Origin of the sequence: Sphingomonas panacisoli, from assembly GCF_007859635.1 — a bacterium.
GTDB lineage: Bacteria > Pseudomonadota > Alphaproteobacteria > Sphingomonadales > Sphingomonadaceae > Sphingomonas > Sphingomonas panacisoli.
This window is the reverse complement of record NZ_CP042306.1, coordinates 2,523,762-2,638,385: the sequence shown is the minus strand read 5'-3', so window position 1 is coordinate 2,638,385 and position 114,624 is coordinate 2,523,762. Positions and strand designations below refer to the sequence as shown.

99 protein-coding genes, 3 tRNA genes and 2 pseudogenes (2 of these 104 running past the window's edge) are annotated in these 114,624 nt (G+C 65.7%); 44 read left to right on the top strand and 60 right to left on the bottom strand.

Going from position 1 to position 114,624, the window contains the following annotated elements:
- The 6 genes from FPZ24_RS13110 to FPZ24_RS13085 form a co-directional block, all read right to left on the bottom strand.
- On the bottom strand, window positions 1-590 hold the 5' portion of the coding sequence (locus FPZ24_RS13110; RefSeq protein ID WP_146572689.1) for an NAD-glutamate dehydrogenase. It extends 4,018 nt beyond the left edge of the window; 590 of the gene's 4,608 nt are visible here — the first part of the coding sequence; its start codon is at window positions 588-590; the stop codon falls past the left edge of the window.
- 225 nt (window positions 591-815) lie between these two features.
- Entirely contained in the window at window positions 816-2,072 is a 1,257-nt protein-coding gene (locus FPZ24_RS13105; RefSeq protein WP_146572687.1) for a PAS domain-containing protein, read from the bottom strand.
- Between the two features lie 219 nt (window positions 2,073-2,291).
- Window positions 2,292-4,094 carry a TonB-dependent receptor gene (locus tag FPZ24_RS13100; protein ID WP_186728855.1) on the bottom strand — a complete coding sequence of 601 codons (1,803 nt, stop codon included), beginning with the start codon at window positions 4,092-4,094 and terminating at the stop codon, window positions 2,292-2,294.
- A 73-nt stretch (window positions 4,095-4,167) separates the two neighbouring features.
- On the bottom strand, window positions 4,168-5,439 hold the full coding sequence (locus FPZ24_RS13095; RefSeq protein ID WP_186728853.1) for a TonB-dependent receptor plug domain-containing protein: 1,272 nt from the start codon (window positions 5,437-5,439) through the stop codon (window positions 4,168-4,170).
- A gap of 273 nt (window positions 5,440-5,712) precedes the next feature.
- Window positions 5,713-6,243 carry a PadR family transcriptional regulator gene (locus FPZ24_RS13090; protein WP_186728851.1) on the bottom strand — a complete coding sequence of 177 codons (531 nt, stop codon included), beginning with the start codon at window positions 6,241-6,243 and terminating at the stop codon, window positions 5,713-5,715.
- Window positions 6,244-6,293: 50 nt separating this feature from the next.
- Window positions 6,294-6,710 (bottom strand): hypothetical protein, encoded by a 417-nt coding sequence (locus FPZ24_RS13085; protein WP_146572679.1) that lies wholly within the window; start codon window positions 6,708-6,710, stop codon window positions 6,294-6,296.
- A 328-nt stretch (window positions 6,711-7,038) separates the two neighbouring features.
- Here FPZ24_RS13085 and FPZ24_RS13080 point away from each other — a divergent pair, with 328 nt between their 5' ends.
- Entirely contained in the window at window positions 7,039-7,599 is a 561-nt protein-coding gene (locus FPZ24_RS13080; protein ID WP_146572677.1) for a response regulator transcription factor, read from the top strand.
- Window positions 7,600-8,175: 576 nt separating this feature from the next.
- A complete protein-coding gene (locus tag FPZ24_RS13075; RefSeq protein WP_146572675.1) occupies window positions 8,176-11,214 on the top strand; it encodes a TonB-dependent receptor domain-containing protein in 3,039 nt (1,012 codons plus the stop codon).
- A 110-nt stretch (window positions 11,215-11,324) separates the two neighbouring features.
- On the opposite strand, the gene FPZ24_RS13070 is transcribed toward FPZ24_RS13075, so the two are convergent.
- The gene (locus FPZ24_RS13070; protein WP_146572673.1) at window positions 11,325-11,735 is read right to left on the bottom strand and encodes a low affinity iron permease family protein; all 411 of its coding nucleotides are present in this window, start codon (window positions 11,733-11,735) and stop codon (window positions 11,325-11,327) included.
- Window positions 11,736-12,150: 415 nt separating this feature from the next.
- On the opposite strand from FPZ24_RS13070, the gene FPZ24_RS13065 reads away from it, so the two are divergent.
- Window positions 12,151-12,930 (top strand): transglutaminase-like domain-containing protein, encoded by a 780-nt coding sequence (locus FPZ24_RS13065; protein WP_146572671.1) that lies wholly within the window; start codon window positions 12,151-12,153, stop codon window positions 12,928-12,930.
- Here FPZ24_RS13065 and FPZ24_RS13060 read toward each other — a convergent pair.
- Window positions 12,919-14,004 (bottom strand): heparan-alpha-glucosaminide N-acetyltransferase domain-containing protein, encoded by a 1,086-nt coding sequence (locus tag FPZ24_RS13060; RefSeq protein WP_146572669.1) that lies wholly within the window; start codon window positions 14,002-14,004, stop codon window positions 12,919-12,921. The two genes, FPZ24_RS13065 and FPZ24_RS13060, sit on opposite strands and share 12 nt — an antisense overlap.
- A complete protein-coding gene (locus tag FPZ24_RS13055; RefSeq protein WP_186728849.1) occupies window positions 14,001-15,272 on the bottom strand; it encodes a metal-dependent hydrolase family protein in 1,272 nt (423 codons plus the stop codon). The genes FPZ24_RS13060 and FPZ24_RS13055 overlap by 4 nt, the downstream gene beginning before the upstream one ends.
- Window positions 15,273-15,306: 34 nt before the next feature.
- Between FPZ24_RS13055 and FPZ24_RS13050 the strand changes: the two genes are divergently transcribed.
- Complete coding sequence (locus tag FPZ24_RS13050; RefSeq protein WP_146572664.1) at window positions 15,307-17,469, top strand: penicillin acylase family protein; 2,163 nt, start codon at window positions 15,307-15,309, stop codon at window positions 17,467-17,469.
- Between the two features lie 3 nt (window positions 17,470-17,472).
- Here FPZ24_RS13050 and FPZ24_RS13045 read toward each other — a convergent pair whose 3' ends face one another.
- The 5 genes from FPZ24_RS13045 to FPZ24_RS13025 are packed head-to-tail and all read right to left on the bottom strand — an operon-like array spanning window position 17,473 to window position 24,748.
- Entirely contained in the window at window positions 17,473-19,971 is a 2,499-nt protein-coding gene (locus FPZ24_RS13045) for an ABC transporter permease (RefSeq protein ID WP_146572662.1), read from the bottom strand.
- Between the two features lie 9 nt (window positions 19,972-19,980).
- Window positions 19,981-22,491 carry an ABC transporter permease gene (locus FPZ24_RS13040; RefSeq protein WP_146572660.1) on the bottom strand — a complete coding sequence of 837 codons (2,511 nt, stop codon included), beginning with the start codon at window positions 22,489-22,491 and terminating at the stop codon, window positions 19,981-19,983.
- A gap of 33 nt (window positions 22,492-22,524) precedes the next feature.
- Window positions 22,525-23,205 carry an ABC transporter ATP-binding protein gene (locus FPZ24_RS13035; RefSeq protein ID WP_146572658.1) on the bottom strand — a complete coding sequence of 227 codons (681 nt, stop codon included), beginning with the start codon at window positions 23,203-23,205 and terminating at the stop codon, window positions 22,525-22,527.
- A 5-nt stretch (window positions 23,206-23,210) separates the two neighbouring features.
- Entirely contained in the window at window positions 23,211-24,536 is a 1,326-nt protein-coding gene (locus FPZ24_RS13030; RefSeq protein ID WP_240047461.1) for an efflux RND transporter periplasmic adaptor subunit, read from the bottom strand.
- Window positions 24,533-24,748 (bottom strand): hypothetical protein, encoded by a 216-nt coding sequence (locus FPZ24_RS13025; RefSeq protein WP_146572656.1) that lies wholly within the window; start codon window positions 24,746-24,748, stop codon window positions 24,533-24,535. Before FPZ24_RS13025 ends, FPZ24_RS13030 begins: the two co-directional genes overlap by 4 nt.
- 136 nt (window positions 24,749-24,884) lie before the next feature.
- Here FPZ24_RS13025 and FPZ24_RS13020 point away from each other — a divergent pair, with 136 nt between their 5' ends.
- Window positions 24,885-26,249 (top strand): sigma-54-dependent transcriptional regulator, encoded by a 1,365-nt coding sequence (locus FPZ24_RS13020; protein WP_205012840.1) that lies wholly within the window; start codon window positions 24,885-24,887, stop codon window positions 26,247-26,249.
- Entirely contained in the window at window positions 26,239-27,558 is a 1,320-nt protein-coding gene (locus FPZ24_RS13015; protein WP_186728847.1) for a sensor histidine kinase, read from the top strand. Before FPZ24_RS13020 ends, FPZ24_RS13015 begins: the two co-directional genes overlap by 11 nt.
- A gap of 8 nt (window positions 27,559-27,566) precedes the next feature.
- Here the strand turns inward: FPZ24_RS13015 and speD are convergent, their stop codons facing one another.
- The 9 genes from speD to FPZ24_RS12975 all read right to left on the bottom strand — a co-directional run bounded on the left by speD (window position 27,567) and on the right by FPZ24_RS12975 (window position 36,404).
- Complete coding sequence (speD, locus tag FPZ24_RS13010) at window positions 27,567-27,932, bottom strand: adenosylmethionine decarboxylase (protein WP_146572650.1); 366 nt, start codon at window positions 27,930-27,932, stop codon at window positions 27,567-27,569.
- A gap of 8 nt (window positions 27,933-27,940) precedes the next feature.
- Window positions 27,941-29,560 carry an FAD-dependent oxidoreductase gene (locus FPZ24_RS13005; protein ID WP_146572648.1) on the bottom strand — a complete coding sequence of 540 codons (1,620 nt, stop codon included), beginning with the start codon at window positions 29,558-29,560 and terminating at the stop codon, window positions 27,941-27,943.
- A 1-nt stretch (window position 29,561) separates the two neighbouring features.
- Complete coding sequence (locus tag FPZ24_RS13000) at window positions 29,562-31,100, bottom strand: polyamine aminopropyltransferase (protein ID WP_146572645.1); 1,539 nt, start codon at window positions 31,098-31,100, stop codon at window positions 29,562-29,564.
- A 141-nt stretch (window positions 31,101-31,241) separates the two neighbouring features.
- Window positions 31,242-31,451, bottom strand: coding sequence for a DUF350 domain-containing protein (locus tag FPZ24_RS12995; RefSeq protein ID WP_146572643.1), 210 nt, complete (start codon window positions 31,449-31,451; stop codon window positions 31,242-31,244).
- Window positions 31,452-31,466: 15 nt separating this feature from the next.
- Entirely contained in the window at window positions 31,467-31,616 is a 150-nt protein-coding gene (locus tag FPZ24_RS17265) for a hypothetical protein (protein ID WP_186728845.1), read from the bottom strand.
- A gap of 12 nt (window positions 31,617-31,628) precedes the next feature.
- Window positions 31,629-33,041, bottom strand: a complete 1,413-nt coding sequence (locus FPZ24_RS12990; protein WP_146572641.1) for a DUF4178 domain-containing protein — start codon at window positions 33,039-33,041, stop codon at window positions 31,629-31,631.
- The gene (locus FPZ24_RS12985; protein ID WP_146572639.1) at window positions 33,038-33,709 is read right to left on the bottom strand and encodes a DUF4178 domain-containing protein; all 672 of its coding nucleotides are present in this window, start codon (window positions 33,707-33,709) and stop codon (window positions 33,038-33,040) included. The genes FPZ24_RS12990 and FPZ24_RS12985 overlap by 4 nt, the downstream gene beginning before the upstream one ends.
- A 6-nt stretch (window positions 33,710-33,715) precedes the next feature.
- Window positions 33,716-34,705, bottom strand: a complete 990-nt coding sequence (locus FPZ24_RS12980) for an SPFH domain-containing protein (RefSeq protein WP_146572637.1) — start codon at window positions 34,703-34,705, stop codon at window positions 33,716-33,718.
- A gap of 82 nt (window positions 34,706-34,787) precedes the next feature.
- The gene (locus FPZ24_RS12975; RefSeq protein ID WP_146572635.1) at window positions 34,788-36,404 is read right to left on the bottom strand and encodes an FAD-dependent oxidoreductase; all 1,617 of its coding nucleotides are present in this window, start codon (window positions 36,402-36,404) and stop codon (window positions 34,788-34,790) included.
- A gap of 136 nt (window positions 36,405-36,540) precedes the next feature.
- Between FPZ24_RS12975 and FPZ24_RS12970 the strand changes: the two genes are divergently transcribed.
- Genes FPZ24_RS12970 through FPZ24_RS12945 form a run of 6 tightly spaced genes read left to right on the top strand, consistent with a single transcriptional unit; the run spans window position 36,541 to window position 42,849 of the window.
- Complete coding sequence (locus FPZ24_RS12970) at window positions 36,541-38,814, top strand: bifunctional salicylyl-CoA 5-hydroxylase/oxidoreductase (protein WP_146572633.1); 2,274 nt, start codon at window positions 36,541-36,543, stop codon at window positions 38,812-38,814.
- Window positions 38,811-39,548, top strand: coding sequence for an SDR family NAD(P)-dependent oxidoreductase (locus FPZ24_RS12965; protein WP_146572631.1), 738 nt, complete (start codon window positions 38,811-38,813; stop codon window positions 39,546-39,548). The genes FPZ24_RS12970 and FPZ24_RS12965 overlap by 4 nt, the downstream gene beginning before the upstream one ends.
- On the top strand, window positions 39,545-40,009 hold the full coding sequence (locus tag FPZ24_RS12960; protein WP_205012839.1) for a MarR family winged helix-turn-helix transcriptional regulator: 465 nt from the start codon (window positions 39,545-39,547) through the stop codon (window positions 40,007-40,009). Before FPZ24_RS12965 ends, FPZ24_RS12960 begins: the two co-directional genes overlap by 4 nt.
- Window positions 40,006-40,818, top strand: coding sequence for an enoyl-CoA hydratase family protein (locus FPZ24_RS12955; protein WP_146572627.1), 813 nt, complete (start codon window positions 40,006-40,008; stop codon window positions 40,816-40,818). The genes FPZ24_RS12960 and FPZ24_RS12955 overlap by 4 nt, the downstream gene beginning before the upstream one ends.
- Window position 40,819: 1 nt before the next feature.
- Window positions 40,820-42,442 carry an AMP-binding protein gene (locus FPZ24_RS12950; RefSeq protein WP_146572625.1) on the top strand — a complete coding sequence of 541 codons (1,623 nt, stop codon included), beginning with the start codon at window positions 40,820-40,822 and terminating at the stop codon, window positions 42,440-42,442.
- The gene (locus FPZ24_RS12945; RefSeq protein WP_146572623.1) at window positions 42,442-42,849 is read left to right on the top strand and encodes a RidA family protein; all 408 of its coding nucleotides are present in this window, start codon (window positions 42,442-42,444) and stop codon (window positions 42,847-42,849) included. The genes FPZ24_RS12950 and FPZ24_RS12945 overlap by 1 nt, the downstream gene beginning before the upstream one ends.
- Here the strand turns inward: FPZ24_RS12945 and FPZ24_RS12940 are convergent.
- From FPZ24_RS12940 to FPZ24_RS12915, 6 genes are all read right to left on the bottom strand, one after another.
- Window positions 42,836-43,792: a Csu type fimbrial protein gene (locus FPZ24_RS12940; RefSeq protein ID WP_146572621.1), complete on the bottom strand. Its 957-nt coding sequence runs from the start codon at window positions 43,790-43,792 to the stop codon at window positions 42,836-42,838. The genes FPZ24_RS12945 and FPZ24_RS12940 overlap by 14 nt on opposite strands.
- Window positions 43,783-46,074, bottom strand: a complete 2,292-nt coding sequence (locus FPZ24_RS12935) for a fimbria/pilus outer membrane usher protein (RefSeq protein WP_146572619.1) — start codon at window positions 46,072-46,074, stop codon at window positions 43,783-43,785. Before FPZ24_RS12935 ends, FPZ24_RS12940 begins: the two co-directional genes overlap by 10 nt.
- A 20-nt stretch (window positions 46,075-46,094) precedes the next feature.
- Complete coding sequence (locus tag FPZ24_RS12930) at window positions 46,095-46,808, bottom strand: fimbrial biogenesis chaperone (RefSeq protein ID WP_186728843.1); 714 nt, start codon at window positions 46,806-46,808, stop codon at window positions 46,095-46,097.
- Window positions 46,809-46,834: 26 nt separating this feature from the next.
- A complete protein-coding gene (locus tag FPZ24_RS12925) occupies window positions 46,835-47,353 on the bottom strand; it encodes a Csu type fimbrial protein (RefSeq protein ID WP_146572615.1) in 519 nt (172 codons plus the stop codon).
- Window positions 47,354-47,378: 25 nt separating this feature from the next.
- Window positions 47,379-47,921 carry a Csu type fimbrial protein gene (locus FPZ24_RS17260; protein ID WP_186728841.1) on the bottom strand — a complete coding sequence of 181 codons (543 nt, stop codon included), beginning with the start codon at window positions 47,919-47,921 and terminating at the stop codon, window positions 47,379-47,381.
- A 103-nt stretch (window positions 47,922-48,024) separates the two neighbouring features.
- Window positions 48,025-48,675 carry a response regulator gene (locus FPZ24_RS12915; RefSeq protein WP_186728839.1) on the bottom strand — a complete coding sequence of 217 codons (651 nt, stop codon included), beginning with the start codon at window positions 48,673-48,675 and terminating at the stop codon, window positions 48,025-48,027.
- A gap of 208 nt (window positions 48,676-48,883) precedes the next feature.
- Here FPZ24_RS12915 and FPZ24_RS12910 point away from each other — a divergent pair, with 208 nt between their 5' ends.
- The 4 genes from FPZ24_RS12910 to FPZ24_RS12895 all read left to right on the top strand — a co-directional run bounded on the left by FPZ24_RS12910 (window position 48,884) and on the right by FPZ24_RS12895 (window position 52,894).
- Window positions 48,884-49,483, top strand: coding sequence for a response regulator transcription factor (locus tag FPZ24_RS12910; protein ID WP_240047460.1), 600 nt, complete (start codon window positions 48,884-48,886; stop codon window positions 49,481-49,483).
- On the top strand, window positions 49,480-51,981 hold the full coding sequence (locus FPZ24_RS12905) for a CHASE3 domain-containing protein (protein WP_146572609.1): 2,502 nt from the start codon (window positions 49,480-49,482) through the stop codon (window positions 51,979-51,981). The genes FPZ24_RS12910 and FPZ24_RS12905 overlap by 4 nt, the downstream gene beginning before the upstream one ends.
- The gene (locus tag FPZ24_RS12900; protein WP_146572607.1) at window positions 51,978-52,364 is read left to right on the top strand and encodes a response regulator; all 387 of its coding nucleotides are present in this window, start codon (window positions 51,978-51,980) and stop codon (window positions 52,362-52,364) included. Before FPZ24_RS12905 ends, FPZ24_RS12900 begins: the two co-directional genes overlap by 4 nt.
- A gap of 125 nt (window positions 52,365-52,489) precedes the next feature.
- Window positions 52,490-52,894, top strand: coding sequence for a hypothetical protein (locus FPZ24_RS12895; protein ID WP_146572605.1), 405 nt, complete (start codon window positions 52,490-52,492; stop codon window positions 52,892-52,894).
- A 14-nt stretch (window positions 52,895-52,908) separates the two neighbouring features.
- Here FPZ24_RS12895 and FPZ24_RS12890 read toward each other — a convergent pair whose 3' ends face one another.
- The 3 genes from FPZ24_RS12890 to FPZ24_RS12880 are packed head-to-tail and all read right to left on the bottom strand — an operon-like array spanning window position 52,909 to window position 58,301.
- Window positions 52,909-53,799 carry a PEP-CTERM sorting domain-containing protein gene (locus FPZ24_RS12890; RefSeq protein ID WP_146574519.1) on the bottom strand — a complete coding sequence of 297 codons (891 nt, stop codon included), beginning with the start codon at window positions 53,797-53,799 and terminating at the stop codon, window positions 52,909-52,911.
- A gap of 5 nt (window positions 53,800-53,804) precedes the next feature.
- Entirely contained in the window at window positions 53,805-56,939 is a 3,135-nt protein-coding gene (locus tag FPZ24_RS12885) for a TonB-dependent receptor domain-containing protein (RefSeq protein WP_146572603.1), read from the bottom strand.
- 21 nt (window positions 56,940-56,960) lie between these two features.
- Window positions 56,961-58,301: a dicarboxylate/amino acid:cation symporter gene (locus FPZ24_RS12880; protein ID WP_146572601.1), complete on the bottom strand. Its 1,341-nt coding sequence runs from the start codon at window positions 58,299-58,301 to the stop codon at window positions 56,961-56,963.
- A 195-nt stretch (window positions 58,302-58,496) separates the two neighbouring features.
- On the opposite strand from FPZ24_RS12880, the pseudogene FPZ24_RS12875 reads away from it, so the two are divergent.
- From FPZ24_RS12875 to FPZ24_RS12870, 3 genes and pseudogenes are all read left to right on the top strand, one after another.
- Window positions 58,497-59,762, top strand: a pseudogene (locus tag FPZ24_RS12875) (cache domain-containing protein); the annotation flags it as partial.
- Between the two features lie 134 nt (window positions 59,763-59,896).
- On the top strand, window positions 59,897-60,268 hold the full coding sequence (locus FPZ24_RS17965; RefSeq protein ID WP_420853400.1) for a sensor histidine kinase: 372 nt from the start codon (window positions 59,897-59,899) through the stop codon (window positions 60,266-60,268).
- A complete protein-coding gene (locus tag FPZ24_RS12870) occupies window positions 60,265-61,590 on the top strand; it encodes a sigma-54-dependent transcriptional regulator (protein ID WP_146572596.1) in 1,326 nt (441 codons plus the stop codon). Before FPZ24_RS17965 ends, FPZ24_RS12870 begins: the two co-directional genes overlap by 4 nt.
- An 8-nt stretch (window positions 61,591-61,598) precedes the next feature.
- Here the strand turns inward: FPZ24_RS12870 and FPZ24_RS12865 are convergent, their stop codons facing one another.
- Entirely contained in the window at window positions 61,599-62,612 is a 1,014-nt protein-coding gene (locus FPZ24_RS12865; RefSeq protein ID WP_146572594.1) for a substrate-binding domain-containing protein, read from the bottom strand.
- Window positions 62,613-62,698: 86 nt separating this feature from the next.
- On the opposite strand from FPZ24_RS12865, the gene FPZ24_RS12860 reads away from it, so the two are divergent.
- Entirely contained in the window at window positions 62,699-64,192 is a 1,494-nt protein-coding gene (locus tag FPZ24_RS12860; protein WP_240047459.1) for an MFS transporter, read from the top strand.
- 176 nt (window positions 64,193-64,368) lie between these two features.
- On the opposite strand, the gene FPZ24_RS17340 is transcribed toward FPZ24_RS12860, so the two are convergent.
- On the bottom strand, window positions 64,369-64,638 hold the full coding sequence (locus tag FPZ24_RS17340; RefSeq protein WP_205012837.1) for a hypothetical protein: 270 nt from the start codon (window positions 64,636-64,638) through the stop codon (window positions 64,369-64,371).
- Between the two features lie 68 nt (window positions 64,639-64,706).
- On the opposite strand from FPZ24_RS17340, the gene FPZ24_RS12855 reads away from it, so the two are divergent.
- From FPZ24_RS12855 to FPZ24_RS12835, 5 genes are all read left to right on the top strand, one after another.
- Entirely contained in the window at window positions 64,707-67,832 is a 3,126-nt protein-coding gene (locus tag FPZ24_RS12855; RefSeq protein WP_338061652.1) for a TonB-dependent receptor, read from the top strand.
- A gap of 63 nt (window positions 67,833-67,895) precedes the next feature.
- On the top strand, window positions 67,896-69,425 hold the full coding sequence (locus tag FPZ24_RS12850; RefSeq protein WP_146572592.1) for a tryptophan halogenase family protein: 1,530 nt from the start codon (window positions 67,896-67,898) through the stop codon (window positions 69,423-69,425).
- Window positions 69,422-70,885 carry a tryptophan 7-halogenase gene (locus tag FPZ24_RS12845; RefSeq protein ID WP_146572590.1) on the top strand — a complete coding sequence of 488 codons (1,464 nt, stop codon included), beginning with the start codon at window positions 69,422-69,424 and terminating at the stop codon, window positions 70,883-70,885. Before FPZ24_RS12850 ends, FPZ24_RS12845 begins: the two co-directional genes overlap by 4 nt.
- Window positions 70,878-71,888, top strand: coding sequence for a cupin-like domain-containing protein (locus tag FPZ24_RS12840; RefSeq protein ID WP_146572588.1), 1,011 nt, complete (start codon window positions 70,878-70,880; stop codon window positions 71,886-71,888). Before FPZ24_RS12845 ends, FPZ24_RS12840 begins: the two co-directional genes overlap by 8 nt.
- A gap of 11 nt (window positions 71,889-71,899) precedes the next feature.
- On the top strand, window positions 71,900-73,921 hold the full coding sequence (locus FPZ24_RS12835; protein ID WP_186728837.1) for a glycoside hydrolase family 97 protein: 2,022 nt from the start codon (window positions 71,900-71,902) through the stop codon (window positions 73,919-73,921).
- Here FPZ24_RS12835 and FPZ24_RS12830 read toward each other — a convergent pair.
- A complete protein-coding gene (locus FPZ24_RS12830; protein ID WP_146572586.1) occupies window positions 73,918-75,987 on the bottom strand; it encodes an NHL repeat-containing protein in 2,070 nt (689 codons plus the stop codon). The two genes, FPZ24_RS12835 and FPZ24_RS12830, sit on opposite strands and share 4 nt — an antisense overlap.
- 143 nt (window positions 75,988-76,130) lie before the next feature.
- On the opposite strand from FPZ24_RS12830, the gene FPZ24_RS12825 reads away from it, so the two are divergent.
- Genes FPZ24_RS12825 through FPZ24_RS12815 form a run of 3 tightly spaced genes read left to right on the top strand, consistent with a single transcriptional unit; the run spans window position 76,131 to window position 80,016 of the window.
- A complete protein-coding gene (locus FPZ24_RS12825; protein WP_146572584.1) occupies window positions 76,131-77,738 on the top strand; it encodes a DUF4153 domain-containing protein in 1,608 nt (535 codons plus the stop codon).
- Window positions 77,735-78,448, top strand: coding sequence for a response regulator transcription factor (locus tag FPZ24_RS12820; RefSeq protein WP_240047458.1), 714 nt, complete (start codon window positions 77,735-77,737; stop codon window positions 78,446-78,448). The genes FPZ24_RS12825 and FPZ24_RS12820 overlap by 4 nt, the downstream gene beginning before the upstream one ends.
- A complete protein-coding gene (locus FPZ24_RS12815) occupies window positions 78,445-80,016 on the top strand; it encodes a sensor histidine kinase (protein ID WP_146572582.1) in 1,572 nt (523 codons plus the stop codon). The genes FPZ24_RS12820 and FPZ24_RS12815 overlap by 4 nt, the downstream gene beginning before the upstream one ends.
- A gap of 12 nt (window positions 80,017-80,028) precedes the next feature.
- On the opposite strand, the gene FPZ24_RS12810 is transcribed toward FPZ24_RS12815, so the two are convergent.
- On the bottom strand, window positions 80,029-80,283 hold the full coding sequence (locus tag FPZ24_RS12810; protein WP_146572581.1) for a hypothetical protein: 255 nt from the start codon (window positions 80,281-80,283) through the stop codon (window positions 80,029-80,031).
- A gap of 85 nt (window positions 80,284-80,368) precedes the next feature.
- Between FPZ24_RS12810 and FPZ24_RS12805 the strand changes: the two genes are divergently transcribed.
- On the top strand, window positions 80,369-81,835 hold the full coding sequence (locus FPZ24_RS12805) for a carotenoid oxygenase family protein (RefSeq protein WP_146572579.1): 1,467 nt from the start codon (window positions 80,369-80,371) through the stop codon (window positions 81,833-81,835).
- 115 nt (window positions 81,836-81,950) lie between these two features.
- Here the strand turns inward: FPZ24_RS12805 and FPZ24_RS12800 are convergent, their stop codons facing one another.
- The 10 genes from FPZ24_RS12800 to FPZ24_RS12755 form a co-directional block, all read right to left on the bottom strand.
- Window positions 81,951-82,742, bottom strand: a complete 792-nt coding sequence (locus FPZ24_RS12800) for a DUF1295 domain-containing protein (RefSeq protein ID WP_146572577.1) — start codon at window positions 82,740-82,742, stop codon at window positions 81,951-81,953.
- Window positions 82,739-83,968 (bottom strand): acetyl-CoA acetyltransferase, encoded by a 1,230-nt coding sequence (locus FPZ24_RS12795; RefSeq protein ID WP_146572575.1) that lies wholly within the window; start codon window positions 83,966-83,968, stop codon window positions 82,739-82,741. Before FPZ24_RS12795 ends, FPZ24_RS12800 begins: the two co-directional genes overlap by 4 nt.
- Window positions 83,969-84,061: 93 nt before the next feature.
- Window positions 84,062-84,137 (bottom strand) — tRNA-Phe (locus tag FPZ24_RS12790).
- Between the two features lie 31 nt (window positions 84,138-84,168).
- Window positions 84,169-84,342 (bottom strand): DNA gyrase inhibitor YacG, encoded by a 174-nt coding sequence (gene yacG / locus FPZ24_RS12785; protein WP_146572572.1) that lies wholly within the window; start codon window positions 84,340-84,342, stop codon window positions 84,169-84,171.
- Window positions 84,339-85,274, bottom strand: coding sequence for a ribonuclease (locus tag FPZ24_RS12780; protein WP_146572570.1), 936 nt, complete (start codon window positions 85,272-85,274; stop codon window positions 84,339-84,341). The genes yacG and FPZ24_RS12780 overlap by 4 nt, the downstream gene beginning before the upstream one ends.
- Window positions 85,267-85,836 carry a Maf family protein gene (locus tag FPZ24_RS12775; protein WP_146574512.1) on the bottom strand — a complete coding sequence of 190 codons (570 nt, stop codon included), beginning with the start codon at window positions 85,834-85,836 and terminating at the stop codon, window positions 85,267-85,269. The genes FPZ24_RS12780 and FPZ24_RS12775 overlap by 8 nt, the downstream gene beginning before the upstream one ends.
- A gap of 85 nt (window positions 85,837-85,921) precedes the next feature.
- On the bottom strand, window positions 85,922-86,167 hold the full coding sequence (infA, locus tag FPZ24_RS12770; RefSeq protein WP_146574510.1) for a translation initiation factor IF-1: 246 nt from the start codon (window positions 86,165-86,167) through the stop codon (window positions 85,922-85,924).
- Between the two features lie 353 nt (window positions 86,168-86,520).
- Complete coding sequence (locus FPZ24_RS12765; protein ID WP_146572568.1) at window positions 86,521-87,585, bottom strand: type I restriction endonuclease; 1,065 nt, start codon at window positions 87,583-87,585, stop codon at window positions 86,521-86,523.
- Between the two features lie 90 nt (window positions 87,586-87,675).
- Window positions 87,676-87,951 carry a DUF3297 family protein gene (locus tag FPZ24_RS12760; protein WP_146572567.1) on the bottom strand — a complete coding sequence of 92 codons (276 nt, stop codon included), beginning with the start codon at window positions 87,949-87,951 and terminating at the stop codon, window positions 87,676-87,678.
- Between the two features lie 161 nt (window positions 87,952-88,112).
- Entirely contained in the window at window positions 88,113-88,469 is a 357-nt protein-coding gene (locus tag FPZ24_RS12755) for a hypothetical protein (RefSeq protein ID WP_146572565.1), read from the bottom strand.
- A gap of 143 nt (window positions 88,470-88,612) precedes the next feature.
- On the opposite strand from FPZ24_RS12755, the gene FPZ24_RS12750 reads away from it, so the two are divergent.
- Both FPZ24_RS12750 and FPZ24_RS12745 read left to right on the top strand, forming a co-directional pair.
- Entirely contained in the window at window positions 88,613-89,014 is a 402-nt protein-coding gene (locus FPZ24_RS12750; protein WP_146572563.1) for an EVE domain-containing protein, read from the top strand.
- A complete protein-coding gene (locus FPZ24_RS12745; protein WP_146572560.1) occupies window positions 89,011-89,490 on the top strand; it encodes a P-loop nucleotide/nucleoside kinase family protein in 480 nt (159 codons plus the stop codon). The genes FPZ24_RS12750 and FPZ24_RS12745 overlap by 4 nt, the downstream gene beginning before the upstream one ends.
- Here the strand turns inward: FPZ24_RS12745 and FPZ24_RS12740 are convergent.
- Window positions 89,481-89,672, bottom strand: a complete 192-nt coding sequence (locus FPZ24_RS12740) for a hypothetical protein (protein WP_146572558.1) — start codon at window positions 89,670-89,672, stop codon at window positions 89,481-89,483. The genes FPZ24_RS12745 and FPZ24_RS12740 overlap by 10 nt on opposite strands.
- Before the next feature lie 88 nt (window positions 89,673-89,760).
- Between FPZ24_RS12740 and FPZ24_RS12735 the strand changes: the two genes are divergently transcribed.
- The 3 genes from FPZ24_RS12735 to FPZ24_RS12720 all read left to right on the top strand — a co-directional run bounded on the left by FPZ24_RS12735 (window position 89,761) and on the right by FPZ24_RS12720 (window position 91,973).
- Entirely contained in the window at window positions 89,761-90,357 is a 597-nt protein-coding gene (locus FPZ24_RS12735) for a sigma-70 family RNA polymerase sigma factor (protein WP_186729217.1), read from the top strand.
- Window positions 90,354-91,211 carry a hypothetical protein gene (locus tag FPZ24_RS17255; protein WP_186728835.1) on the top strand — a complete coding sequence of 286 codons (858 nt, stop codon included), beginning with the start codon at window positions 90,354-90,356 and terminating at the stop codon, window positions 91,209-91,211. Before FPZ24_RS12735 ends, FPZ24_RS17255 begins: the two co-directional genes overlap by 4 nt.
- A gap of 120 nt (window positions 91,212-91,331) precedes the next feature.
- Window positions 91,332-91,973 (top strand): peptidylprolyl isomerase, encoded by a 642-nt coding sequence (locus tag FPZ24_RS12720; RefSeq protein WP_186728833.1) that lies wholly within the window; start codon window positions 91,332-91,334, stop codon window positions 91,971-91,973.
- 97 nt (window positions 91,974-92,070) lie between these two features.
- On the opposite strand, the gene typA is transcribed toward FPZ24_RS12720, so the two are convergent.
- From typA to FPZ24_RS12700, 4 genes are all read right to left on the bottom strand, one after another.
- Window positions 92,071-93,894, bottom strand: a complete 1,824-nt coding sequence (typA, locus tag FPZ24_RS12715) for a translational GTPase TypA (protein WP_146572554.1) — start codon at window positions 93,892-93,894, stop codon at window positions 92,071-92,073.
- 67 nt (window positions 93,895-93,961) lie between these two features.
- On the bottom strand, window positions 93,962-94,069 hold the full coding sequence (locus FPZ24_RS12710) for a DUF2474 domain-containing protein (protein WP_146572552.1): 108 nt from the start codon (window positions 94,067-94,069) through the stop codon (window positions 93,962-93,964).
- A complete protein-coding gene (gene cydB / locus FPZ24_RS12705) occupies window positions 94,053-95,072 on the bottom strand; it encodes a cytochrome d ubiquinol oxidase subunit II (protein WP_146572550.1) in 1,020 nt (339 codons plus the stop codon). The genes FPZ24_RS12710 and cydB overlap by 17 nt, the downstream gene beginning before the upstream one ends.
- Window positions 95,069-96,469, bottom strand: coding sequence for a cytochrome ubiquinol oxidase subunit I (locus tag FPZ24_RS12700; RefSeq protein WP_146572548.1), 1,401 nt, complete (start codon window positions 96,467-96,469; stop codon window positions 95,069-95,071). Before FPZ24_RS12700 ends, cydB begins: the two co-directional genes overlap by 4 nt.
- A gap of 94 nt (window positions 96,470-96,563) precedes the next feature.
- Between FPZ24_RS12700 and FPZ24_RS12695 the strand changes: the two genes are divergently transcribed.
- From FPZ24_RS12695 to FPZ24_RS12685, 3 genes are all read left to right on the top strand, one after another.
- The gene (locus tag FPZ24_RS12695) at window positions 96,564-97,133 is read left to right on the top strand and encodes an NADPH-dependent FMN reductase (RefSeq protein ID WP_146572546.1); all 570 of its coding nucleotides are present in this window, start codon (window positions 96,564-96,566) and stop codon (window positions 97,131-97,133) included.
- 102 nt (window positions 97,134-97,235) lie between these two features.
- On the top strand, window positions 97,236-98,453 hold the full coding sequence (locus FPZ24_RS12690) for a toxic anion resistance protein (RefSeq protein ID WP_146572544.1): 1,218 nt from the start codon (window positions 97,236-97,238) through the stop codon (window positions 98,451-98,453).
- 118 nt (window positions 98,454-98,571) lie between these two features.
- Window positions 98,572-99,276: a hypothetical protein gene (locus FPZ24_RS12685; RefSeq protein WP_146572542.1), complete on the top strand. Its 705-nt coding sequence runs from the start codon at window positions 98,572-98,574 to the stop codon at window positions 99,274-99,276.
- Window positions 99,277-99,607: 331 nt separating this feature from the next.
- Here the strand turns inward: FPZ24_RS12685 and FPZ24_RS12680 are convergent, their stop codons facing one another.
- From FPZ24_RS12680 to ubiA, 3 genes are all read right to left on the bottom strand, one after another.
- On the bottom strand, window positions 99,608-100,390 hold the full coding sequence (locus FPZ24_RS12680) for a 3'(2'),5'-bisphosphate nucleotidase CysQ (protein WP_146572540.1): 783 nt from the start codon (window positions 100,388-100,390) through the stop codon (window positions 99,608-99,610).
- 108 nt (window positions 100,391-100,498) lie between these two features.
- The gene (locus FPZ24_RS12675; protein WP_146572538.1) at window positions 100,499-101,848 is read right to left on the bottom strand and encodes a TldD/PmbA family protein; all 1,350 of its coding nucleotides are present in this window, start codon (window positions 101,846-101,848) and stop codon (window positions 100,499-100,501) included.
- A 31-nt stretch (window positions 101,849-101,879) separates the two neighbouring features.
- A complete protein-coding gene (ubiA, locus tag FPZ24_RS12670) occupies window positions 101,880-102,809 on the bottom strand; it encodes a 4-hydroxybenzoate octaprenyltransferase (RefSeq protein WP_146572535.1) in 930 nt (309 codons plus the stop codon).
- Between the two features lie 103 nt (window positions 102,810-102,912).
- Here ubiA and FPZ24_RS12665 point away from each other — a divergent pair, with 103 nt between their 5' ends.
- The 4 genes from FPZ24_RS12665 to FPZ24_RS12655 are packed head-to-tail and all read left to right on the top strand — an operon-like array spanning window position 102,913 to window position 105,686.
- A complete protein-coding gene (locus tag FPZ24_RS12665; protein ID WP_186728831.1) occupies window positions 102,913-103,344 on the top strand; it encodes a DUF2147 domain-containing protein in 432 nt (143 codons plus the stop codon).
- A 26-nt stretch (window positions 103,345-103,370) separates the two neighbouring features.
- A complete protein-coding gene (locus tag FPZ24_RS17250; RefSeq protein ID WP_186728829.1) occupies window positions 103,371-103,517 on the top strand; it encodes a hypothetical protein in 147 nt (48 codons plus the stop codon).
- A gap of 8 nt (window positions 103,518-103,525) precedes the next feature.
- Complete coding sequence (locus FPZ24_RS12660; protein ID WP_146572531.1) at window positions 103,526-104,269, top strand: 16S rRNA (uracil(1498)-N(3))-methyltransferase; 744 nt, start codon at window positions 103,526-103,528, stop codon at window positions 104,267-104,269.
- Window positions 104,270-104,312: 43 nt separating this feature from the next.
- A complete protein-coding gene (locus FPZ24_RS12655; protein ID WP_146572529.1) occupies window positions 104,313-105,686 on the top strand; it encodes a glutamate--cysteine ligase in 1,374 nt (457 codons plus the stop codon).
- Here FPZ24_RS12655 and FPZ24_RS12650 read toward each other — a convergent pair.
- Entirely contained in the window at window positions 105,683-106,981 is a 1,299-nt protein-coding gene (locus FPZ24_RS12650) for a methyltransferase family protein (RefSeq protein ID WP_146572527.1), read from the bottom strand. The two genes, FPZ24_RS12655 and FPZ24_RS12650, sit on opposite strands and share 4 nt — an antisense overlap.
- A 148-nt stretch (window positions 106,982-107,129) precedes the next feature.
- A tRNA-Gly gene (locus tag FPZ24_RS12645) sits at window positions 107,130-107,203 on the bottom strand.
- 186 nt (window positions 107,204-107,389) lie between these two features.
- Here FPZ24_RS12645 and FPZ24_RS12640 point away from each other — a divergent pair.
- Window positions 107,390-107,465 (top strand) — tRNA-Thr (locus tag FPZ24_RS12640).
- A 233-nt stretch (window positions 107,466-107,698) separates the two neighbouring features.
- On the opposite strand, the pseudogene FPZ24_RS12635 reads toward FPZ24_RS12640, so the two are convergent.
- Window positions 107,699-108,921 (bottom strand): annotated as a pseudogene (locus tag FPZ24_RS12635) (tyrosine-type recombinase/integrase).
- 6 nt (window positions 108,922-108,927) lie between these two features.
- A complete protein-coding gene (locus FPZ24_RS12630; protein ID WP_146574504.1) occupies window positions 108,928-109,170 on the bottom strand; it encodes a helix-turn-helix domain-containing protein in 243 nt (80 codons plus the stop codon).
- Window positions 109,171-109,193: 23 nt separating this feature from the next.
- On the opposite strand from FPZ24_RS12630, the gene FPZ24_RS12625 reads away from it, so the two are divergent.
- The gene (locus tag FPZ24_RS12625; RefSeq protein ID WP_146572525.1) at window positions 109,194-109,775 is read left to right on the top strand and encodes a helix-turn-helix domain-containing protein; all 582 of its coding nucleotides are present in this window, start codon (window positions 109,194-109,196) and stop codon (window positions 109,773-109,775) included.
- Window positions 109,776-111,047: 1,272 nt separating this feature from the next.
- Window positions 111,048-111,221, top strand: a complete 174-nt coding sequence (locus FPZ24_RS17245; protein WP_186728827.1) for a hypothetical protein — start codon at window positions 111,048-111,050, stop codon at window positions 111,219-111,221.
- Window positions 111,222-111,352: 131 nt separating this feature from the next.
- On the opposite strand, the gene FPZ24_RS12620 is transcribed toward FPZ24_RS17245, so the two are convergent.
- The gene (locus FPZ24_RS12620; RefSeq protein ID WP_146572523.1) at window positions 111,353-113,896 is read right to left on the bottom strand and encodes a polynucleotide kinase-phosphatase; all 2,544 of its coding nucleotides are present in this window, start codon (window positions 113,894-113,896) and stop codon (window positions 111,353-111,355) included.
- A protein-coding gene (locus FPZ24_RS17615; protein ID WP_240047457.1) for a methyltransferase domain-containing protein crosses the window boundary here: on the bottom strand, window positions 113,893-114,624 show its 3' portion. It continues 27 nt past the right edge of the window; 732 of the gene's 759 nt are visible here — the last part of the coding sequence; its start codon lies off the right edge, out of view; the stop codon is at window positions 113,893-113,895. Before FPZ24_RS17615 ends, FPZ24_RS12620 begins: the two co-directional genes overlap by 4 nt.

Here is a 114,624-nt window from a genome sequence, read left to right as displayed (position 1 = left end):
TACCGGGCATGGCCGAGCAAGGTGAAGTGACGGTCGAGGAACCAGTCGAGCAACGCCGCGCCTTCGCCCGTCAGCGTCTTCGCGTCCTTCGCCATCGCGTCCTGCAACGCGACCCAATCGGTCACCGCGGCGCGGACGTCCTTCAGATTGGCGTCGAGCGCGGTGATCAGGCTGCGGCGCTCGCGCGCGTCGGCGCGTTCCATCTCGATATAGATCATCGATTCGGGGTTGCCGTCGCCGACCCCCATCAGGCCGCCGTGCGGATCGCGCGACACGGGAATGACGGGGTGGATGATGCGATCGACCGCAATGTCCTGGCTGGCGATCGTCGCCGCGATCGAATCGACCAGGAACGGCATGTCGTCGTTGACGATCGCCACGCGCATGCGGCGGTTGGGATCGTTCGCCGCGATCGGCTCGATGACCATCACCGGCTCGCCCGGCGGGCGGTTGTAGGCGGCGGTCGCGACGAAGGCGGCCGCCTCCGCCCGCTCGGCCTTGCCGAACCCCTGCAACTCGCCCGGAAGCGCACCCTTGATCAGCCGTTCCGCAAGCGCGTCCGACAGCGATTTCAGATTGGTCTTGGCCATGCGCGCAGCCCTACGCCGGGTGTGCGCGAGGCTCAAGTTTAGTTTCGGACGATACCGGTTGGCGAGGCTAAGTTGACACCAGGTTGACACTAGCGACGTCGATCCGCCACCGGCCGGATCGGTCAACAAAATGCCTTGATGTCAAAGAGCTGTGGGAGCGTCCTGACAGTCGAAATCCAACATTGCAAGGGTCGCGATGTTGGCCCTGCGCCTGCAGCGAAAGGCTTACTTGGCTGCCTTGATCACGCGGGACGCGAGACCGCGGTCGTTGGCCACCGAGGCGACGATATCAACCGTGCCATCGCCGGTTGCGCGACCGAGCAGCACGACCAGTTCGCCGGCTTCCAACCCGGTCGCGAACTCGACGCTCGCCAGCACCAGGCGTTCGGCGATGTCGGCAAGCGGATCGCGCTCTTCGGCCTTGGCCGGGTTGCGCGCGGCGCGTTCGGCGGCGACGACGGCCTTGATGCCGCCCTCGACCGTTTCGAGCACCTCGGTCAGCTGGCCCACGCCGATTGCATGGCGACGCGCATGGCTGAGTACTGCGGCGAACTCGGTCAGCCGCGCCTTGTCGTAGTTGGCGCCGAACACGAGCTTGGCGACGGCGGTCATCGGCGCGCGGTCCTGGACCGTGACACCGGCGTCTTCGAGCAATTCTTCGTAGGTCGCGCGGTCGTCATCGGCGGCGAGACCGAAATCGTGGGCACGGCCGAGTGCGCGGTAGAGCGCGGCGCGGCTGCGCGTGTCGGCATTGGTCGCGGCGGTCGCGCTCTCGCGGGCTTGATGGAGCTTGCCGGGCAGGTCGTCAGCGACGTCCTCCTCGACCTCGGTCGCGACTTCCGCCGCGGGACCGTCGGCCCAGACCGGTGCGGTGGCGACCGGCTTCGGCGCGGCGCGGAGAGCGGCATCGACTTCGGCGTCCAGGCTGGCCTGGGTCTCGGCGTCGACCATCTCCTTCCAATTGATCACGCCGTAGATGAAATCGATCGTGTCTTCGTTCGACGAAAACGGCATCAGAATGCCACGATACATCGTGTTGTGACCGCGCAAGCCCATGAACTCGGCCTCGAAGCCGATCGGCGCGCGGTTGGCGATGATCTGGAGATAATGGTCGGTCAGCCGCGACAGTAGCGAGCGGCTCGGCACTTGCGAGATATGCGTGATCGACGCGTCGTGGCCGGTCTCTTCGCGCAGATCGGCGCCGAGGAACGCGATCTTCGGATCCTCGATCCCGTCCGAGAAATCGAGCAGGACCGAATGCGATCCGAAATCGGCGATGTTGGCGGGATCGAGGTCCTCGATCGACGGATAGGCGCGGCCGCGCAGCAGCGAGACCCAATGATTGTACGCGCGCACGTGCATGCGGCGTTCGTCGGTGCCGATGACCGCCGGCGTCGGCTCGTCGGCCGCGATGTCGGCGGTGTTGCCGCTCACCTGATCGGCATCGTCCCGGTCTTCGTCAAAGCCGCGCTGCGTATCCATGCACAATCCCCATGGGCATCACTCGCCCCTTCGTCAGCGGCCGTTTTGCACCCGGCGTGGTAAACGTTGCGTAAACTGACCTGGGTTGGGCCGGATCGGCGGGCGCGGGCGCGTCTGGGACGTGCAACGGCGCGCTCTCGTGGTGATATCCACGCGGCGATTATCCCAAAAAAGGCCGCCCCGTGAGGAGCGGCCCAAGTTTTCGGTCTTTAGGTTGGACTAGAAATCGACCTTCGCGCCGACACGGAAGAAACGACCGATGAATAGGCTGTCGCTCCAGGCGGGCTGGAACTGATACAGGCCGTAACCGCCGTTCGGGTCATAGCTTGGCTTCTTGTTGAGCAGATTCTTGACGTCGACGTACAGCGTGAAGCGGCTCTGGATCTTCACCTCGGCGTGACCGTCGAGGTAGAATACCGACTTCGTGTTGCACTGGACCGGCGACCCATCGGGGAATGCGGCGAGCTGACCGTTGTCGGCGCTCGCCTGACAATCCTTGTAAACGCCACCCGAGTCAGTCGCGGTCGAGGAGTAACCTGCGGTGTAATAGGCGGTCAGGCTGATGTTGCCATTGCCGTTGAAGTCCAGCGTGTTCTGCCACGTGCCACGCCATTTCGGCGCGCCCGAGCAAGCGGTGATCCCGCACTGACCAAGCGAATCGTCGAAGCGGTTGACTGTTCCGTTTTCGAGCGTCTGGTCGAGGCGCAGTAGCAACGAAGCGTTGGCGCTCGATGTCCACTTGATCCCGTTCGTGATCTGCAGGCGGCCGGAAACCGAGAAGTCCAGGCCACGCGCCTGGAACTGGTTGGCATTCTTGTACGATGCAGCGATGGATCCGATCGTCGGCAGAGCAGCAGGGTTTAGCGCGTCGGGTACGCCCGGTGTGACGACGATGCCCGGGAGGTTAACGACGCCGTTATTGCTATAATATTGCGCGAAGACTTCCGGCGAAGCCGACGCGCCGATGATCACGTTCTTGATCTTCGTCTGCCAGAAATCCGCCGTGATCGTGATAGCTGGAATAGGGGTGAGCACGACACCCGCAGTGAACGACTGCGACTTTTCCGGTTTCAGGTTCGGATTTCCCGACGAGGTCAAGCCATAGCCATAGCCGGCTAGGTAAGCCGGATTGGTGGCATGCGCCGCACAAAAGGCAGTGTAGAGTGCCGACCCACAGGGAGTTAACGCTACAGCGAAGCCGGTGGTCGGCAACGCAAACGATTCGCTGAAGCTCGGCGCGCGGAATCCGCGCGAATATGTGCCGCGCAGTTTGATTTGCTCGATTGGCTTGAACTCGGCTTCGAACTTCGGCGAGAACGCCTTCTGGCCGCTCGAATAGCTGTCGTACGAACCAAGGGCCTTGAGCTTCAGCTTGTCGAAAACCGGAACGGTGACTTCGTAACCCGCTGACCAGACGTGGCGCTTACCGACCACGCTGACGGCGTTGATTTGATAATAGCGTGCATTCGGATTGGCCGCATTCGGCGCGTTAGCGCTGGGCTGGTTGATCGATTCGTAGCGGAACTGGCCTGTCACCGCCACATTGACGGCGCCACCCGGCAACTTGAATAGATCCTTGTCGACCGAAGCCTGAATCTGCGTCAGCTTGGAGATCGATCGGTTGTTTTGGGGCCTGAACACGCTGTCATGCTGTGCCTGTGTGTTCAGCGATTGATCGACGAAGTTATACGTCCCCTTCGCGATCGCGTCCATCAGACCCTGCAGGTAGATGTAGCCGCGATTTTGTGTCTTGAGTATCACCGACGACACCGTGCCGTTCAGGGCGACATTCCAACCGTCACCAAACGTCCCATTGATACCGCCCGTGAACCGGTAAGTCTTGGTATCGGTATTGGTGGTCAACGATTCGCGCGGTATGGCGGTAAGGCGAGCAAGCTGGCCTGCGGCGGCGAACGGGTTGTTCGGGTTCAGCGTGCCGTTTGCTGCCGTACAACCAGAGGCCAACAACTGATTTGCAGCATTAAGCGCGCTAGTGCCCGCGGCGCAAACGTAGACCGGCAAATAAATTTGCGAGACGACGGAGATGACGCCGCCGTTCGCGGTCTGGCCGTTAAAGCCGTACGGGCCCGCATTGTTACCCGTGGTCGAAGTATTGAAAGTAGTTGGCCATTACATAGGCCTCGCCGAACGATCCAAGCTTGAAGGTCGCGCGAGCGTTCAAGCCCTTACGAGTAATGTTCGAGTTGTACGCGCGATACTCGGCAACCGTGTCCTCCTGGCAGACCGTCGCCGGCGCGATCAGGTTACCGGCGGCGTCGGAGCCACCTCCGGCGCGCTGCGCGGCGGTAAGCGTATACGGCGTCAGATTTTGGCAACCCAGTGCTGGGTTGAGCAATTGATTGCTGCCGAGTGATGCTAACGTCGTGGCGTCGTAGGGGCGAACGAATGGAACCGAGGTCCCGGCGAAGCCGCCATACGTGCCGTTGGCCTGAATACCGTTGCGGATACCGTTAAATAGGCATCCCTGAGCGGCAGTGCCGCAAATGCTGCTCTGGTTGGCGGTACCGAATGGAAACCCACGATCACGCAGAAACAGCGGATCGCTCTTCTGATACTCGCCGTTGACGTAGACGTTGAAGCCTTGCTCGTCGAGCTTGCCGTAGCCCGCAGTCGCGCTCAGCTTGCGTTCGCCATCGTCGCTACGTTGCGAGATGGCAGCCGAACCGTTCAGGTGCAGCCCGGTGATCTCGCGCTTGACGATGACGTTGATGACGCCCGCGATCGCATCCGAACCGTAAGTCGCCGACGCGCCGTCCTGCAACACATCGACTCTATCGACGATCGACGACGGAATGGTGTTGATATCGACGAAGGTACGATAGCCATCGTCCCCGAGCGGATAGAATGCGGTGCGCATGCCGTTGAAGAGCACGAGAGAATAGGCGTTGTTCAGGCCGCGCAGCGACGGCGAGCTGGCGCCGGTGGCGAAACCGAACGACGACCAGCTGGGAGACGCGGTGCCGGCGTTGTTGGCGCTCAGCAGCTGCAGTGCGTCGGCGACGGTGCTGATGCCGCGATTCTGCAGGTCGGCTGCAGTGACCGAGACGACCGGCGACGCGGTCGCGGCGGCCGGATTGCGCGAGATCGAGCCGGTGACGACGATGTCGGCGCTCGACGGCGCAGCTTGATCCTGCGCGTCGGGAGCCGCGGCGGGGGCGGGAGCGGCGGCGGCCGCATCCTGCGCCATCGCCGGGTTGGCGAATACCGTTGCGGCAAAGCCGGCGCCGACCAGCGTCAGCGCGCGGAGCGCGGTGCTGCCGCGCAGCGAGCGCGAGAAAGTCACATTCATGAGATGAGCCCCTTGTTGACCATCGATTTGACCGGCATGCCGGATAATACGCGTCATACTATTCGAGGCTCTAGAGGCAATGGTGTTAAAAATTCTGTCATAAGCTGTGTCGTAACGGCAACATCGCCAAAGGGGCGGCCATCCCCGATCGCGCGGCGAGCTGAGATTGATACGAACGGTATCTATGTCTGTTGCGCGGGGTCTTATGGGACATCCGGTTGCACGCCGCGTCGATGCGTCACGGCCATGATCGCGCTCCATCACGCGAGTGCGTCACCTTAACGAGCATGTCATCTGGGTCGGCACGTTCGGGCCGAGCCCGGGCAGCGGTTACTCGACGAGACTCGCCATGGCCGCGTTGATCCACGCCGCCCGGGCGGCGTTGGACAACCTGGCATGCTCGAGCTCCAGGCTCTGCAGCGTATCGGTGTCCTCGGGCTGAAGCTCGTCCAACTGGGCGGCCGTCTGCTTCACCACTTGCCGTAAATCCAGCAACCAGGTCTTGAGATCCGCCTTGGACATGAGATCGGCGAACCGAATCTTCGTGCGCCACGGATCTTCGGGCAGCGTTTCCGCCGGACTGACGAGCATCAGCCAATGCTGGACAGCCTCCTCGCCCGCCTTGGTGCAGGTAAGGTGTTCGGACGCGCGCTTACCCCGCGCCGTCGCTTCGGCGGTGAGCAGGCCCTGCGCCTTCAATCGCTCGATCGCCGGATAGACGCTGCCGGGACTGTCGGAGACGTTGGTCGCCATCGTATCGGCGAGCGATTTTCGGACGAAATAGGCGGTGGTCGGCTGCCATTTGCGAACGAGCGCCAGAACATGGCTTTCGAGACGACTGAGTTGGACGACCTTGGCCACGACCGCTCTATGCATCGTCGCCGAAGGTTACGCAACGTATTATGCCAAGTTCAGTGAGATCGCGACGAAATCGGCACAGTCGATGGTGCGGCATGCGCGAAGCGACTGCTCGTGCGTCCAAATATCGTGGCTGTTGAATGCTGTACGATCGCCTCCCGCGACAGCGCGCGTGCCCGGTCGCCGTCGTAAGTCGCGTACCAAAGATGGATTTGGGCGGCCAAGACGCGGCAGGACGGCGATTTTCGACCAGTCGTATGACGATCCAGCGAGACTAACCTCGCCTCGATCTCGCCTTCGTCTGCCCGGTGCGTTGCCAGCGAATGAACGTCGTCGATCGCTGAACCGACCAGTGCGCGCATCTCGAGATGCGCCAGTCGCGTACGCCCGAACGACGGAGCGTCGCTGCCACGCGCCGTGCTCACGCCAGAAGTTTTGAACCGACCTGCCATATGGGCTGACTTATCCATGGGCCCCCACTGCTCCTGGAAGAAAGTACGTAAGCGCTTATGCATAGTTGGGTGTGAAAGCAAATTCGCTGGCGAACGGTCGCGTCATGAAGGAGGGCGACAGCCGCTTCGCGGTGCAGCGTTCCGATGGTCGGCGAGTTGACCCATCGCTAGCCGTGCGAAGACCGTCGCCGACACCGCAAACACGAACAAGATACGTAGCGTACTAAGATAGTGCGGCTCTTTCGACGGCTCTGCACTGGAAACCCCGTCATGAGTGCCACCCCGGGACGAACGCCCGCAGATAAATAGGCATTGCAAATAACAATACGAAACGTATTATATGCTCATGAAGCAGGAGAGGGCCAGGGCTGAAGAGCGCTTCGCTGCGAATGACGGCGGCTTCCTCGATGCGCCGATCGAAGACATGCCGCAGGACACGGCCGAAAACTCGGCGTCCGATCCGTTCTACGCCATCGACGTAAGGGCGCTTGAAAGTTCGCCGCTTTGCTGCTCCTGCTGCGGCGTCACGCTCGACCAGGTTACTACGTCGGTGATCAAGCGCGGCGCCCTGACGATCCAGCGCGAGAATTTTGCGGTGTCGTGGCGCGCCAAGCCGATCGCGCTATCGCCGACCGAAACGGAGATGCTCGCGTCGATTGCCGCGCGGGGATATGCCTCGTTCTCGAGCATCAGTGCGGTGCTGACGAATTTGGGGCTGAGTCCGCGTACACGCGACGTGCTGCTTCACCGCATCCGAAGGAAGTTTCAGGCCGTCGGCGCCGCGGCGCCGTTCGCGCGATGCGGCAATGCCGGACTGCGCCTCGTCGTCGAACCCGATGAACAGGGATCGACCGCCACCGTCATCGGACTGCGGAGCGCCCCGACCACATTCGTCACCGCGCGCTGATCGTCATGCAATGTGGCGGTCGAACGGCGGTGCGTCGGTCGATTGCGTGTCGGCTTGAATTCGCTCGTCCTATGTGGCGTTCAAGAAGGTAGAACTGGGCAAGCATCGCGGCTGGCGCCAGCGACTGCCCCGTTTGAATTCAACGACTCAATCCGGCAGCCGAGATATTTTTACCGCGGAAAAGTCAGGCCGCTCGCGGGGGCTGCGACATGCTCTGCGCGGCGGATGTCGGATCGGTGCGACGCGTCTTTATCGGAGTTTCACGGTCAAATTCCTGTGATTAACGGCGCGGCAAGCGACCGCCCCGACGCATTTACGCTTTGCGATACGCCGCTGGCGACGCGTCGATCGTAATCGCGCCAGTAAAGTTTGTGTAAAGCTTTTTAGATCGAGCAATGTTGGATTGTGTCTGTCCGGGTACGTTTGCCTAATATCTCCAGGATAGGGCAGGATCGGGTTCTTTCACTGAAATAATTTCCCCGTTAGTTCTCGTACAAGGTGGCGATGAACCGCCGCAGGGATGGGCTGTGGACGCGAACAATTGTCGCCACAGGTCAAAATTTGGGGAATGTGATTATGAATGTTGTTCGTTCGACGTCGAAGCTGCGCCTGCTGACCACGGCCGCGCCGTTGGGGTTGCTGGCGATGATCGCTACGCCTGCCGCTGCGCAGACTGCGCCGGCCACCGCTCCGGTCGCCGCTGATGACCAGGCGGCGCCCGCCGCGTCGGACACGCCGGACATCGTCGTGACCGGTACGCTGTTCAGCACGAAGGGTCTGACCACGACGCCGTCGCCGGTGACCGTGCTGACCGCGGAGACCTTGGACAAGGCCGGCATCACCAACGTGTCCGACGCGGTGCGTTCGATCTCGGCCGACGGCGCGGGTTCGATCGGCAACGGCTTTTCGAGCGGCTTCTCGGCCGGTGGCTCGGCGGTCTCGCTGCGCAACCTCGGCGTGTCGTCGACGGTCACGCTGATCGACGGTCAGCGCTCGGCCAACTTCCCGCTGAACGACGACGGTCACAACAATTACGTCGACCTCAACTCGATCCCGATGGTCAATGTGGCCAGCGTGCAGGTGCTCAAGGACGGCGCCTCGTCGCTGTACGGCGCGGACGCGATCGGCGGCGTGGTCAACATCATCACGCGCAAGACCGTGAACGGTGTCGAAGGCGGCATCGACGGCGGCGTGTCGGAACGCGGCGACCTGCCGAAATATCGTGCGCGCCTGCTCGCCGGGTTCGGCGACTACAACACGCAAGGCTTCAATATCTATATCGGCGCCGACTACGACCGTAGCGGCCTGGTCACCAACGACTCGCTCGGCTTCCCGTTCAACACGACCGACCTGCGCGCGATCGGCGGCACAGACAATAATCGTGGTGACGACACGCTGACCTCGGCGTCGCCCAATGCGGTCGTCACGCGTACGACGCAGACCGATCTCAACAACCCGTTGGCGGGTTCGGTCGCCAACGCCACGACGCCGGCGATTTTCAACTCGCTGACCCCGCTCGCCAACTGCCCGTACGGCACCTTCTCGGAAAATAATGCGACGCGTGTCGGCTCGGCCTGTGCGCACGACCTGCAGAAAGAATATCAGATCTTCCTGCCGAAGCAGGAGCGCTACGACTTCGTCGGTCGCGCCAGCTTCCGTCTCGGTAGCAGCATCGAAGGCTATCTGTCGGGCAGCTATTCGCGAAATCGCGTCGATATCACAAACGCACCGTACCCTATCCGCCAGACCCAGGCATTCGGCGGTAGCCCGGCGACCGCGACCAGCGCCCCCGGCATCGTTCTGCCGGTGTGGATCTGCCCGTCGGGCGTGAACTGCGCGGATCCGGCGACCGCCGGCCGCACGCTCAACCCGAACAACCCCTACGCCGCTGCGTTCGCCGCTACCCCGGCAGCCGGCGCCGCGCGGCTTTATTATTCGTTCGGCGATATCCCCAACGGAACCAAGCGCATCAACACGGTCTACCGGATCACCGGCGGGCTGAAGGGCAGCATCGGCGATAACTGGAACTGGAACATCAATTCCGCTTATTCGCGCGATAACCTTGATCTCACCCGGTATGGAGCGTTCAACCTGGCCGGCCTGGTCAAGGCGATCAACACGGGCGCCTACAACTTCGTCGACCCGAGCCTGAACAGCCAGGCGGTGCGCGACATGGTGGCGCCAACGATCGCAGCCAAGTCGGATTCGACCGAGTTCACGGTCGACGCGACGGTCAGCGGCAAGCTGATGACGCTGTCGGGCGGCGATCTGCAGCTCGCGGTCGGCGGCCAGTTCCGCCGCGAGGAGTTGAACAACCGCAGCATCAACCCGAACCTCGACCTGCCGGGCGTCTCGACCGCGCAGGCGTTCGGCAAGCGCTCGGTCTGGGCCGGCTATTTCGAACTCGACGCGCCGGTCCTCAGCATCCTCGATATCCAGGTGTCGGGCCGCTACGACCATTATTCGACGGGCATCGGCCGGTTCTCGCCGAAGGTCGGCGTGAAGTTCGAGCCGGTGAAGGGCGTCGCGCTGCGCGGCACCTATTCGGAGGGCTTCCGTGCCCCGACCTTCGCCGAATCGGATCCGCGCAGCTCGTTCTCGGGCTTCGTCGGCTACACCCCGAACGCCGCGTTCATCGCCGCCCATGCGGGCAATGCGGGCTACAGCGCCAACTACGCATTGGGCCGCGGTTTCGTCGGTAACCCGAACATCCAGCCGGAAATCTCGCGCAGCTTCACGGCGGGTGCGATCATCGATCCGGTGCCGTGGCTGACGTTCACGGCCGATTACTTCCGCGTGAAGAAGTCGAACCTGATCATCACCGGTCCGCTGGTGGCCGATGCGATCAACGCCTACTATTCGGTCGCGAACCAGACCTTCGCATCGGCCGCCGCCGCATCGGCCGCGGGCTGTGCCAAGGTCGCCGCGATCGGGGCGGGCTATTCGTGCAACGTCGTCGACGGCGCCGATCCCTCGAACCTCAACTCGCTGCCGCGTCTGCTGGTGGTCAACGCGCCGTACGTGAACTCGGCGTACCTGGTCATTTCGGGCCTCGAGTTCAGCCTCGATGCGCGCATTCCGATCTCGGACGGCGTGCGGTTCGAAAGCCGCCTCGACGTCCAGGAAACGCTGCAATACGACCTGCATCCGACGGGCAGCGCGGTGCAGAAATATGCCGGCACGGTGGGTCCGGAAGATCTGTCGTCGGGTGGCGGTACGCCGCGCTGGCGCGGCAACTGGCAGAACTCGCTGGTCGCCGGTCCGTTCTCGCTGACCGCGACGACCTATTATATCAGCCGCATCAAGGCGGTCGCCGCCGACCAGGCATCGTCGGTCAACGGCGACATCTCGTGCAACGCGGCGATCTACAAGGTCGCGGGTCAACCGGTGGAGAAGTTCTGCTACGTCAAGAAGTTCATCTACACCGACCTGAACCTCGGCGCGAAGGTGAGCGATCAGTTCTCGTTCTCGCTGACCGTGGGCAACGTGTTCGGCGCCCGCGCACCGACATTCGCGAACGTCGCCTATATCGGCCAGACCAACTATCTGGCATCCTGGCACGCGGCCGGCCTCATCGGCCGGACGTTCAAGGCAGGCGCCACGTTCAAGTTCTAATGCGCTGAGAGGCGAAGCGGCGGGTTGCTGGATAGTTCACTATTCAGCGACCCGTACTCGCATCCGATCATCGACGCCTGGCCGTGGAACTGCCCTGACATCCACTGATTTTAGTACCGCGCCAGCAGCCGTTCGACGGTAGGCCGCGCGGTCGCGTCCTTACCGTCTGCATCCTTCATATCCCGCTCCAGCGCGTTGCGGATCTCGCAGATCTGCGCATCGGTCAGGTGTTCGATCCCGACGAACTCGACCCGCGCCTTGTCGACGGCGCGAATCAACTCGTCGAGCTTCGCCTGCATCGCGGCGCTGTCGCGATTCTGGCTGTTCTGGATCAGAAAGACCGCCAGGAACGTGAGCACCGTGGTGGCGGTGTTGATGACGAGCTGCCACGTATCGGAATAGTGGAGCGGCGGGCCGGTCATGGCCCATATGATCACCGAAAAGGTGGCCGCGACGAACGCAAAAGGATGCCCCATCCAGCCCGCCGACCGGGTGGCGACGCGGGTAAAAAATTGATCCATGACTCGACCAACCTCGTAGAAAACGACGCGGGTAGAATTGGTTGTTGGTCGATATCGTTCCGCGTCCGGACTAATAATGTTATGTCGATCGCTGTGCCGCGGCCCGCCCGGAGCCAATACCAAGGCGCCGCATCTGAGCGATGACATCGGCTACGGGCCGCCCGAGCGACGCCGCCATTTCCGCAGGCGACCAGCCTTTCCACAGCAACGCCCGCAAGCGCCTATTAGCGGCTTCGGGCCAGGACGTTTCGATCATCAACATACCCGCTCCGCGAATGATTGGAGGGGAATCGAACGCATCGGTGTCTCGGCGGTTTCGGCCAAATTACTGCGGGCTAACTTGGGTCAGGTAGATTCCGGCGATCCGTGCGAAACGCGCTGGCGCTGGAGGACCGTTTCCGCTTGGGTATTGGCTATGCGCCTCTCGATCACCGCCTTTCTCGACTACAGCCTCCCCCGACCGGCCGACCTGTTGATTGCGCTGGAGGTCGCGCAAACTCCCGATCAGGAACTCATCGAGGATTTGTTGACGGTCGGCGGTACCGGACCGTTGACGCCGATCGCTGCCGATGACGGGCTGGGACGGCGAACCTGGGCGCGGGGCGCAGGCAGGGTGACTGCGCGCTATACCGCGACGGTCGATGTCGAGCGGCCAGCGACACTTCTGGCGGGGCTCGCGGCGGACGATGTGAAAAGCTTGCCGGCCAGCGTCGTATCCTACCTATTTCCAAGCCGATATTGCGAGTCCGACCGATTGGAAGAAGCGGTCCTGCGTGACTACGGACATCTGTCCGGCGGCGACAAAATCGCGGCGATGGTCGCGTGGATCCGTGCGCATTTGACCTACGAACCGAGCGGCAAACTCGGCACCACCGCCATCGACACGATGATCGCGCGGCGCGGCGTATGCCGGGACTATTCGCACTTGCTGATCGCGATGGCGCGCGCGGCGGACATTCCGGCGCGGATGGTCGGCGCCTATGCCTGGGCGCTCGAGCCGGAGGATTTCCACGCGGTGGTCGAGGTGTGGCTCGACGGCGGCTGGCGGCTGGTCGATCCGACCGGCTTGGCGCCGGAAGAAGGCATCGCGCGGATCGGGGTGGGGCGCGACGCCACCGATATCAGTTTCCTGACGATCTTCGGCCGCGCCGACCTGATCGAGCAACGCGTGTCGGTGACGCGGCTAGACGCGTAACGTCCAGCCGCGGCGGATGAGCCGCAGGGTGATCGCGATCGACAGCATGCCGGCGAGTACCGCGTAGAGCATCGACGCCGAGCCGGGCGGCATGCCGGTTCGTTTGATCGACCCGTACATTTCCCCGCCCAGGGTCCAGGTGCCGAAATGCTGGATCAGCGCGATCGTGACGAAATCGTGGACGACGTAGAGCGTCAGCGCCGCGCCGCCGAGGATCGCGATCAATCGCACCGGCATCCACGTTCCGATCCGCGACCACGCCGCTTTAAGGGTCGTCAACAGCGCGAGCCCGATGCCGGCATTGATCAACGCGAAACTCGGCGTCCACAGCGCCTTGTTGACCGGCCACAGCATGATAGTCGCTATACCGACCGCTCCCGTCAGTATCGCGCCGGCGAGCCATACGCGCATCGGCCGGTCGGCGTTCAGCGCCAACCGCTGCATCGCAACCCCGATCATCGCGGTGGCGATCGACGACAAGGTGCCGAGCGGTCCTTCGGGATCGAACGTCACGCCATACATTCGCGTGCCGCCCAGGATCGCGCGGTCGAGCCAGCCCGACATGCCCTGGCCCGGTTCCATGCTCGCCGCGACCTCACCCGGCGCCGGCGAAAGGAGCAGCGCGCCGTGCAGCGCCAGAAGGACAACCGCCGCGATCGCCGGCACCTTCCACGACCGGGTCGATCGCACCGTTAGCGCACAGACCAGGTAGACGACCCCGATCCGCTGGAGCACGCCGGTAAAGCGCATGTCCGCGCGATAGATGCTGGGGTGGACGATCAGGGCGATGCCGAACCCGATCAGCCAGAGCAGCACCGCGCGGCGCACGATCCGGCCGATGCCGATGCGCGGCTCGCGCCTGTCCTGCGCCAGCGGCAGCGACAGCCCGACCGCGAGCAGGAACATCGGAAAGACGAGATCGGCAACGGTCAGCCCGTTCCACACCGCGTGCACGATCCACGGAAAGGCGTCGTTCTCCGACCCTTGCAGGTTGGCGAGCACCATGCCGATGATCGCGACGCCGCGCAACGCGTCGAGCGCGGTATCGCGGGTGCGGGCGGGGCCTGTGGTCATCGGACGACCGCGCCGCCCTTCATGATCATCGCGACGCGGCGGACGGCGGTGATGTCGGCAGTGGGATCGCCCGGCACTGCGACGAGGTCGGCGAGCAACCCCGGCTTCACCGCGCCGAGTTTCTTGTCGAGCCCGAACCAGCGCGCATTGCCCCAGGTCGCCGCGATCAGCACTTGCGCCGGGGTCATGCCGGCCGCGGCCATCAACTCCATCTCGAGCGCATTGGTGCCGTGCGCGAACACCCCGACATCGCCGCCCATGCACATCCGCACGCCAGCCTTCAGCGCGAGCTTGAAGCTCGATCGATTGAGCGCCACCGGTGCCGGCGCCGGTTCGCTGCCGTCCCAGCCGCGATACCGCGACGTCGCGTCCGACGCGGCAAGCGTGGGGCATAGAGCGATGCCCTTGGCGACCATGCTTGCGAAGATTTCCGGCGTCCCGCCATAGCCGTGCTCGATCGTATCGACCCCGGCGGCGATCGCGCGGCGCATGCCCTCGGCAGTGGCCGCGTGGACCGCGACCGGGCGGCCGGCATCGTGCGCGGCGGCGACGGCGGCCTTCATTTCCTCCAGGCTCAGGGTCGCGCGGCTGTCCTCGCCGGGACGCCAGCGATAGTCGGCGTAGAGCTTGATCCAGTCGGCGCCGGCGGCGATCTGGCGGCGCACCGCGGCAACGATCGAGTCCACACCGGAAACTTCCTCCGCGCCTTGCGGAATCTCGACGCCCGGCTCGAACCCTTTCGGCCCATATGCCCCCAGCGCCACGATCGCGCGGGTCGCGACCTGCAGACGCGGCCCGGGTACGATGCCCTTCGCAATCGCATCGCGCAGGCCCACATCGGCATAGCCCGCGCCTTCGGTGCCGAGGTCGCGCTCGCTGGTGAACCCGGCCATCAGCGTGGCGAGGGCGCTGGCGACGGCACGGGCCGTCCGTAGCGCGAGCGCCTCGTGCAGCACTTGATCGTCCCACGGCGTTTCGTTGTACGGGTGCAGGAACAGATGTCCGTGGCCCTCGATCATCCCGGGCATCAGCGTGTCGCCGGGCAAATCGATCACCTGCGCGCCGGCGGGGGCGGACAGATTGGGGCCGACCGCGGCGATCCTGTCGCCTTCGACCAGCACTTGCCAGCCGCGATGGACCTGACCGTCGATGCCGTCGAACACCGCAGCGGGCTTGAGCAGGATCGCGGTGGCGGCGGGCGTTTCGGCAGCGGGGAGGATGGTCGCGGGGCCGATCAAGATCGCCAGTATCAACGCCAGCCAGCGCATGGTCATCTCCCCTGCATCGTATTACGCTCGTGCGATGATTAGCCTCGCCCGCTTGCCGATCCTAGCCCTCGCGCTGCTCGCCACCGCACCGTCGCCATCCGATCCCGACATGACGCGCTGGCGCGCGCAAGCGGCGAACGTCACGATTACGCGCGACGATTGGGGCATCGCACACATCAACGGCAAGACCGACGCCGACGCGGTGTTCGGGATGATCTATGCGCAGGCCGAGGACGACTTTTCGCGGATCGAGGCGAATTATCTGACGGCGCTCGGTCGGACGGCGGAGGCGCCGGGCGCGGACGAAGATGCGGTGTGGGCTGATCTGCGCCAACGGTTGTTCGTCGACCCTGTCGAACTGCAGAAGCAATATGCGGCGAGCCCCGCGTGGCTGAGGAAGCTGATGAATGCGTGGGCGGACGGCCTCAATTTCTATCTGGCGACGCATCCGGCGACCAAGCCGAAGGTGCTGACCAGGTTCGAACCGTGGATGGCGCTGAGCTTCACCGAAGGCAGTATCGGCGGCGATATCGAGCGGATTTCGTTGAGCGAACTCAAGACATTCTACGGCAAGCCGACGCCGAGAACCGCAATGGAAGTGGGGCCGCGCGAACCGACCGGCTCTAACGGTATCGCGATAGCGCCGAAACTGACCAAGGACGGCCACGCGCTGCTCCTGATCAACCCGCACACCAGCTTCTACTTCCGGTCCGAAGCACAAGTGACGAGCAGGGAGGGGCTCAACGCTTATGGGGCGAGCACGTGGGGGCAGTTCTTCGTCTATCAGGGGTTCAATGCGAAGGCGGGGTGGATGCACACGTCATCCACGGTCGACAATGTCGATGAGTTTGCGGAGACGGTGTCGAAAGGCGATCGCCTGATCGCCAGCCTCGGCGTGCCGCTCATGGATGGCAAGATCACCTTGCGGTTTCGCACGGCCAATGGCGGTTGGGGTACGCGTACCTTCGTCACCTATCGGACGAAACATGGGCCGATCGTTGCAGAGCGCGGCGGGAAATGGATCGCCGTTTCGCTGATGTGGAAGCCCATACCTGCGCTCGAGCAGAGCTTCTTGCGCACCAAGGCGACCGATCTCGCCAGCTATCTCGCAGTGGCCGAGCGTAAGGCCAATTCGTCGAACGACACCCTGTTCGCGGACAGCAAGGGCGAGATTGCGTTCCTGATGCCGCAATTCATGCCGGTGCGCGACGGGCGGTTCGACTATACCAAGCCGGTCGATGGCGCGGACCCCGACACCGACTGGAAGGGGCTGCATACGCTGGCGAGCCTGCCCAGCGTCCTCAACCCGAACACGGGCTGGGCGCGCAACACAAACGACTGGCCGTGGCAGGCGGCGGGGGCGGACAGTCCGAAGGCCGCGGACTATCCCAGATATATGGACCAGGTCGGCCCCAACTTTCGCGGGACGCATGCCGACGCGTTGCTGACCGGCAGCACGGGCTGGACGCTCGAGACGCTGCGCGCCGCTGCGTACGACCCGCATCTGCCTGCGTTCGCCGTTCTGATTCCCCGCCTTACCGCCGCGTTCGACGCGCTTCCCGCGAACGATCCGGTACGCGCGCGTCTGGCCGACCCTGTGTCGGCGTTGCGCGGCTGGGACTGTCGCTGGAGCGCCACCTCGACCGAAACGTCGCTCGCTGCGTTCTGGGGGGATGCGCTGCTGCACATGCCGGCGGCGAATTACGAGGAGGCGGGCTTGCCGATCTGGCAGCATCTCCAAAAGGCGGCGCCGCGCGAATTGATCGCCGCGCTCGACATCGCGATCGCGCGATTGACGCGCGAGTTTGGCGGCTGGCGCGTGCCGTGGGGCGAGATCAACCGGTTCCAGCGGCTGGACGACGCGATCTACAATCCGCGCTTCGACGATACGGCGCCGAGTATCGCCGTCCCGTTCACGTCGGCGATCTGGGGCAGCCTCGCCTCGTTCGGCGCGAAGCCGTACCCCGGCACGCGTCGCTGGTACGGGAGCGGCGGCAACAGCTTCGTCGCGTTGGTCGAGTTCGGTCCCCGCGTCCGCGCGATCGCGGTGACGGCGGGCGGCGAAAGCGGCGATCCGCGCTCGCCGCACTTCACCGATCAGGCGCAGCGGTATGCGACGGGCAACCTACGCCCGGTCTATTTCTACCCCGACCAGCTCGCTGGTCATATCGAGCGGCGATACCGGCCGGGGGAATAGGCCTCACTCGTAGCGCAGCGCCTTGACCGGGCTCTGCTGCGCGACGCGCCAGGCATGGCTCGCGATGGTGACGATCGCGACCAGTAACGCCAGCCCACCGGCCATCAGGAACGGCGTCAGCCCGAGCGACATCCGGATATCGAAGGTGTTGAGCCATTCCCGCATCATCCACCACGCTACCGGCCAAGCGATCACATTGGCGATCAGCACGGGCTTGGAGAATTGCCAGACGAGAAGCTGGAGAATGTCGCGGGTCCGCGCGCCCAGCACCTTGCGGATGCCGATCTCCTTGGTCCGCCGTTCCGCCGTAAAGGCGGCGAGCCCGAACAGCCCGAGGCAGCCGATTAACACGGCAAGCAGGGCGAACATGCCGAACAGTTGCGCGCGTTTTTCGTCGGCGTTGTACAGGTCGTGGGTAATGTCCGCGACGAACCGCGCGTTCAACGGCAAGTCGGCGATCGACCGTTTCCATACGCGTTCGACCGTGGCGCGCGCCGCAACGGGATCGCCGGAGAAGCGCACCATCATCTGATTGAAGCCATCCGTCTGGTAGTAATAGAGGATCGGCTGGATCGGTTGACGGATGGTGCGATACCGTACGTCGGACACCACCCCGACGACGGTCGCGGTGGTCAGGCCGGTGTTCAAAGACGTGAACGACAACTGGACTTGTTTGCCGATCGCCGCCTGCGGCGTGGCGAAGCCGAGGCGTTGGGCGGCCTGTTCCGACAGGATCACATTCGTGCCGCGTGCGACAAACGCATTTTCCGCCGTGAGGTCGGGCGGGTTCGGCAACGTCGAGTTGTCGAGCCCGATGGATTCGGAGAAATTCCGTCCGGCGAGCAGCTTCATACCCAACGTATCGAACGCATGCGTATCGACGCCGTAGATGCCGAGGTCGACCGGTTTTTGGCCCGGTACATTGACGTCGCCATCGGTATTATTGCCCGTCGCGATGCCCAGCGAAACCCGCGCGGCATCGGCGATGCCGGGCTGCTTGCGCAATTCCTGCAGCAGCGTGGGTGCGACGGAATCGACCTGTGGGCGCGATATGCCGTTCAGCTGCAGCAACCCGTCGCGCTTGAACCCGGCGTCGACGTTGCGGGCATAAACGGTCTGGCCGTACACCACGGCGGTACAGGCGATCAGACCGATCGATACCGCGAATTGGGTGATCACCAACAGGCTACGCAACCGCCCGTTGCCTTCGGCATCGGCGGCCGATTTGTTGGCCTTGAGGATACGCGCCGGTTCGAACCGCGAGAGGAAGAATGCGGGATAGAGCCCCCCGGCCAGCCCGACGAGCAGCGTGAGCAGGATCACCGGCAACAGGACGCCATGAGCACCCAAATACCGGAAGCTCATATCGGCATCGAGGAAGGCGTTGAGCGGGTGGATGCCAAGTTCGGCCAGCCCGAGCGCGATTAGCATCGCGATGGCGGCGACCATCATCGATTCACCCAGGAACTGACCGACCAATTGCCCGCGGGTCGCGCCCAACACCTTGCGAAGGGCGACTTCGCGCGCACGCTGGGACGCTCGCGCGGTGGCGAGGTTGGTGAAGTTCATGCACGCCATGGCCAGGATCAGCAGCGCGACGACCCCGAAGGTGATGATCGATTGGCGATCGCCGTTGGCGCGCCCCTGGCCGAACGACTTGCTGAGATGGAGGTCGCGGATGTTGGCGAAATGCCAGTTTTCAAAATCTCCGGGATTAGACTTCGGCGTGCTGCCGGCGTCGTCCGGCACGTTGCGCTTTTCCCAAGCCGGAAGTTGCGCTTCCATCGCTGCAATATCGGTGCCGGGCTTGACGCGGGCATAGACCGATCCGTTCTGCCAGTGCCAGGACGTGATCGCTTGGGGAGACTTCTGAAAATACAGTCCCGGATCGATCCGGACGACCATCGTCATGTCGAGCGTGCTGTTCTTGGGCAGATCCTTGAACACGCCCGTCACGCGATAGTCTGTGGTCGTGCCGCCATCGACGATCGTCAGCGTTCTGCCGATCGGGTCGACATCGCCGAACTGATCCCGCGCTTCGGTCTCGCTCAAGACCAGCGAATGCGGATCATCCAGCGCGGTCGTGGGGTTGCCGCGAACGAACGGTACACGCAGCACGTCGAACAGCGCGCCATCGGTCACATAGGGTTTCTTGACGGTGGCCGGCTGGCCGTTCTTGAGAATCGTCGTCGCTTGCGACGATACCCAGACGGCGCGTTCGATTTGCGGGAAATCCTTTTTGATCGCCGCTTCGGCGACATAGGCGGTCGTTTGCGACGTGCCGCCACGACCCCCGGTCGGCGACGGCAGATAAATCGTCTGAAACTGATAGGTGTTTTCCGCATTCGGCAGCCAGGCGTCGTAGCCGAACTCGTACCGGACGAACGTCAGGATGATCAGGCATGCGGCCAGGCCGATCGCCAGTCCGACGATATTGATGAAGGCGTAGGCGCGGCTCTTCAGCAACGCGCGAATGCCGACGATCAGGTAGTTGCGCCACATCGGAGGGTCCTATTCGTAACGGAGGGCGTGGATGGGATTGAGGCGAGCGACGCGGAACGCGTGCGAGGCGATCGTGCTCAGCGCGACGGCGAGCGCGATGATCCCGGCGATCAAGAAGGGGACCGGCGTCAGCGGGATGCGCGTGTCGAAACCGTTGAGCCAATCGCGCATCAGCCACCATGCAACGGGCCACGCGATGATGTTGGCGAGCAAGACCGGTCGGCTGAACTGCCAGACGAGTAGACGGACAATATCTTGCGTCCGCGCCCCGAGCACCTTGCGGATTCCGATTTCCTTGGTCAGCCGTTCGGCCGTGAACACGGCGAGTCCGAACAACCCCATGCAACCGATCACCACCGCGAGCAGCGAAAAGCCCGCGAACAGTATCCCGCGTGCGCTTTCCTGTTGATACTGGCGTTGAACGATATCGTCGGCGAACTCGGCTTTGAACGGCACGAGCGGAATAAGCTGTTTCCACACGCCCTCGATCCGCTGGCGGATGTCGGTTGGTGTGGTACCGGCATAACGGACCGCGACCTGTGCGAACCCGACTCTCTGCATGATATAGACGATGGGCTGCACCGGCTCGCGGAGCGAACGGTATCGCGCGTCGCTGACCACTCCGACGATCGTTGCCGGCACCAGCCCGGCTTCGGGAACGCTCAAGTCGCCACGCATCTCCTTGCCGATCGCGTCTTCCGGTGTCCGAAAACCCAGGCGTTGCGCGGCGGATTGGGTGACAATGACGTTGATCCCGCGCGCAGCCAGCGCGCGTTCTGCATCCAGATCGACCGGCACGGGGGTCGTGGCGTCGTCCTTGCCTTGCATCTCCGAAAAATAGCGACCCGCCAATAGCTTGATACCCATCGCTTCAAGAAACCCGGGCTCGACGCCGTAGGTGCCGAGCGGCACGGAGGTGGGGCTGCCCGGCAGGAAATAATCCGAGATCGAACTGATGGACGATGCGATGCCGATTTGCGTGCGGCCCGCAGCCTGCACGCCCGGAACCCGCCGGATACGCTCAACCAAGGCCTGCGACTGGGCGGTCGATACGCCGCGGAAGCCGACGTTGCCGACCTGGAGAAGCCGGTCGCGTTGATATCCGGCGTCGAGCGTGCGCGCGAACAACGTCTGACCATAGATGATGGCAGTGCAAGCGATCAGCCCGATCGATACGGCGAATTGCACGAGCACCAACAGGTTGCGCAGTCGGCCGGAACCCGCAGCGTCTGCGGACGACTTGTTCGCTTTGAGGATTTTCGCCGGCTGGAAGCGGGAAAGATAGAGCGCCGGATAGAACCCGCCCGCTGCGCCGACCGCCAAGACCAACAGGGCGGCAGGGATCAACACACTCTCCGCCCCGAGATAGCGCAGCGCGATACTGGCATCGAGGAACGAGTTGAAAGCGGGGAGCAGCAGTTCGGCCATGGCGAGCGCGACCAGCATCGCTATTAGTACGAGGAGCGTCGATTCAGCCAGAAACTGCGTGATCAGCTGTCGCCGCGTCGCACCCAGCACCTTGCGCAGCGCCACTTCGCGCGCGCGCTGCGAGGCGCGGGCAGTCGCAAGATTGGTGAAGTTGATCGCTGCCATGCCGAGCACGAGGGCGGCAATCACCGCAAAGGTCGTTACCGTACGTGCGTCGTTGCCGGGCGTCATTCCGAACATCTGGGCTTTGCCGAGATGGACGTTGCTGATGTTCACCAGCGCAAAATCTTCGCCGTCGCCCGGATTCTGTTTCTGTCCGTTGATGACGTCGTCTGGAATGTTTCGCTTTTTCCAGGCCGGCAGTTGGGCGTTGATCAACGCGGCGTCGGCTGCGCTCTTCAACTTGACGAAATTCCACCCCTCGGTGCTCGTCCACCGCGTCAGCTGCCGTTGGCGATCGGCGAATTGCGTGTCGAGGTCGAACCGCGCGATCATGTTCGCGGAGAAGCTGCTGTTCTTGGGAATGTCTTTGAAGACGGAAGTGATGCGATAGTCCACATCACCGGTATTATCGACGATCGTCAGTGTCTTGCCGATTGGATCGGAATCGCCGAACCGGCGCTTGGCCTCGCTCTCGCTAACCGATAGCGAATGGGAATCCGGCAGCGCCTTTGCCGTAGTACCGCGCACCAATGGCAAGTCGAGCACTTCGAACAGATTGCTGTCAGTCATCTGGAGGTCGTTGACCTCGATCGCGCGGCCGTTCTGGATCACGATAGGCGAGAAGGCGCGGACCCAAGCGACCTTTTCGACCTGCGGGAAGTCCTTGGCCAGCGTCCGGCCCGCGACGATCGGGCTCAGCTGCAGGAATTTCTGCTCGCCGCCTTTGCTGGTCGACAGAATGTAATTCTGCAGTTGGAAGGTGCGGTCGGCGTCGGGCAGCCAGCGATCGTAGCTTTGCTCGTAGCGGACATAGAGTAGTATCAACAGGCACGCGGTCAGTCCGATCGTGAGCCCGACGATGTTGATGAACGCATAGGTCTTGTTCTTCGCCAGCGACCGCAGCCCGACCGTCAGATAGTTCCGCCACATCCTTTCGTGCTCCCCTGTATATCCGTCTCCAGCTCAGGCCGCGCGGCGGTGTTGTTGCAGGATGCGGCCGTCGAGCATGTTGACGGTGCGGCTGGCATAGTCGGCGTGGGCGGGGGAGTGCGTGACCATTACGATCGTCGAGCCTTCGGCATTGAGCTTTTGCAGCATCTTCATGACCTCCTCGCCGTGATTGGTGTCGAGGTTGCCCGTCGGTTCGTCGGCCAGGATCAATTTGGGTTCAGCGACGAGCGCGCGGGCGACGGCGACGCGCTGTTGCTGGCCGCCCGACAGCTGGCTCGGTCGGTGCTTGCCGCGATGGCCGATACCGACGCGATCCATTACCGCGTCGGTCCGTTGGCGGCGCTCGGCGGCGGGGACGTTATGGTAGAGCAAGGCAAGTTCGATATTCTCGCGCACCGACAATTCGTCGACCAGATTGAAGCTCTGGAAGATGAAGCCGATATTCGCCTTGCGCACCTCGGCCAGCTTCGCTTCGCTCAGCCCGGCGACTTCCTGGCCGTTGAACACGTACGACCCGCTCGACGGGCTATCGAGCATGCCCATCAGGTTGAGCAGGGTCGATTTGCCGCAGCCCGACGGTCCCATGATCGCAACGAACTCGCCGGCCTCGATGTCGAGGTCGATGGCGTCCAGCGCGGTCGTTTCGATCGTGTCGGTGCGGTAGACTTGCGAGAGGGCGCGCATGTTGAGCATTAAATTCACTCCTTCGCGGTGGACAGGTCGAGCCGATCCTTGTCGGCGAAACCGGTATAGGGGCTGGTGATGACACGCTCGCCGGGGTCGAGCCCATCGAGCACTTCGACATAATCGGGGTTGCGGCGGCCGAGCCGGACCTGGCGCTTGACCGCGCTGCCACCGCCCGGCGCGACGACGAAGATCCAGTTGCCGCCGGTATCGTTGTAGAACGCGCCCGCCGGGATCAGTCGGGCCGGCGCGGGATCGCCGAGCGACAGCTTCGCCTGCAGCGTCTGGCCGCGCTGCAGCCCGGTCGGTTCGGCGCCGGTGAATTGCAGGTCGACCTGGAACTGGTTGTTCTGCACCTGCGGATAGATTTTGGTGATCCGCGCGCGATAGGTCTTGCCGTTCCAGTCGACCGTCGCGGTCTGGTTGATCTGGACGCGGCCGAGATAGAATTCGTCGACCCCGGCCTGCAGCTTGTTCTTGCCGGGGCTGTCGATCTGCCCGATCCGTTCACCGCGCTGGAGCGACTGGCCGATCTGAATCGAGAAGCCCGACAGCTTGCCCGCAACCGGCGCACGCAGGTTGAGCGCGTCCAGGTTGGTGCGCGCGATGCCGAGCCCGGCGCTCATCGACTTCATCGATTCCCGTTGCTGGTCGAGCTGGCTCGATTGCAGCCGTTCGTCGCTCGCCTGGCTGCGCTTGAGCGTCGCGAGGCGGCGTTGCTGATAGAGATAATTGTCGCGCGTATCGTTGAACTGCTTGCCCGACACGAAGCCCTTGGCGGCCAGCGGCTGTTCGCGTTCGAACTGGCGACGCGCGGTGGTGAGCGCTAGGTCGGCGTCGAGGATCGCGCGCTCGTTGGACAGCCTGGTCTGCGACAGCGCGAGTTCCTGGCTGCGCATGTTGTTGATCTGTTGCTCGACTTCGGTCTGGCGGGCGAGGGTGGATAGCTGGAGCTCGGCGTTCGACAGCATCGCGATCGGCTGACCCGCGACGACATCGGCGCCGTCCTCGACCAGGATCTTGTCGACGCGCCCGCCCTCGATCGAATCGATGAAGACGGTCAGCAGCGGCGTGACCCGCGCGCGCAAGGGAATGAAATCCTCGAACGTGCCGGTCTTGACCTCGGAAATCGTCAGCCGGTCCATCGTCACGGTCTGCGACCCGGCGCGCGGCGCGAACCACCAGAACAGCAAAGCCGCCAGCAGCACGGCGCCGCCGCCGATCGCCAGCTTCATGGTGCGCGACAGACCGCGACGTTCGACAACGCGGTCCATCCCGCTGCCGCTGACCGCGCCTTCGCCGCCGCCTGATAGCGCCCGCTTCAACGGAGAGATGCTCACTTGTCGTCACTCCCCGTGGCTAAAGAGTGTCCGTTTCCGGACACGAATGTCCGGAAACGGACAGTATCGCGCTGGAACGAGAAGGCGATCCTGACCGAGGAAATCTGGATCGCCGCGCTCCAATGCGACGCCGGTTGGACGGCCCACAGCCCACTCGCGCCGAGAATCGCGAGTGCCCAGAGCAATCTGTGCTTGGGCTGCGTGTCGTCCATCGGTTTGCATCCTCCCATGTGGTTTGCCCGACCTCTTCAGCACGATGCGTGCCAACCGCCCGCGCAACGAGGCTAGCCGCCACTGGCACGGATTTTGATTGTCCGATTTCGCACAGTGATTGTACGAAAGCGGGCGATGGGGATGGCGGATTTCGATTGTTGCATCATCGTCGATGACGACGAGGACATCCTGGTCGCCGCACGGCTGGCGTTGCGCGGGCTGTTCCGCGAGATCGTCACGGTCTCTTCGCCGGACAAGGCGCTGGCGGCCGCCGCGGGTCGGTCGCCCGACGTCATTCTGCTCGACGCCAATTTCGCGCGCGGGGCGACCGATGCGCAGGAAGGGCTGGCGCTGCTCGACCAACTCCTCGCCGCCGATCCGGAAGCGATCATCGTGATGATCACCGCCCATGCCGGCGTGAACGTCGCGGTCGATGCGATGAAGCACGGCGCGACCGATTTCGTGTCGAAGCCGTGGGAGAACGACCGGCTCGTCCAGACCGTCCGCACCGCCGCGGCGTTGCGCCGGTCGCGCCGCGCGGCGCCCGCAGGTCAGGCGGCGTCGTCGAATGGCGCACCGCTGATCGGGTCGGCCCCGGCGATGGCGCGCGTGCATTCGCTGATCGCGCGCGCCGCGCCGACCGACGCCAATGTGCTCGTGCTGGGGGAGAACGGGACGGGCAAGGAACTCGTCGCGCGTGCGCTTCACGACCAGTCTTTGCGTGCGGCCAAACCGATGGTGACGGTCGATCTCGGCGCGATCGCGACCGAACTGATCGACTCCGAACTGTTCGGCCATGTGAAGGGCGCATTCACCGACGCGCGCGCCGACCGTATCGGGCGGATCCAGGCAGCGGACGGCGGGACCTTGTTCCTCGACGAGATCGGCAACCTGCCGCTCCACCTCCAGCCGAAATTGCTGACCGCACTCGAACAGCGTCAAGTGACCCCGGTCGGTGCGAACAAGGCGGTGCCGGTCGATATTCGCGTAATCGCGGCGACCAACATGACGACCACGATGCTGCGCGACCCGCGCAGTTTCCGACAGGATTTGCTGTTCCGGCTCAACACGGTCGAGATCGACTTGCCGCCGCTACGCGACCGGCGCGAGGACATTCCGGCGCTGATCGACCATTATCTCGCGCATTACGCCGCGCGCTACGGTCGTACACACTCGACGGTGCCGCCAGAAACGCGCGCGGCGCTGGTCCATCATGACTGGCCCGGTAATGTTCGTGCGCTACGCCACGCCGTCGAGCGTGCGGTGATCCTGGCGGGCGACGCGCCGCTCACGCCCGATCATTTCGCCCTGCTCCCGAACGAGCCGGCACTACGAATGACGACCGCATCGTCGGCGCCCGACCTCAACCTCGATCGGGTCGAGCGACGGCTGGTCGAGGAAGCGCTGAAGAAGCACGGCTACAATATTTCCGCCGCGGCGCAGGAACTCGGCGTGTCGCGTGCCGCGCTATATCGCCGGATGGAAAAGCATGGGCTTTGACGGTCGTTTCACGCTGGTTCTGATCGGCTGGATTGCGGCGTTATTGGCGACCTTGGTCGCGCTGGCCTTTGCCATTGCGACGCCCGATCTGGCGGCGGCGCGGATCGTCGCCGTGGCGCTGGTGATCGGCGCGGGGTACGGCGTCGCACGCCATGTCGATCGCACCAACCGCACGGTCGGCCGCTTCGTCGAGGCATTGCATTTCGGCGATTTCGCGACGCGCTTCGATCGCCGCGGCGGGGTCGGGTTCGCGGCCCTCGGCCAGTCGCTCGACGAAGCGATGCGGCGACTCCAAGCGCAACGCGACCGCGCCGCCGACGAGCAGCGTTTTCTCGAAACGCTCGTCGATGACATGCCCGTGGCGCTGCTGACGATCGATCATCGCGGCGCGGTGCAACTCGCCAATAAGGCGGCGCGGCGGTTGTTCGCCGGGCATGGCGGCACGCGTCCGGCCGACTTCGCGGTTTATGGCGAGACTTTTGCCGCGCGATTGGCCGAAGATGGCGAGCGATCCGCCGAACTCCTACTGCTCCGCTCCTCGACCGGGCCGCAACGCGCGATCGTTCGCAGCGCCAGCCTGGAGCGGCTGGGCCTCACCAGTCGCGCGGTCACGGTCGAGCCGGTCCAGGGCACGCTCGACGCGATCGAAATGGCGACGCAGACCGATCTGGTCCGCGTCCTGACGCACGAGATCCTCAATTCGCTGACCCCCGTGACGTCGCTGGCGTCGTCGGCAGCCGCAGTGCTCGACGACGATCCGCCGGACCTCGATCTGGCGCGCACCGCCGTCGGCACGCTCGCGCGTCGCGCCGAGGGGCTGGAGCATTTCATTCGATCGTATCGCACCGTCGCCAACGTACCAGACGTGCGGCTGAAGCAGTTTCAGGCCGAGCCGTTCCTGCGCGATCTCGACCGCTTGTTCGCCGCCGACTGGCCCGATTTGCAACTGGACATCACGGTCACGCCCGATCTGGTGATCGATGCCGATCCCGATCTGCTCGCGCAGGCGGTCATCAACCTACTCCGCAACGCGGCGCAGGCAACGCGCGAGGCCGGGCGGGGTTCACAGATTACGCTGACGGTGGCTGGCGATAACGGCGTTGCGAAGCGCCTGACCCTCGCTGATTCGGGGAACGGCATTCCGGAGCCGCAGCGCCGCGACATCTTCCTGCCGTTCTACACGACCCGCGCACAGGGCACCGGCGTCGGGCTCAACCTGGTCCGCCAGATCGTCATCGCGCACGGCTGGACGATCGACGTCGCGGAGGCGCCGGGCGGCGGGGCGGAGTTCCGGCTGTATCTGGGATGACGCGCGGTTCACACCGCGATGGGTGGCACCACGCCGAAGCCGCGCGCAAATCGTCGCTCCTCGACGCGGCGCGCGTTCAGCGCGGTCGACAACGCGCGCAGCCCGGCGTCGAGATCGTGCTTCTGCCCGCACAGGAACATGTCGACCGCCGCGTAGCCGCGCTCCGGCCAGCTGTGGATCGAGATGTGCGATTCGGCGAGCAGCGCGACACCGGTGACACCCTGATCGGTGCCGAAGCCGTGGACGTGGAGCGCGAGCAACGTCGCGCCCGACGCGACGACGCTCGCCCGCAGCGCGGCTTCGATCCGTGCTTCGTCGGCGAGGTGGTCGCACTCGAACAAATCGGCGAGGAGGTGGGTGCCCGTGAAATCCACGACGCTTCCTAGGCCAGCGCGGACGAATGCGGAATAGCGAGATGCGTCATCGCATCTTCCGCCGCGCGGGTGCCGCGGTAGTGCGCCTCCTCGAACAGCGAGAGCCCGCTGAGATCGGAGTGCGCATAGAATAACGGCGGCTGCGGCTTGGCGGCGGCTTCGCGTGCGCCGCTCCAGAAGAAGCCGGGGGTCGGACGGATCATCGCATGCCCCCAGCGCCAGACGTCGATCCGCCGGATCGCACCCTTCAGGTCGGGGTTGGTCTGCAGCAAATCGTCGCGGATCATGTCCTGCCAATACTCAAGCGGCTGCTTTAGCATTTCCCGACGCGCGTCGGCGGGCGACATGTCGGACAGCGGCAGATACCAGCTGAGCACGGTCGCCTGCGGCACGCGATCGAGCGCCTGGTGCGTATCGACGACATAGCCGAGCGAGCGACTGGTCCACGACACGTTGTCCCACGCGCGCTCGAAGCCCGGGCCGGCGGGTGGCCGGTCGACCGTTACCGCCGCCACGACCCACGGCGCATAGTCGAACCCGGTCGTGTCCATACCGCCCGGCACGATCCGCGCGGTCACGAAGTGTGGGGTCGCCAGGATCGCCGCCTCGGCCTCGATCGCGACGCCCTTGCCCGTGGCGACGTCGAGGCAATCGATCCGCACGCCGGTTCCGCTCGGCGTGACGCGGTGGACGATCCGGCCGCAGGTCAGGTTGGCCTTCAGCCGTGCCGCCATCCGCCCCACCAGATGGCCGTTACCCTCGGGCCAGGTCAGCACGGCGTCGGGATCGGCGTTGGCGGCATGGCCGCGGCGGCTGGCGAAATAGTGGATGCCGGCCCAGGCCGAAACCTGGTCGGGCTCCGTTCCGTAATCGTCGCGGCAGGCGTATCGGACATGCCCGCGCAGGATCGGCGAGGTCCAGTGTTGCTGGTCGAGCCAGTGCGTGAAGCTGACCGTGTCGAGCGCGAGCAGGTCGGGGTCGCGGGAACTCAGTTCCATCGGGATCGCGAAGGCCGGCTTGCCGCTCGCGTCGCGGCGGTCGCTATAGGCCTTCATCGCCGCGAAGAACGCCTTGAGGTCGGCTGCGTCTTTCGCGGTCAGGCCTTTTTGCGGGACGAGCCCGTCCTGCCATTTGCCGAGATAGAGCAAGCGTTCGTCGGGGTCGGCGACGATCTGATAGGGATCGTAGATCGGCTTGCCGTCCTGCCATCCGGTCAATATGCTGAGCTGTTCGAGCAGACGGATGACGCCCTTCGCCTCCGCGTTCGGCAACGGCAGGTAATGTGCGCCGAGCGGGTAAGCGGACACCGCATTCTTCCCCGACCGCGCATTGCCGCCGGTGCGGTCCTCGAGCTCGAACAGGCGGAAGTCGCCGATCCCCGCATCGGCGAGCGCCCACGCCGCCGACAGCCCCGCGACGCCGCCGCCGACGATCGCGATGCGGTTTTTTTCGATCGTCTCAGCCGGCGGAAACGTGCCGCCGCGCAGCTTGTGGCCGCGCGTGAAATCAGCGCCGCCGAGCGTGCCGGGGATCGTCTCGTCGCCCGGCATCAGCGCCACCGCGCCCGCGCCGATCGCGGCGGCGCCGGCGACCGATCCGGCGATCAAGGTCCGGCGCGAAACGGCCATGTCAGCTTTCGTAGACCGCCCACTCGGCCTCGAACTCGCGGACCAAAGCCTGGTTGTCGAGCCGGTTCACCGGGGTCGGCCGGCGCGCCATGTCGGGCGGGAAGAAGAAGGCGAGGCCGTCGGCGTTGGGCGTCAGGAACTTGAGCCCCGCGGGCAGCGGCCCGGGCTTGCCGATCGGTCGGTTCGACGCGAGCACGAAGCCCCACTCCCCGAAGCTCGGAACGTACACGTGATAGCCGCGCGTCGTCAGTCCTGCGGCCTCCAGTGTGGTCGATACGGTCCAATAGGCGTTGGGCGCGACGAGCGGCGAGGTGCTTTGCACGCTCATCACCGCACCGGGATTCAATGCGCGGGCGAGTTCGCGGTAGAAGCTGACGGTGTAGAGCTTGCCGATCGCGAAATTGGTCGGGTCGGGGAAATCGACCAGCACGGCGTCGAAGCCGCGTCGATTGTCGCGCAGCCAGCTGAACGCGTCGGCGGTGACGACCCGGACCTTGGGCGACAGCAGCGACCCTTTGTTGAGCGTCAGCAGCATTGCGCTCTTCGAAAACAACTGCGTCATCGCCGGGTCGAGATCGACCAAAGTCACCGACCGCACGCTGGGATATTTGAGGATTTCGCGCACCGCGAGCCCGTCGCCGCCGCCGAGCACGAGTATGTCGCGCGGATTGTTCGCGCGGCTCAGCACCGGATGCACCAGCGCCTCGTGATAGCGATATTCGTCGCGCGACGAGAATTGGAGGTTGCCGTTGAGGAACAACCGTAGATCGCCGCCGCGTTTGGTGATGACGATGCGCTGATACGGCGTCGCGTCGGCATAGATGATGGGGTCGCCATAGGCCGCCACCTCCGCGGTGCGTTCGATCCGCTCGGACGCGAAGAAGCCGGCGATCAGGACGACCGCGACGATGATCGCGACGGCGAGTTCGACCGTCAGCCGCCGCCGCTCGGGCAGTGCGACGATCACCGCGATGGCCACCGCGACGTTGGCGAGGCCGAACACGAACCCGGTGCGGATCAGGCCGAGGTGAGGCACCAGCAACAACGGGAACAGCAACGATGCCGCGAGCGCGCCGATATAGTCGAAGGTCAGCACCTTCGAGACCAGATCGCCGAACTCCAGACGGTCCTTCAGGATGCGCATCAGCAGCGGGATTTCGAGCCCGACCAGCCCTCCGATCGCGAACACCAGGCCGTAGAGCGGCAACCGGAAATCCTGTACGCGATCGAAGATGAGGAACAGCAGAGCTGCCGACGACCCGCCGATCGCGGCGATCAGCACCTCGACCCGCACGAAGATCGCGAGTTCGCCTTTCTTCACATAACGCGAACACCACGAGCCGACGCCCATCGCGAACAGATACGTGCCGATGATCGTCGAGAATTGGGTGACGCTGTCGCCGAGCAGATAGCTGGCCAGCGTTCCCGCGAGCAATTCGTAGATCAGGCCGCAGGTCGCAACGACGAACGCCGAGACGAGCAGCAAACCGCCAATCCGCGTGGGACGGCTATCTAGTTTATTCGGATTCGCCCCAGCCATATACTCTACCCGTCATGCCGGGCTGGTCCCGGCATCCGCCGTGCAACCACGGCTGAATTCCAGTGTGGCGCGGCGGACCCCGGCACAAGGCCGGGGTGACGTTGTACTTTGTCCGATCCCGTTAGAAGCAAACCGAACTGATCAGCCATGAATGGCGGAAGCGATGATCAGCGCCATCGAAATCGCGATCGCGCCGCAGAAGATCGCGAGCGCGACGTTCTTTTCGCGACAGATCTCACCCCACATATCGACCGGCGTGATCTTGTCCCACAGCCAGAACCCGCCGAGCAGGATGATCAGCCCGATGAACGTGTAGAGCAGGGTGGTGACGAGTATCGGAATGGAGATCATTTTTCCCTCCTTTGTTTATTTATGGGTGGGGCCGTAGCCGCCGAACATCATCGGCCCGCGCGCACCCGCGCTGGCGAAGGGCGAATAGCCGTCGCGGATCGCGAAGACCGACAGGCCGACGACGCCTAGACAGAACAGGCCATAGATCAGGGCGTGTCGCGTCATGTTGCCGAACCCTCAGTCGTCATCGTCATCGTCGTCGCTCCCGCTCGACAGCACGGCCTTGCGGCGCTTTTCGAAGCCCAGATGGCGGAACAGCACGATGATCGGCCAGATCAGGATCAGCAGCAGCCCGAGCACGACATTGCCGCCGAACAGCCCGCCGCGATCGACCGTCACCGTGACCGGCACCGTCACGCCGCCGGTGCTGCTGCTGCCCCAGCCGCCATCGGCGAAACCATGGCCGCCCATCAGGCTGGTGTCGGTCACCGGCGTACTCGAACTCGCCCCCGCGCCGTTCCACTTGTGCGCCGACACCGTGACGACGACATCGTATTTGCCGCCGGGGATGCTCGAGAAGTCGGTCGTCGGGCGCCGATCGCCCTCGGTCCACGGCCCGTCGCTGTCGCTCCCCGAATAATATTCGGCGGTGCCGTAACTGTCGATGCTGTCCTGGGTCTTCTGGTCGGTCAGCGAGTAATCGAGATCGACCCAGCTATTGTCGAGGCTCGATGCCTCGGCGTCGATTTCGACCCGGTTGCGGCCCGGCGGCAGGACGACGTCCTTGATGACCAGGGTCTTTTCGGGCCCGTCGAGCACGGCGTCGATGCTCGACGTCGCGATACGCTGTTGGCTGCCCGCCATGCCGGAGATGACGAACAACGTGACCGCCGCGATCAGGCCGATCACCCAGGCTTCGAACAACTGCGCCTTGAACGGGGAGCGTTCGTGCGGTGCCGGGTGGCTGTATTCCTTGCGGCGCGGGGCGATGCCGAACGCGGCCTCCGCCTCGCCCCAGTCGAGCATGTCGAGTCGCGTCCAGGTGCGTTCGCCCTGGTAATCCTCGCACGCCAGCATCGTGCCGGGCGTGACATAGTCGGTCTCCTCGACCGTTTCGCCGACCTGGACGCGCCAGTAGAATTCGCCGACGACGAAAATCGTGTGGACCGGATAGGGATCGCCGAAGCGCGAGACGTTCAGCCCGTCGACCGACAGGCCAAGTCCCCAATGCGACGTCGGCAATTTGTCGAGCAGGAAGCCCAGATTGAACCGCCGCCCGTCGTCGACCAGGAAGGCGTAGCCCTCATAGGGGTTGAACAGCAGATATTCGGCCCAGGTGACCTCTTCGTCGGTTCGCTCCTGATAGCCGACGACTTCCCAGGTCTTGCCCTTGAGGACGCCGCGCGTGCCGAGCGGGATTTCGGGCGTCTTGAGCGCCTGATCCGCCTTGGCGATGACCTGGAGATCGGGGCTAGTCGCGTCGAGCGTCGATCCGCAATGGCTGCAGATCACGCTGACCGTCGTGCCGGCGACGCGGATATCGACGGTGCCGCCGCAATTGGGGCAGTTGACCGGTTTGACCGTCGATGGCGGCGGGGCGGGCGGTGCCGCCGGCGTCGCGGGCGCGTCGAGCGGCGGCGTGTCGGTCACGCTTTATACGCCGGCATCGGCCAGCCCTCGAACTCGCGCAAGCCCGTCGCGGCGATGTCGGCCAGCGAGACATATTGCCCGGCATAGACCTCAACGTCTTCGTCCCCGGCGCGCTGGATGCTCGCGCAATGCTCGTCGGCGGACATCAGGTCGACGCTCCACGCCGACAGGCCGAGCGAGTTGAATGGCAGCTCGCCCTCGCTCGCGACGCACGACACCTTCTTCACGTCGCTCGCCCAATATTCGACATTGTCGATCATCGCCTGCGTGCCCGGCATGACGGTGAACCCGGATTGGAGCAGCTTCACGACATCCGACACGACGTGCGACAGATCGACCTGGCGAAGCAGCATATAGCGGCCCATCGATTCGCCCAGCCAGCCGGTCGAGCCGTCGTCGAAATAGGCCAGCCACTCGTTCCACGCGCCGTCGTCATAGCGCCAGCGCACCCGCCCGATCAGGTCGAAGCTGCGCGCGCCGACGCGTCCGTGGACGCCGAGCTGGAGCGGGCTGACGTCGTCGGGAACGTCGGCGACCTTGCCCATCGCCGCCAGATTGCCGCCGGTCCGCAACACCGCGCTATGGCAATAGTCGCACACCTTCACCGGCAGGTCGGCCGACCGGAACGCGATCGGCGCGCCGCAATTGGGGCAGGAAGCGCGCAGCATCGTCGCCTAGATCTTCGCGAGCAGCTCTGCCTTCTTGGCGTCGAACTCTTCCTGGCTGAGCGCGCCGATCGTGACCAGTTTGTGGAGCTTTTCGATCTGCTCATACGGATCGACCGCCGCCGCGCCGCCGCCGCCGCCCGTATTGCCGCCGAGCACGCCCGCCATCTGCTGACCCATTGCCAGCCCGGCCGCGGCGGTCGCGCCGATCCCGGCCATGCCGCCTTCGTTCGCCGCCGCGGTCTTGATCGAATCCGCCGCCTGGAACTTGGCATATTGGTCGAGGTTGCCGACGACGCGCGCCTGGCTGCCCTTGTCGAGATATTCCTGCACGTTGTCGGGCAGCGACACGCTCTCGACGAAGAACGTGCGGCACGACAGGCCCCATTCGGCGAAGGCGGTATCGACCGATGCCTTCAGTTTCTCCGACAGCGCCTGCTGGTTCGCCGCCAGATCGAGGAACGCGATGTCGCTGCCGCCGAGCGCAGTCGCGATCGCTTGGTTGATTACGGCGCGCAGTTGCTGGTCGAGGTCGGCCGTCGTCAGCCGGTCGAGCGAGCCCATCATCTTGGTGCCGAACACCGCGACGTCCTCGACCCGGAACGAATAGGTGCCGAACGCGCGGATGCGGATCGCGCCGAATTCCTTGTCGCGCACCGTGATCGGCTGCGGCGTGCCCCATTTCAGCCCGGTCTGTTCGCGCAGCGTGAAGAAATAGACGTCGGCCTTGAACGGCGACTGGAACCCCTTGTCCCAGTTCATGATCGCGGTCAGCAGCGGCAGGTTCTGCGTGGTCAGCGTATGCTGCCCGGCCTTGAAGGCGTCGGCGAGCTGGCCCTCGTTGTAGAACATCGCGACCTGGCCTTCGCGCACGGTCAGCTGGCCGCCGTTCTGGATCTCGCGGTCCTGCATCGGATAGCGGATCGCGAGCACACCGGGCTCGTCGACCCAATCGATGACATCGACCAACTGCTTCTTGAGAAAATCACCCAGGCCCATCGTGTCCTCCAATGCAGAACCCGCAATGTAACAACCGTTGGGGCGGGGGAGTAGGGGAATCTGCGTGGCGCGCGGATGCCGTCTAGCGGTTGAGGAATTCCCAGACGCGGGAAATGACCACCGATCCCTCGCCGACCGACGAGGCGACGCGCTTGACCGAGCCGGAACGGACGTCGCCGACCGCGAAGATGCCGGGGCGGGACGTACAATAAGGCGACGCGCCGCCGACCGCGTCGCCGGTCAGCACGAAGCCCTTATCGTCGAGCTCGACCAGGCCCGAGAGCCAGCCGGTATTGGGCGCCGCGCCGACCATCACGAACAGCGCGCAGGCATCGACCGATCGCTCGGTGCCGTCGTTCGCGTTGCGGATCGTGACCTGTTCGAGCGCGTCGTCTCCCTTCAGGCATGTGACCTCGGCACCATATTCGATCGTGATCGCCGGGTCCGCTTCCAGCCGGCTCGACAGGTAGCTCGACATCGAACTCGCCAGCGACGATCCGCGCACCAGCAGCCGGACATGCGCGGCGGTGCGGCACAGGAACATCGCGGCTTGTCCCGCCGAATTGCCGCCGCCGATGATCAGCACCTCGGAGTCGCGGCAATAGCGCGCCTCCATCTCGGTCGCGGCGTAATAGACGCCCGCGCCTTCGAAATCGGCGAGCCGCTCGATCGGCAGGCGGCGATACTGGACGCCGGTCGCGACGACGACCGCGCCGGCACTGACGCGGCGGCCGTTGTCGAACGTCGCGCAGAACCGGCCGCTATCGAGCTCCTCCAGCATCGTGACGCGGCGCGGCATCGCGAACTGCGTGCCGAACTTCATCGCCTGGATTTCGCCGCGCCAGACCAGGTCGGCGCCCGAAATACCGGTTGGGAAACCCATGTAATTCTCGATGCGGCTCGACGTCCCCGCCTGACCCCCGATCGCGGTGTCTTCGATGACGAGGGCGTTGAGGCCTTCCGCGCCGGCATAGACGCCCGCCGCCACGCCGGCCGGACCGCCGCCGACGATCAGGACGTCGAATTCCTGGTCGTCGGCGAAATCGTGGTTGAGCCCGAGCAGCCGCGCGATCTTGCCCGGCGTGGGATCGGTGATCACGGTGTCGCGGCCGAAGATCACCGCGGGTTCTTCCGCTGGGATGCCGCAATTGGCGGCGATGGCTGCGGCTTCGTCCGATCCGAGCGCGAGCGAGCTGAAGGGCAGGCGGTTGCGGCTGACGAATCCGGCGACGCGCCGGACGTCGCGGTTGGCATCCTCGCCGATCAGGACCAGCGAGCTGTCGCGCGATTCGAGCTGGCGGCGGCGGCGTGCGGACAGCACGGTGATGACGATGTCCGACATTTCGGGGATCTGCGACATCAGCCGCAGCATGTCGGCGCGCGGCACTTCGAGCACCCGCGTGTCGCGCGCCGCGCGCATCGGCAGCGACCAATTGCCGCCGCTCAGGAACGCGATTTCGCTCATGAATTGGGTCGGACCGAGCGTGGCGGGGAGCAGGCGTTCGTCGGTGAACGGATTGACGACTTCGATCTCGCCATCCTCGACATAGACGAAGCGGTCGATCGGCTCGCCGGGACGGGACAGGAAGTCGCCTTCCGCATAATCCACCACGCTGCCGACCGCGCGCAATGCCGACACGTGCGAGGCGGCGAGCGGTACGCGCTGCATCTCGCGCAAATCGCGGCCGATCGTTTCCACTGTCAGCGTCCTCCGTCTATCGGCCGATAGGCGTCCTGTAGCTCGGCCACCGCGTCTCGCAACGGCGAGATTATTTTAGGCTTGAAACTTCCGGCCTTCGACGATTAGCTTTCCGCGAAATTGCGCGGGGAGTGGGATGAAGGTCGCGGTCGTCGGTGGGGGACCTGGTGGACTGTACGTCGCGATCAGCCTGAAGCTGCGCGACCCCGCTCACGACGTCACCGTATTCGAGCGCAACCGCCCCGACGACACGTTCGGCTGGGGTGTCGTGCTGTCCGAAGAGACGCTGCAGAATCTCGCCGCCAACGACCCGGTCAGCGCCGCCGCGATCCGCGATCACTTCGCTTATTGGGACGACGTCGCGGTGGTCCATCGCGGCACGCGCACGGTGTCGACCGGGCACGGTTTCTGCGGGATCGGCCGGCGTCGGTTGCTGATGCTGTTGCAGGAGCGGGCGCGCGAACTTGGCGTGGTGCTGCGCTTCGAGGACGAGGTCGTCGATGTCGAGGGCTTGAGCCGCGACTACGATCTGGTCGTTGCCGCCGATGGACTGAACTCGCGCACCCGCGACACGTTCGCCGCCACCTTCCGACCCGACATCCAGACCTACGCCAACAAGTTTGTCTGGCTCGGCACGCACCAGACGTTCGACGATGCGTTCACCTTCATCTTCGAGCCGACCGAGCATGGCTGGATGTGGGCACATGCCTATCAATTCGAGCCCGGCACCGCGACCTTCATCGTCGAATGCTCGGCCCAGACGTGGGACCGGGCCGGGTTCGGCGACATGACGCGCGAGGAGTCGATCGCGGCGTGCGAGGCGGTGTTCGCGGCGCATCTCGGCGGGCACGCGCTGATGTCGAACGCCAACCATGTGCGCGGATCGGCCTGGATCAGCTTTCCGCGCGTGCTGTGCGAGCATTGGCGTCATGGGAACGTCGTGCTGATGGGCGACGCCGCGGCCAGCGCGCATTTCTCGATCGGGTCGGGGACCAAGCTGGCGCTCGAAAGTGCGATCACGCTGGCCGACGAACTGGAAAAGGGCGACGGGCTCGACGCCGCGCTCGACCGGTATGAGGACGCGCGGCGCATCGAAGTGCTGCGGCTGCAATCGGCCGCGCGCAATTCGGCGGAGTGGTTCGAGGAGGTCGAGCGCTATCTTGATCTCGACCCGGTCCAGTTCACCTATTCGCTGCTGACCAGGTCGCAGCGGATCAGCCACGAAAATCTGCGGCTGCGCGATCATGCGTGGCTCGGCGCGGCGGAGGGCTGGTTTCAGGAGCGAGCAGGGGCGGGCAACGCGCCGCGCGCGCCCATGTTTGCGCCGTTCAGGCTGCGCGAAATGACGCTCGCCAACCGCGTCGTCGTCTCGCCGATGGCGCAGTACAAGGCGGTCGAGGGCTGCCCGGCCGACTGGCATTTCGCGCACTACGCCGAGCGCGCGAAGGGCGGGGCGGGGCTGGTCTATACCGAGATGACCTGCGTCAGTGCACAGGGCCGGATCACGCCGGGGTGTCCGGGATTCTACGCGCCCGAGCATGAGGCGGCATGGAAACGGCTGGTCGATTTCGTCCATGCTGAAACGCCGGCGAAGATCTGCGCACAGCTCGGCCATTCGGGGGCGAAGGGATCGACGCAACTCGGCTGGGAGGAAATGGACGCGCCGCTGGCGGAAGGTAATTGGCCGTTGCTGTCCGCGTCGGCGGTGCCGTGGTCGCCGGCCAATCAGACGCCGAAGGCGATGGACCGTGCCGACATGGACGACGTGCGTGACGCATTCGTCGCGGCGGCGGAGATGGCCGATCGCGCGGGCTTCGACATGATCGAGCTCCACATGGCGCACGGCTATCTGCTGTCGAGTTTCATCACCCCGCTGACCAATCGTCGCGAGGACGAGTATGGCGGGACCCTCGAGAACCGCATGCGCTATCCGCTCGAAGTGTTCGCAGCGGTGCGCGTGGTGTGGCCCGACGACAAGCCGATCGCGGTCCGCATCTCCGCCAGCGACTGGGTGGGCGACGACGGCGTGACGCCGCAGGAAGCGGTTGCGATTGCGCGGATGCTGAAGGAGGCTGGGGTCGACATCATCGACGTTTCAGCCGGCCAGACGTCGCTCCAGGCGAGACCGGTCTACGGGCGCATGTTCCAGACGCCCTTCTCGGATCGGATTCGCAACGAGGTCGGCATCGCGACGATGGCGGTCGGCAACATCTATCTGCCCGATCACGTCAATTCGATCCTGATGGCGGGACGTGCCGATCTCGTGTGCCTCGCGCGGCCGCATCTCGCCGACCCCTATTGGACGCTGCACGCGGCGGCACGGCTGGGCGATGCCGAGACGTCGTGGCCCGACCCGTATCTGCCGGGACGCGACCAGCTCTATCGGCTGGCGGAGCGAGGAGAAATATGACGCACGCTTTGGTCACCGGCGGCGGTAGCGGCATCGGCCGTGCGATCGCACTGGCGCTTGCCGAGGGCGGGAACGAGGTCACGATCTGCGGACGGCGGCAGGCGGCGCTCGACAGCGTCGCGCATCCGCGCGTCCACGGCATCGTCGCCGACGTGACCGACCCTGCCTCGGTCGCCATGCTGTACGACCAAGCGCGGGCCGCGCGCGGAGCGTTCGACATCGTGGTCGCCAATGCCGGTGCGGCGATCAGCGCGACCGCGACCAAAGTCACGCTCGACGGTTGGAACGCGAGCCTGGCGGTCAACCTCACCGGCGCGTTCCTGTCGGTCCAGCCCGCGCTCGCGGCGATGACCAAAAAGGGCGACGGGCGGATCGTGTTCATCGCCTCGACCGCCGGGCTCAAGGGCTACCCCTATGTCGCGCCCTATGTCGCGGCCAAGCACGGCGTGATCGGCCTGATGCGCGCGCTCGCCGCCGAGACCGCGAAGAGCGGCGTCACGGTCAATGCGGTCTGTCCGGGGTTCGCGGAGACCGAGATGCTGACGCGGTCGCTCGACGAGATCGCCGCCAAGACCGGTCGCTCGGCGGCCGAGGCGCGCGCGGCGTTGGCCAATCCGCAGGGACGGTTCGTCACGCCCGATGAGGTTGCAGCTGCGGTGCTGTGGCTGGTCAGCGACGCCGCGCGGTCGGTCACTGGCCAGGCGATATCGGTGTCGGGCGGCGAGACGTGGTGAGCGCGCTCGCTTCGGTCGCGACCGACGACCATGCGCGGCTGCGGCTGTGGCTCCGCTTGCTGCGCACCACGCGCGCGATCGAACGCCAGTTGCGCGAGCGGCTGGCCGATGCGTTCGACACGACGCTGCCGCGGTTCGACGTCATGGCCGCGCTCGACCGCGCGCCGGAGGGCATGATGATGGGAGAGCTGTCGCGCTTCCTGCTCGTGTCCAACGGCAACGTCACCGGGATCGTCGAGCGGTTGGTGAGCGATGGCCTCATCGCGCGCGGCCATCGCGACGGCGACCGCCGCGCCGCGATCGTGCGGTTGACGCCCGCCGGCCGCACGCAGTTCGCGACGATGGCGGCGGCGCATGCGCGCTGGATCGACGAACTGCTCGCGCCGATCGACCCCGCGACCGCACAGGATATCACGGCGACGCTCACCGCGTTCCGCAGCCAATGGGAGAAGGAAGCATGACGGCGATGGCGGGCCACAGCCCCACGCATTTTCAGTGGCAGGTCGCCGATCGCATCGCGCGCGTCCGGCTGAACAATCCGGCGCGCAAGAACCCGCTGACCTTCGACAGCTATGCCGAGCTGCGCGACACCTTCCGTGCGCTGAGCGATGCCGACGATGTCGACGCGGTGGTGATCCTGCCCAATGGTGGCAATTTCTGTTCGGGCGGCGACGTCCACGACATTATCGGGCCGCTGGTCGCGATGGACATGAAGCAGCTGCTCCGCTTCACCCGGATGACCGGCGATCTGGTCAAGGCGATGATCGGGTGCGGCCGCCCGGTGATTGCCGCGGTCGACGGGGTCGCGGTGGGTGCCGGCGCGATCATGGCGATGGCGAGCGACCTGAGGCTCGCGACACCCGGGGCCAAGACCGCGTTCCTGTTCACGCGCGTCGGGCTCGCGGGATGCGACATGGGCGCGTGCGCGATGCTGCCGCGGATCATCGGGCAGGGGCGGGCGGCGGACCTGCTCTATACCGGCCGCACGATGAGCGCCGAGGAGGGCGAACGCTGGGGGTTCTACAACCGCCTGGTCGCCGCCGACGCACTGGAGGACGAGGCGATCGCGCTGGCGACGCGGATCGCGGCGGGGCCGACCTTCGCGCACGGCATCACCAAGACCCAGCTCAACCAGGAATGGTCGATGGGGCTGGAGCAAGCGATCGAGGCCGAGGCGCAGGCGCAGGCGATCTGCATGCAGACGCGCGATTTCGAACGCGCCTATCGCGCCTTCGTCGCGAAGGAGCAGCCGGTGTTCGAGGGCGACTGAGATGCTGGGCCCAACCGGCCATACCGACGGCTTCGCGCGTGCCAATCTGCCGCCGGTCGAGCAATGGCCGGACATTTCGCTCGACGGATTCGACTATCCCGAATGGCTCAACGCCGGGGTCGAACTATGCGACGCGCAGGTCGGCGCCGGGCATGGCGATCGCGTCGCGCTGATCGGCAACGGGCGGACGCGGACCTACAAGGAGCTCGCCGACTGGTCCAACCGCATCGCCCATGCACTGGTCGAGGATTACGGCGTGCTGCCCGGGCATCGCGTGCTGATCCGCGCACCCAACAATCCAGCGATGGTGGCGTGCTGGCTGGCGGCGACCAAGGCGGGCGCGGTTGTCGTCAACACCATGCCGATGCTGCGTGCAGGCGAGCTCGGCAAGATCGTCGACAAGGCGGAGATCGGACTGGCGTTGTGCGACACGCGCATCCTGGACGGCATGGTCGCCTGCGCCAAGGACAGCCGCTTCCTCAAGCAAGTCATCGGGTTCGACGGTACCGCCAACCACGACGCCGAACTCGACCGGGCCGCGCTGTCGAAGCCGGTGCGGTTCGACGCGGTCAGGACGGGCCGCGACGACGTGGCGCTGCTCGGCTTCACGTCGGGGACGACCGGGGAGCCCAAGGCGACGATGCACTTTCACCGCGACTTGCTGATCATCGCGGACGGCTATGCGAGGGACGTGCTGCAGGTAACGCCCGACGACGTGTTCGTCGGCTCGCCGCCGCTCGCCTTCACCTTCGGGCTGGGCGGGCTCGCGATCTTCCCGCTGCGGTTCGGCGCGGCGGCGGCACTGCTCGAACAGGCCTCGCCCGCCAACATGGTCGAGCTGATCGAACGCCACCGCGCAACGATCAGCTTCACCGCCCCCACTGCCTACCGCGCAATGATGGCGGCGATGGAAGAGGGCGCCGACCTCTCCTCGCTGCGGCTCGCGGTGTCCGCGGGAGAGACACTCCCGGCGCCGGTCTATGACGAATGGACGCGGCGCACCGGCAAGCCGATCCTCGACGGGATCGGATCGACCGAGATGCTCCACATCTTCATCACGAACAGCGTCGACGATCGCGCGCCCGGAGCGACCGGCCGTCCGGTGCGGGGTTACGAAGCGCGGATCGTCGACGAGGACATGGCCGACGTACCGCGCGGCGAGATCGGTCGGCTGGCGGTGCGTGGGCCGACCGGGTGCCGCTATCTCAACGATCCGCGCCAGCGCGACTACGTCCGTGACGGCTGGAACCTGACCGGCGACAGCTTCTACCAGGACGAGGACGGCCGCTTCCGCTTCGCGGCACGCTCGGACGATATGATCGTTTCGGCCGGCTACAACATCGCCGGACCAGAGGTCGAAACCGCCTTGCTCGCGCATCCGATGGTCCGCGAATGCGCGGTGATCGGCGCGCCCGACCCCGATCGCGGCCAGATCGTCGAGGCGCATGTCGTGCTGGTCGAGGAAGCGGCGCCCGATGCGCTGACGATCCGGCTGTTGCAGGATCACGTGAAGGCGGCGATCGCGCCGTACAAATACCCGCGCTCGGTCCGGTTCGTGGACGCGCTACCCAAGACCCCGACGGGCAAGATCCAGCGCTTCCGGCTGCGTGAAGGAGAACGATGATGCACGAGACGCTCCAGCCCCCCGGTTGGGCGTCGCCGATCGGTTACGCCAATGGCGTCGCGGCGGAAGGGCGCACGATTCATGTCGGCGGCCAGGTCGGCTGGAACGCGCAGCAACAGTTCGAAAGCGACGATCTGGTCGATCAGGTCCGCCAGACGCTGGCCAATATCGTCGCGGTGCTGGCGGCGGGCGGCGCGGCGGCCGAGCATATCGTGTCGCTGACCTGGTACGTGACCGATATCGAGGACTATCTCGCGCGGCAAAAGGAGATCGGCCGCGCCTATCGCGATGTTATCGGCCGGCATTTCCCCGCGATGGCGCTGGTGCAGGTCGTCCGGCTGGTCGAGCCGCGCGCCAAGGTCGAAATCCAGGCGACGGCCGTCGTGCCGACCGTCAGAACGCGATGACCACGCTGACCGTGTCGGTATAGTGTCCGACCGGCGGGGTCGTCTGGCTTGGATTTACCTTCGCGACATACGTTTGCATCTGCGCCGGATTGGTCGATCCAGTCCCTTTGACCGCGCTGGTCATCGGATTGGTCATGTCCCAGATCGTCGTGCCGTCGGTTCTGTAGATATTGTATTGCAGGATATTCCCGGCGCCGTCGCTCATCGCGCGCCACGGCCGTGATGCGCCCGAATTGCCGCTGGTGAAGGCGACGGTGTAGGTCGCGTCCTTGGTGCAATCGACCGCTACCGCTTGCGTCACGCTGCCGAATTGCGACGCGAGCGGCGCGGTGCCGAACGATAAGGGCGGCGCGCTGATCCGGCAGTCGTTCCCGACCGTGATCTTGATCGTCATGTCGGTCGTGCCGCTGCCGGTCTCGCTCAGCACGCAGACATTGCCGATGCCGAGCCCGTGACAGATCGTCCAGCTCCACGACACGCGCACGGTGTCGGTATAGGTCCCGGCCGGCACGTTGGGCGTATCGATCGTCGCCGCGTACATGGTCGGCACAAAATTTGCGCCGTTGAGGATGCCGAGCAGCGACACCAGCGACCCGCTGAAGTAGTCGATCGTCCCGCCCTGCGTGAAGGTATAGCTGCCCGCCGAGTCCGCCGACAGGCGATAAGAAATCGCGTCGCCGGCCGCGTTCTTGAGCTTGAAGCCGTTGGTGCTCAGCACGGTCGCCTTCGCCGTATTCACCGTCGCGATGCTGATCAGCGAGCCGTTGCAGTTGAGGCTGGTCGGCGCGGTGACGGTCGCGATCGCCCCGGCCGTGCGGACGTCGTAGGACGAGGCGGCGGTGAACGTCGTCGTCGTGGTCGGCTGCAGGCTGCACAATGCCTGCGCCTCTGTCGACAAAGCGAGGCCAGCTAGGACGAGCAAGGCGCGGAGAATCATTCGCATCGGACGCTTCCCAGATTGGCGAGGGGGCCGGCATCGGCGGGCACCGCGACCGTCGCGCGGCACACGCCCGTCGGTCGCGCGATCGACAAGGTGAAGGCGGCGGGCAAGCGATCGATCGAGACGATCCCGTCCCAGCCGACCACCACCTGGCCGCCCGTCGATAGGTCCGCCATCGTGCCCGCGGGGAATGGCTTCCCGAATGCATCGAGCAGCACCACCGTGCCGCTGCGGACGATCGCGACCGTCATCGGGATGACCGCGCCGGTCCCTTCGCGCAGGGCGACCCGGGCCTCGATCGTCGCGGCCTCTGCGCCGATCGGCAGGTCGATCGTGTCGATCGAGAAGCGGCTGGGGTGATAGGCGGTGACGCGCGGCACGAACAGGCGGCCGTCGCGCTCGGTCCGGCCGATCAGCTGGTTCTCGTAATAGACCGGCACCTTCGGCAGGTCGGTCACGATGACCGCGAACGCATCGGGCAGCTGGTTGGCGACATAGACCTTGTCGTTCAGCAACGCGACCGCGCCGGTCACGCCCGCCCAATAGGACGCGCTGCCGGGCGTCGTGGATGCGCCCGCGTCGATCTGGACCGCGTCGCCGCGCCACGTGCCGCTGGCCTGGCCGTAGAACCCGCCATTGCTGCCGGTCGCGGCGCTGGCGGCGAAGCCGAATCCGCCATCGGTCGGGACGGAGCGCGCATAGTCGCCTTCGAACAGCATCCCGCGATTGGGCTGGCGGCTCACCCCCGCGCTCGCGCTGCCGCCGCCCAAGGGCACGACGATGCGGAGTTGCGCGCTGAACGCCTTGCGATCGATATCGTAATCGGCCGCGGCAAACGCCGAGATGCTGCGGGCGAGCGGTAGCGAAAACGAAGCGGAGGCGATGCGCGCGCGGCTGCCGTCGCGCGTCCGCGCGTCGATATAGCCGACGCCCAGGCTGCCGAGCCCGTTGAGCACGACGCTGCCGCTCACCCGGTCGCTGCGCGATCCGCCGCGCCAATTGGCGAGGTCGAAGCCGGCGAGGTCGGTGAAGTTGCTGCTTCGTACGATATGCTCGGCGCCCAGGCTGAAACGGCGGCTGGTATAGGTGTAGCCGACGGTGACTTGCGTGCCGGTGGCGCCGGCGCGACGGCTGACCGCGGCCGATCCGTGGAACGCCCCGAAGCGACCCGGTGCCCACGCCCCGCCGATCCCGCCGAGGACGAGGCCGCTCGCCGCCTCGCCATGCCCCTCGAGGGTGAAACGCGACGTCAGCCCCACGCGGCCCGATGCGGTCGCGACGAGCCGGCCGTAACCGAAGCTCTTCAACCCGTAGCCACGCCGTAACGCGCCGACGCTCGCGGAAAAATCGCTGAGCCCCGGATGCAGCAATTCGGGCGCGACGTAGAACGGAATGACCGTCGAGACTTGCCGCCCGACCGCGTCGGTGGTGACGACCCGCGCCTCGCCCGCGCCGTTCACCACCGGCACGTTGTCGAGCACGAAGCGGCCCGGTCCGACATCGGCATGTTGCTGGCGATAGCCGTCGACGAACAGGTCGACCCCCGACGGCACCGCCGCCATCCCGGCGAAATCGGGCAGGGGAACGGTGATCAGGTCGGGCCGCGTGCGGAAGCTGCGCGCGATCTGCACGCCGCCGATCCGGACCGCGCTGTTCCATGGCAGCGCGCCGGTGATCGTGTCGCCCGCCTCCGCGACGATCGCGCGGTCCTCGTCGATATAGCGATAGGTCGTGTCGTAGCGGACATAGCCCTTCCGCCCCGATCCGCCCCAGCGAATGCTGCCGGTATTCGACAGGGTGCCGACCGGGCCGAACACGCGCTGTTCGCTCCACAGCGACACGCTGGTGATGCCGGCGGTGCGCTGGGCGTAGAGGTCGTAGTTGAGCAACGCGCCGGTGCTTACCGTCGTCTTCAGCCGCGCAGGCGCGGTGCCGGCGATTTTGCTGGTCGGCAGCATCGCCGCCGGCACGTCGAGCAACAGCCGCTGACCTTCCTCGTCATAGGTCGCGCGGAATCCGGGATAAGCGGCGACGTCGATCCTGCCCTGATCGCGAATGTCGATCCCGGCCTTGCGCAGGGTGTCGGCATCGACCCACAGATGATCGCCGTTTTTGGCGACGCTCAGGAAGCCGTCCTTGGCCTGGCCGTTGACGACGAGTTCGACGAACAGCGCCGCGCTGTCCACCTTGTCGGCCGCCGCCCCCGGCACGGGATCGCTCGCCGCGAATGCTGGTTGCGCGGCGCATAGCGCCAACAGGGTCAGGAGGGATCGGAAAAGACGCATGGTGATGCGCCGCTCGCCTGTCAGGTGGCCGGTTCGAGCGTCTGGTCGACCCCATTGACGCCGACCTTTACCACGCCCGCGGCGTCGCCGGGGATCACGAACCGCACCGTCGCGCCGGGCAGGACGTAGCCGCTCAGCCCCGCCTTGATCATCCGTTCCTGGTTGCCCAGCACGACGCGCAGGTCGGTAAGCCGCGCATGGAGCGTGCCGGTATTGCGGATCTCGACCACGCGGCCGTCGCCGGTAGCAATCGTGCGCGCGACGAGCGCAACCTTCTGCGCGCCCGGATCGGCGGTGTAGGTGAACAACGGAATCGAATAGCGCATCTGCACCGCGAGCCGGGCGGAAGCCGCCGCCGGATCGCCCGCAGCGGGCTGAGTCGGCACTTCGTCGATCAGCAGGCGGAACGCTCGTTCGGGCGCGGCCGCGGCAGCGGGATCGCGACGGATGATGCGGACGAGCTGGCGCTTGCCCGCGGGAACGACCGCGATCGGCGGGCTGACGACCACGTCGTTCTGCGGGGTCAGGGCGTCGTCGCCCTGCGGCTGCGCCCAGTCGAACGAGCGGACCTGCAGCGTGACGGGCTTGTCGCCCTTGTTTTCGAGCCACAATGCGGTCGCCTGTTCGCCCGGTTTCAGGATCGGATCGACCGGCCAGATCACCACGGTGGAAGCATGCGAAGCCGTAGCGAGAAAGCTCGCGGGCAGCAGCGTGGCGGTGAGCAGTCTTTTCATCAGAACACTCCGAATGTGGCGCATATTCACCAGGTTAGCGTGACACGAACGGTGTCCGTATACGCGCCCGCTGCCATCGGTCTGGTTAACGTCGCCCGCCCGCGCACCGGCAGGATCTTGCGCGACGTGCCGGCCGGGAAGGAGACCGCGATCGCCTGGGTCGTCCAGGGCGTGCTGCTGCCGTCGGCAAACAGCTGATATGGGATCGCATAAGCGGTCGCGCCGAGGCCTAGCCGGCGCACACCGTTCGCAGCATGATCGCCGTTATCGACGGTCACCGACGCGGTCGTGTTGGGTGTGCAGTCGATCTGGATGCCGCCGACCGAGCCGGACAGCAGATCGGCATCGACCGTACCCGACGCGACGCCGGACACCGTGCCGAAATCGATCTTGCCCCATTGTCCACCGGCATTGACGGCGACGATGCAGCCTTTGACGATGTCGGCGGAGACCTGGAAGCTCTTGGTCGTTTCGGCCCGGGCAGGCATCGACACGAGGGCCAGCGACGCGAGCGCAAACGCTCCGCCCGATACCAGCCGCAACATGCCGATCGTCCTGCCCGAAATCCGCTTACCAGGTCAGGACGACTTGCACGGTGTCGGTGTACGATCCGGCCGCGAGGACCTGACCGCCGCTGTTGACGCGTGCGTAGATCGGCACGGTGATCGGCGTGGTCGATGCGGTACCCAGGGTCAGCTGGCCGCCGATCCCGATTTCGTTGGTGCGCGCCGAATCCGAATAGAGGCGGTAGTTTACCGAACTCGCATTCGCCGCCATGTTGCGCTTGCCGGCCGCGTCATGCGCGCCCGAACCTATCGTCAGCACCGGCGTCGCGTTCGGCGAGCACTGCACCTGCAGCGTGCCGAGCGAACCGACGAGCTGGCCGTCGACGTTGCCGAAGATGCCGGGCTGATCGGGGAACTGGATCGTGCCGAGCGAGCCGAGGTTGGACTGAACGGACGCCGCGCCGTTGACGACGCAGGCGTTGGTCACGTTGAGCGCGACGGCGATCGTACCGTTGCTGCTGTCGGCCAGCGCCGGGGTAGCGGCGACGGCGACAATTGCGGCGCCGGCGAGGGCCAGCGAGCGAAGGGGGGACGTGAGGTTGATCATCATTCTGCTCCGGTTGAGCGTGGGGAATGACCTTGCCCAACGCCCTCGCGGTAAACAGAAACTTACCGCCGCAGCCTGGCCCGCGCCGGATTCGACCAGAGTCTCAATGGTGCGGTGCAACAAGCTCGCTGCGGTCGATCGCGGCGATCGCCATCCGGGCATCGCGCCGGGCTTGGTCGCGGGCCGATTCGTCGCCCTCCGACAGCGCCAGCCAACTCGCGCTGACCGCGGCGAAACCGAGCGTGCCGGCCAGACCGGCGACGCGATGGGCGATGGTCGGGATGGCGGTACCATCCAATTCCGTCACGGCGGATTCCAACTGCTCGCGCAGACCGCCGACCAACCGGCCGAGCTCGGCCTCACCGAACAATCCCGCCAGGCGTTGCGCACCCGCCAGCTGTCCTTCCTGTAGCCACGGCTCGACCGCCGCGATCAACTGATCTGGGGTGAAGGGCTTGGGAATCCTGCCGTCCATGCCCCGCGCGGTGACCTCGACATCGGTCAGCGGCATGGCGCTATAGACCAGGATCGGGACGCTGGAGAGCGGCGCGGCGGACTCGCGGATCGCGCGGGTCGCCGCGAGCCCGTCGCAGCGCGGCATGTCGATATCCATGACGATCAGCGACGGCAGCGTCCGGCGGGCCGCGGCGACCGCTTCGATGCCGTCCGCCGCTTCGACCGCTGACCATCCCGCCTGTTCGAGAACGCGCCGCACGATGATCCGATTCGCTTCCTCGTCATCGACGATCAGCACCGTACCTTGTTGATCGGTCAGAAGCTAACTCCCTTTACATGCGGAGAAATTTACACCATTCCCGACATAAATCTTGACCGGGTTAACGGTCAAAAGACGTACAAGGGCGCAGGTTCCAGTAGCGTATCGGACCGGGTTTCGAACGCTACTTTTTGCGGAGGCAATCCTGACGCTCAGTCGACACGTACTAATCGCCGACGATCATCCATTGACGCGAGAGGGGCTGTCGCTCGCCGCGCGGGCGGCCTTGCCGGGCGTTTCGGTCGATAATGCCGGTTCGATCGACGAAGCGACGAAGGCGATCGCGACGCGCGGCGGCTATCGACTGGTCCTGCTCGATTTCATCCTGCCCGATGCGCGCGGCTTTTCCGGGCTGCTGCAACTCCAGCATCTCCTCGGCGACACGCCGATCGTCATGGTGTCGGCGCGGCAGGACGCCGTCATCGTCGAGGCGGCCCGCGCGCTCGGCGCCGCCGGTTTCCTGTTCAAGAGCGATCCGCTCGACGACCTCGCGCAGTCCTTGCGCACGATCGTCGCGGGACAGTCCGTGTTCCCGGTGCCGGCAACCACCGCCGCGGCGGCGGGCTCGGCGCGCGATCGGATCGCGGCGCTGTCGGGTGCGCAGCTCAAGGTTTTGCTGGCGCTGGCGGACGGGCGCCTCAACAAGCAGATCGCCGGCGACCTCGACATCACCGAAGCGACGGTGAAGGCACATCTCACGGCGATCTTCCGCAAGTTGGGGGTCAGCAATCGCGCTCAGGCGTTGCTCGCGATGCAGCCGTTGCTCGGGGATGCCGGCACGACATGAGCGACATGTCGGGGATCGAGGCGATGGCACCGCGACGGCCGAGTATGTGGCGTTTCGTGCTGGCCACGATCAGCGTGCCGATCCTGTTGATCGCGATGTCGCTATGGCTCGGTTCGGAATATGTCGTCACCGAAAACATGCGGTTGCAGGCGCGCGCGTCGTTCGATCGCCAGGCTGAGGCGGGGTCGCTGATCGCGCATATCGCCGACGCCGAATCGAGCCAGCGCGGCTATGTGATCACCGGCGATTCGGCATTCCTGACCGATTACGGGCCGGCTCGAAACGCGGTGACGCGAACGTTCGCCAAGTTACAGGCCGACCTCGCCGGTCAGCCGGAACAGGCTCGGCTGCTCGGCCAGCTTCGCGACTTGGCCGGTCAGAAGTTCGCCGAGATGGATGCCGTCCTCGCGCTGCGCAGGGCGGGCGGCCTCGACGCAGCGGTCGCGCGGATTCGCGAGGGCAAGGGCAAGCATCTGATGGACGAGATGCGGTCGGTGTCGGCGGCGATGCTCAAGGTTGCCGCACGTCAACGCGACGAAAGCGTGAATACCTATCGCGCACGCGTCGATGCCGATCGGCTGGGCATGTGGGTGGGAATCGCAGTAGTCGGCGGGCTGTTGCTCGCCGCCGCTTTGCTGATCTGGCGGCAGAGCAATGCGCGGTATCGCGCGCGGCTGGCCGCCTACAGCGTCGCCGAACGCAACCGCTCGATCCTCGACAGCACGATCGACGCGATCGCGATCCTCAACCCCAGCGGGACGATCGAAACGATCAACGCCGCCGCCTCGACGATGCTCGGCTATCGACCCGAAGAACTGGCGCGACGCGACATTTCGGTGCTGATCAAGCTGCTCGACAGGCCGGTGACATTCCACGAACGGGTTGGGTTGATCGACGGCAAGCTCGCCAATCCGTACCTGCCCGATCGCCGTATCCTTCATCGCGACGGTCACGAAATCCCGGTCGACATCGCGCTCGGCGTGATGCGCCTGCCCGACGGCGACCACATCGTCGCATCGGTCCGCGACATCTCGCAGCGCAAGCGGATCGAACGGATGAAGGACGAGCTGATGTCGACGGTCAGCCACGAATTGCGCACACCGCTCACCTCTGTGGTTGGCGCGCTCGGGCTGTTGCGCGCGGGGTCGGCCGGCAAGATCCCAGCCGCGGCGCAACGCCTCGTAGAGATCGCCGAGAACAATTCGCGCCGGCTGATCCGGCTGATCAACGACATGCTCGACATCGACCGTATCCAGTCGGGCCAGCTCGGCCTCGATCGCCGGCCGCTCGACCTGCGCGAGGTGGTGCAACGGGCTTGCGAGGGGAGCGAAGGGCTGGCCTCGTCCGCTGGGATCAGGATTGCGTGTGACGTGCCCGATACGCCCGTTCTGGTCGCTGGCGATGCCGACCGGCTATTGCAGGTCATCGCGAACCTGACGTCCAACGCCGTCCGCGCCTCGCCGCCCGATGGAACGGTTACGATCGGGCTGACGCAGACCGACGGCAAGGCGCAGGTTGCCGTCGACGATGAAGGCGCCGGCGTGCCGACCGAATTTCGCGACCGCATCTTCGGCCGCTTCGAACGGGCCGAGGGCGAACAGAGCCCTGGCACCGGGCTGGGCCTCGCTATTTCCCGCGAGATCATCGGCCGGCATGACGGTACGATCCGGTTCGAAGACCGGTCGGGCGGCGGCACGCGCTTCGCGTTCGTGCTCGACCTGTGGCGCGAACGTCAGCTCGACACCAAGCCGGCGGACGATCCGCAGATCCTGATCGTCGAGGACGATGCCGACATGGCGGATACCTTGCGGCAGATGGTCGTCGCGATCGGCCATGGCGCGCACTGCGTCGGGACCGCCGCCGATGCGCGCGCGGCGCTGGCGACCGGGACCTACAGCGCCTTGCTGCTCGATCTGAATCTGCCCGACGAGAGCGGGCTGAGCGTCGCGCGGTCGCTGCGGACCGCGAACGGGCATTCGTCGTTGCCGATCGTCGTCGTATCGGGCCTGACGCGGGAAGGTGCGGTCGAGGCGACGCCGCTCGATTTCGTCGATTGGTTGCAGAAGCCGGTGGATCCCAATCGTCTCGCCGATGCCGTTCGCCGCGCCATCGGGCGCTCCGGCGCGGCGCAGCCCGTCATCCTCCACCTCGACGACGACGAGGATATTCTCGACATCGTCGGATCGGCGCTGAGCCCGCATGCCCGCGTCGTGAAAGCTACCGACCTGGCGGGCGCGCGCAAGCTGCTCGAAACCGAATCCCCCGATGCGGCGATCCTCGATTTGCATCTCGGCGAGGGATCGGGGTTGGAGTTGCTACCGATGCTGACCGACAAGGACGGCTTAGCCGTGCCGACGATCATCTTTTCCGCGCACGACGTCGATGCGGCGGCGGCGAGCCAGGTCAGTGCGGTGCTGGTGAAATCGCGCGGGTCGCTCCCCGACCTCAAGGCGACCGTGCGCCGCATCCTCGACGATAGCCCAGAGGGGGTGACATGACCGGCCCACTCAAATTGCTGTATGTCGATGACGATCGCGACATTCGCACGATCGTCGAAATGGCGCTTTCGCTCGACCCGACGATCGACGTCCGGACCGCGATATCGGGGCAGGAAGCGGTCGCATTTGCGGCGACGACCGACTGGCGGCCGGACGTGCTCGTGCTCGACATCATGATGCCCGGCATGGACGGGCTCGCCACGTTGCGGGCGTTGCGCGAGTTGCCCGGACTCGGCGCGACGCCGGCGCTGTTCATCACCGCCAAGGCGCGCGACGCCGATATCGCGCGGTATCGCGACGAAGGGGCGGCGGGCGTCATCCTGAAGCCGTTCGACCCGCTGCAACTGGCCACCGAAATCCGGACGCTGATCGCGCGGCCGTGAGCCCGATGCAGCACGTGTCGTAGAAGTGTTAGACCTTGGTAGCAGTCCGCCATGCCGGACGCCCCTTCGCAAGATTCCGTTAAGGCAACTCACCGATCCCGGGGCCCACGAAAGGACCGGTATCGATGCTCGCCAAGATGATCGAAGATCACGACACTATCCGGGGGATCGCGGCGACGCTGCGCGGTTTCCTGAACAATGACGGCGCGCCGATCGGGCCGTTGTTCGCATCGGCCCGCTGGACCCTGACGCGTCATCTGCTTCGTCACCTGGCGACGGAGAACCTGATCTTTCGCGACAACGCATCGACGGCACGGCATGCGACGAAGCCCGACGCGCCCGATCCCTTCGAACAGCGCTATCGCCAGCATATCGACAGCTGGACGCCCGAGCGGATCGACAGCCACTGGCCGCGCTATTGCCGCGAGTTGGGCTCCATCCTGAACACGCTGGACCAGCGGATGGCGTTCGAGGAGCGCGAAATCTATCCCAGACTGACGCTCGGCGCGACGGCACTCGCCGCCGCGTGAAGCGGCGCCGCGGCCTACGACCCCGCTAGCTGATCCCGCGCGACCTGCTGCAACGCGACGGCGGTTTGCGGCGCAATGCCCAGATCGTCGGCGGCGCGCTCCTTGGCACCGAGGCGGGTGGGGTCGATGCCCGTCACGCGCCCGAACACGACCAGCGCCTCCAGGTAATAGCCATAAATGCTCGCGTGGTAATGGTCGTACGTCCACAGATCGACCTGCCCGAACGCGATGCCGTCATACGGATCAGGGTCGGCGATCCCTGCGGCGATCGCGCGAGTCCAGGCCTCGCCGACCGGCAGGACGCCCTTGATCGTCGGCGACAATGCCCGCACGCCGTCGGACGCGCGGCGCAGGTCCTGCGTCATCACCGATAGCGGCTTGCCCGACCATGGACTGCCCGGCTGGTAGACCAGGTCGGCGCGCGCCCAGGTCGCCATCAGCAGCACGTTCACGCGGGGATTGGCGCGCGCGAACATCGCGGCGAATTGCGGTGCAGCGATGCGGTAGCCAGCCGCATCTCCCGGTCGATCGCGGTCGAGCGTGCTCAGTTCCTGGAGGATCACAACGTCCCACGCCCGGTCGAGCAATTGCCGCCGCTCGGCCCAGTGGAATCCGAGTGTCCTGCCGCCCTGCGTCTCAAGGCTGACCGTGTAGTTCAGCCCGACCTGCTCGGTGAACGTCTTGAACAGCGCGGGGACGCCGCCATAGCCGTCGCCATTGAGGTCGGTCACCGTATTGGCGCGATAGCGCTTGACCGCCGAATGCGCTCCTTGCGTGAAGCTGTTGCCGACGAACAGGATCGTGCGCGGCTTCCCAACGAAGGCGGCGGCCGGTGGCGCCGTCTGCGCCACCGCCGGCGACGCGGCGATCAGGAACAAAGCGGCGAGGGCGGTCAGTCGTTTCATCATCGTCAGAACTTGAACCCGATCTGCGTATACCAATAGCGACCATAGGGCACGTAGAGCGAGCCGAGATAGCCTGAGTCGATGATCGGCGGTTGCTTGTCGAAGATGTTGCGCGCGCCGACCCGCATGCTGAGGCCCTCCAGCGCGCCCTTCTTGACGCGATATTGCGCGTAGAGGTTGAACTGGGTCTGACCCTGCACGACGAACGGATTGCCGTTCCCGTCGAGGAACGCCGTGTCGTAAACGGTGCCGATATAGGTGGCGTACCCGCCCAACGTGAACCCGCCGAGCGACCAGGTCAGCGACCCTGACCACCGCCACTTGGGCTTGCCGTTGACCTGCAACAGGCTGCTCGCGTCGGTTAGCGGCGTCGCGGCGTTGATCGTCCCCGCACCGCGCGCATCGAATAGCGCTTGCACCGCCGGCGAAACCTGGCGGGCATATTTGGTCAGCCGTGCGACGTTCACGTTGAGATTGAACCGGCCGATATCGGTCCTGACCGTATAGATCAGCGACAGGTCGTACCCGCGCACGGTTTGCGGGAGCAGATTGACGAACTGGTCCTTGATCAACGTCACGGCGCCTGCAGCGGGGAGCCCGCTACCATTGAACACCAGCTGGTCGTCGGACGTGACGGCGGCGCGGACGACGTTGGGATTGCTCGATCCCTGCAAGCGCAGGAGATAGTCGAGCACCAGCGCGTTCTGCGGCCCGAACTGGCCGACGATTCCGGTCTGCTTGATCGACCAGTAATCGGCGGTGATCGTCAGCTTGCCGTATTTGCGCGGGATGAACTTGGGCTCGAGGACGATGCCGGCGGTCCAGTTGGTGCTTTTTTCCGGCTTCAAGTCGGGGTTGCCGCTGACGGCGATTGAATAGCCGATCGTCCTTGTACAGCCTGGGAAGTTGTTGGCGGCGAGTCGGCCCGCGCGAACATCGGCTTCGCAGCGATAATAATCGGTGTTGGCCGCGGTGTTGGTGTTGAGGCGCGAGAAGGCGACGGCGTTGAGCTGTTCGAGGTTCGGCGCGCGGAAGCCCTGCGACCACGACCCGCGCAACCGGATGCCGTCGACCAGGTCCCACGCCGCCGCGACCTTCGGCTTCGCGACCGATCCGAAGTCGCTGTAGTGTTCGTACCGCCCCGCCAATTGCACATCGAGGCGGCGGATCAGCGGCACGTTCATGTCGGGCGACACGATCGGCACCGCGAGCTCGCCGAACGCGGAGAAGACGGTGCGCTTGCCGCGCGTGTCGAAGGTCGGGCTGACCGAGGCGATGTTCGAATTGTTGGTCGTGCCGGTCACCGAATCGCGGAAGGTGACGGTGCCGTCGAGATTGGGGTCGCGATTGTCATACTGCGTTTCGCGCCGGCCCTCGACCCCCAGCGCGATGCCGAGGTTGCCGCCCGGCAGCTTGAGCAAATCCGCCTTGGATAGCTTGAAGTCGGCGAGCCCGAGCGTCGTCTTCGACTGGCGGCGCAACGTGACCGCGAACGAGTTGATCGTCGCCGCACTCGCCGGCGAGCAGTCGCCCAGGCTGGGCGTCGCCGAGCAGCCGCCGCTGAACGGATTGTAGGCGTCGGGCGTCGACAGCGCGAGATTCGCCTGCAATTTGGTCATGTCGATCGCCGGCGAGTTGTCGATCGCCTGCGCCTCCGAGTAGAGGATCGCGCTGTCGAAATCGAACCCGCCGATCTTGCCCTTCGCGCCCACCAGGAAACGGTCCTGCCAGTTGACCGTCTTCACCAGCTGATACCCGGCGTCGAGGAAGCGATAGGTGCTGAGCGTCACCGGCAGACCGGCAGCGGGGACGTTGGTCAGCCCCGGGATGCGGTTTGGGTTGGCCTGGCCGTTGGCGAAGGTCACCGGGCCGAACGGGTTCCAATAGTTCGATGCCGGAATGGTGATCGCGTTGAGGTTGATCGTCGGCGGCTGGATGCGCGTCGTGTCGGCGCGGTAATAGCCGAGCTCGGTGTAGAGCGTCAGGCGATCGGTCACATCGTAATGCGCCGACAGGAAGGTGTTGTAGCGGTTGATCGCCGGCGTGACGGTCGTGCCGGGCCGCGTATCGAACCGTTCGTTGCGCAGCGTCGTCGCGGTGGCGCGCGTGCCGCTGCCCAGACAGGTGTCGGCGTTGATCGTGACGAGGCAGCCGGGGTTGAGGATCGATTGTGTGTGGAATGCGCCGGCGGACGAGGTCAGCGCCTGGTTGCCGGGCGTGCGCCGGATCGTGCCGGGACCGCCGACGACGGCCAGGTTTGCCCAGGGCGATTGTGTCGCGCGGCCGTCGGCGGTCAGGTTGCCGGCGAAGGCGGGGTTGTCGGCGAACAGCGGCACCAGATTGTCGGTCGCGGTGTAGGGCTGATCCTCGGCCAACTGCGCGGTGCGGCGGGTATAGTCGGCGTAGAACGAGATGTTGCCGCGCCCTTCGGCGAAGTTCTTGCCGAACGTGCCGGTCACTTCGTAATCGCGGCGCGACGTGCTCGACGGGAAGCCGAAGCGGAAATCGAGGCTGCCGCCGTTGAGGTCGGTCTTGGTCACGGTGTTCACGACGCCCGCCACCGCATCCGATCCGTAGATCGCGGCCGCGCCGTCGCGCAGGATCTCGACGCGATCGAGCCCCGCGACCGGCAGCGCGTTGGCGTTGAAGCTCAGCACCGGCACGTTGCCTTCGCCCGCCTGGCTGGTCGGATGCTGGACGAGGCGGCGGCCGTTGAGCAACACCAGCGTATTGCCGAGGCCGAGGTTGCGCAGATTGATCGAGCTGACGTCGCCGCGCGCCGCGTTGCTGGTCTGCGGATTGTTGCTTTCGTTGAACGTCACGTCGCCGGCTTGCGGGATCGACCGCAGCAGTTCGTCGCCCGACGCCGCACCCGCCGCGTCGATCTGGTCGCGACCGACGACCGTCACCGGCAGCGCGGCGGTCGTGCTCGCACCTTTGATCTGCGAGCCGACGATGACGATGTCCTTTTCGGGCACCTGCGGCTGATCGTCGGCGGTCTGCGCCTGGTCGAGGCCGGGGACGTTGCTGGCCTGGTCCTGCGGCGCGGCTGGCGCGTCCTGGGCGAACGACGGCGTCGCCAGCGCAAGCGCGCCGAGCGCAGTGGAAGCGGCCAGTGCCAGCTTGATCGATCGAGTCATGTCGTCCTCTCCCTGTTCTCTTTATGCGATGATCTGCGGCTCTATGGCCGCTTCCAGATTGTCTTCGATCGCCGGTCGTTCGTTGAGCGCGCGGTCGAGCATGTCGCGGTCCAGCTTGCCCTCCCACCGCGCGACGACGATCGTCGCGACGGCGTTGCCGACGAAGTTGGTGAGGCTGCGGCATTCGCTCATGAAGCGGTCGATGCCGAGGATCAGCGCCATGCCTGCGACGGGCACCGAGGGCACGATCGAGAGGGTCGCGGCGAGCGTGACGAACCCCGCGCCGGTGACGCCAGCCGCGCCCTTGGAGCTCAGCATCGCAACGCCCATCAGCAGCAACTGGTCGCCCCACGACAGCTGCACCCCGGTCGCCTGCGCGATGAACAGGGCTGCCAGCGTCATATAGATGTTGGTGCCGTCGAGGTTGAACGAATAGCCGGTCGGCACGACCAGCCCGACGACGCCGCGCTCGCACCCGGCCGCCTCGAGCTTGACCATCAGGTTGGGCAGCGCCGCTTCCGACGACGATGTGCCGAGCACGAGCAACAGTTCGGCCTTGAGATAGGCGAGCAGCTTGATGATCGAGAAACCGTGCGCCCGCGCCACCGCGCCCAGCACGACGAGCACGAACAGCAGTGACGTAAGGTAGAAGGTCGCGACCAGCGCGCCCAGATTGACCAGGCTGCCGACGCCGTATTTGCCGATGGTGAAGGCGATCGCGCCGAACGCACCGATCGGGGCCGCCTTCATCAGAATGCCGACCAGCTTGAACACGACCAGGCTCAGCCGCTCGACGAGTTCGAGCACCGGCTCGGCGGGACGCCCGACCAGCGACAGCGAAATGCCGAACAGGATCGCGACGAACAACGTCTGCAGGATCGAACCGTCGGTCAGCGCCGACAGCATCGTCGTCGGGATGATCGCCATCAGGAAGCCCGTGACCGTCGTTTCGCCGGCATCGTGCGCGTAGCCCGCGACCGCCTTGGTATCGAGCGTCGCGGGGTTCACGTTCATCCCTGCGCCCGGCTGGACGACATTGGCGACGATCAAGCCGACGATCAGCGCGAGCGTCGAAAAGATCAGGAAATAGACGAACGCCTTGATCGCCACGCGCCCGACCGATCCGAGTTCGCGCATGCCCGCGATGCCGCCGACGACGCTGAGGAAGATCACCGGCGCGATGATCATCTTGACCAGTTTGATGAACCCGTCGCCGAGCGGCTTGAGCGCCTCGCCGGCGTGCGGCCAGAAATGACCGAGCAGGACGCCGAGCACGATCGCCACCAGCACCTGCGCGTAGAGGTGGCGGTAGAACGGCAGGCGCGGTGCCGCCGCTGGCGTGTCGATGGGCTGAACCTTCATTCGTCCTCTCTGTCGGCAACGCTGCCGGCGGCCCTTGTCACCGGGCCTTCGCCGTGCATTCTTGCAGCCTTGTCACACGCCAGCCAGCAAATCGCGAATGCGGGTCAAGCAACTGAACGATATGGTTATTTTTAAAATGCCTGTGCGAACGCTTATCGTCATCTGTGCGGATTTCCGCACATCGGCTGCTGAATAATGCGGTTTTCCGCCATCATCGGCCGCCGTGCGCTGGCGATGGCATTCGTCGCCATCGTGCTGATCGCGGCGCTCGGCTGGGCCGGGCTGCGCTGGTCGCTGGGGCAGGCCAATGCGGCCGCGGACACCGCGGCACGGCAGGCGGCACGCACGCACGTCGCCTTGCTATCGAGCGAGCTTCAGAAGTTCCGCCTGCTGCCGGTGGTGCTGGCCGAATATCCCGACGCGGCGGCGACGTTGGGCGATGGCAGCGCGGCGGCGCGCGACCGGCTCGACCGCACGCTCGAACAACTCGCGCAACGCACCGATGCCGCGGCGATCTACGTCGTCGATGCGACCGGCACGACGCAGGCGGCGAGCAACTGGAACAGCCCGGCGAGTTTCGTCGGCAAGAATTACGGCTTCCGCCCCTATTTCCGCGACGCGATGGCGAAGGGGACGTCTGAATTCTTCGCGCTCGGCACGGTCAGCGGGCGGCCGGGTCTGTACCTCGCGCGGCGGATCGATCGTGCCGGGCGCGCGCTCGGCGTCGTGGTCGTCAAGGTCGAATTCGATGGCGTCGAGGCAGCGTGGGCGCGCACACCGGGCATGAGCTTCGTCGTCGATGCGCACGGCGTCGTGCTGGTGACGAGCGTGCCGCCATGGCGGTTCCGCGCGATCGAACCGATCGACGCCGCGACGCTCGCGGCGCTGCGCCAGACGCTGCAGTTCGGCAGCAACCCGCCGGCGCCGGCCCCTTTGTCGTTCGACGGGGCGCGCGCGGTCGTGGGGGACAAGACGCAATATCGCGTCGCGGTCGAACCCGCCGCGCTGGCGGGTGGGCGGCTGTTCCACCTGTCGCCGCTCGATCCGCCGCTAGCGGCCGCGCGCAGCCAGGCGTTGATCGTCGGGCTCGGCCTGCTGCTGATCGCCGCGGTCGCCGCGGGTCTGATGATCCGCTCGGCCGAAACGCGGCGGCTCCAGGCCGAAGCGCGCGCCGCGCTGGAGGAAGAGGTCAAGCGCCGCACCGCCGAACTCAGCGACGCCAATGCGCGGCTCGTGGTCGAATCCGACGAACGCGCCGAAGCCGACCGCCGCTATCGCGAGGCCCGTGAGGAGCTGGCCCAGGCCAACCGCCTCGCCTCGATCGGCCAGATCACCGCGGGCGTCGCGCACGAGATCAACCAGCCGGTCGCCGCGATCCGCACCTTCGCGGAGAATGGTGCGACGCTGATCGACCGCGCCGCGCCGGAGAAAGCGCGCGAGAATCTGGCGCGGATCGTCGATCTGACCGCGCGGATCGGCACGATCACCGCCGAGTTGCGCGCGTTCGCACGGCGGCGCGCGACGGTGGGTGGCAAGGCGACGCTCGGCTCCGTGCTGGACGGCGTGTTGCTGCTGCTGGGCGAGCGCGCGCGGGCGTGGTGCGGGTCGATATTACGGGCGAGCTGCTCGCGACGCCGCTGGCGGGCGATCGCACCCGGCTCGAACAGGTCGTCATCAACCTGGTTCAGAACGCGATCGAAGCGGTCGAGGGGCGCAGGGATGCGCGCGTTACCGTCACCGCCGCGCAGGTCGGGGAAACGATCGCGCTGTCGGTCGCCGATAACGGTCCCGGCCTGGACCCCGCGATCGCCGGCACGCTGTTCACGCCGTTCGCGTCGGGCAAGCCGGAGGGGTTGGGGCTCGGCCTCGCCATCGCGCGGGACATCGCGCGTGAGTTCGGTGGCGACATCGCACATGTCGCGGGCGGCTCGGGCGCGACCTTCGTCGCGACGTTGAGGACGGCATGAGCGCTGGGCCGGTGATCTTCGTCGAGGATGACGACGAGCTGCGGCGGGCAACGCTTCAGGCGCTCGAACTCGCCGAATTCGACGTCCGTGCCTTCGCCCGCGCCGACGAAGCCGTCACCGCTGTCACGCGCGATTTCGCTGGCATCGTCGTCACCGACATCCGTATGCCGTACATGGACGGGCTGGAGTTGCTCACGGCGGTCCGCGCGATCGACCCCGACATCCCCGTGATCCTGATCACCGGACACGGCGACATCGCAATGGCGGTAGGGGCGATGCGCGACGGCGCGGCGGATTTCCTGACCAAGCCGTTCGCCGCCGATCACCTGGCTGCCGCGGTCCGCCGCTCGCTCGCGCACCGCGCGCTTGTAATGGACAATCGTCACCTCCGCGCGCTCGCCGACGCGCCCGACCCCGGCGAGCCGCTGATCGGCGAGAGTCCGCCGATGCTTCGGCTGCGCCAGGTGATCCGCCAGCTCGCCGACGCCGATATCGACGTGCTGGTCGAAGGCGAGACCGGCACCGGCAAGGAACTGGTCGCGACGATGCTGCACCGCCAGGGACCGCGCCGCGCGCGTCCGCTGATCGCGGTCAATTGCGGGGCGCTTCCCGACGGGCTCGCGGAGATCGAATTGTTCGGCCACGCCGCCGACAGCGTGCCGCACACGCGCCTATCACGCACCGGCCAGATCGCGGCGTCGAGCGGCGGCACGCTGCTGCTCGACGAGATCGACAGCATGCCGCTGGCGATGCAGGCGCGATTGCTCCGCGTGCTCGAGGAGCGCGAGGTCCAGCCGATCGGCGCGGATCGCCCGCAGCCGGTCGATCTGCGCGTGGTGGCGACGAGCAAGGTCGACCTGGCCGAGGACGTCAAAGCCGGACGGTTTCGCGCCGATCTACTCTACCGCCTCAGCACCGCGCGCGTGCGCGTCCCGGCGTTGCGCGAGCGCGGCGACGACGTGCTCGCCTTGTTCGCGGCGTTCGCGGGCGAGGCGGCGCGGCAATTCGGCAAAGCGGATTGGCGGATCGACGCCGCGACCAGCGGTCGCCTGCGCCGCCACGACTGGCCGGGCAATGTCCGCGAACTGCGCAACGCGGCGATCGAAGCGGTGCTCGGCGTCGCGGAGCCGAGCGGGGCGCCGCGCGCCACATCCAAATCGCTGTCGGCCCGCGTCGCCGACTACGAAGCCGGCGAAATTCGCGCTGCGCTGACCGCGAGCCGCGGGCGTGTCGCGCCGGTGCTCGCGACGCTCGGCCTCCCGCGCAAGACGCTCTACGACAAGATGACGCGCCTCGGCATATCGCCGCGGGACTTCAGGTAAGGCGCGCTTCAGCCCCCGCAGGATTCCCGCACGATCAGGTCGGTCGGCAAATGCACCGGCGAATGGTCGGGGGAGAAATCGAGCACCCGCGATACCAGCAGCCGCCCGGCCTCGGCGGTGTCCTGGCGGATCGTACTCAGCGTCGGCGTGCTGAGGCGGCTGAGCAGCATGTCGTCATAACCGACCACGGACACATCGCCGGGCACGGTCAGCCCGCTGCGCCGAAGCGCACGAATGGCGCCCAGCGCGATCAAGTCCGACGATGCGACGATCCCGTCGAAGGTGACGCCTTCGTGGATCAGCCGCGCGACCGCCGCTTCGGCCGCCTCCAGCTCGAACTCGACCGACACGATCAGCGCGGGGTCCGCCTCCAATCGGCTTTCGGCAACACCGTCCAGGTAACCGCGCCGGCGCTGCGATGCTTCGGGGTCGCTGCCGCCCAGGAACATGATCCGCTTGCGCCCCATCCGAGTCAGGTGAAGCGTCGCGCGGCGGCCGCCCAGGATATTGTCGGACCCGACCGAGCAATAGCGCTGGCCGGCGATATGCGCGCCCCAGACGACGAAACGTTCCTTGGTCATCGCCAACTGGTTGAGCTGGTCGTGCAAGGTCCCCTGGCCGAGGAAGATCACGCCGCTCGCACGGCTGGTCGTCACGGCATGGACCAAATCGTCATAGCCGGCAGGCGAGATATGGCTGACCACGAAATCGCAATCGCGCGCGCGCGCCGCCTCGCCGATCTGCGCGATCAGTTCGAGGAAGAACGGGTGGGTCAGCGGCACCGGCCGGCCACGAACGTGCGGGGTGACGATCGCGATCGACCCCTCCGCGCCGATCGGGGCGGCGGGCATGTAGTGGCGGAACGGGTAATTGTGCTCACGCGCCAGCGCCCAGACGCGTTGCTTGGTCTTGGTGCTGATCACCGGCTCGTCGTTGAGCGCGCGCGAGACGGTCGACACCGAGACGCCGGCCAGTCGGGCCAGATCCTGGAGCGTCGTATTGTTGTTGCTGTTGGTGCCCATTATGCCCAAGCTGAGAAAGAGGAGCCGACTAAAGGTTCGCGAGAGGGGTTTTGCAAGCGACGGAGCAAACGAGCGTTGCGCCGAAGGTGACGAGCGGTCGCCCGCGGATCGGGCTGTCGCACATCTGGAACATGTGCATCGGCCTGTTCGGCGTGCAGATCGTGTGGGGCCTGCAGAACGTCGATACCAGCCGCATCTTCCAGACGCTGGGGGCGGAGATCGCCCAGCTGCCGATCCTGTGGATCGCCGCGCCGATCACCGGCCTGCTGATCCAGCCGCTGATCGGTTATTGGTCCGATCGTACCTGGGGACCGCTCGGGCGCCGCCGGCCGTTCGTGCTCGGCGGCGCGTTGCTGACGGCGCTGGCGATGGTCGTGATGCCCAACGTCACCAGCCTGTTCGCGGCGAGCGTCGCGCTGTGGCTGCTGACCGCGTCGGTCAACATCGCCGCCGAACCGTTCCGCGCGCTGGTCGCCGACAATCTGCCCGAGGAACAGCGGACCGAAGGCTACGCGGTCCAAGTGTTCTTCATCGGTGCCGGCGCGGTATTCTCGTCGGCCCTGCCGTGGATCCTGTCGCACTGGTTCGGCGTGATCGGCGTCGCGCCGCCGGGACAATTGCCGCCATCGGTGCGGCTGACGTTTGAGATCGGCGCTGCGGGGCTGGTCGCGACGGTATTGTGGACCGTCGTCACGACGCGCGAGCGACCGCCCGAAAGCCTGGTCGCCGATGCGATCGCGCGCACACCGCGCGGCCCGCTGAGCGCGACGGGGGAGGCGACGCTGACGCGCAGTGGGCTGGCCTGGACGGCGGTCGGGCTGGCGATCGGCGGAATCGCCTGGGCGCGCGGGCTCGAACATGAAATCTACGTGCTGGCGGCGATCGCCGTCACGTTCGGGTTCGCGCAATTCGTCGTCATCGCGATGCGCCGTCGCGGCCACACGTCGCTCGGCCTGTTCGAAATCGTCGAGGACATCCTGCACATGCCCGGCGTCATGCGTCGGCTGGCGGTCGTGCAGTTCCTGACCTGGTTCGGGCTGTTCTGTTTCTGGATCTATGCGATCCCCGCCGTGTCCGCGCACCATTACGGCGCCAGCGACACGACGTCCGCTGCGTACAACGAAGCGGCGGATTGGGTCGGCATTCTGTTCGCCGGCTACAATGCGGTCGCCGCGCTCGGCGCTTTCCTGTTGCCGCCAATCGCGCAGCGGATCGGCCGCCCCGCGACGCATGCGATCTGCCTGGTGCTCGGCGCCGCGGGGCTGTTCGGCTTCGTGATGATCGACGACCCCATGCTGTTGTGGGTGCCGGTGATTGGCATCGGCTGCGCCTGGGCGGCGATCCTCGCGCTGCCCTATGCGATGATCGCGAGTGCCGTGCCGCCCGACAAGATGGGGGTGTATATGGGCATCCATAATACCTTTCTCGTCCTCCCCCAGCTTTTTGCCGCCACCGTGCTCGGCGCGATCGTCAACCATCTGTTCGGTGCGCAGGCGATCCTGGCGCTCGGTCTGGCAGCGATGGCCTTGTTGGCGGCGGCGCTCGCCGCATTGACCATCAAAGAGACGCAACCGTTGTAAGCGGTTTATGCAAATCTTGCATTAAAAAAATTCAATTATTGCGCAAGTGCTTGCGAGATTGTTGCGCAATTAGCGCAAATTTACGCTTGATTCCTGCAATGCTCTACGCAAAGAAGTGCAAATCGTTGCACAACGATGACGGATGACGTGCGCGGTTCGCGACCCTGCGGCCCAGATCATCCGCGATCGGCAGTGCGGCGGTAACGGCAACGAGCCTCCGTAATGAGGGGCAATTGCAGGGGAGAGGGATCGATGACGAAATCGTACGCCAAGGGCCTGTGGTCCGGCGCTTCACTGATGGCGCTGATGCTGGGCGTGATGCCCGCGATGGCGCAAACCACACCGGCCGATCCGTCTCCGCAGGTCGATACGACCAACGACGGCGGCGACAGCGACATCATCGTCGTCGGCACGCGCAAGGCATTGGGCGACGCCGCCGAGACCAAGCGCAACGCCGCGACCGTCGTCGATCTCGATCAGCGCGACCGATATCGGTGCCTTCCCCGATACGTCGGTGTCGGGCGCACTCTCGCGTATCCCGGGCGTCACGGTATCGCGTCTGCAATCGACCGACGACTCGACGCACCCCTCGGGCGAGGCCGCGGGCGTGCTGCTCCGCGGCCTGCCGCTGGTCCGCACGCAGTTCAACGGCCGCGACAGCTTCTCGGCCGACGCGGCGCGCGGGCTCAACTTCAACGACATCTCCCCCGAACTGATGTCGCGCGTCGACGCGTACAAGAACACTACCGCCGACATGATCGAGGGTGGCATCGCCGGCACCGTCGATTTGCGCACGCGACTGCCGTTCGACCAGAAGGGCCTGGTCGTCACCGGTAACGGCAAAGCGAGCTACGGCGATCGGTCGAAGAAGTGGACCGGCGAATTCTCGGCGCTCGTCAGCGACACGTTCGAGACCAACATCGGACGCTTCGGTCTGCTCGCCGATTTCGCGCGCAGCCATGTCATCACGCGGACCGAAAGCGTGATCATGGACAAGATCGACACCTATTGCTCGGCGGGCGCGACCAAGGCGGACGGCACCGCCAATGTCGGGTCGAACGGGCTGATCGGGTGCACCTCCAACACGTTCGGCGGCACCGGCTGGGCGTACATCCCCGACGGGATCCGCTATTCGCAGGTCGATTACGACCGCACGCGGCGCGGCATTTCGCTTGCCGGGCAGTTCCAGGACAAGTCCGAACGCTTCCTGCTGACGCTCCAATATACCGATTCGAAGTACAAGAATGCGTGGCTGGAACGCGCGAGCCATGTGATCTTCGACGGCAATTATTACGGTACGTCGGCGTTCAATCCACGCACCGGCACGATCCTGGGCGCGGCCGACGGTACCCCGGCGCTGACCTTCGGGTCGAACGGGATGCTCACCTCGGGCGTGCTGACCCAGGGCCATGGCAGCTGGGCGGGAAGCTGGAGCAGCACGCAGGACGCGATCAATACGGGTTCGGCGGTTCCCGGCGTGCCGTTCGTCAACAACTGCGCCGCGCCTTCGGTCTGCACGACGCTGCGCGACGGGCTCTATTTCCAGAACGAAGCGCGCAATTTCGATCATAAGGAGGGGACGCGCGACTTCTCCGCGAATATCGACTGGAAGATCACCGACAACCTCCGCCTGACGCTCGACGGCCAGCGCATCACCGCGTCGACCAACAACAACGACATCCTCGTCGCGGTCGGATCGATGGCCAATATGCAATACAGCGTGAACGGCGACGGCACGCCCAACGTCAAGCTGCTGCCGGGATCGAACGTCAATTACGCGAGCGGCGGGCTGTCCAATCCGCACAATTACTGGATCCCATTCATCCAGGGTCACGTCGAGGACAATGACGCCGACGAATGGGCGTTCCGCGGCGACCTGCAATATGATTTCAGCAAGACCGGCTGGCTTGACTCGCTGAAGGTCGGCGTGCGCTATGCCGATCGCAATCAGACGGTGCGCTATTCGACGTTCAACTGGACGCCGATCGCGGCGAACTGGAATTGCAACGGGCCGGGGTTCAACGCCGACAACACGACCGGCGGGGCCTATCCAGCCTGCGCGGCCGGCCATCCGCCTTTTGCGGGCTATGGCGCCGGCATTTGGGAATCGACCACGCTCGGCAGCAAATTCTATGACGGCGCCGCTTATGCCAACAGCCCGCTGGTCTATCTCAATCGCGCGACGCTGCAGAACTTCCCGGCGCTGATCAACGCGCTGGGACCGCGCACCAACGCGCCGCTCAACAGCTACACGCCGATCTGCGACCGCGCCGAGGCGACCGTCGCCGATTGCTTCACGCCAGCCGAGGTGACCCGGACGTCGGAAACGACGACGGCGGGCTATGCGATGCTCAGCTTCGGCGGCGACCGGCCGATCTTCGGCGGCGGCGTCCGGGTGCAGGGCAATGTCGGTGTCCGCGTCGTGCGGACGAAGGTGGTGAGCGACGGCTCGGTCGCCTATCCGACGCCGACCGCGCTCAACGCGCTGCCCGCCTGCGGCACGCCGCTGTCGGGAACCGCTGTGGTCAATCCGAAATGCTACCTGACCGCGCCGATCCTGGCCTTCGCCAATGGCGGCGGCACGCCCAATTCGCTCGAGGCGTCGTATACGAACGTGCTGCCGAGCTTCAACCTACGGCTCGGGCTCGACGACAAGACCTATATCCGCTTCGGCTATTCGCGCGCGTTGTCGCGGCCCGATTTCGGATTGCTCAGGAACTTCGTCGCGATCAATTCGCCGATCATCAACACGGGGCCGGACTCGCCCTACGTCGTCTATAACTCGCCGACGGCGGCGCATGTGGCGGCGAACGTCACCGGCTACAACTTCGTGTTCAACGCGGAATCCGGGTATGCCGGGCTACGGCCGATGACCGCCGACCAATTCGACCTGACGTTCGAGCGCTACATGGGCAAATCGTCGTCGCTGTCGATCGACCTGTTCTACAAGAAACTGCACAATTCGATCTCGTACGGGCAGTTCAATCGGACGTTCACCAACAGCGGGTCCACCCAGAACGTTCTGCTGCGCGGCCCGCGCAACCAGTCGGGCGGCGGTGAGCTCAAGGGCTTCGAAGTCGGCTACCAGACCTTCTTCGACTTCCTGCCGGGGGCGCTCTCGGGCCTCGGCATCCAGGCCAATTATACGTTCGTCGATCAAAGCGGGATCAAGAACTCGAACCTGATCGCGGTCGGTGCGCTCGACAATGGCGGCACCGGCGGCCAGGGCGCCGGCCTCGACGTCAGCGGCGGGCGCGGTGCGGTGATCGACTCGCACCAGCTGGCCGGTATCTCGAAACATTCGTTCAACCTCGTCGGGCTGTATGAGAAGGGACCGGTCGCGCTTCGGGTCGCCTATAACTGGCGGTCGCGCTTCCTGACCAACAACCTCGACTGCTGCATCGGTCTGCCGGTGTTCCAGAAGGCGGCGGGTTTCCTCGACGGGTCGCTCCGCTTCTCGATCACGAAGTATTTCGAGCTCTCGCTGGAAGCGCAGAACATCCTCAACACGCGCGTCACCTATCAGCAGCAGATCTTCGGCGACTCCGCGGTCTCGCCGGGGGCCAAGCCCGTCTACATGGACTCCAACTGGGGCGTGGTCGATCGGCGGTTCGCGATTGGCGGACGGTTCAAGTTCTGATTTCCTCCACTGGGCGCCGTTCCGTCGGGGCGGCGCCCACTTTTTCGGTGAGGGAATGAGGGCATGGCAGAGGCAGCACCGCTCAGGATCGTCATCGTCGGCGGCGGCACCGCCGGCTGGATGGCCGCGGCCGCGCTGTCGAAGCTGCTGCCGGCACGGGACTATACGCTCACGTTAATCGAGTCCGACGAGATCGGCACGGTCGGGGTCGGCGAGGCGACGCTGCCGCACATCAAGGTGTTCAACGATACGCTGGGGATCGACGAGGCGCAGTTCATGCGCGAGACCCAGGCGTCGCTCAAAGTCGGGATCGAATTCGTCGGCTGGGACCGGCCTGGCGACCGCTACGTCCATCCGTTCGGCACGTTCGGCGAGCCTTGGGCGGGGATCGATTTCCAGCATCACTGGGCACGCGCGAAGGCGGCGGGGTGCGATGTCGGCGAGCTCCACGATTATTCGTTCGCGATCGCGGCTTGCCGCAACAACGCGTTCGAACTGCCCAACGAGGATCCCAAGTCGATCCGATCGACCTATGCCTATGCCTATCATTTCGACGCCGGGCTCTACGCCGCGTTCCTGCGCCGTTGGTCGATCGCGCGCGGAGTCGAGCGGATCGAGGGCAAGGTCGTCGATGTCGCGCGCGATGCCTCGAGCGGACATGTCGCATCGGTGACGCTCGAATCGGGTGCGGTGATCGAAGGCGACCTGTTCATCGACTGCAGCGGATTCCGCTCGCTGCTGGTCGGCCAGACGATGGACACGGCGTGGTGCGACTGGAGCCACTGGCTACCGTGCGACCGCGCGTTCGCTGTGCCGAGTCTGCGCACCGAACCGTTGCTGCCGTTCACCCGGGCGACCGCGCAGGAGGCGGGGTGGACGTGGCGGATCGGACTACAGCACCGCACCGGCAACGGCCACGTCTTCTGCTCGAGCTTCACCGATGAGGATCGGGCGCGTGACGTGCTGCTCGGCGCGCTCGACGCCGCGCCGCTCGGCGAGCCGCGGATGCTCCGCTTCCAGGCCGGTCGCCGCGCCGCCGCCTGGGCGGGCAATTGCGTCGCGATCGGGCTGGCGAGCGGGTTCCTCGAACCGCTCGAATCGACGTCGATCTTCCTGATCCAGGCGGCGGTGATGGACCTGATCAACCTGATGCCGACGCGCCGCAGCGGGATCGATCCGCGCCTCGCGGCCGAGTTCAACCGGCTGTTTGAGGTCCATTACGATCGCAGCCGCGATTTCATCGTACTCCACTATCTCGCCAATCGCCGCGAGGGTGCGCTGTGGGACCATGTCCGCAACATGGAACTGCCCGACGGGCTCGCGCACAAGATCGCGTTGTTCGAGGCGTCGGCCGCGGCCCCCGACTATCGCTACGGCCTGTTCTCCCGCGACAGCTGGCTCGCGGTCCTGGTCGGGCAGGGCATCCTGCCGAACGCGCACAGCCTGCTGGCGGAGGCGATCCCGCTCGCCGAGCTCGAAGCGCAACTCGCTGATCTCAAATATCGCATCGACGTGAACGCCGCCGACATGACCAGGCATGGCGACTTCATCCGCAGCTATTGCCCCGCGCCCGCGCTGGAGCCTGCAGCATGACCCGCGTCGTCATCCTCGGTCGCGATGCGCCGCTCTGGCTCGCGGCATGCGTGCTGCAGGCGGCGTTGCGCGCGGCGGGCGTCGTGGTCACCGCGATCGAATTGCCCAGCAAGCTCTACCCGTCCGACGTCTATGCGACGCTGCCGGGGATCGAGGCGCTCCACGCGCGGCTCGGGCTCGACGAGCGCGACTTGCTGCGCGGGACGCGCGGTGCCTTTTCGCTCGGGCAGAACATCGTCGATATGCTCGGCGGCAATCCCGCATTCCTCAACGCCTATGGCGGTTACGGAACGGCGATCGATGGCGCCGACTTTTTCGGCTATTGGGTGAAGGGTCGCGACGCCGGACTGCCCGCCGGATTCGAGGATTTCTCGCTGACCGCCGCCGCCGCGCGGCAGGGCAGGGTGATGATCCCCGACGAGGCGAGCGAAGTGTATGGCCGCGCCGATTACGGCTATCACTTGCCCGCGATCGCTTATGCCGGGGGACTGAAATCGGTCGCGACACGGACCGGCATCACGGTGCTGTCGGCGAACCACATCGCGGTCGAGCGCGACGAGACGGGCGATCTCATCGCACTCGTCGCCGACGGACAGCGGATTGCGGGTGACCTGTTCGTCGACGCGACGGGCGACGATGCCGCACTCATCGAAAAGACGCTGGGCATCGCGCAGGACAGTTGGCGCACGCACTTTCCGGTCGATCGCATGTTCGTCGCGCGCGGGCCAGCATTCGACCCGATCCCGACTTATGCCGAACTGCGCGCCTGGCACGGCGGCTGGACCGCGCTCTATCCCGGCCAGGCGGCGACCCATGTGGTCCACGCTTTTGCGAGCAGCCTGATCGGCGACGAGGACGCACTGCGCGGGGCGGGGTCGGCGAGCGGCCTGGCGTTGAGCGATGCGGTGCTGCGCCCCTCCGATCCGGGATGCCGCACCGAGCCATGGGCGCACAATTGCGTCGCGATCGGTGGCGCGGCCTGCGCGCTCGACCCGGTTCACAATCTCGATCTGCACGCGCTGCAACTGGGGTTGATCGCGCTCCTCACGCATTTTCCGGCGGGCGCCGATGCAGCGCCGAGCCGCGCCGAATATAACCGCGTCATGCGCGGGTCGTTCGAGCGGCTTCGCGATTACCAGGCGGCCTTCTATGCGCTGGCGCCGTTCCCCGGATTGTTCTGGCATGCCGGCCGCGCGGCCGAACCGCCGGCAACGCTCGCGCACATCATCGCCACGTTCCACGCGCGGGGCGAACTGCCGCCGATGGAAGAGGACAGCATTCCGTTCGACCATTGGCGCGCGATGCTGACGGGGCTTGGGGTCGTCCCGGTAAGCTGGCCGCCGCGGATCGACGCGACCGACGACGCCGAGGTCGCCGCGCAGTTCCGCCGGATGCTCGGCTTCGTGAAGGACGCGGTGTCGCGCCAGCCGACTCACGCCCAGGCGCTCGGGCATGGTTGAGCCGGTCCGGTTGCCCTCGCGCCCCGCCGATCTCGACGCGCTGCCCCCGGTCGCGGTGCGCGATGCGGCGGACTTTGCCGAGATCGTCGCGGCGGGCGAGCCGGCGATCATCAAGGGACTGTTCGCAACCTGGCCCGCGCTTGCTGCGGGGATGCAAGCGCCGGCCACGCTCAACGCCTATTTCAAACGCCTTGATCGCGGCGCGCCCGTGCCGGTGATGGAGGCGCCCGCGCGACATCGCGGCCAGTTCGCGTACGGTCCCGACCTGCGCGAGTTCACCTTCACCAAACGGACCGCGCCGCTGGGGCCGACGCTGGACCGGATCGAAAGCCTGATCGGCCAGGACGATGGCCCAACCGTCGCGATTCAGATGCTGCGGCTCGACCAGGCGATGCCCGATTTCGTCGCGCAGAACCCGCTGCCGGTGCTGGCCGACGTCCCGCCAAGGCTGTGGCTTGGCGGCGCGGTGCATACGCGCACGCACAACGACCGCGACGACAACCTCGCGTGCGTGATCGCCGGGCGACGCCGCTTCGTGCTGTTCCCGCCGGAGCAGGTGAGCAATCTCTATGTCGGCCCGCCCGACAATCCGCCGCCGCTGTCGCTGGTCGATCCCGAAGCGCCGGATTTTGCGCGCTTCCCGCGTTATCGCGACGCGATCGCCGCCGCGCGCGTGGCGTTTCTCGAACCCGGCGATGCGCTCTTCATGCCGCGCTATTGGTGGCATCACGTCACCTCGCTCGACCCCCATAACGCGATGGTCAATTATTGGTGGGGCGGCAGCGACGAGCCCAACGACGCGTTCCTAACCGCGATCCTGGCCTTCCGCGACCTCCCGCCGCATCAACGCGATTACTGGCGTGAGATGATCGCCGCTTATGTGTTCGACGAGCGCGGCGATGTCGTGTCCCACCTGCCTTACGCGCTGCGCGGCGCGCTCGGCGCGATGACGCCCGCCCGCCGCGCCGCGCTCCGCCAGCAACTCGCCAAACCTCCCCAGTGAAAGTCCTGCGCATGTTTCTTCGCCTGTTCGCCGTGATCGCCGCGCTCGGATGGACCGCGTCCGCATCCGCCGCGGCCAGGGAATGCGCGCAGTCGCCAGGCAAGGTGATCGAAGTGTGCGTCTGGGTCGACAACGGCCAGGCGCTCTACGCCGTCACGCGCAAGGGCGTGGTGGTGCTGGCCCCGTCCGAGCTCGGCCTGACGTTCAAGGGCGAGGCGTCCGCGCGGTTCGCCGCGATCGGCAACGCGAAACGTTCGGCTTCGAACACGACCTGGGAACAGCCCTGGGGCGAGGAACGCGTCGTCCGCGACAACCATACGGAGCTGACCGTCACCCTGAACGGCGACACCGCATTCAACAAGGCGGTCGATGTCACCTTCCGTCTGTTCGATGACGGGTTCGGATTCCGCTACAGCTACGGCGCGATCCCCGCCGGGCAGGACGTCGCGGTGACCGCGGAGCGCACGCAATTCCGGACGGTCGGCGCTTATCAGGCCTGGTGGTATCAGGGGCTCGGCCAGGAACGCGACGAATATCTCTACACCCAGACAGACGCGCGGCGCATCACGCTCGCCGAAACGCCGTTGACCTTGAAGGGCGCCAATGGGCTGTACCTGTCGTTCCACGAAGCCGCGCTGGTCGATTTCCCGTCGATGCTCTTGCAGGGTAATGGCGAGGGGACGCTCACCGCTTGGCTAATGCCCTGGCCCGACGGGACGCTGGCGAAGAAGACCGGCGCGTTCACGACGCCGTGGCGGACCGTGCTGATCGGCGACACGCCGGGCGCGTTGGCGGACAGCCGGATCGAACTCAACCTCAACGAGCCGAATAAAATCCTCGACATCGCCACATGGTTCACCCCCGGCAAATATGTCGGCGTGTGGTGGGAAATGCACCTCGACAAGACCACGTGGGGCAGCGGCATGCGCCACGGCGCGACCACCGCCAATGTCGAGCGCTACATCGATTTCGCCGCCAAATACGGGTTCAAGGGCGTGCTGGTCGAAGGGTGGAACCTGGGTTGGGACGGCGACTGGATCGCGAACGGCGACAAGTTCAGCTTCACCAAGCCCTATCCCGATTTCGATATCGCCGCGATCACCGCTTATGCGCGGTCGAAGGGCGTCCAGCTGATCGGCCATAACGAGACCGGCGGCGGTGTGGTCAATTACGAGAACCAGCTTGCCGACGCGATGGCGTTCTACCGCCGCTACGGCGTAACGGCGGTCAAGACCGGCTACGTCAAGCATTCGGGCGACATCCTCGACCGCGACGGGAACGGGCAGTGGTTCGCCGGCCAGTTCATGGTCCGCCACAACCTGCTCGTCGCCGAGACCGCCGCCAAATACGGCATCGTCGTCGATGCGCACGAGCCGGTGAAGGACACCGGCCTGCGACGGACCTGGCCCAACATGGTCAGCCGCGAAGGCGCGCGGGGGCAGGAATACAATGCCTGGGGCAACCCGACCAACCCGCCCGAGCATCTGACGATCCTGCCGTTCACGCGATTGCTCGGCGGGCCGATGGACTTCACGCCGGGCATTTTCGACCTCGCGCACGGCAAGGACGACGTGACGCGCCGCGTCCAATCGACACTAGCGACCCAGCTCGCCGAGTATGTCGTGATCTATTCCCCGATCCAGATGGCCGCCGACCTGCCGGAGAAGTACGAAGCGAACCTGCCCGCCTTCCAGTTCATCCGCGACGTTCCCACCGACTGGGACGTTTCCAAGACGCTGCAGGCGGAGATCGGCGACTATGTCGTGGTCGCGCGCAAGGAGCGCGGCGGGAGCGACTGGTTCCTGGGCGCGATCACAGACGAGACCGCGCGTTCGCTCCGCCAGCCGCTCTCGTTCCTGGCGCCGGGCGCGAAATACGAAGCGCAGATCTACCGCGACGGTCCGGGCGCAGACTATCGCACCAATCCGCAATCGATCGCGATCGAGAAGAAAATGGTGACGAGCAAGGACGTGCTCACGCTCGATCTCGCGCCCGGCGGCGGCACCGCGATCCGGTTCCGGCTGGTGCGCTAGCGGATCGTGATCGGCAGGTCGCGACCGGCCGACGCGATGTTGCCGGCTATATCGGCGGCGTAGATGCGCACGATATAATCGCCGGGCGGCAGACTCGCCGGGGTCCAGCCGCCCGGTTCGATCCGTCCGTCGCGGACGATGTTGGTGACGACATATTGCATGCGGGTTCGCTGGTCGCTGTGCACCGTATCGCCGCTCGCCGGGGCGTAGGCGATCTTCGCGGCGTTCGCGCCCAGCGGCATGCGATCGAACTGGATCGTGACCCGCGGCTGCGCGAAGCCCGGCGCCGGCGTGCCGTCAGGTTTGAGGATCTGGAACCCCGCGCGATACAGGCCGAGCCGCCGGCGCGCGGCGTTGTCGTCGACCTGATCCCATGCTTCGACGACGATGCCGAGCGACCCCGCATTCGCAGCGACGACCAGCCGTCCGTTCTGCTTGTCGGCCAGGCGCTGACCCGCCGCATCGATCAAATAGACGTCGTCGATATGCGGCGCGACATGGTCGCCGAACCCCGGGAATTTGAGAAACAGCGCGTTGATCTTGCCGCGCGGCGGGCCGAGTTCGAGATGGACATGCGCCATGCGGTTGATCGTGCCGAGCGCATCGCCGACTCGGAAATGCGTGCCGCGCTTCACGCGCACCCTGACGACATGACCCTCCGCATCGCGGACGATCTGAAAGCGTGACGGGTCGAGCGGATCGCCCGACGCGGTCCGTCCGACGCGCATGTGGATATAGGTCAGCTCGTCGATCCGCAGGCCTTCGCTCAGCCCCTCGACGTCCCAATTGGGCATCGGATCGCGCACGTTCTCGTCCGCCGATGCAAAGACGGTCGCGCCGACCGGAGCGCTGATATCGAGCCCGGCATGGAGGTGATCGCGGCTTTCGCCGTCATAATTGCCGCGCACCTCGCCCATGTCGCCGACGACCTCGTGCCAGGCGAGCTGCGGGCCGACCGGCCACGGCACGACGGATGCAGCGACCAGCGACGGCGGCGCGGGTTGAGGGATTGCCGGGGGCGGACCGGGATCGCGGCCCCGCGGGGTCAGCTTGCGGATCGCATAGGCGGAGGCGTCCGCGACGTAGAGCGCACCCGCCCGATCGACCGTAAGCCCGGCGGGGCCGAGCAACGGCAACGCGGCATTGCCGTCGATCGTCGATCCCGGCCCTGCCAAGATGCGAAGCTCGCCCGCGGGAGACATTTCGACGATGCGCCCGCGCCGATAGGACGCGACGTAGACGTAGCCGTCCCACGTGGCGGCGAGGCCGACCGCGCCCTGCAGCAGGCCGCCACCGTCGGTCGCTTCGGTCCGTGCCAGCGTCGTCACGCGGCCGTCGGGCAAGACTTTGCGGATCGCGTCGTTGCCGCTGTCGGCGACGAGCAATTGGCCGTGCGGATCGAGCGTGAGGCCGGTGGGCGTGTCGAACGCCGCGCCGCTACCCCGGCCGTCCGCGAAACCGGGGGCTTCACCGCCGGCCAACGTCCGCACCTGTCCATCGGCGGCGATCACGCGGATGCGATCGTTGTACGTATCGGCGACATAGACGTTGCCTTTGTCGTCTGCGGCAACCCCGATCGGGCCGTTGAAACGCGCCTGCGCCGCCGGTCCGTCGCGATAGCCCGCCGTCCCGTCTCCCGCGATCGTCGTCACGTCGCCTGCCGGAGTGATTCTGCGAATGGCGTTCGCGCCGGTATCCGCGACGAAGAGATTGCCGGCTCGATCGAGCGCGAGCCCGGACGGGGTGTCGAACGCCCCCGGCAAGGTAGTGACGTTGCCGTCCGGATCGACCTTCCGGATGCGGTCCGCGTCGGCGACGTAGAGCGCGCCGTTCGCGTCCATCACCACCGCGAAAGGATCGCCGAACCGCGCCCGGTTCTGCGCGCCGTCCAGACGACCTTTCGCGCCGTCGCCGGCGACGTTGGTCATCGTCGCCTGCCAGCCGAACTTGGTCTTCGGGGGCGAGAACCAGCCCAACGTCAGCGCCAGCCAGATCGCACTCCTGATCAATGCGAGCAGGACGAGTCCTATGGCGACAGGAAAGGGGCGGGGCGAGAATTTGAGCATGCGGCTGCGCCCTATCGCATCGATGCCCGCCGATGTCCTGCACCGAATCTGCATCGGATGAATGCCGGTTCCCGGCCGGCTCGATCGTACGCCCTCGACATACTTCGCCGACAAGCGGCGCCGTTCAATCGGGAGAATCCGCGATGCGGTGGCGTGTGTTTTCGAGTTTTCTGGTCAAAGTGGCGGCGGCGCTCGCGCTCGTCGTGCTGGGCGACCTGCTGTTCTGGCTGGCGGACGGCGTGGGATCGACGCTCGGCATGTTCGCCTTTGCCTGGGCGAGCGTGACGTTGCTGCTGACGCCCGCGGCATGGCGGCGGGGCGGTGCGCTGGTGGCGGGCGCGATCGCGCTGACGCTCGGTCTGGTGATGATCGACAGCCCCGGCCTGCTGGCATTGCTGATGTTCGGCGCGACGCTCGCGGTCGCCGTGCTGTTGCCGCGCATGGTGACCTTCGACCATGTCGGGCGATGGGCGGTCCGGCTGGTTCTGTTCGCGATCGTCAGCCTGATCGGGCCATGGCGCGACCTCTTTCGATTGATCCGGCTGGGCAAACGCCGGGGGCGGGGGTTGAAGATGCGCGGCTGGTTGCCGCTGCTGCCGCTGCCGTTGATCGGCGGGATGGTTTTCCTGGGCCTGTTCGCGAATGCCAATCCGCTGATCGGCGAGGCGCTGTCGTCGATCGGCGCGCCGAATATCGATGCCGAGAGCGTCTTCCGCTTCCTGTTCTGGGGACTGATCTTCACGTTCGCATGGTCGACCTTGCGTCCGCGTCGATTGCACCTGCCGTTTCCCGACGAAGCGCGGCCCGAGCTCGACGTCGCGCTTCCCGGGGTATCGACGGGATCGGTGACGCTGGCGCTGATCACCTTCAACGCTTTGTTCGCGATCGAGAACGGCCTGGACATCGCCTTTCTATGGAGTGGCGCGCCGCTGCCGAAGGGCGTGACGCTGGCGAGCTATGCGCATCAGGGCGCCTACCCGCTGATCGCGACGGCGCTATTGGCAGGATTGTTCGTCCTGGTCGCCCTGCGTCCCGGGTCCGAGACTGCGAAGGTCCCGCTAATCCGGCGGCTCGTCGTGGCATGGGTCGCGCAGAACGTGTTTCTGGTCGCGTCGAGCATCCTGCGCACGACCGACTATATCGCGGCATACTCGCTGACCGTCCTGAGGATCGCGGCGTTGCTGTGGATGGGACTGGTCGCGATCGGCCTGGTCCTGATCGTGTGGCGCATGCTGCGCGGGAAGAGCAGCGCCTGGCTGATCAACGCCAATGCCGCCGCCGCCGGCATCGTCCTGTTCGCCTGCACGATCGTCGATCTGGGATCGGTCGCCGCGACGTGGAATGTCCGCCATGCGAAGGAAGCGGGCGGGGCGGGGCAGGCGCTCGATCTCTGCTACCTGAACCAGTTGAACGCGTCTGCGCTGACGGCTTTGGTCGAGATGGAGCAGCGACCCGGGTTAAGCCCTGACTTTGCCCAGCGCCTGGCCTGGGTGCGGCATGGCACGCTGGAAGCAACGCGTAATAGCCTGAAGGGCGATAGTTGGACGTGGCGCAACCAGCGCCGGATGGCTCAGATCGCGGCGATGCTCGGCGGCCGCCCGCTGCCCGCGCCGCCGACCATTGGGCGGAACGGGCGCAACTGCGACGGGTCGCTGATCCCCGACCCCGCGCCCGCGCCGGACGCCGACGCGTCCGAACCCCAGCGCGACGCCAATGCATCGGCGCCATTGACGAACGAGGCCGTGCGATGATCATGTGTCCCATGCCGCGCACGATCCTGATCGCCGACGACGATCCGCACATCCGCCAATTGCTGGCCTTCGCGTTCGCCAAGGCGGGGCTCGACACGCTCGAGGCGGATGACGGCGAGGCGGTGCTGGCGGCAGCGGCGCGGCAGAAGATCGACCTTATCGTGCTCGACATCAACATGCCGCGGATGGACGGGTTGGAGACCTGCCGACGGCTGCGCGCCGAGGGCGACGTGCCGATCCTGTTCCTGTCGTCGCGCGACGACGAGATCGACCGCGTGCTGGGAATCGAACTCGGCGCCGACGATTACGTGACCAAGCCCTTTTCGCCACGCGAGGTGGTGGCACGGTCGATGGCGATCCTGCGGCGCGCGAGTCCGAAGGCGCCGGCGATCGAGGCCAATGGTCAGGTCGCGCACGGCCGGCTGAGCCTCGATGCCGACGGCTGGCGTGCGGCGTGGGACGGCGTGGAAGTTCCGCTGACGGTGACCGAGTTCACGATCCTGAAGACGCTCGCGACGATGCCGACCCGCGTGTTCAGCCGCGACGCGATCATCGATCGGCTGCACGGTCCGGGTTTCGCGGTGACCGACCGCACGATCGACAGCCATATCCGCAATTTGCGAAACAAATTCGCCGCGGCGGGCGGGGGCGACATCGTCGAAACGCGGGCGGGCGTCGGCTATCGGCTCGGGGCCTGCGCCGGGGCGTGACCGGCCGCGCCAAAGCATGGCTCAAGGCGCACTGGCCGGCGCTCCGGCTGCGCACGATCCTGTTCGGCACCCTGTTGTTCACCGCGGCGCTGCCGGGGTTCGGCGCGCTGTTTCTGCGGGTCTACGAGAACACGCTCGTCCGCCAGACCGAGACCGAACTGATCGCCCAAGGCGCGGCGCTGGCGGCGACGGCACAGGCGATGTGGCCCGGCGCGGTGCCGCAAAAGGTGATGCCGAACTTTCGCCCCGAGGCATCGACGATCGATCTGCGGACGACGCCGGTGCTGGGGGAGCGGCCACCTGCGACGGCGCGCACTGCCTCACCCGATCCGGGCGCGATTGACGTCGCGGAACGGGTCGCGCCGATCATCGCCACGACCGAAAACACCACGCTGGCATCGATCCAGCTGATCGACCGCAACGGGATCGTTATCCTGGGACCGGAGGCCGGTGGCAGCTACGCGGCGGTTCCCGAAGTAGCAGCGGCGCTGAAGGGCCGTGTCGGCACCGTGTTGCGCGAAAACGGGCGATACGCGCAGGTCTATGCGTTCGAGTGGCTCAGCCGCGCGTCGTCGCTGCGCATCCACCACGTCCGGCCGATCCTGGTCGACGGCAAGGTAGTCGGCGCAATCCTGTTGTCGCGTTCGCCGCGCGCGTTGTTCCGCGGACTGTACGAGGATCGCGGCAAGATCATCTTCGGTATCGTCGTCATTTTCGGCCTGTTGGTCGTGATGACGGGCCTGTTGTCGCGCGGCATCGCGCGGCCGGTCGAAGCGCTCGACAAGGCGACGCGCGACGTCGCGGCCGGGACCGGCAGCGTTCCCGACACCCCCGCGACCGCCGCGATCGAGATCCGGCAATTGTTCGACAATTTCCGCACGATGGCCGCCGCGATCGATCGCCGCTCGCATTATCTCCGCGATTTCGCCGCGTCGGTCAGTCACGAATTCAAGACGCCACTGGCCGGGATCGCCGGGGCGATCGAACTGCTCGAGGATCATGGCGAGGACATGGATCCCGCCGAGCGGGCGCGGTTCCTTGCCAACGCCAAGGCCGACGCCACACGCCTGTCGCAACTCGTGACGCGGCTGCTCGATCTGGCGCGCGCCGACATGGCGACCGCCGATCCCGCGACAACTGCGGATGTGCTCGCGGCGATCCGACCCGTCGCCGATGCGTTCAACGGCGATGGCTTCGCAGTGTCCGTGACCGCTCCAGAGACCGTGCGGGTCGTGTCCACGCCGCGCGCCACGATCGAAGCGGTGCTGACCGCGCTACTCGAGAACGCCCGTCAGGCCGGCGCGACGTCCGTGACGTTGGACGTCGTCCCGGACGACGCCAGCGTGCGCATGTCGGTGGCCGACAACGGATCAGGAATCGATCCGGCGACGGCCGACCGTATCTTCGAACCGTTCTTCACGACGAAGCGGGCAACCGGCGGAACGGGACTCGGTCTCGCGATTTCTGCGTCGTTGCTCAGAGCCGGCGGCGGCGACATCGACCTCGACACGCAATGCGCGGTCGGGAGCCGTTTCGTCCTCACATTACCGTGCGCCGTTGAGACGTAGAAAGCGTCGAATTCAGGTTTCGGTCAATTCGACGACTTCGAACTCGAAGCTCTTCCAGCCGCGCTGCTTCGCCGCTTCTTCGGTCGCCGCTTTCTTGCCGGTCGCTTCCTTCAGCGAATTGGCGTGCCCCCAGAACACCTCGGTCTTGCCGCTCTTCAGATGGGCGACGATCCGCCAGTAATGCGTGTGCGGAGCGGTGGTAGGGCCGATCGTCTTGACGTAGCCATCGGCCATCGTCGCGGTCAGATAGCGCTTCTTCCTCGCCATTTGGCCTCTCATCCGCATTGTCCGATAGCCCAACCGCCTACCAATCGCTAAGCTTGCCCGAAAGAGGGAAGGGAGCGGATCATCCATGCAGATCGAACGTCTCGCGCCGGTTACGTCGTCGCTGCAGCCGAGCAACCACCCGTATCTCAATCACGCCTGGACGCCGCAGCACGAGGAGGTGACGGCGGTCGATCTGGATGTGATCGAGGGCGCGATCCCAAGCGATATCGACGGCGTCTATCTGCGCAATACCGAGAACCAGCTGCACCAGCCGCTGGGCAAATATCATCCGTTCGACGGCGACGGCATGATCCACCAGATCGACTTCAGCGGCGGCACGGCGTCGTACCGCAACCGCTTCGTGCGCACGCGCTGTTTCCAGGCCGAGCAGGATGCGGGCAGGTCGCTGTGGGGCGGGCTGATGGATCGGCCCGGTACGTCGAAGCGGCCCGGGTTCGGCGCGCATGGGAGCCTGAAGGATTCGTCGAGCACCGACATTGTCGTCCATGCGGGCAAGGCGATTTCGACCTTCTATCAATGTGGCGAGGGCTATGTGCTCGACCCGGAGACGCTCGAGCAATCGGGCGTCGCGCCTTGGGTCCCGCTCGACGGTATTTCGGCGCATCCCAAGGTCGACGATCGCACCGGCGAACTGCTGTTCTTCAACTATTCGAAGCACGCGCCGTTCATGCATTACGGCGTGGTCGATGCCGCTGGGCGGGTGACCGACTATATCCCTGTGCCGCTACCCGGGCCGCGCCTGCCGCACGACATGACCTTCAGCGAGAATTGGTCGATCGTGAACGATCTGCCGATGTTCTGGGATCAGGAATTGCTAGAGCGCGGCATCCACGCCGCCCGCATCCATGAAGGTATCCCGTCGCGCTTCGCGTTGATTCCGCGCCACGGTAAAACGGAGGACATCCGCTGGTTCGAGGCGTCGCCGACTTACATCCTCCACTTCCTCAACGCCTATGAGGAGGGCGACGAGGTCTTGATGGACGCCTATTTTCAGGACAATCCGCAGCCGGCGCCGCTGCCTAACGAGGACGGCTATGGCCACATGATGGCCTATGTCGACGAGCACAGCTTCCTGCCGCGGCTGCACCGCTGGCGCTTCAATCTGGCTGACGGGACGACGACGGAGGAACGCCTCGACGACCGCACACTCGAATTCGGGATGATCGACGGGCGCGTCGCGGGGCGCAAGCATCGCTACGTCTATTCGACGACGAGCAAGCCGGGCTGGTTCCTGTTCAACGGTTTCGTCAAGCACGACCTCGACACCGGCAAATCGTGGACGCTGATGCTGGAGGACGGCCGCTACGCCAGCGAAGCGCCGTTCGCGCCGCGCGTCGAATCGACCGCGGAGGATGACGGCTATCTCGTCAGCTTCGTCACCGACGAAAATCGCGGCACCAGCGAATGTATCCTGATCGACGCGCGCGATATCGAAGCGGGGCCGGTGTGCCGCATCGCACTGCCGCACAAGATTTCGAGCGGGACGCATTCGCATTGGGCCGATCGCACCGTCCTGCGTCGATACGGCTGATTGCGCTTCCAAAGTTGGATTTCGTCTGTCAGCGTCTTCGGGCTGCTTCTAGTCGTCGCACGCGCGAGGCGGCCGATGGTCGGATCGACGTCGCTAGTGTCAACTTGGTGTCAACTTAGGAGCGGGGGAACCACGGTACGAAGCCCGACGTACGGCGGACATAGGCCTCGTAATCGGGCTTCTTGCGTTTCATCCGGCCCTCGACCGTCGGCACGCCGGACCAGCGCATCAGCGTGTAGGTAAGGAGGATCGGGCCGGGCAAGGCCCACAGGCCGGTGATGCTCTCGGCCGCGACCAGGTAGAGACCCCACCATACGCAGGCGTCGCCGAAATAGTTCGGGTGGCGCGTGTAGCGCCACAAGCCGGTGCTCAGCACCTTGCCGGCGTTGGCGGGATCACGGCGGAACGCGACGAGCTGCCAGTCGCCGACCGTCTCGAACAGGATGCCGACGACCGCGAGCGCTACGCCGATCTTCCCAACGATGCCGACCGTGGGCGTCGCGTCGATCTGGCCGAGCTGGACGGGCAGGCACACGATGAACAGCAACGGCGCCTGGATCGCATAGACCAGCCGGACCGACGCCTGGTTGAAGTCCCAGCCCTTGGCCTCCTTGGCCTTGGCGAACATCGTCTGGTACCGGCGATCCGGGCCATGATGGCGCCACCGCCACAGCAGGTAGAGCCCGAGCCGCACGCCCCAGACCGTGCACAGCACCATCAGCAACGCCTTGCGCGTCGGGTCGCCCGCCGTCTGCGCGAAGCTGGTCCAGCCGAGCACCACCATGCCGAGCGCCCACACGCTGTCGATCGGCGTCACGTCGCGCGTCTTGAGCGTCACCAGCCAGAACAGCACGAATACCGCGATCAGCACCGCGGCGTTGATCGCGAGCAGTTGCGGGACGCTCATGCCGCCGCCCTTTCCACGATGAAGCTGACCGTCGTCGTGGTCGATCCGCCGATATTGAGCGTCTGGACGCGGTTGGCGCCATCTACCTGATAGTCGCCAGCGCTGCCACTCACCTGCTTCGCCGCGTCGAGCAGCATCCGCACGCCGGTCGCGCCGACGGGATGCCCGCACCCGATCAGTCCGCCCGATGGGTTGATCGGCAAGCGTCCGCCGACATCGATCGACCCGTCTTCGATCGCTTTCCACGATTCGCCGGGAGCGGTCAGGCCGAGATGGTCGATCGCCATATATTCGGTGGCGGTGAAGCAGTCGTGCGTCTCCACCGCGTCGATCTGCGCGATGTCGGTTACCCCGGCGCGGGCCCGTGCATCCTCTATCGCGCGGCGAACCTGGGGGAAGACGTAGGGCTGGCCGGCGCTGTCGGCGACTTTGCGCGCATAGCCGATCGGCGCGGAGCGATGCCCCCAACCGGCGATACGCGGCAAGCTGTCGAGCGATATCCCGCGCTTGGCGGCATAGTCAGCGGCGCGCTTCTCCGAGGCGAGGAACACCACCGCGCTGCCGTCGGTGACTTGGCCGCAATCCATCTTGCGCGTCCGGCCTTCGACCACCGGATTGGCATCGTCGTCGGCGGTGAAGCTCTCCGGAGAAAAGGCGTATCCGCGCGTCTGCGCATTGGGATTGCGCTTGGCGTTGCCGAAATTGATCTCGGCGATGCGCATCAGATGTTCGTATTTCAGGCCGTAGCGGCGGTCATACTCCTCGGCCAGGTCGGAGAAAGCGGCGGGCCAGACGTAGCGCGCCTCGCCATATTCGTGTCCCACCCACGCCGCCGCGCCGAGATGTTCGGCGGCGGTCTGGCCGGGGACGTTGCGCATCTGCTCGATCCCGACGACGCAGGCGAGATCGTAGCGCCCCGCCTCGATCTCCGCCGTCGCCGCCAGTACCGCGACGCTGCCCGACGCACACGCCGCCTCGTGCCGCGCGGTGGGCAAGCCATTAAACGCCGGGTCGACCAGCCCGAAGAACCCGCCGAGCAATCCCTGACCCGCGAACAATTCGGCCGTGAAATTGCCGACATGCCCGGTCTCGACCTCCGCCGCATCGATCGCCGTCGCGGCCATGCCCTGGTTCACGGCTTCCGCGAACGCGTCGGCCAGATCCATGCCCTGCCGGCTCCAGACGGTCGAGAAGTCGCTTTGCCACCCGCCAAGGATGAAAACCATGCCTGCCCCTCCGTCCGCGTTGGCGCAGTGTTGCAAGCGGACGACCGCTTGGCAAATCAGCTATCGGTTGCGGCGATAGCGGGATGGGATGGATGGTGCCCAGGGACGGGATCGAACCGCCGACACTGCGATTTTCAGTCGCATGCTCTACCAACTGAGCTACCTGGGCATCGCGCGTGAACCGCGAAAGAGCGGGCCTCTTAGTCGCGGGTTTCGGGCATGTCCAGCGCTTCCGGGTCGGCTGGCGCGCCGGGGATCGCGTAGCCGTCGCCGAGCCAGTTGAGCAGGTCGCGGTCGTGGCAACGGCCGCTGCAGAACGGCTTGTGCGCCGGGGTGCTGGGCTGGCCGCATAGCGGGCAGGTCTGCTTGCTCATGCGAAGGAGATGGGGACGCCGGTGCTCCGCGACAATGCGGCGATCAGGTCGGGGCGGGCCTTGAGCCAAGCGATAACGCGGGGCGGGGCGGCGTGAAAGGGCGGCACCGGCTGCGGCGTGCGTTCGATCTGGCGGATAAGCGCCAATGCCTCGACGGCGACACGGTCGTCGCGGAGCAGTTCGGGGAGCGAGGCCCGAGGGCGAGGGCGGACGATCTGGAGGAAGCCGAACCCGTTGAGCGCGGTGCGTTCGAAGGGCTGCGGCAGAACCGCGTCGATCGTTTCGGCGACTGCGAGGCGTTCGGCCTTGCCGGTCACGGTCGGAAAGTCGATCCCGATCGACCCGCCGATATCGTGCCGCACGATCGCCTCTGCGGCGGCTGTCGCGGCCGCCACGGCGAGTGCGGGGACGGCGCCGGGACCATCGACGTCGAACAGGGTCATTGCCGGGGTCGGCGACAGGCGAAGGGCGCCGCCGGCGAAGGCGATCTCGCCGCTCAGCGCCTCGTCGAGCACTTCCGACCAGCCGGCTGCCTCGAGAGCGTCGGGCTCGTGTGGGCGGAGCGTTCGCACCGGCACGCCGCTAGCCTGACACCGGGCCAGCAGGTCGGGGCCATCCGCTACCTCGGCGTCGCTCGCGACAACCTTGGCCAGTTTGATCCGCCCAGGTTCGGGCAGCGCCTCGCGCACCACCTCGACTCGCAATCGCGCGCCCTCGGTCACGCCGGGCGGTACGCGGTCGATAACCGCGGCGCCGGCATCGCCTTCGACCCTCGATAGGCCCGCCGCGACACGCTCCACCAACCGTGCCTCGAACACCGAACCGACCCGCAAGCCGCCGGGTCGCTCGATCCGCGCCTGGACGATCCGGCCGCTCTCGACGAGCGCCGCGCGCGCCTCGCCGATGCCGGCTTCGTAGAGCCACTCAGCCAAGCGGCATGCCTGCCGCGCGCAGCAATCCGAGCGTCTCGAACACCGGCAGCCCGACGACGTTCGAATGGCTCCCCGCGAGATAGCGTACGAATGCTTCGGCACGGCCCTGGATCGCGTAGCCGCCTGCCTTGCCCATGCCTTCGCCGCTGGCGACGTACCAGTCGATCTCCGCCGGCGAGAGCGGCTTGAACCCGACGATCGTGTCGACCACGCGGACCTTCGCGCGGCCATCGCGCCCGACGACGCACACGCCCGAAAAAACGTGGTGCCGCCGCCCCGACAGCAATCCGAGCATCCGCCGCAGATCGGCCTCGTCCAGCGGCTTTTCGAGGATGCGCCGTCCGACCGCGACCGTGGTGTCGCCGGCCAGCACGATCTCCTCGGCGCCGCGCGCCACGGCCAGCGCCTTGGCCTCGGCGAGGCGGGCGACATAGGCGCGGGGGAGTTCACCCCTCAGCGGCGTCTCGTCGATGTCGGGCGCGGCGAAGCGCGCGGGCTCGACCCCGATCCGCGCGAGCAATTCGCGGCGGCGCGGGCTGGTGGAGGCGAGAACGAGGTTCATATTCTCGTCATGCCAGCGCACGCTGGCATCTCTAGCAGCGGATATAGTGCACGAGACCCCAGCTTTCGCTGGGGCGACGCCGTCATTACTGCGGCCTCGGCCCGTCGCGGCCCGGCATGAAGCGATAGGTGATGCGGCCCTTGGTCAGGTCGTAGGGCGTGAGTTCGACGAGCACTTCGTCGCCGACCAGCACGCGGATACGGTTCTTGCGCATCTTGCCGGCGGTGTGACCGAGGATCTCATGGTCGTTTTCCAGCCGGACGCGGAACATGGCGTTGGGCAGAAGCTCCACCACCTGGCCGCGCATTTCGAGAAGTTCTTCTTTTGCCAAACAAGCCTCTGGGTAAATCGTGGGAAATTCGGGATGGGCGCCCTTAGCGGAAAGCCGCGCGCCGCACAACGCCAGCGGACAGCTGGCGGTGAGACGGCGAAGGCCGGTCGGCGGGTCGGCGAAGCCGAACCCGTCCGACGACGCGGGATTCACTCCCGCGTCGGCCCACGCCAGGCAGGCAAAGTTGACACGAAGTTGACACTAACGCGCACGCCCGCGGGGAGAGCGGCGTGGTCGATCGAGTGGCCGGCGATATCAAAGAGCGCGGACGCTGTCAGGCGCCGGGACGCAGGATAGCATGAGGCTGGGGCTGTAGGAAAACCGACCAGAGTATGCGGCGCCCGGCGGTCCTGTTAGCCACCCAACTCCTTGATGCGTGCCAGAATTTGATCCTCGAGCTTATAGATATCGATCGGCGCCGTCACGGCGTGGCGGGTTTCGTCCTTGTCGGTGAAGGTGCCGACATAGCGCGTCGTCGGGCTGTTGAAATGCAACCGCGCCAGCGTCTTGCGATTGTTGTCGTCCAGCAGGATCGCGCAATAGGATTTTGAATCCCGGATCACCACGCGGCTGGGGTCGACGTGGCGCGCGGCGATCGCCTGGATGATGCGGAAGCCGGCGATTTCCTCTTCGCTGGTGATGACGCCATCGCCGATCGAGGGATCGTCCGATTGTCCCGCTTCGATCGGCTGCGGCGAGGGGTTCGCGACGTTGAGCGCCGATGTCAGCCGGTCGTTGACCTTGTCGCGGATCAGCGACGCGATCGACAAACCAAGAATGTTCGCGAGTTGCTCTCTGGCGGCCGCCGTGAGTCGGCCCTGCTGCACCCGCGATGCCATCAGCCGCACGAATTCTTCCGAAGGTTGCGCGAATTCGCGTTCCAGTTCGACGCGCAACAGCGATTGCAGTTTCAGCCGCCCGGCCTCGGCGATGATCTCGTCGATATTGAAGGACGATTTCTTGAACCGCTCCAATATGGGCGGATCGGTGCGCCGGATCGCGTCCATGTTGAAGATGAAGAACGGCTTGTCGTCCATCTTGTTGGGCTGATCGATATCCGAATAAAATTGATAGGTGACGCCGTTGGTCAGGACGGCGATCCGCACATCGGTCGTCGAGAAATACCGGAAGAGTTGCGAGGCGTGCTTGAGGTCGAGGTCCATCGACGACGGCTTGCACTCGATCAGCATGGTCAGCTTGCCATCGATCGCGATGGCGTAATCGACCTTTTCGCCCTTCTTGATCCCGACATCGGCGGTGAATTCGGGAATGATTTCGCCCGGATTGAAAACGTCGTAGCCCAGGGCCTGCAGCAGCGGCAGCACCAACGCCGTCTTTGCCGCTTCTTCGGTGAGCAGCAGCTCGCGATGCTGCGCCGTACGCTTCTCTAGTTCTACCAGCTTCGTCGCCAAATCCATGCCGCCACTCCAGGGTTTCCCCGGTAGAGTGCAGAGCACCTTGGCGATTACAAGCGACGCGCCCGGCTAGTGGACCCGAAATGGAGGAGGTTAGTCCTCGCTATCCTCGTCTTCGTCCCCGCCGCTCTCGAACCAAGCCTCCACCGGCCCGGTCAACTTCAGCGTCAGCGGGTTGCCATGCCGATCCACCTTCTTTCCCAGCGCGACGCGGACCCAGCCTTCGGAGATGCTGTATTCCTCGACGTCGCGGCGCTCGACGCCTTTGAAGCGGATGCCGATGCCGCGTTCGAGCAGGGGCTGGTCGAAATAGGGACTCGACGGGTTGGTCGACAGGCGATCGGGCGGGGAGTCTTTGGACTTGGTCATGGTGCGGCGCTCTGCCGCGCGGCGGGCCAAAAAGCAACGGCGCGGGAGTCGCCTCCCGCGCCGTCTGGTTGGGTCGCCACGTCGTCGGACGAAGCCGCGTTGCGGCATCGCCGCCCGACGTGGCGTCTCGGGATTAGCTTACGCTCATCCCGTGCGCCCGCTTAGTAACAGACGCGAACACGATAGGTCCCGCCATAATACGGGTCATACCGGCGCTCCATGCGGCAACGCTGCACATAGCGCTCGCGATAGTAATAATCGTTGTACCGCGGGTAATCGTTGTAGCGGTAATTGTCGTTGTAATAATAATCGTTGCGATAATAGCGATCGCGGTTGTTGTTCGACGCGATGGCCGCACCGATCGCCAGGCCGGCAACGCCGCCCAGAATCGCGGCACCCGTCGCGTCGCCGCGATCGTGATAGCGACGATAACGCTGCGCGTCCGCCGGCGCGGCAACGGTCAGCGCTGTGGCGGCGAGGGTGGCACCCAGCACCGACTTGGTCAGAAACTTGTTCATCTCGAACCTCCTTCTACAAAGAGCTCGCATTACGCATTGCGTATCAACGCGGAACTGTCCGAGCTTGTTGCAAGGTGTACGCGATTCGGTCTGAATGGCCCCTGAGACGGGCGTTCACTTAACGTTTAGGTAAGGAAGCATCGATGGCCTATTGGTTCCTGCGGTCGGAGCCCGAAGTTTACGGCTGGGACCATTTGGTGAAGGACAAGGTCACCGAGTGGGACGGCATCCGCAACTATACTGCGCGCAATTTCCTGAAGGACATGCAGGTCGGCGATCGGGCGATCCTCTATCATTCGAACACCGAGAAAGCGTGCGCGGGGGTGATGGAGATCACGCGCACGTGGCAGCCTGACGGCGAGAAGGGCGATTGGGCGAGCGTCCAGGTCAAGCCGGTCGCACCGCTCGAGCATCACGTCACGCTGGCGGAGATGAAGGCCGAGCCGCGCCTCGCCAAGATCGAAGTGCTGCGCCAGTCGCGACTGTCGGTGACACCGGTGCGCGACGACGAGTGGAAGGTGCTGATGGAGATGGCGAAGGGATGACCGGATCGCTCCACGTGCTGACCGGCAAGATCGCGGCGGGGAAATCGACACGCGCGCGTGCGCTGGTCGAGGAGGCCGGCGGGATGGTGCTGTCCGAGGACGCCTGGCTATCGACGCTGTATCCCGGCGAGATCGCTGACTTGGCGGATTACCGCCGGTCGAGCGAGCGGCTGCGCGCCGCGATCGCGCCGTTGATCGTCGAGATGGTGCGGCGCGGGCAGGCCGTGATCCTCGATTTTCCCGCCAACACAGTCGCGAGCCGGGCGTGGATGAAGGCGCTGGCCGACGATGCGGGCGTCACGGCGACGCTCCATTTCCTCGATCCGCCCGACGACGAATGCCGTGCGCGGATGCATGCGCGCAACGCGTCGGGCGAGCATCCGTATCACGTCGACGACGCGACCTTCGACCAGTTCACCGCGCATTTCGTCGCGCCGACCGATGTCGAAGGGTTCGCGATCATTCGCTACGGCTGACGGCTGCCCTTGCCGGTCTGCGGGAAGCCGTCCCCGGTCGCGGGGTCGCTGTCGTAATCCTCGCCCGGATTGCCGCCGCCCGCGCCCATGCCGCTGCCGTGAACTTCGCCGGTCTTCGGGTCGATCGACGCGCGGTGGCCCGCATCGGGCGGCAGATCCTTTTCGTCGGCGGGTCGGGTCATGGGCGATCTCCTTCTGCTTGGTGAAACGAGCGAAGGGTCGCGCGGTTTCGTGCGTTGAGCGCGATGGAGTAGATGTGACGGCGTGTTGATGGCGCAGGAGGCGGCCGCGCGGGAACCTGCGACGGCGAACGACGACGATGCCGTGATGGCGCGCATCGCCGGTCGGGATTCGCTGGCCTTTTCACGCGTGGTCGAGGCGCAAGTCGGGATGCTGCACCGGGTGGCGTATCGCATGCTGGGCGACGGCGCCGAGGCCGAGGACGTCGCGCAGGAGGCGTTGTTGCGGCTGTGGGCGTCTGCGGATCGATGGCGCACTGGCCAGGCTGGAATCGCGGCGTGGCTGACGCGGGTCGCGGTCAATCTGTGTCTCGATCGGCTGCGGCGGCGGCGTTTTTCGAGCGATGCCGAAGTGCCGGAGCGGGCGGACGAGACGCCGGGCGCGGACGAGGCGATGGATGAAGCGCGATTGCGCGCGGCGGCGCTGGCGGCGCTGGGCGACCTGACCGAGCGGCACCGCGCCGCGATCGTGCTGACTTATTACGAGGAGCTGCCCAATGCGGCGGCGGCCGAGGTGCTGGAGATGAAGCTGAAGGCGTTCGAATCACTGCTGTTGCGGGCGCGGGGCGCGATGCGGGCGGCGCTTGCCGAGCGCGGGCTGACCACGCTGACGGGGGAAGCGGCATGAGCGACTTCGGGCCCGCCGACCGTATTGCGCTCGACCGCGCCACCGTGCCCGCGATGCGCGCCGGGCTGGCGCGCGATATCGTCGCGGCAGCGAGTGCGGGCATCGCACCACCGCGGCGGAGCGCGCGCGGCGGCTGGCGGCGGCATGGGCGCGTGTTGCTGGGTGCCGGCGCGCTGGTCATCGCGAGCGCGACGGCGGCGGCGACCGGGTTGCTCGACAAGCTGCCGATCCGAATTCCTGGGATCACCCACATCGCCGAGCCGGCACCGAAGCCGAAACACGTCGTCCGCACCGAAAAGCCGCGCGCCGCGCCGGGCAAGGTCGTCTCGCTGGCCGACATCACGCCCGCCCCGGTGCCGCTGATCGACCCGACGCCGACCCCGCAGGAGCTGTGGCGCGAGCGCCGCGCCGCGCGGATCGCCGCCGGGCTGCCGGTCCAGCGCACGCTGGTGCAGCGCGCGATCGCCGCCAAGCTGCGCGGCTTGCCGCCCGACCAGCGCCAGGCCGCGATCGCCGAATGGCGCCGCGTCAAGGCGCTGCCGCCCGTCGAGCGCAAGATCGCCGTCGCCAAGATCAAGGCCGATTTCCTCGCCTCGCACCCCAGGATGGCGCAGCGCTACGAACAGCGGCTCGAAGCGCGCGCGGCCGCGGCGGCCGATGGACGCAAGCCGCCCGCCGCGCTGCCCCTCGCGCAACCGCAGCCTCAAGCGGCGTCGCGCCCGCCGAGCCCGCAGGAGCCAGGCCTCGATCCCGCTCAGCGCGCCGCCCGTCGCGACGCGATGCGGCAGTGGCGAATGGAGCGGCGTGCCTGGCGGCTGCAACGCCGCGAAGGGATCACGACTCCCCTGCGTTGAGACACGCGACGGTGCCGTGATCCCCGTAATTGCGTCGGCGCCGTCACCTTTCCCCGCTTGATCTCCGCGGCGCCTTGAACGAGGCGTTGCGCCGCACGTTTCGCTTAGCGGGAGAAGGCAATGCGAATTTTGGTCGGACTGTTGGCGCTGGTGCTGATCGGCGCCGGGCCGGCGGCACCCGCCGAACCGCCGGTGGTGCGCGTCAAGCTGACGACGCAGGCCGGCGTCATCACGCTGGCGATCGACGTGAAGCACGCGCCGCTCACCGCGCGCAATTTCCTGGCCTATGTCGATGACGGACGGCTCGACGGCGTGACCTTCTATCGCGCGTCGCGGCGCAAAGGCGCGCCGCAGCTCGGCTTTGTCCAGGGCGGGATCGACACCGACGCGCGGCGGCGGCTCGAGCCCGTTGCGCTGGAGCCGACCAGCAAGACCGGCCTTCGCCATGTCGACGGCGCGGTCTCGATGGCGCGGTACGAGGGCGTCAACACCGGCACCGCCAACTTCTCGCTGATGGTTGGCGCCTCGCCCAACATGGACGCGCGGCCGGGATCGCCGGGCTACGCCGTGTTCGGGCGGATCGTCGGCGGCATGGACGTGGTTAAGCGCATCCTGGCGATGCCGACCAACCCCGGCGGCGAGGGCGCGATGAAGGGTCAGATCCTGACGCGTCCGGTGACGATCCTGAAGGCGCAGCGGCTCGACGGCACACCGCATCCGACCGGGCGGGCGAAGGTTTGGCTGTTGTTCCAAGGACGGTAGGGCGCGACGCGGCAAAGCCGCGCGGTCGAACCTCGCGTTAGCGAGGTCGGCCGAGCCGCCTGAGTAGGCTGCACCGTAGCTCGCGCTACGGCGACGGTCAGGCGGCTTGCTTGGCGCGACTGGCCCGCTTCCGCTCGTGCGGATCCAGGTGCCGCTTGCGCAGCCGGATCTTGCTCGGCGTCACTTCGACCATTTCGTCGTCGTCGACATAGGCGATCGCCTGTTCGAGCGTCATCTTCTTCGGCGGGGAGAGGCGAACGGCGTCGTCCTTGCCGCCCGATGCGCGGAAGTTGGTCAGCTGCTTCGCCTTCATCGGGTTGACCTCGAGGTCTTCCGTCTTGGCGTTTTCGCCGATGATCATGCCTTCGTAGAGCGCTTCGCCATGGCCGACGAACAGGATGCCGCGATCCTCGAGCGGGCCGAGCGCGTAGCTGTTCGCTTCGCCCGAACCGTTGGAGATCAGCACGCCGTTCTTGCGGCCTTCGATCTGGCCTTTGTGCGGGCCGTATTTCTCGAACAGCCGGTTCATGATCCCGGTGCCGCGCGTGTCGGACAGGAATTCGCCGTGATAGCCGATCAGGCCGCGCGACGGGGCGGAGAAGGTGATGCGCGTCTTGCCGCCGCCCGAGGGGCGCATGTCGGTCATCTCGCCCTTGCGCTGGTTCATCTTGTCGACGACCGTGCCCGAATATTCGTCGTCCACGTCGATCACGACGGTTTCGTACGGCTCGGTCTTCTTGCCGTCCTCGTCCTCGCGGAACAGCACGCGCGGGCGGCTGATGCCGAGTTCGAAGCCTTCGCGGCGCATCGTTTCGATCAACACGCCGAGCTGGAGTTCGCCGCGGCCGGCGACTTCGAAGCTGTCCTTGTCGGCGCTTTCGGTCACCTTGATCGCGACATTCGATTCGGCTTCGCGCTCCAGACGATCGCGGATCATGCGCGACGTGACCTTGCTGCCCTCGCGGCCCGCCATCGGGCTGTCGTTGACGGCGAAGCGCATCGACAGCGTCGGGGGGTCGATCTTCTGCGCGTGGATCGCTTCGGTCACGGTCGGATCGGCGATCGTGTCGGCGACGGTCGCTACGGTCAGGCCGGCAAGGCTGATAATGTCGCCGGCGCGCGCTTCCTCGACGGGCACGCGCTCGAGCCCGCGGAACGACATCAGCTTGGACGCGCGGCCGGTCTCGATGATCTTGCCGTCGTCGTTCAGCGCGTGGATCGGCTGGTTGACCTTCACCACGCCCGACTGGACGCGACCGGTCAGCACGCGGCCGAGGAAATTGTCGCGGTCGAGCAATGTCACCAGGAAGCTGAACGGCGCGTCCTCGTCGAGGTTCGGCGGCGGCACGTGGTCGACGATCTTCTGGAACAGCGGCTTGAGCGTGCCTTCGCGCAGGCTGGGGTCTTCATTGGCGTAGCCGTTGCGGCCCGAGGCGTAGAGCACGGGGAAATCGAGCTGCTCGTCGGTCGCGTCGAGCGACACGAACAGGTCGAACACTTCGTCGAGCACTTCCTGGATGCGCTCGTCCGGGCGGTCGATCTTGTTGACGACGACGATCGGACGGAGGCCGAGCGCCAACGCCTTGCCGGTCACAAACTTGGTCTGCGGCATCGCGCCTTCGGACGAATCGACCAGCAGGACGACGCCATCGACCATCGACAGGATACGCTCGACCTCGCCGCCGAAATCGGCGTGGCCTGGCGTGTCGACGATGTTGATCCGGATGCCTTCCCAATCGATCGAGGTCGGCTTCGCCAGAATCGTGATGCCGCGTTCTTTTTCCAGGTCGTTCGAATCCATCGCGCGTTCTTCGACGCGCTGATTGTCGCGGAACGTGCCGGATTGGCGGAAAAGCTGGTCGACGAGCGTGGTCTTGCCGTGATCGACGTGGGCGATGATCGCCACGTTGCGAAGGTTCATGATCGGTCCTGATTGGAGCGCCCGAAGGCGGTTTCGCGCGGCCCTTAGCGCGTTTTGTGCAGTGCGGCTAGGGCTTCAGCGCGAAGCGGATCGCGTAGGCGACGACGCCCAGCGCCAGCACGCTCGCCGCCCAGATGCCGACGAACCAGGCCAGGCGCCTAATGGTCGTGGGCATGGTAGCCCTCGTCGCCGACCTTGCCGCGGAACACCCAATAGGCCCAGCCGGTATAGGCCAGGATCAGCGGTAGCAGGATCGACACGCCGACCAGCATGAAGGTCTGGCTCTTGGCCGGGCTGGCGGCTTGCCAGATCGAGACGCGGCCGGGGATGACGTCGGGCCAGATCGAGATGGCGAGACCGGCCATGCACAGGCCGAACAGCGTCAGCGTCCACAGGAACGGGCTGTGGTCCTTACCCTTGGCGATCGCGCGCCACAGGAGGAGCCCGACGATCGCCACCGTCAGCGGCATTTGCGCGGAGAACAGCACGCCGGGCCAGGCGAACCAGCGCTCGTAATATTTGCCTTCGAGGAACGGCGTCGCCAGGCTGACCGCGCCGATCGCGGCGAGCATGGCGGGGGTCAGCCACTTGGCGAACTTGCGGGCGTCGTCGTGGAGCGGGCCGTCGCTGCGCCAGATCAGCCAGCAGCTCCCGAGCAACGCATAGCCGATCATCAGCGCGACGCCGCAGAGCAGGCTGAACGGGGTCAGCCAGTCCCACCAGCCGCCCGCATAGCTGCGGCCTTCGACATGGATGCCCTGGAGCAACGCGCCGAGCGTGATGCCCTGCGCGAGCGTCGCCAGCACCGACCCGGCGCTGAACGCGAAGTCCCAGAACCCGCGATGCGCGGGGTCACGCCAGCGGAATTCGAACGCGACGCCGCGGAACACGAGGCCGAGCAGCATCGCGATCAGCGGGGTGTAGAGCGCGGGCAGGATGATCGCGTACGCCAGCGGAAACGCCGCCATCAGCCCGCCGCCGCCCATCACCAGCCACGTCTCGTTGCCGTCCCATACCGGCGCGATCGCGTTCATCGCCGTGTCGCGCTCGCCGCCAACCTTGAATCGCCCGAACAGGATGCCGATGCCGAGGTCGAACCCGTCCATCACGACGTAGAGCGCCACCGCGAGGCTGATGATCGCCGCCCAGACGACGGTCAGGTCGAAGCTGACGTTCATGCCTCGCCGCCCAGTTTCGCCGGCGCCGGGGTGATGCCCGCCGATCGGATCGGTCCTTCGCTGGGGTCACTCTCATTGTCGTGCGGCGGCTTGGCCATCAGGCGCAGTAGGTAGAGTGTCCCCGCCGCATAGACCGAGAAATACACGATAACGAACGCGATCAGCGAGCCCGTAACGCCGGGCGTCGCGATCGGGGAAACCGCGTCGGCGGTGCGGAGCAGGCCGTAGATTACCCAGGGCTGGCGTCCGACCTCGGTCGTCACCCAGCCGGCGATCACCGCGACGAACCCCGCCGGCCCCATGACGAGCGCGAAGCGGTGGAGCAGGCCGCGATCGTAGAGCTTGCCGCGCAGCCGTTGGACCAGGCTGAACGCGCCGAGCGCGATCATTAGCATCCCTAGCCCGACCATGACGCGGAACGACCAGAACACGATCACCACCGGCGGCCATTGGTCGCGGGGATAGTCCTTCAGCCCCTTGAGTGGCGCGTTCGGGTCGTGTTTGAGAATCAGCGACCCGGCTTTCGGAATCTCGATCTTGTAGTTCACGCGGCCGTCCGCGTTCGACGGGATACCGAACAGCACCAGCGGCGCGCCGTTCGGGCTCGGCTCGAAATCGCCCTCCATCGCCAGCACCTTGATCGGCTGATGCTCCAGCGTGTTGAGCCCGTGCTGGTCGCCCGCGAGCAACTGGATCGGCGCGACCAGCGTCGCCATCCACATCGCCATCGAAAACGCGATCCGCACTTGCGGCGTGTCGTGGCGCTTGATGATGTGCCACGCGCTGACCCCGCCGACGACCAGCGCGGTCGTCAAATACGCCGCGATTACCGTGTGGACGAGGCGATAGGGGAAGCTCGCGTTGAACACGATCGCCCACCAATCGGCGGGCACGAACTGGCCCTGTGCGTTCATCGCCCAGCCGCCCGGCGTCTGCATCCAGCTGTTGACCGAGATGATCCAGGTCGCCGAGATCAACGTGCCGGTCGCGACCATCAACGTCGCGACGAAATGCAGGCCCTTACCGACCTTGTTGGTCCCGAACAGCATCACGCCCAGAAACCCGGCTTCGAGGAAGAACGCGGTCAGCACTTCATACGCCATCAACGGCCCGATCACCGGCCCGGCCTTGTCGGAAAAGACCGACCAGTTGGTGCCGAACTGATACGACATGACGATGCCCGACACGACGCCCATCGCGAAGGCGATCGCGAAGATCTTAACCCAATAGCGGAAAAGGTCGAGGAACGCCTGGCGCCCGGTCCACAGCCACAACCCCTCCAACACCGCGAGATAGCTGGCGAGCCCGATCGAGAAGGCCGGGAAGATGAAATGGAACGAGATGGTGAAGGCGAATTGCGCGCGGGCGAGGATCAGGGCGGTCTCGGATGGCGACATGGCCAGCCGATAGGCCCATGCCGGGCGGATTGAAACCGCGATCCTTGCACCCCGACCTGCGCTTCATGCATTCCTGAGGCGCGAAAGGAATATCATGACCGAGCCGCTCAACATCGGAATCATCGTCGGCAGCGTACGCGAGAGGCGGATATCGCTGCCGATCGCAAACTGGGTGAAGCAGCAGATCGACCCGCGGCCCGAGTTCGATGCCGATCTGCTCGACTTGCTCGACTGGCAATTGCCGATGTTCGCCGAGCCGAACCCGCCCGCGACCGGCAAATATACTGGCGAGAAGCAGCGGGCATGGGCGGCGACGATCGGCCCGATGGACGGCTTCATCCTGGTCGCGCCCGAATATAATCACGGGATGAGCGCGGTGCTGAAGAACGCGCTCGACACCGTTGCGGCGGAGTGGGCGCGGAAGCCGGTCGCGTTCGTCGCCCATGGCGGGTTCGGCGGCGCGCGGTCGGTCGAGCAACTGCGCGAAGTGACCGCGGCGCTCGCGATGGCGCCGCTCAGCGGCGCGGTCCACCTGCAGGGCGCCCACAAGCTGCGCGAGGGTGATCGCTTCAAGGCTGGCGACGACGAGAACCGGCGGTTGGCCAAGCTGTTCGACGAACTTGACTGGTGGGGCAGAGCGCTCCGTGCGGCGCGAAACGCGTAATTCTTGCCATTACGGCTAAGCGTGTTATGTAAGCAACACACTTGAATGCGCGGGCGTTCGTGGCCAGAGTCGCGGACGACCCAGCGAAGAGGGACTAGAGCGATGGCGACGACGCCGACCGAGACGATCACTGCCGAACCCGATCTGGTGCTGACCCCGCCCGATCCCGTGCCCGTGGTGGCCACGACAAAGGCGGCGGGCTTGGTGCCGGTCGACGACAGCAAAAAGACCGAACTGGAAGCGCGGGTCGATGCGTTCATCGACGATCTGGTCGCGCAGGACGTCGACAGCCCCGAATTCGGCAAGCGCGTCGATGCGATCACCAGCATGGGCCAGAAGGAAATCCGAGAGGCGGCGGGCCAGTCCAATCGCTTCCTCGACCGCCCGGTGCGCGCGATGGACAAGGATCAGGGCGTCGGCGCCGATCTCGTCCAGCTGCGCCTGACGATCGAGAAGCTCGATCCCGCGAACAACGGCAAGTTCTTCGGCGGCGGGCGCGGGTTCCTCGACGCGATCTTCGGGACCAAGATTACCGGCTATTTCGACCAGTACAAATCGTCGCAGAACCACATCTCCGCGATCCTCAAGAGCCTCGCCTCGGGCAAGGACGAGCTCCTGATGGACAACGCCGCGATCGATACCGAGCGGTCCAATCTGTGGACGTCGATGGGCCGGCTGGAACAGATGATCCACCTGTCGAAGGTCATGGACCAGAAGCTGGAGGACAAGGCCAACGACCTCGACGCGACCGATCCCGCCAAGGCGAAGGCGCTCCGCGAAACCGCGTTGTTCTACGCCCGCCAGCGCACGCAGGACCTGCTGACGCAAATGGCGGTGACGGTGCAGGGCTATCTGGCGCTCGATCTGGTCAAGAAGAACAATGTCGAGCTGGTAAAGGGCGTCGATCGCGCATCGACCACCACGGTCGCCGCGTTGCGCACCGCGGTGACGGTCGCGCAGGCGCTGACCAACCAGAAACTGGTGCTCGAACAGATCACGCAACTCAACACGACGACGGCGAACATCATCGATTCGACCGGCAAGCTGCTGAAGTCGCAGACCGCGCAGATCCACGAGCAGGCGGCGGCGTCGACGATCCCGGTCGAGGTGCTCCAGCGCGCGTTCCAGAATATCTACGACACGATGGACGCGATCGACGTGTTCAAGCTGAAGGCGCTCGATAGCATGAAGACCACGGTCACGACGCTGTCGAACGAGGTCGAGAAGTCGAAGGGCTATATCGCCCGCGCCGAGGGCCAGGCCCAGGCGTCGCTCGAAGGCCCGCAGGCGGATACGTTCAAGCTGGAGGCGGTTGGCTAGGCGATGCGTGCGCCAGCACTACTCCTGTGCTCCTGCGAAAGCAGGAGCCCGGAGCCACAAGCGACGTCGCCCGTAACCCTAGGCTCCTGCTTTCGCAGGAGCACGGGAAGGTTTGCCCATGTCCAGCACTGACGATGCGATCGCCAAGGCCCGAGAAGTACTCGACCGCACCTCGATGAACTATGCCGTCGGCCCGCGACGTCAGGCGCGCGAGAGCGATGTTGGGAAGCGACTGACGCGCGCGGCGATCGCCGACTTGGCGATCATCGGTGCGGCGTTTTCGATCGGGCTGGTGTTCGGGCCGATCGGGATCATGGGGTTCTTCCTGATGATCGTCGCGATGCTGATCGCGACCGCGGTACTGCTCGCGACGCCGACCAGCCGGCCGGTGACGTACGAGCGGCTGCAGCGGACCGACCTCAAGGCGTTGCCGTCACAGACCGGGCGCTGGCTCGACGCGCAACGTCCGATGCTGCCCGCACCGGCGATCAGCGTGGTCGATGCGATCGGCGTGAAACTGAACGCGCTGGAGCCGCAACTCGCGACGCTGGACGACGACGCCCCGGCGGCGGCGGAAATCCGCAAGCTTGTGGGGGAGCAACTCCCCGAATTCATCAAGGGCTACGAACGCGTGCCGAGCGCGCTGCGCGGCGTCGAGCGCAACGGCAAGACGCCCGACCAGCAACTGATCGACGGCCTGAAGGTGATCGGCGGCCAGATCGACGAAATGGCCGGACAGTTGGCGCAGGGCGACCTCGACGCGCTGTCGACGCGCGGGCGGTATCTGGAGATCAAGTATCAGGGGGATACGGCGGGGGTTTGATTCCTATTCCTCCCAATCATCTTTCGTTTTTGACCAAGGTTGGCCGACGGCAGTTCGCGTAGCCGACCATCCAGGCGGCAGGTCGGCAATTTCATCTAAATCGGCATGGTGGCCGACAACTTCGGACATGGCAACAACCAGTGCGTTCGCCGCCAACGCCGGCTGACCATCTAGGAATGCCCAAGAATCATCGTCTTCATAGTGCGTGACACTTAGAACCGGATGCCCATCGATTACCGATCGGCACGTAATGCATGCGACGTTCGGCGCTTGATCAAATTGCCAAGTCATAGCCGCACGTTATCCGGTCACACGATCTCGTGCACCGTATTTATCTAGGCTTCCCCAACGCCTCCACCGCGCGGTCGTGCAACCGCGCCAGCGCCGCGAGCTGGATCGCCGGGGCCACCGCCAGCACCCCAAACGCTTCCGCGCGCGGCGTGTTGAACCGCAGTTTCCGCCCCAACGCGTCGGTCACTTCGCACCCCGCCTCGCGCGCGATCAGGACGGCGGCGGCGACGTCCCATTCGTGGCCCCAGCGGATCGTCGCGAGCAGATCGGCCTCGCCCGCCGCGACCATCGCGATGCGCAAAGCGATCGAATTGGGCTTGGCCACCGCGACCAAGTCGACATCGACCGTGGGCAGCGTATCGGTCGGCGTGCGCGAGCCGGTGAAGGTCTTGCGGCCGCTATGCGTGATCGGCCGGCCATTGAGCGTCGCGCCCTTGCCCGCCTCGGCGCGCCACACCTCTTTCCGCACCGGCGCGTCGAGCACGCCGATCACCGGCTGCTCGCCATCGACCAAAGCGATCGACACCGCCCAGCCGTCGCGGTCGCGGATATAGTCGCGCGTGCCGTCGATCGGATCGACCACCCAGACGCGGCGGTGGTTGAGCCGGACGGCGTCGTCGGCGGTCTCCTCCGACAGCCAGCCGGCGTCGGGCAGCAGCGCGCTCAGCCGCTCGCGCAGCATATTGTTGACCGCCAGATCGACTTCGCACACCGGGTTGCCCGGCGCCTTTTCCCAGCGCTTGAAATCGGTGCGCCACAGCCCGAGCGCATAGGCGCTCGCTTCCGCGGCGATGGCGGCGACGTCGTCGGCGAGATGAGCCATCAACTCGCTCGTGCTCCGGCGCAGGCCGGAGCTTTGGAAGCGGATACTGAAATTGCCAACACTCCGGCCTTCGCCGGAGCACAGTATACTGGATGAGTGCAGTCCAAATCAGCCACCCGCGACTGTCATCCCGTCGATCCGCAGCGTCGGCACGTTGGTCGCGTAGCGGAATGCGAGGTCGTCCGCTGCGGTCAAATTGAGGAACATCTCGGTCAGATTGCCGGCGATGGTGAATTCATCGACCGGGCGCGTCAGTTCGCCATTCTCGATCAGAAAGCCCGCGGCACCTCGGCTGTAATCGCCGGTCACGCCGTTGACGCCCATGCCGATCAGCTCGGTAACATACACACCGCGCATAACGCCCGCGAACAGGTCGTCGCGGCTCGCCTTGCCCGGCGCGAGATACGTATTGCTGGTGCCGACCCCTGGCGCGCCCGATCCCCCGCGCACCGCATGCCCGGTCGGCTCCAGACCCAATTGCCGCGCCGATGCCGATTCGAGCAACCACGTCTGCAGCACGCCGTCGCGGACGATGTCGGTCGGCGACACGCTGAGGCCTTCGCCGTCGAATGGGCGCGACCGCAGTCCGCGCGGGCGGTGCGGGTCGTCGGTGATGGTGATGCCGTCGGCGAAGATCTGCTCGCCGAGCTTGCCGAGCAGGAAACTGGTGCCGCGCGCGATGGCGGCGCCGGCGATCGCGCCGATCAAATGACCAATCAGCGACGATCCGACGCGCGGGTCGAAGATCACCGGCATGGGGCCGCTCGCGACCTTCGCCGGATCGACGCGAGCGACCGCGCGCTCGCCGGCCATGCGGCCGATCGCGTCGGGCGCGTCGAGGTCGGCGATGTGACGCGCGGCGTGATAGGCATAGTCGCGCACCATCGCCGCATCGCCGCCGCCTGCCAGGACGCTGGCCTGGATGCCGTGGCTGGTGGTCTGGTATGCGCCGGCGAACCCGTGGCTGGTGGCGAGCGCCCAGGCCATGCGCGACGCCGATGCACCGCCGCCTTCGCTATTGGTCACGCCGGGGACCGCACGCGCAGCATCTTCGGCGGCCAATGCGGCCTCCTTGAGCGAGGCGGGGGAGGGTTCGTCGCCGTCGTGCAGGTCGAGGTGCGGGATGTTGCCCGTGAGCAGCCGGTCCTCCGGCGCGAGCCCGGCCCATTTGTCTTCGGGCGCCTCACGCGCCATGGCGACCGCGCGCTCGACCAGGACGTCCATCGCTTCGGACGACAGGTCGCTGGTCGAGACCGACGCCGATCGCCGCCCGACGAATACCCGCAGACCGAGTTCTTCCTCCTCGGACCGCCCGACATCCTCGAGTGCGCCGAGCCGCACCGACACTTCGACGCTGCCCGATGCGCCCAACACGGCATCGGCGGCGTCGGCTCCGGCGGCGCGGGCGCGGGAAACGATATCGTGAGCGCGCTCGCGCGCCATGTCGGGGGTCAGCATCGGGCGGACTTAGGTAGCCGCGGCCCGAACGTCAAAAGCTGGTTTGGCCGACGACCAGGCAGGCGAGGAAAATCAGCAAGCCGGCATAGCGGTTCGAGCGGAAACGATGCAGCGCGTTGGCGCCGTCGGCGGGCGTGAGCGTCGCGACTTGCCAGACGAAATGCAGCGCGGCGGGTAGCAAGGCGGCGAGCGCGAGCGGGTCGGGCCGGAGGTGCCAGAATGCGGTGCCCCACAACGCGATCGCCAGCGCGTAGAAACCTGCCACGCCGGGTCGCACTGCCTTGCCAAGCGCGCGCGCCGACGAGCGGACGCCGACCAAGGCATCGTCCTCGACATCCTGCAACGCGTAGATCGTGTCGTAGCCGATCACCCAGCAGATCGACCCGGCGTAGAGCAACAGCCCCGACAGGCCGTCGGGCGGAGCGAGTGACCCTGTAATCTCGCTCCACCCGACCAGGGCTGCCCAGGAGAAGACGATGCCGAGCCACGCCTGCGGCCACCAGGTGATGCGCTTCATGAATGGGTAGGCGGCGACGGGCGCGAGGCTGACCAATGCTACGATCGCGGCGTAGGGGTGGAGTTGGAGTAGGACGACCAGCCCGATCAGGCACAACGCCGCGAGCCATATCCACGCGGCGTTCAGGCTCACCGCCCCCGACGCCAGCGGCCGGCTCCGCGTACGCGCGACCTGCCGGTCGAGGTCGCGATCGATGATGTCGTTGTACACGCATCCCGCGCCACGCATCGCGATGCTGCCCAGCGCCAGCCACAGGATCAGATCCCAGCGGTCGATCGCACCCTTCGCCAACGCGACGCCCCACGCCCCCGGCCAGAACAGCAATTGCCACCCGATCGGCCGGTCGAACCGCGCGAGCGAAGCCAGCGCGCGCGGATAGGGGGGCAATGCGCCCACCAGGCCTCTATATTGCGTGTCCGGGACGATCTCTGGTTCGACAGTCATCGTCCGTTCACTAGCGGTCCGGCAATTGCCGCACCAGCGCCACGCTTTGCCTCACTGTCGTCACGCTACGGCGGCAGGGGGCACAGCTGGTTTGGAGTAGATGATGCGAACGACCGTGTCCCGATTGCTTGCCTGTATCGCATTGGCGCTAACGCCGGTGGTGCTTGCCGCGCCCGCCAGCGCCGACCCGTCGCGCGCGATCGTGCCGTCCTGGACGGGCGTGTGGCGCAACACCAACAACACGGTGCACATCAAGGCCGCGCCGTGTGGGTCGAACATGTGCGCGACCGTGGTGTGGGCGGATGACAAGACCAAGGCGACGGTGGCCTCGCGGGGCGCAAACATCATCGGCATGCAATTGCTGCGCGATTTCCGCCAGACCGATCCGAGCAATTGGAAGGGGACGGTATACGTGCCCGATCGCGATATGAACGTGTCGGGGACGATCACGTTGCTCGACCGCAACACGTTGAAGGCGGTCGGCTGCTTTTTGGCGGTGATCTGCCAGACGCGGCACTGGACGCGGATATCCTGAGCGGTTTCAACCGTTAGGGCCAGAACATGGTCCACCTCTCCGTCGCCATCGCGAGATTCGCCGAGACGTTGTTCTGGGGCATCGCCGAGGCGGCGGGGCTGGCGCTGATCGGCGGCGCCTTCGCGATCGCGGCATTGGTGATCGGCTGGCGTTCGGTGCGACGGCGGCGCTAAAGGGACTCATGCCCGCTACACCCGCTTGGCCGCCACGTTCGACTCCAAGGCTGTTCGTCGAAATGCCGCTGGCCGAGGACGGCCAAGTGCGCGTCGAAGGAGGGCAGGCGCATTATCTGCTGTCGGTGCTGCGGCTGAAGGCGGGCGATCCGGTCAAATTGTTCGACGACGCGACGGGCGAATGGCTCGGCATCGCGAGCGCGATCGGCAAGCGCGACCTGATCCTCGACGTGACGACACACTTGCGTGATCGCGAGGCGCCGCCCGACCTCTGGCTATGCGCCGCGCCGATCAAGAAGGGGCGGATCGACTGGGTCGCGGAGAAAGCCTGCGAGCTCGGCGTCGCGCGGCTGGTGCCGGTGCTGACGCGGCGGACGGTGGTCGATCGGCTCAACGGCGAGCGATTGCGCAGCCACATGATCGAGGCGGCGGAGCAGTGCGACCGCACCGCGCTGCCCGAATTGGCCGAGCCGGCGAAGCTCGATGCGCTGCTCCGTGATTGGTCGGCGGAGCGAACGCTGTTCTTCGCTGACGAGACCGGCGGCACGCCCGCCACCGACGCCATGGCGGCACACAAGGGACCCGCCGCGATCCTGATCGGACCCGAGGGTGGCTTCGACGATGCCGAGCGCGACGCGATTCGCGCGCTGCCACAGGCCGTGGGCATCGGCCTCGGCCCCCGCATCCTTCGCGCCGAGACCGCCGCCGCCGCCGCCGTCTCGATCTGGATGAGCGTTGCGGGAGATTGGTGAGAATCCCCTAGCGCGCGTGCGTTGCGCCCCCTAAATCGCGGCGATGACGACGAAGACCGTTACGGACAAGCAATCAGCGGTCATCGAGGACCGTCAGCAGCTCATCGATTTCTTCGCCGGCGGCGAAAAGCCCGCCGAGCGCTGGCGGATCGGGACCGAGCACGAGAAGTTCGTGTATCGAACCGCAGATCACCGCGCGCCGGCGTGGGACGAGCCCGGCGGCATCCGTGATTTGCTCAACGGCCTAACCGAGTACGGGTGGAAGCCCGTGGAGGAGAATGGCAAGGTCATCGCCATGTCGGGCGCGGACGGCTCGATCAGCCTCGAGCCCGCCGGCCAGTTCGAATTGTCGGGCGCGCCGCTCGAGAACCTCCATTTGACGTGCGCCGAGACCGGGCGGCACCTGGAACAAGTCAAGGCGGTCGGCGACAAATTGGGCCTCGGCTTCCTCGGCCTCGGCATGTGGCCCGACAAGGCCCGCGCCGAACTGCCGATCATGCCCAAGGGGCGCTATGCGATCATGCTGCGGCACATGCCGCGCGTCGGCAGTCTCGGGCTCGACATGATGCTGCGGACCTGCACGATCCAGGTCAATCTCGACTATGCCTCCGAAGCCGACATGGTGCAGAAGTTCCGCGTCGGGCTGGCGCTGCAGCCGCTCGCGACCGCGCTCTTCGCGAACTCGCCGTTCACCGAAAGCAAGCCCAACGGCATGCTGTCGTATCGCAGCCATATCTGGTCGGACACCGATCCGCATCGCACCGGGATGCTGCCGTTCGTGTTCGAGGACGGGTTCGGGTACGAGCGCTATGCCGACTATGCGCTCGATGTGCCGATGTACTTCGTCTATCGCGACGGCCAGTATCTCGACGCGTCGGGGTTGAGCTTCCGCGATTTCCTGAAGGGCGAGCTGTCGATCCTGCCGGGCGAGAAGCCGACGATCGAGGACTTCTCCGATCATCTGTCGACCGCGTTCCCCGAGGTGCGCCTCAAAACCTTCCTCGAAATGCGCGGCGCCGATGGTGGACCGTGGGGGCGGATCTGCGCATTGCCGGCATTCTGGGTCGGATTGCTCTACGATCAGGGCGCGCTCGATGCGGCGTGGGACCTGGTCAAGGGTTGGTCGATGGCCGACCGCGAGGCACTGCGGAACGCGGTGCCTGAGCTCGCACTCGATGCGCCGTTGCCGGGTGGGGGCAAGCTGCGTGACATTGCCGGAGAGGTGCTCGACATCGCCAGCGCAGGCCTGACCGCACGTGGGCGGATGGATGCAGGCGGGAGCAACGAAACCGGCTTCCTCGAGCCGCTCCGCGAAGTCGTGCGCACCGGCAAGGTCCCGGCGCAGATGCTGCTCGACCGCTACAACGGCGAATGGGGCGGGGACATCAGCCGCGTCTACGGCGAGATGAGCTTCTAGGCTTCGGGCTTGCCCTTCAGCCACTGGAAGAAGCGCGGCACCAGACCGTTGCGCTCCATCCACGCGCTATATCCCTGATACGCAGGGTCCGTGCCCAAGTGGCGTTCCTCGGTCTTGGCGCGCCAGTAATAGACCCCCGCGACTATCCCCATCAGCGCGGTCGCACGGACCGCATCGACCCAGCTGCCCGTTGTCAGGAACGGCACGGTCGAGATCATCCAGAACAGATTCTTCGACAGATACGCCGGGTGGCGGCTGAACGCATACGGGCCGTTGGTCAGGATGCCGCGGTGCGTCAGGTTGGAGAAGCGGATGCCGAACGTGACCGTCGCCCAGGCGTAGATCGCGGTCAGCGCGACCAGCACCGTTCCGATCACCGCCAGCAGCACCGGCTGATCGGCGAACCATAACGACCAGCTCGCCTCGCCGCGCGTGCCGGGATGGTAATCGAGCGGTCCGCCATCGCCCATCAGCACGAACGGCGGGTAGCAGATCAGCGCTGCCATCCACCCGGCCGCGAACGGATTGGCGGTGCGGATGTGCGAATCGAGGGGGCGCAGCGCGAGCAGATAGCCCGCCGTCGCGAACGCTACGTCGACCACAAACATGAACGTGATCAGCCAGTTGGCCAGCGTCACCGGATTGCTCAGCACCTGGCTGGTGTCGCCGCGCACGAAATCACCGAACCCCGGCGGCACGATCGCCAGCATGAACGCGGTGAAGAACGCCTTCACGCCCCAACTGCGCAGATGATTGTGGATCGCGTCGGTGTTGCGCGGCTCCTGCAACCCCATCAGCCACGCGCCGAGATGGTAACACCCGTCCTTGGGCTCGGTCATGCGGCGGTCGAGCCATAGCGTGTAGGGGATCGACGCGACGAACATCACTGGCGCCGCCCACATGAAGCACCACATCGAGAAGCGGAAACCGCCCTCCCAATAGAAGCGCCCGATCGCATAGGTGGCTGCGATTCCGCCCCAGGTTAGCCACAGACCGGCGAGCTTGGTGATCGAAATGTCGAGCGTCTCGCGCCATGGCTTCGGGTTCGCCCAGTCGATCCCAGTCGAGGGATTGCGGTGCACCTTTTCGACCAGCAGCGACCACAGCACCATCGGCAGGCCGGCGGCGGCGACGTTGACCAATGCGGCATACGGCCCGTCCATCCCGAACCACCGCGCGATGCCGATCCAGACCAGGAGACCGGCGAGCCCGACCAGCCCGGTGGCGGTGGAAACCGCCGAAGCGGGACGCGGATCAGCCTTGGCGGCGCTCGCGAGGGCAGGGTCGTGATACATGCGCGCAGGTCTAAGCGCGGAATGGTAAGGAAGGCGTGAAGGATGTTCGGAGCGCGCCGCGGCAAAGCCGCGTCGTCGACCGTAGCTGCGCTATGTCCGCCCGGCTTTCGCTGATCGCGATTTAGCGCAGCTAAATCGCTGCAAAAGCTGGAGCGGGTAGCGGGAATCGAACCCGCGCTAGAAGCTTGGGAAGCTCCTGTGATACCATTTCACCATACCCGCGTGCGGCAGGCCGGATACCGGGAGTCGTGCCTCCGCGCAAGCGCGATCGGACGAAGCGCCGCGACGCCTCCGGCGTAATCGATAACGCCTTGTAAACCGCAAGCGCACTAAGCACGTCGAGCGGCCTTGTCAGTCCCGCGAAGGACTGTTAAGCGCGCCGCCTCATCGCCCACCACGGGCGCATGGGCCGCCTTAGCTCAGCTGGTAGAGCATCGCATTCGTAATGCGGGGGTCACAGGTTCGAGTCCTGTAGGCGGCACCATAACCCTTATCGTCGGCATTCGCAGCTATCCAGAAAATCCCAGATTTCCGTGGGTTTGCGCCTGAAAAGGTACGCAGCCGTTTGGCGGCGTTCGCGCGCAATCGGATCGCGTTGGGGGTATGTCGTGGGAGTATTTCGATTCGCCGATTGGCAATACCCCCACATTTTGCAGATCAAGAAAATCTGAAATACCCCCAGATTTGACGTATCCGCTTGATCTGTCGGCCAATATCTTAAACCAAGTCTCCGTCGCGCAGCCCATCTAGATAGTCGCTCCACCACTGCGCCATCCTGACACGCTCCTCCCAATGCGCACCGCGGTTATAGGCGGCGCGGACGGGGTCACGATCCTGGTGCGCGAGGGCGCGCTCGATGGCGTCGGGTTGCCATTTGCCTGATTCATTGAGCAGGGTGCTCGCCGTCGCGCGAAAGCCGTGCGCGGTCATCTCGTCACCGCTGAAACCCAGACGACGTAGCGCTCCATTGACGGTGTTCTCGGACATCGGCCGGGCAGGCGTACGGAGCGATGGGAACACAAATCTGCCATCGCCGGTGAGTTCACGAGCCGCCGCGAACATTTCTAGCGTCTGCCGCGACAAGGGCACGGTGTGAGCCTTGCGGCTCTTCATCTTACGTGCGCCGATCCGCCAGACCCTTTCCTCAAAATCGATTTCGCTCCATTCGGCACGGCGCAGTTCGCCGGGCCGCACGAACACGTGTGGCGAGAGCTTTAGCGCGATTTGCGTAGCCGGCTGTCCTTCGTAGCTGTCGATGGCGCGCAAGAGTTCGCTTACGCGCCGGGGCTCGAGGATCGCGGCAAGGTGCTTCGGGGTCGGCTTCCGTAACGCGCCCTTAAGGTCAGGTGTCGGATCTCGGTGGGCGAGCTGAAGCGCTACTGCATACCGGAATACCTGGCCGATAAATTCCTTCGCACGCCTCGCTGCTTCCAGTCTTCCGTCGGCCTCCAGAGGACGTAGCGCCTGGAGAATTTCGAATGCCTCGATCTCGGCGATCGGCCGCTTCCCCAAAGGCCGCTCAACCAGCTTTAGCAACCAGCGGCGCTTGCGCACCGTTGCTTCCGCCAGACCTTCGGCCGCGATCTTCTCGATGTATTTCAGACCTACTGCGTTGAAAGAGTTGACCGCACGAAACCTCGCAGCCTGACGGTCACGCTGCTTTTTTCGGCCGGATCAGTCCCAGCCGCGCGTTGTCGGCGAGCTTCGTCCCGGAGCTGTCGTGCTTCCTTGAGGCCGACATCAGGGAAGGCCCCTAGCGACAGTGACTTCTCAACCAGCTTGGGCTGACCTGCGGCGTCGGCGCCATGGGCGCGATATTTCATTCGCCAAAGGCGGCCGCCTGAAGGTGTGACGAGCAGGAACAATCCTCGTTCGTCCGCTAACTTGTAAGGCTTTGCGCGGGGCTTGGCGTTGTTGATCGAGGTAACTGTTAGGGCCACCAGCGATCACGCTACCGCCGATCGCGCCACTAGCGCGTCGATGTCCGCGCGACGGAGCAACGTGCGCGTGCCAATCTTCACTGGCGTGAGTTCTCGAGCGCCAATCAGTTCATAGAGCTTCGTTCGACCGATCCCGTAGGCAGTAATCGTATCCCTAATCGTATACAGCACCTTCTCGACCACTTGCGTCTCCGTGTCTATTGCGCGACCGTCAGTGGTCGCTGCTGTTGTGTTGTATACACCACACATCACGAAGGGGGAAGTGGCAAATTATGTCCTCTCAAGCCGAGACGGATGGGGATCAATTTTTGCTGACCGATGATCACAATCCATTCCCCTACCGCGACACGCACGCGGCACAGTCGCTAGCCGACGGGCTGCGTCGTCTGTCGGAGGAGACCGGAACGAGTTTACGTCAGCTCGCGAAGATGCTCGCCCTGAAGCAGGCAGCGGTGCTCAGCCACATGGCGAACGGACGGATGCCGATACCGCTCGATCGAGCAGAGCAGCTTGCGGACGCACTGTCGCTGGACAAGTCGGATTTCCTGTTTGCAGTGTTGGAGCAGCGACATGCCGATACAAACTGGCGCGAGAGATTGGCGGCGCCGCATAGTAACGAGGTCGTCGTCGAGCTTGAAGCGGTCGCCGGCCAGCCGCTTGACAAGCTCTCACCCGAACAGATCTCTGTGCTCCGTGAGGTAGCCGCTGAAGCTAGGCCTAGGCGGCGTTGGCTAACCGTTCACGAGGTTTCCCTCGTTGAGAAATTGCGTCGCTTGCGTCCGTTATTTGGCGTTCATGGCGTGTCGACGGAAGATGCCAGGGCCATCGAAAAGGCGCTGATTGGAGGCGATTGAAAGGGGGGTCACTCTCGGCCGCCGGCTGCGGCATCTCGCCGCGCATGGCTTTGTTCGCGAGGACAAGATCGTGACTCGCCGCAAGCGATCGTTACGCACATTCTGTGCGACTACCGCGGGCTATGCCATTTTCAGACCTACGATTTAGGATAGGTAAGCATGTCTGTCCTAAATGAACAAAAAATGACCTCGTCATCATTATACGAACGTAGTGAGTATAATAAACTTAGAGGAATCTTAGATTCTAGGAATCTCTCTTACGCGCGTGCGCGCACATGCCAGCGCCTAGCGCCGCGTGCGTATGCGCGCGCGAGTGGTGTTCGACAATTCCCCGGTGATTGCGCACAGCGCAGATTATTCGGTCTGTGTGTTGTTCGGCACGCGATTTCGATTTCAAGCGCCAGTGGAGGGCTTTCTGATGGTCAGGCTAGGTAGGGTTGCCTTCACCCCAAAATCGCGTCCTGCGAGCTTCTACGGGCAATTCAGAGTATGTTTTCGCAGCGGGTAGGGATATTGTCGACTGCACTCGGCCAAGCCGTTCACCGCAATCGACTAGTCGGCTTTTTCCGCGTCCGCTCATCCGGCACGAGCAAAAAAAATGAGAGGGCCGTTCCCACGACCAAAATACGAAAGCACCCGATCCACATCGCTTGCAGCGAAATTTGTGTGCAACGCTTCGCATGCGAGATATCCCATTCCTTGCGGCCGTAGAGGAAACCAAAGCCAGTGCGGGTCAAATACGCTTTCCGCGTCGCTCTGATGGCAGCGGCACCGCGGCAAATTGCTAATCAGTCACCTCAAGGAGATGGGCGAGTAGCGCATCCTCTGCCGTCGTAGCGGGCCATGTCAGTCCGAGACGACTAGTGATCCCGGCGGGGCGGGCATCAAACCGATGGTGCTAACCCTCCAGGCTCGCGCGGACCGATGAGCTATGTCTGCAGGTGAGTAGATGGTAGCCTGACGTCGCCTGCCAGGTTGCGTTTAGTTGTCAAAAAGTTGCGTGTTTTTCAGCGTTTTCTGCAACCAGAAATTGCCATCAAGAAGCCACCCGCATGCCACTGTGGGACGTGCGATCGCATGTCTCGACCAATGAAGGTCAGACATGGAGACAATATGCCTTTTCCCAGTGAAGTAGAGCGTTCGCACGCGCGGTTTCAGATCTATCAGATCGACCTGCCTTGCTCTCAATATCCGTATACGGTCGTCGCTCACAGCTTTGCTCGTGCGCTTGAGCTTATCGTTCGACCGGACGATCGGCTCGAGCACGGTGAAATGTTCATCGTCTGGAACGTGACGCAGCAATGGATGACGCATTCCAAGCTCGCCAGCGCATCGACCTTCTCGCTCCTCGGTGAGAAGCGCGAGAGCTGCCTGTATTTCGATAACGAAGTCGGGTGGCAGCGGATCGATTGCGAGCGACTGGGCGACAACCTGACGATGGGGTAATTCAACGCGGGCGTGCCGGTATGAATGCCATCTCGGCACGCCCAAGCCATTCTCCGGCGCTTAGCAGAACCCGTGGAGTTCTGCGGCAGTGAGCACCTGGTGAGGCTGCGGCCCTAGTTGCGTCACGCAACCTAAAGCCGCGGATCGACCGGCTCGCTCTCCATCGCCAGTACGCCGAATACGCACTGATGCACCCGCGTCAGCGGCGAGTGATCAACGAATCGATGCAGCGCTTCCAGCCCCAGCGCGAACTCGCGCAGGGCCATCGAACGCTTCTGGCCGAGGCCGCGCTTCTTGAGCCGCTTCAGATTATCCGGCTGGTCGTAGTCCGGCCCATAGATAATGCGCAGATATTCCCGACCGCGGCACTTGATTGCCGGCTGGAGCAGACCGCGCCCACCGCGTGCCACGAAGTCTAGCGGTTTGACCACCATGCCTTCGCCGCCCGCCGCGGTTAGCGCTTCCCACCAAACGATCGCATCCGCAACTTGAGCCGGATCGTTCAGATCAATCTGTCGATGTTCGGTCGCAACGATCAGTGCCGGGTCCGCGCTTGCTAGAAGATGCGCGCGCTCCATGTGCCAGACGTGGTTCTTGTCGTCATGCACCGAGCTCTCGCTCGCGAGCAGATGAAAAGGTGCGATACGCAGGTCGTCGATGCCGGCGAACGGTGCGACGTAGCGATTATAGGCAGTGCGGTAGAGCAAGGCATTCTCGAGCCGCTTGGACGTCGCATCCGCCAGCGTGCCGACATCGACACCGCGCGCCCGCGCGGCCTCGAGCGCAGCGGAGGCCGCATCGAGCCCGGTGATCGCGGCGGCACCGACCGCGGCATATTGATCGCGGATCAGCGAACCTGCCTTCATGGTCCACGGCAAAATCTCGGTGTCCCACAGCACCCAATCGGTATCGAGATCGGCCCACAGCCCGGACGTCTCCATCGCGGTATCGATGCGATGGAGCGCCGTGGCTTCGAGCTCGGCATCATGGAAGAACCGGCGTCCGGTGCGCGTGACGATCACGCCGCGGCCGCCATCGGCCACGCCGAACCGGCGCGCCGCGACATCCTGGTTGCGCGCGAGCACGATCAGTGCACGCGACCCCATGTGCTTTTCCTCGACGACGACGTCGTGCACGCCCTTCGACCCGTAAAAGGCGAACGCTTCCTCGGGCCGTTCCAGCCAGCCGTCGGCCGCGCTGGTTTCGGCCGGCGACATCGTCGGCGGCAGATGGATGAGCCAGCGCGGATCGACCGCATAGCGGCTCATCACTTCGAGCGCCGCGGCCGCATTGTCCTCGCGCACCGTGACGATGCCGTAGAGGCGGGTATCGATGGCCTGCTTGCCGAGCACATCGGCCAGGTCGAGCTGGTGCGGTTGGCTTTCGCCCGTCGCGGGCGACGGCTCGCCGAGCGGCCGGATCGGCTCGTAATAGGTGCGCAGCGCCGGCACCGAGACGAGGTCCATCTCGGGATAGCGCAACGCAGTCAGCTTGCCGCCGAACACGCAGCCGGTGTCGATGCACAAAGTGCCGTTGACCCAGTTCGCTTCCACGACCGGGGTATGGCCGTGCACGACCTTGGCCTTGCCCTTATAGTCGGCCGCCCAGTCCCAGCGCACCGGTAGGCCGAACTCGTCGATCTCGCCGGTAGTCTCGCCATACATGCAGAAGCTGCGCACTGCGCCCGATGCTCGGCCCTGCATGTCCTCTTTCAAGCCGGCGTGCGCGACGACGAGATTACCGCCGTCAAGCACGTAATGGCTGATCAGTCCATCGAGCCAGTCGCGCACGCCCGTCGCGAACTCGGGCGGCTCGGCGGCGAGCTGCTCGATCGTCTCAGCGAGGCCGTGGCTGACCTTGACGCTCTTGCCGGCGAGATGGCGCTTGAGCTTGTCGTCGTGGTTGCCGACCACTGCGAGCCCTGTCCCAGCCTCGACCATGTGGCGGGCGATCCTCAGCACATCGGGCGAGCGCGGCCCGCGATCGACCAGGTCGCCGACAAAGATCGCACGGCGGCCCTCCGGCGGGGTGACTGTGACATCCCTGCCGGACCAGCTGACCGTATAGCCAAGGTCGCCGAGAAGCGTCTCAAGTTCATCGGCGCAGCCGTGAACGTCGCCGATGATGTCGAACGGGCCGGTTTCCTCGCGGCGATCGTTCCACAACCGCGTGCGTGTGATCTCGACCGCATCGATCTGGTCGACCGAACGCAGGACGTGGACGTAGCGCAGTCCTTCGCGCTGCATCCCGCGCATCGACTTCTTGAGGTTCAGCATCTGGCGCCGCACCGGCCCCGCGCCGAACTGTCGGTCGGGCCGCTCTGCATTGCGCGCGACAGCGAGCGCTTCGGGCAGGTCGAACACGATCGCCACCGCCAGCGCGTGCCACTTGCGCGCGAGCGCAATCAGCCCCTTGCGTGCGTCCGGCTGGACGTTGGTCGCGTCGATCACGGTGAAGCGCCGTGCCTTGAGCCGCTTTTCGACGAGGAAGTGCAGCACCTCGAACGCATCCTTGGTCGCGCCCTGATCGGTTTCGTCGTCGGCGACCCAGCCACGCATCCGGTCCGACGACACGGTCTCGGTCGGCAGGAAGTGCTTCGCGGCAAAGCTCGACTTGCCGGTGCCTGAAGCGCCAACGAGCAGGACGAGCGCGAACTCGGGAATTTCGATTTTCATGCCGCGATCCTTGTCGCGCTGGCTTCGGCGCGCGTGAACACCGCCGCCTGGGTGGGCGTGCCGTGCGTCGGGTCTTCGGTGCCGATGCCTTTGAACCGCACGGCATAGCCATGCGCCAGCGCGACGCTTTCCGCCCAGTGGCGGAACTCGGCGCGCGTCCATTCGAAACGGTGATCATTGTGACGAAACCTGCCTGCGGGCAGCGTCTCGAAAAGTGCGTTGTATTCGCTGTTCGGCGTAGTCACGATCACTGCGCCGGGCTTGGCATGGCCGAACAGTGCCGCCTCGAACGCGGGCAGGCGTTCCGCGTCCATGTGCTCGATCACCTCAACCACCGCCGCCGCGTCGTATCCCTTGAGCCGATCGTCACTATAGACGAGCGAGCCTTGCAGTAACTCGATCCGCTGGCGCTTGATGTCGGGCATGCTTTCGAGCCGCAGCCGATCGCCCGCCGCCGCAAGCACGCGCGGCGCCACCTCGACCCCGGTGATCTTGCGAATGCCGGGCACTTTGAGCAGTTCGCGCAGCAGGCGTCCTTCGCCGCAGCCGAGATCGAGCACGCTCGCCGCGCCAAGTTCCTTGAGCAGCCCGACAACAAGATCCATCCGCTGGTCGTTGAGCCGTATCGGCTTCTCGATCGCATCCTCGGCCGCATCGCGCGCCGATGCCTCCTCGGGCGCTTCGGCCTCGACCTTGTCCTCCAGCGCGGCGTTGGCGCGGTTCATCAG

What these genes read in the sequence shown, in the direction of transcription:
- FPZ24_RS12835 (WP_186728837.1), top strand. Translation starts at nt 71,900, where the DNA reads ATGTTTCTTCGCCTGTTCGCCGTGATCGCCGCGCTCGGATGGACCGCG.
- FPZ24_RS12630 (WP_146574504.1), bottom strand. Translation starts at nt 109,170, where the DNA reads ATGTGTGGTGTATACAACACAACAGCAGCGACCACTGACGGTCGCGCA.
- FPZ24_RS12890 (WP_146574519.1), bottom strand. Translation starts at nt 53,799, where the DNA reads ATGAAACGACTGACCGCCCTCGCCGCTTTGTTCCTGATCGCCGCGTCG.
- FPZ24_RS17255 (WP_186728835.1), top strand. Translation starts at nt 90,354, where the DNA reads ATGAGCGACTTCGGGCCCGCCGACCGTATTGCGCTCGACCGCGCCACC.
- FPZ24_RS12830 (WP_146572586.1), bottom strand. Translation starts at nt 75,987, where the DNA reads ATGCTCAAATTCTCGCCCCGCCCCTTTCCTGTCGCCATAGGACTCGTC.
- FPZ24_RS13080 (WP_146572677.1), top strand. Translation starts at nt 7,039, where the DNA reads ATGAAGCAGGAGAGGGCCAGGGCTGAAGAGCGCTTCGCTGCGAATGAC.
- FPZ24_RS17260 (WP_186728841.1), bottom strand. Translation starts at nt 47,921, where the DNA reads ATGATCAACCTCACGTCCCCCCTTCGCTCGCTGGCCCTCGCCGGCGCC.
- FPZ24_RS12895 (WP_146572605.1), top strand. Translation starts at nt 52,490, where the DNA reads ATGCTCGCCAAGATGATCGAAGATCACGACACTATCCGGGGGATCGCG.
- FPZ24_RS12845 (WP_146572590.1), top strand. Translation starts at nt 69,422, where the DNA reads ATGACCCGCGTCGTCATCCTCGGTCGCGATGCGCCGCTCTGGCTCGCG.
- FPZ24_RS12995 (WP_146572643.1), bottom strand. Translation starts at nt 31,451, where the DNA reads ATGATCTCCATTCCGATACTCGTCACCACCCTGCTCTACACGTTCATC.
- FPZ24_RS12755 (WP_146572565.1), bottom strand. Translation starts at nt 88,469, where the DNA reads ATGAACAAGTTTCTGACCAAGTCGGTGCTGGGTGCCACCCTCGCCGCC.
- FPZ24_RS17265 (WP_186728845.1), bottom strand. Translation starts at nt 31,616, where the DNA reads ATGACGCGACACGCCCTGATCTATGGCCTGTTCTGTCTAGGCGTCGTC.
- typA (WP_146572554.1), bottom strand. Translation starts at nt 93,894, where the DNA reads ATGAACCTTCGCAACGTGGCGATCATCGCCCACGTCGATCACGGCAAG.
- FPZ24_RS12620 (WP_146572523.1), bottom strand. Translation starts at nt 113,896, where the DNA reads ATGAAAATCGAAATTCCCGAGTTCGCGCTCGTCCTGCTCGTTGGCGCT.
- FPZ24_RS12760 (WP_146572567.1), bottom strand. Translation starts at nt 87,951, where the DNA reads ATGACCAAGTCCAAAGACTCCCCGCCCGATCGCCTGTCGACCAACCCG.
- FPZ24_RS12985 (WP_146572639.1), bottom strand. Translation starts at nt 33,709, where the DNA reads ATGCTGCGCGCTTCCTGCCCCAATTGCGGCGCGCCGATCGCGTTCCGG.
- FPZ24_RS12930 (WP_186728843.1), bottom strand. Translation starts at nt 46,808, where the DNA reads ATGAAAAGACTGCTCACCGCCACGCTGCTGCCCGCGAGCTTTCTCGCT.
- FPZ24_RS12950 (WP_146572625.1), top strand. Translation starts at nt 40,820, where the DNA reads ATGCTGGGCCCAACCGGCCATACCGACGGCTTCGCGCGTGCCAATCTG.
- FPZ24_RS13015 (WP_186728847.1), top strand. Translation starts at nt 26,239, where the DNA reads ATGGGCTTTGACGGTCGTTTCACGCTGGTTCTGATCGGCTGGATTGCG.
- FPZ24_RS12735 (WP_186729217.1), top strand. Translation starts at nt 89,761, where the DNA reads ATGGCGCAGGAGGCGGCCGCGCGGGAACCTGCGACGGCGAACGACGAC.
- FPZ24_RS12970 (WP_146572633.1), top strand. Translation starts at nt 36,541, where the DNA reads ATGAAGGTCGCGGTCGTCGGTGGGGGACCTGGTGGACTGTACGTCGCG.
- FPZ24_RS17250 (WP_186728829.1), top strand. Translation starts at nt 103,371, where the DNA reads ATGGTCCACCTCTCCGTCGCCATCGCGAGATTCGCCGAGACGTTGTTC.
- FPZ24_RS12690 (WP_146572544.1), top strand. Translation starts at nt 97,236, where the DNA reads ATGGCGACGACGCCGACCGAGACGATCACTGCCGAACCCGATCTGGTG.
- FPZ24_RS12745 (WP_146572560.1), top strand. Translation starts at nt 89,011, where the DNA reads ATGACCGGATCGCTCCACGTGCTGACCGGCAAGATCGCGGCGGGGAAA.
- FPZ24_RS12720 (WP_186728833.1), top strand. Translation starts at nt 91,332, where the DNA reads ATGCGAATTTTGGTCGGACTGTTGGCGCTGGTGCTGATCGGCGCCGGG.
- FPZ24_RS13020 (WP_205012840.1), top strand. Translation starts at nt 24,885, where the DNA reads ATGGGGATGGCGGATTTCGATTGTTGCATCATCGTCGATGACGACGAG.
- FPZ24_RS13105 (WP_146572687.1), bottom strand. Translation starts at nt 2,072, where the DNA reads ATGGATACGCAGCGCGGCTTTGACGAAGACCGGGACGATGCCGATCAG.
- FPZ24_RS13005 (WP_146572648.1), bottom strand. Translation starts at nt 29,560, where the DNA reads ATGGCCGTTTCGCGCCGGACCTTGATCGCCGGATCGGTCGCCGGCGCC.
- FPZ24_RS12880 (WP_146572601.1), bottom strand. Translation starts at nt 58,301, where the DNA reads ATGAAGGTTCAGCCCATCGACACGCCAGCGGCGGCACCGCGCCTGCCG.
- FPZ24_RS12695 (WP_146572546.1), top strand. Translation starts at nt 96,564, where the DNA reads ATGACCGAGCCGCTCAACATCGGAATCATCGTCGGCAGCGTACGCGAG.
- yacG (WP_146572572.1), bottom strand. Translation starts at nt 84,342, where the DNA reads ATGAGCAAGCAGACCTGCCCGCTATGCGGCCAGCCCAGCACCCCGGCG.
- FPZ24_RS12850 (WP_146572592.1), top strand. Translation starts at nt 67,896, where the DNA reads ATGGCAGAGGCAGCACCGCTCAGGATCGTCATCGTCGGCGGCGGCACC.
- FPZ24_RS12650 (WP_146572527.1), bottom strand. Translation starts at nt 106,981, where the DNA reads ATGTATCACGACCCTGCCCTCGCGAGCGCCGCCAAGGCTGATCCGCGT.
- FPZ24_RS13025 (WP_146572656.1), bottom strand. Translation starts at nt 24,748, where the DNA reads ATGGACGACACGCAGCCCAAGCACAGATTGCTCTGGGCACTCGCGATT.
- FPZ24_RS13045 (WP_146572662.1), bottom strand. Translation starts at nt 19,971, where the DNA reads ATGTGGCGCAACTACCTGATCGTCGGCATTCGCGCGTTGCTGAAGAGC.
- FPZ24_RS12885 (WP_146572603.1), bottom strand. Translation starts at nt 56,939, where the DNA reads ATGACTCGATCGATCAAGCTGGCACTGGCCGCTTCCACTGCGCTCGGC.
- FPZ24_RS13040 (WP_146572660.1), bottom strand. Translation starts at nt 22,491, where the DNA reads ATGTGGCGGAACTATCTGACGGTCGGGCTGCGGTCGCTGGCGAAGAAC.
- FPZ24_RS12805 (WP_146572579.1), top strand. Translation starts at nt 80,369, where the DNA reads ATGCAGATCGAACGTCTCGCGCCGGTTACGTCGTCGCTGCAGCCGAGC.
- ubiA (WP_146572535.1), bottom strand. Translation starts at nt 102,809, where the DNA reads ATGACTGTCGAACCAGAGATCGTCCCGGACACGCAATATAGAGGCCTG.
- FPZ24_RS12940 (WP_146572621.1), bottom strand. Translation starts at nt 43,792, where the DNA reads ATGCGAATGATTCTCCGCGCCTTGCTCGTCCTAGCTGGCCTCGCTTTG.
- FPZ24_RS12870 (WP_146572596.1), top strand. Translation starts at nt 60,265, where the DNA reads ATGAGCGCTGGGCCGGTGATCTTCGTCGAGGATGACGACGAGCTGCGG.
- FPZ24_RS12665 (WP_186728831.1), top strand. Translation starts at nt 102,913, where the DNA reads ATGCGAACGACCGTGTCCCGATTGCTTGCCTGTATCGCATTGGCGCTA.
- FPZ24_RS13035 (WP_146572658.1), bottom strand. Translation starts at nt 23,205, where the DNA reads ATGCTCAACATGCGCGCCCTCTCGCAAGTCTACCGCACCGACACGATC.
- FPZ24_RS12710 (WP_146572552.1), bottom strand. Translation starts at nt 94,069, where the DNA reads ATGCCCACGACCATTAGGCGCCTGGCCTGGTTCGTCGGCATCTGGGCG.
- FPZ24_RS12800 (WP_146572577.1), bottom strand. Translation starts at nt 82,742, where the DNA reads ATGAGCGTCCCGCAACTGCTCGCGATCAACGCCGCGGTGCTGATCGCG.
- FPZ24_RS13075 (WP_146572675.1), top strand. Translation starts at nt 8,176, where the DNA reads ATGAATGTTGTTCGTTCGACGTCGAAGCTGCGCCTGCTGACCACGGCC.
- FPZ24_RS12750 (WP_146572563.1), top strand. Translation starts at nt 88,613, where the DNA reads ATGGCCTATTGGTTCCTGCGGTCGGAGCCCGAAGTTTACGGCTGGGAC.
- FPZ24_RS12655 (WP_146572529.1), top strand. Translation starts at nt 104,313, where the DNA reads ATGACGACGAAGACCGTTACGGACAAGCAATCAGCGGTCATCGAGGAC.
- FPZ24_RS12955 (WP_146572627.1), top strand. Translation starts at nt 40,006, where the DNA reads ATGACGGCGATGGCGGGCCACAGCCCCACGCATTTTCAGTGGCAGGTC.
- FPZ24_RS13065 (WP_146572671.1), top strand. Translation starts at nt 12,151, where the DNA reads ATGCGCCTCTCGATCACCGCCTTTCTCGACTACAGCCTCCCCCGACCG.
- FPZ24_RS17245 (WP_186728827.1), top strand. Translation starts at nt 111,048, where the DNA reads ATGTTCATCGTCTGGAACGTGACGCAGCAATGGATGACGCATTCCAAG.
- cydB (WP_146572550.1), bottom strand. Translation starts at nt 95,072, where the DNA reads ATGAACGTCAGCTTCGACCTGACCGTCGTCTGGGCGGCGATCATCAGC.
- FPZ24_RS13000 (WP_146572645.1), bottom strand. Translation starts at nt 31,100, where the DNA reads ATGGCTGGGGCGAATCCGAATAAACTAGATAGCCGTCCCACGCGGATT.
- FPZ24_RS12680 (WP_146572540.1), bottom strand. Translation starts at nt 100,390, where the DNA reads ATGGCTCATCTCGCCGACGACGTCGCCGCCATCGCCGCGGAAGCGAGC.
- FPZ24_RS12980 (WP_146572637.1), bottom strand. Translation starts at nt 34,705, where the DNA reads ATGGGCCTGGGTGATTTTCTCAAGAAGCAGTTGGTCGATGTCATCGAT.
- FPZ24_RS13055 (WP_186728849.1), bottom strand. Translation starts at nt 15,272, where the DNA reads ATGCGCTGGCTGGCGTTGATACTGGCGATCTTGATCGGCCCCGCGACC.
- FPZ24_RS13060 (WP_146572669.1), bottom strand. Translation starts at nt 14,004, where the DNA reads ATGACCACAGGCCCCGCCCGCACCCGCGATACCGCGCTCGACGCGTTG.
- FPZ24_RS12625 (WP_146572525.1), top strand. Translation starts at nt 109,194, where the DNA reads ATGTCCTCTCAAGCCGAGACGGATGGGGATCAATTTTTGCTGACCGAT.
- FPZ24_RS12865 (WP_146572594.1), bottom strand. Translation starts at nt 62,612, where the DNA reads ATGGGCACCAACAGCAACAACAATACGACGCTCCAGGATCTGGCCCGA.
- FPZ24_RS13070 (WP_146572673.1), bottom strand. Translation starts at nt 11,735, where the DNA reads ATGGATCAATTTTTTACCCGCGTCGCCACCCGGTCGGCGGGCTGGATG.
- FPZ24_RS12925 (WP_146572615.1), bottom strand. Translation starts at nt 47,353, where the DNA reads ATGTTGCGGCTGGTATCGGGCGGAGCGTTTGCGCTCGCGTCGCTGGCC.
- FPZ24_RS12900 (WP_146572607.1), top strand. Translation starts at nt 51,978, where the DNA reads ATGACCGGCCCACTCAAATTGCTGTATGTCGATGACGATCGCGACATT.
- FPZ24_RS12965 (WP_146572631.1), top strand. Translation starts at nt 38,811, where the DNA reads ATGACGCACGCTTTGGTCACCGGCGGCGGTAGCGGCATCGGCCGTGCG.
- FPZ24_RS12810 (WP_146572581.1), bottom strand. Translation starts at nt 80,283, where the DNA reads ATGGCGAGGAAGAAGCGCTATCTGACCGCGACGATGGCCGATGGCTAC.
- FPZ24_RS12685 (WP_146572542.1), top strand. Translation starts at nt 98,572, where the DNA reads ATGTCCAGCACTGACGATGCGATCGCCAAGGCCCGAGAAGTACTCGAC.
- FPZ24_RS12795 (WP_146572575.1), bottom strand. Translation starts at nt 83,968, where the DNA reads ATGGTTTTCATCCTTGGCGGGTGGCAAAGCGACTTCTCGACCGTCTGG.
- FPZ24_RS12935 (WP_146572619.1), bottom strand. Translation starts at nt 46,074, where the DNA reads ATGCGTCTTTTCCGATCCCTCCTGACCCTGTTGGCGCTATGCGCCGCG.
- FPZ24_RS12905 (WP_146572609.1), top strand. Translation starts at nt 49,480, where the DNA reads ATGAGCGACATGTCGGGGATCGAGGCGATGGCACCGCGACGGCCGAGT.
- FPZ24_RS12840 (WP_146572588.1), top strand. Translation starts at nt 70,878, where the DNA reads ATGGTTGAGCCGGTCCGGTTGCCCTCGCGCCCCGCCGATCTCGACGCG.
- FPZ24_RS13050 (WP_146572664.1), top strand. Translation starts at nt 15,307, where the DNA reads ATGATTAGCCTCGCCCGCTTGCCGATCCTAGCCCTCGCGCTGCTCGCC.
- FPZ24_RS12825 (WP_146572584.1), top strand. Translation starts at nt 76,131, where the DNA reads ATGCGGTGGCGTGTGTTTTCGAGTTTTCTGGTCAAAGTGGCGGCGGCG.
- FPZ24_RS13085 (WP_146572679.1), bottom strand. Translation starts at nt 6,710, where the DNA reads ATGGATAAGTCAGCCCATATGGCAGGTCGGTTCAAAACTTCTGGCGTG.
- FPZ24_RS12740 (WP_146572558.1), bottom strand. Translation starts at nt 89,672, where the DNA reads ATGACCCGACCCGCCGACGAAAAGGATCTGCCGCCCGATGCGGGCCAC.
- FPZ24_RS12675 (WP_146572538.1), bottom strand. Translation starts at nt 101,848, where the DNA reads ATGCTGACCCCCGACATGGCGCGCGAGCGCGCTCACGATATCGTTTCC.
- FPZ24_RS12765 (WP_146572568.1), bottom strand. Translation starts at nt 87,585, where the DNA reads ATGGATTTGGCGACGAAGCTGGTAGAACTAGAGAAGCGTACGGCGCAG.
- FPZ24_RS12700 (WP_146572548.1), bottom strand. Translation starts at nt 96,469, where the DNA reads ATGTCGCCATCCGAGACCGCCCTGATCCTCGCCCGCGCGCAATTCGCC.
- FPZ24_RS12945 (WP_146572623.1), top strand. Translation starts at nt 42,442, where the DNA reads ATGCACGAGACGCTCCAGCCCCCCGGTTGGGCGTCGCCGATCGGTTAC.
- FPZ24_RS12775 (WP_146574512.1), bottom strand. Translation starts at nt 85,836, where the DNA reads ATGAACCTCGTTCTCGCCTCCACCAGCCCGCGCCGCCGCGAATTGCTC.
- FPZ24_RS12660 (WP_146572531.1), top strand. Translation starts at nt 103,526, where the DNA reads ATGCCCGCTACACCCGCTTGGCCGCCACGTTCGACTCCAAGGCTGTTC.
- FPZ24_RS13095 (WP_186728853.1), bottom strand. Translation starts at nt 5,439, where the DNA reads ATGACGCGTATTATCCGGCATGCCGGTCAAATCGATGGTCAACAAGGG.
- FPZ24_RS12820 (WP_240047458.1), top strand. Translation starts at nt 77,735, where the DNA reads ATGATCATGTGTCCCATGCCGCGCACGATCCTGATCGCCGACGACGAT.